The sequence below is a fragment of the Agromyces sp. GXQ0307 genome, from assembly GCF_044769845.1.
Lineage (GTDB): Bacteria > Actinomycetota > Actinomycetes > Actinomycetales > Microbacteriaceae > Agromyces.
This window is the reverse complement of sequence record NZ_JBIZVY010000002.1, coordinates 54,813-168,811: the sequence shown is the minus strand read 5'-3', so window position 1 is coordinate 168,811 and position 113,999 is coordinate 54,813. Positions and strand designations below refer to the sequence as shown.

The window sequence follows — 113,999 nt, the reverse complement described above, 5'->3', positions numbered from 1 at the left end:
TTGCTCGCACGGCCCGCGGTTCGCAGGGGAGGACCCCGTCGGCGATGCCGGCGGGGTCCTCCGCGTTCTCACGGTGTGACTCGACCTCCTCGGGTCACGGGTCGATGACGATGGTGCAGACCACGGTCCTGGGCTCGAGGTCCTCGATCGTGATGCTCGGGTCGTCCATCTCGTCGAGCAGCGAGACCGAGTCGGATCCGTCGACATCGCACTCGATGCTCGAGAACGTGCCGCCGTCGATCTGCGAATCGACGCTGACCGTGAGGTCGGTCAACGGCGTGTTCGAGAAGGTGACGGGTGTCGCGGTGTCGCAGTCGGTGTCGGCAACGACGGTGCCGGTCTGCTCCGAATCGGCCGAGACGTATCCGGTGGGAACGGTCTCGGTGACCGCGTAGTCACCCTGGTCCAGACCCTCGATGCAGATCTCGCCGTCGGCATCGGTCATCTCGACGATGTTCTCCGTCAGACCGTTGCCGCTCACGGTGAAGGTCACGCCCTCCTGCGGGTGGTCGCCGGGGCCGGATGCCGCGTGCTTGGCGGTCTTCTCGATCACCAATGCACCGCAGTTGTTGATGCCCGTCGGCACCGGGGCGATGTAGTCCTTCATCGCGGCGGTGAAAGAATCGGAGGACCGGCTCTTCAGGTACGCGCTGCCGAAGGCGACGCATCCGTCACCCACGATCTCCGAGAAGTTGACCGTCGCCTCGCCGAAGGTGCGCGGCGAGATGTCGCCGAGCCCGTCGGCGTCGGCGCTCGGGATCGCGCTCGTGTTGATCGATCCGGTCGCGTCGTTGTCTGCGGAGAGGTTGTCCCGGATACCCCAGCACGGCGTGCTGTTGGCGGCCTCGCACTGCGACTTCGGCCCGCTCGCGACCCACGTCGACAGGTACAACTCGGGGATGGTGCCGCCGTTCGCGAGGTCGTACTGGATCAGCAGGTCGCCCGCGGTCCGTTGCGGCGTGACGCCATTGCCCGAGTCCACCTGGGACTGGTTGAACTCGAAGTCCATGTTCGTCGTGCCGGTCGGGTCCTGGACGCGGTGCCAGAACATGTGCAGGAAGTCGTCGCCCGTAGTCTCCTCGAGGTAGAGCCCGAAGTTCTTCAGGTCGGACTTGTTCGGTGGAATCGATCCGCTCACCGGCGAGGGCACGAGCGTGTCCTCCTTGGAACCCTGGCCGAACGAGTCGTCGCCGGTTCCGGATGGTGCATCGGTCTGGCGGACTTCGGCGACGTTCACCCAATCCAGGTTGCCGGCGATGTCGACCTTCAGGTTGGCGTCGGTGTCGATCTCGAAGTCGCTGCCCGGCAGGCTGGGCGGTGGAGCGTCTGCTGACGCAGGTCCCGCCATGAGCGCGGAACCGATCAGCGCGGCCATCCCGACCACGCCGGCGCCGCGAAGACCTCGCCGTCGGAACGCGAGGCGCTCTTCTGACGTGCGGATTCGGGTTGTGTGGGGCATCATCGCCTCCGGTGTCGCAGGTTCGCCCGGTCCGGTCGGACCGGACGGCCTCTGCGGGCGGTGGGCGGACTCGGGCGGTCCGCAACGGCGCGTCCGACGAGGTGGGTAGGTGCTTCACCGGGCGTGCATCGCGCCGTAGGGGTCTCTCACGCCATTCGGCACGTTACTCGCACCCGCACCGGGCTGGAACCGGAAATGAGAAATGCTCAGCACCCCAGAACGGGGGACGGGCGAGGGTCCCGCCGACGCTGCCGGCGGGACCCTCGGGTTCAGTTGCGAGATGCCTCCTCAGCTCACGGGTCGATGACGATGGTGCACACCACGGTCCTCGGCTCGAGGTCGTTGATCGTGATGCTCGGGTCGTCCTCCGCATCGCCGATGGCGACCGAGTCGGAGCCGGCCACGTCGCACTCGATGCTCGAGTACGTGCCGCCGTCCACCTGCGAGTCGACGCTCACCGTGATGTTCGTCAACGGGATGTTGGTGAACTCCTTCACGGCTCCGGCGTTCGTGTCGGAGCAGTCGTCGGCCGACGCCTCGGCGACGTTCGCCGTCTGCGTGCCCGGGACCTCCATCACGTAGCCGGCCGGGAGCTGCTCCGCGACCGTGTAGTTGCCGACCAGGCCGCTCACGACGAGGCCCGTGTAGCAGGCCACGCCGTTCGCGTCGGTAGTGACCGTCACGCCTGCGAGATCGAGCTCGCCACCGGTGATGACGAAGTCCACGTCCTCATGCGGATGGTTCTCACCGAGCCCGTCGGCCGCGTGCTTGCGGTCCTTGACGATCTTGATCGAGCCGACCTGGCGGTCGTCGTGGAACGTGCACGTCACGGTCTCACCCGGGCTCAGCCCGATCGAGGCGGGATCCGACCCGTCGTCGCACGTCGCGCTGATCAGGTTCCAGTAGTCCGGAACCGTCTCAGTGACGTCGTACGTGCCGGGGTCGAGGTCCGAGAACGTCCGCGAGTCCTTGCCGGCGGCGCCGGCGGCGGTCGTCGTCAACGTGAAGGGCGACGGCGAGAGTGTCGTCGAGGTGAACTCGAACGCACCGCTGCCGCTGTCGGTGATCTTCTCGATGACGATCGATCCGGACGCACGGTTGGTGTACGTGCAGTCCAGGATGTCGTCCGCGTCATCGATCGCGAAGGTCACGGTCGCACCCAGGATGGACGGCGTGACACCGCTGCTCGCGCTGCAGTCGAGGTCGACCAGTTCCCACCCGGTCGGGAGCGTGCCCTCGGTCACCGTCAGGCCGGTTCCGAACAGCACGTCGTCGTACGACTTGCTCTCACCGTTCTTCAGGGAGAAGGACGGATCGGTCTCGCCGCCCAGCGTGGACAGTGCGGTCGTGTAGCCGAACGACGAGTCGGTGCCGTCGGGGCTCGGCTGCGTCACCTTGCGGATGATGACCTGGCCACCGGTCTGGTTGCCGTAGGTGCAGTCGAGCACGTCGCTCGCGTCGTCGATGTCGAACGTGACCGTGCCGGTCGCGAGATCGATGTTCGGGGTCACGCCCGAGCTCGCGTCGCAGTTGATCGACTCGAGATCCCAGCCCGTGGGCAGGGTGTCCTCGGTGATGGTGTACCCGGTTCCGAGCAGGACGTCGTCGTAGGTCGCGTTCTCCCCGTCCTTCAGCGACGGCGAGGGATCGTTCGCTCCCGAGAGCCGATCGAGATCGGTCGAGAAGCCGAACGACGAGCCGCTCGGGTCAGGACTCGGATCGGTCGACTTCCGGATGATGACCGTCCCACCGGTCTCGTTGTAGTACGTGCAGTCGAGCACGTCCGAGGCGCTGTCGAGGTCGAACGTGACGGTCGCCCCGCTGATGTTCGGGGTGACGCCGGTGCTCGCGCTGCAGTCGACGCTGTCGAACTTCCAGCCGCTCGGCAGCGAGTCCTCGGCGACGGTCAGGCCGGTGCCGAAGAACACGTTGTTGAAGGTCTGGACGCCGTCATCCATGAGGCTGAAGGTGTTCGACGTGCTCGGTGACGTGTCGAAGGACTTCGTGTAGCCGAACGACGCGGTTGCGCCGTCGGGATCCGTCTGCTTGCGGATGATCACCGATGCGCAGTTGGTGATGTTCACCGGCACGGGAGCGATGTAGTCCTTCAGCGCCGCGGTGAACGAGTCGGAGGACCGGCTCTTCAGGTAGGCGCTGCCGAACGACGTGCATCCCTCGGTGCCGAGCAGCTGAGTGAAGTCGATCGACGCCTCGCCGAAGGTGCGGGCCGAGAGTGCGCCGAGTCCGGCGCTGTTCGGCTCGGTGATCGCGGTGGAGTTGATGGCACCGGTCGCGAGGCCCGCGGTCGTCAGGTTCGTCCGCAGACCCCAGCAGGGGAACGCGTTGCTCGCCGTGCAATCGCTCGTCGCGACCGTGGCGGAATCGTACGGCGGGTTGAAGTCGGTGTCGGTCAGCCAGAATGCCACCCAGAGCACCGGGCTGGTGCCGCCTCGCGAGAGGTCGTACTGGATGAGCAGGTCGCCCTCGGTGCGCTGTGGCGTGACCCCGTTTCCCGAATCGGCCATCGACTGGTTGAACTCGAAGTCCATGTTCGTCGTGCCGTTGGGCTCCTGGACGCGCGTCCAGTAGAGATGGATGAAGTCCTTCGACCCCGTCTGCTCGCGGTAGACGCCGAACGTCTTGAGGTCGCTCTTGTTGTTCGGGATGCTCCCGAACTCCGGCACGGGCACCGCGGTGTCCTCCTTGGTGCCCTGGGTGAATGAGTCATCCGTGGCGCCCGTCGCCAGGTCGTCCTTGCGGGTCTCGTTCACGTTCGCCCAGTCGAGCGAAGGAGGAGAGGCTGCATCGACGACGAGGTTCGCGTCGGCTTCGATCTCGAACTCGCTGCCCGCCAGGCTCAACGGACCCGCGGCGATCGCCGGTCCGGCGAGGAACGCCGTGCCGACAAGGCCGGCGAGGCCGGCCGCCGCGGCGATCCGGAGACATCGCCGTCGGAACGTCTCCCGTTCCTCGGGCGTTCGGGCACGAACTCGGGTTGTGGATGGCATCGTCGCCTCCGGTGTCGCAGTTCATCCGGTCCGGGCGGGCCGGACGTTCCCCTGCGGGCGAGCGGGCGAATCTCGGGTGGTTCGTCTTCGGCGCGTCTGGCACGTGGGTAGGTCGTGCCGGGCGTGCGTCGCGCCGTAGTGGTCTTTACGCCATTCCGCACGGTACTCCCCGACGGCTGGCGCGGGAAGAGGAAGTGAGGGACCCTCAATACCCCAGATCGGGGCACGCGTCGGGCGTGCATGGCACAGTGGAAAGCATGAGCGAGTCATCGCGTGCGTCCGATGCGCCGCCGAGCGCCGCGCACATCATCCGCACGAGCTTCGTCACCGAGGAGTCGGTGTACGGCGTCATCCTCGTCTCGGGCATGATCGTCGTCTCGGGCGGGCACGGCGACAGCTCGTGGCGGGTCTTCTGGACGGTCGTGATCACGGTGCTCGTCTTCTGGGCGGCGCACGTCTACGCGGGCACCGTCGCGCACCACGGCTTCGACGACGGGCGGATGATCGGGCTCGGGGACGCGTTCCGCATCGCGCTCCGCCGCTCGTTCGGCATGCTCGTCGCCGCGCTCATTCCGTCGGCGATCCTGCTGCTCGGCGCGACCCGCGCCATCCCCGACCCGGTCGCGATCTGGACGGCGCTCTGGGTCGGCGTCGGCGTGCTCGCCGTGCTCGGCTTCATCGCGTTCCGCAGACGCGGCGCGAGCCTCGTCATGCAGTTCACCGGTGCGCTCGGCACGGCCGCGTTCGGCATCGCCCTGATCCTGCTGAAGGCGATCGTGCACTGACGACGGATGCCGCGCAGCGGCGTGTCACGGGACCATCGTCTTCCCCGGGGCTCGACCGCTCGATATCGTCGGCATCGTGGCCGACCGGGGGAGTGGTGCGCAGATGACCGATTCGACGAATCCCGACGACGACCTGCGCGCTCGGATCGCCGAGCTCGAGGCCGAGAACGCGCGACTGCGCGCCGATGCCGCGGAGACCCGCGATCTGTCGGCGGATGTCGCGGCCGCGGCATCCGTCTCGCCGGAACGCCCGAAGCGCCGACGCGGGCGGACCGTCGCCGCGGTCGTGCTCGTGGTCGTCGGGCTCCTCCTCGCGCCGATCGCGGTGATCACCGCGTGGGCCCGCGCCGAACTCGTCGACACCGACCGCTTCGTCGCGACGTTCGGGCCACTGGCCGAGGACCCCGAGGTCCAGGACTTCCTCGCCGACCAGGTCACGACCGCGATCGAGGAGCAGGTCGACATCCCGTCGCTCACCTCCGACCTGTTCGACGGCATCAAGGCGCTCGACCTCCCGCCCCGCGCGGAGGACGCCCTGTCGCTCCTCGAGGCGCCCGCGGCGCAGGGACTCAGCTCGCTGCTCTCGTCGACGGTCGATCGCGTGATCGAGTCGGAGGCGTTCGCGAACGTCTGGGATGCGGCGCTCCGTACGAGCCACACGCAGATGGTCGCCGCGCTGCAGGGGGATCCCGAGGCCATGCTCGAGATCGGTGGCGACGGCACGCTCTCGGTGCAGCTCGGCCCGATCATCGAGGCGGTCAAGGAACGCCTGAGCGAACAGGGGGTCGGCTTCGCCTCCGCGATCCCCGTCGTCGACCGCAGCGTGCAGGTCGCGCAGGCCGACTCGCTCGTGCTCGTGCAGACGATCTACGCGCTCGCCGTCGCCGTCGGCACCTGGCTGCCGCTCATCGCCCTCCTCCTCCTCATCGCCGGCGTGGTCGTCGCGAAGCGACGGAGCGTCGCGCTCGCCTGGACCGCCGGCGGGTTCGCGCTCGTGATGCTCCTGACCCTGGCCGGCTTCGGCACGGGCCGGCTGTTCTTCGTCGGCACGGTGAGTCCGTCGATCATGCCGAAGGGCGCGGCCGAGTCGATCTTCACGGGGCTCACGGAGCTCATGGTCTCCACGCTCACCGCGCTCGCCGTGCTCGCGATCGCCCTGGCGATCATCGCCTGGCTGTCCGGGCCGTGGTCCTCGGCACGTCGGGTCCGGGGCTTCGCCGACGAGACGTTCGGCGCGGTGCGCCGCAGCGCGGGCGACCACGGCATCACGACGGGGCGCTTCGGGGTCGGCCTCCACCGCTGGCGCGTCGCGGCGTACGCGGCGATCGCGGTCATCGCGTCGCTGGTGCTGTGGTTCTCGCGGCCGCTCGAGGTCTCGACCGTGCTGTGGACCGTCGTGGTCGCGCTGCTCGCGGTGCTCCTCGTCGAGCTCCTGCGGCGTCCCGAGCCCGCGGTCGCCGCAGCGGCTCCACCGGCATCCGCGTCGGAGCCGGACGACGGGACGCCACCACTGGCGAGCCCCTGACGGCATCGACCTCCGCCGGCTGACGCGCCGGCGCGGCATCCGCTCGCCTCGGGACCGCACGTCGTGCACGACGCCCGGCCGAGCCCGGGTTAGGCTCGCGTGCGATGAGACGCACGACGATCGCCCTGCTGGCCGCTCTGGAGGCCACGGTCGCGGTCCTCGTCGGCCTCGGCCTCGCGTTGGTGCCGCTCATGCTGCTCTGGGCGGTGCACTTCGGCCTCGCCGCCCCGATCGAGGTCTTCCTCCGGGCCTCGGCGGACATCTGGCTCCTCGGCCACGGGGTCGACGTCGTCGTGCAGCTCGACCCCGCGACCGCGGCGACGGTCGGCGTCGCGGGCGCGGACGAGCCGTTCACCGTCGGCATCGCGCTGCTCGGCTTCGCAGCGCTGACGTTCCTCTTCGGCCTGCGCATCGGCCGCCGCGCGACTGCGACCGGCACGCCGATCGTCGGCGCCGTCTCCGCCGTGCTCGTGACGGCCCTGCTCGGGGCGGCGCTCGCCGTGCTCGTCGCCCATCCGATCGCGCAGCCCGTGCTCTGGCAGGCGGCGGTGCTGCCGAGCCTGGTAATGGGCGGCGGAGTGCTCGCGGGCGTCGCGGTCGCGTTCGGCCGGTCGGGCTGGGCGACGGATGCCGCGACGAGCGCCGTGCGCGATCGGCTCGACACGCTTCCGTTCGTGGCCTGGGCGGGGATCCGCTCGGCGATCCGGATCGGGGTCGGGTCGGCGGTCGGTGTGCTCGGCGTGGCGGCGGCGATGCTCGCGGTGCGCATCGTCATCGACCATCCGACGATCATCGGGCTCTCGCAGACGCTCGGCGCGGGCGTCGACGGCGGCATCGCGATCACGCTCGTCGAACTGGCGCTGCTGCCGAACCTCGTCGTCTGGGCGGGCTCGTGGATGCTCGGACCCGGTTTCGCGATCGGCGCCGGCACGATCGTCTCGCCGAGCGTGACCCTGATCGGGCCGGTCCCCGGCCTGCCGATCCTGGGCGCGCTGCCGCCGGACGGGGCGCCGCTCGGCGTGCTCTGGCTGGCCCTCCCGGTGCTCCTCGGCTTCGGCGGCGCGGTGCTCGTCGGCCGCGGCAAGCGCGAACGCGACCGCGAGCCGTGGTGGGCGACGCTCTCGGTCGGCGGGGGTGCCGGCGTGGTCGCGGGGCTCCTCATGGGCGCGCTCGCGTGGGGTGCTGGTGGAGCGGTCGGGCCCGGGAACCTCATCGACGTCGGCCCCGACCCGCTCCTCGTCGCCGGCGTCACCGCGGCGAGCGTCGGTGTCGGGGCGATCGCGGGCGCGTTCGCAGCGCGCGCCCGGTCGCGCGGCGCCGGCGACCCCGACGACACGGCGCGTCGGCCCTGGTGGCGTGACGACCGCGCCGGTGCGTCGGCCGAGGAGCCCGGCGAGGTGCCGGCCGGGCGCTCGCCCGACGCGGCGAACGCCGAGCGCACACCGGCGGACGAGGCCGAGACGGTCGAACTCGACGGCCTGACGCGCGGGAGCCACGGCCGCTGAGCGGCGATTTCGACGCGCCTTCGCCGCGTGTTATCCTCACGGACAACAAGCCCCCGGATCCCCTGCCGCGCTGCCGCGCGCCCCCGGCGGCTGCCCGCCGACATACCCGAACCGCACTCGATGAGGAGTCACATGACCGAGACCGCTGCCCGACCGCGGCCTTCATCCGCCCCCGCACCCGGGCCCGCCACCGGCCACGACGGCAAGGGCCTCGCCACCGGAACCCTCGGCCTCTGGGGCTCGACGGTCATCGGCCTCGCCTCCACGGCGCCCGTCTACTCGCTCGCCGCGACGCTCGGCTGGGTCGTGCTCGCCGTCGGTGCACAGGCCCCCATCGCGTTCATCATCGCGTTCGCGCCGATGCTCCTCATCGCCTTCGCCTACCGCGAGCTGAACCGCGAGATCCCCGACTGCGGCACCACGTTCACGTGGGGCACCAAGGCGTTCGGTCCGTGGATCGGCTGGATGGGCGGCTGGGGCGTCGCCGTCGCGGGCGTCGTCGTACTCGCCAACCTCGCCCAGATCGGCGGCATCTACTTCTGGATGCTCATCGACGCCTCGCTCGCCGAGAACCCCGTGGTCGTGACCGCCACCGGCGTCGTCTTCATCGCCGCGATGACTTGGATCAGCTGGCGCGGCCTCGAGATCGGCGAGCGCCTGCAGAACGTGCTGCTCGCCATCCAGTACGTCGCACTCATCGCGTTCGTCGTGCTCGTCGTCGTGCAGTTCGCGACCGGCACCGCACCCGCCACCGCGACCCTCCCGACGCTCGAGTGGTTCAACCCGTTCGGGTTCACGGACTTCTCCGCGTTCGTCGAGTCGATCCTGCTCGCGCTCTTCATCTACTGGGGCTGGGACACGTGCCTCGCGCTCAACGAGGAGACGAAGGACCCCAAGCGCACGCCCGGTCGCGCCGCCGTGCTCACGACCGTCATCCTGCTCGTCACGTACGTCGGCGTCACCGTCGCCGCGATGGCCTACGCGGGCCTCGGCAGCGAGGGCTTCGGACTCGGCAACGAGGCCAACGCCGACGACGTCTTCTTCGCCCTGAAGGACGCGGTGTTCGGTCCCTGGTCGTGGCTGCTCGTCATCGCCGTCATGATCTCCGCGGTCTCCTCGACGCAGACCACGATCCTGCCCACCGCGCGCGGCACGCTCGCGATGGCCGTCTACAAGGCCCTCCCGGAGAAGTTCGCGAGCGTGCACCCGCGCTTCAAGACCCCGTCGTTCTCGACGCTGCTCATGGGCGCGGTCGCCATCCTGTTCTTCGTCGGGATGTCGCTCATCAGCGACAACCTCATGCAGGACACGATCCTCTCGCTCGGCCTCGCCATCGCGTTCTACTACGCGATCACCGGATTCGCGTGCGTCTGGTACTTCCGGAAGACGCTCCGCGACAGCGCCCGCAACCTGTGGTTCCGCGGCATCCTGCCGTTCATCGGCGCCGTGCTGCTGTCGGCGGCGTTCGTCTTCTCCGTGGTCGACATGCTCGACCCCGACTACGGCTACACGGTGCTGTTCGGCGTCGGCGGCGTCTTCGTGGTGGGCGTCGGATCGCTCGCGCTCGGCGTGGTGCTCATGCTCGTGTGGGCGGCCCTTCCGGCGTCGAATCCGTTCTTCCGCGGCGAGGCGCTGAACGAGGAGACCGAGGTGCTCGTGCCCGACGAGGACGAGCTCGTCATCGCCACCTCGGAGGTCACCGGCCGATAGTCCGCCCTCCGACGACGACGAGCGGATGTCCCGGCGCGAGCCGAGGCATCCGCTCGTGTCGTCTCGGGCCGGCCGCGCACGTCGTGTGCGCGGCTGCGCGGGCGGCCCCGTGTCATCCGCTCGTCTGCGCGGCGGGTACCCTCGTAGGGTGCTGAAGCTCGTCGTGCTGATCTCGGGCACGGGTTCGAACCTCCGTGCGCTGCTCGAGGCGTCGGAGGACGCCGAGTTCCCCGCGAGGGTCGTCGCCATCGGCGCCGACCGCGACTGCGAGGGGCTGGCGCTCGGCGAGGAGTTCGGGATCCCGGCCTTCACGGTGCCGTTCACGGTCTACGACTCGCGCGAGGAGTGGGGCGACGCGCTCATCGCGCAGGTCCGCGCGTGGGGCGCCGACCTCGTCATCCTCTCCGGGCTCATGCGACTCGTGCCACCCGCCGTCGTCGACGCGTTCAGCCCGTTCCTCATCAACACGCATCCCGCGTACCTGCCCGAGTTCCCCGGCGCGCACGGCGTGCGCGACGCGCTCGCGGCGGGCGTCACCGAGACCGGCGCGAGCCTCATCGTCGTCGACAATTCGGTCGACGGCGGACCGGTCATCGCGCAGGAGCGAATCCCGGTGCTGCCGGGCGACACCGAGTCGACGCTCCACGACCGCATCAAGCCCGTCGAGCGTCGCCTGCTCATCCAGGCCGTCATCGACATCGCCAACTCGCACCTCGACCTGAAGGAGCTCGCCCGATCATGAGCGGAGCACGCATCGACCCGAGCCTCTACCGCGAACGCGACCTCGTGCCTGTGAGGCGCGCGCTCATCGCCGTGAGCGACAAGTCCGGGCTCGTCGAGCTCGCATCGGCGCTCGTCGAGGCCGGCGTCGAGATCGTGTCGACCGGCGGCACCTCGAAGGCCATCGCCGGCGCGGGGCTCCCGGTCACGCAGGTCGCCGACGTGACGGGCTACCCCGAGCACCTCGACGGGCGCGTGCGGACGCTGCACCCCGCGGTGCACTCGGGCCTCCTCGCCGATCTGCGGCTCGAGCACCACGAGCGCGAGCTCGCACAGCTCGCCATCGCGCCCTACGAGCTCGTCGTCGTGAACCTCTACCCGTTCGTCGAGACCGTCGCCTCCGGCGCCGAGGCCGACGAGATCGTCGAGCAGATCGACATCGGCGGGCCCGCGATGGTGCGCGCATCGGCCAAGAACCACGCCAACGTCGCCGTCGTCGTCTCGCCCGACCGCTACGACGAGGTCGTCTCGGCCGTGCGCGACGGCGGCACCACGCTCGCCCAGCGTCGCGACCTCGCGCGCGAGGCGTTCCGCCACACCGCGACCTACGATATCGCCGTGGCCTCGTGGATCGGCAGCGTCGTCGCGCCCGACCAGGCCGCCGACGAGTCGCCGTTCCCCGCATGGGTCGGGGCGGCGTGGACCAAGGACGCCGACCTCCGCTACGGCGAGAACTCGCACCAGAGGGCCGCACGCTACTCCGCCGTCGGCGGCCGCCCGGGCATCGCCCAGGCGAGGCAGCTGCACGGCAAGGAGATGTCGTACAACAACTACGTCGACGCGGATGCCGCGGTGCGGGCGGCCTACGACTTCGACGCGCCGGCCGTGGCGATCATCAAGCACGCCAACCCGTGCGGCATCGCCGTCGCGGCATCCGGTGCGGCCGACCCGATCGCCGACGCCCACCGCCGCGCGCACGAGTGCGACCCCGTGTCGGCCTTCGGCGGCGTGATCGCCGCGAACCGCACCGTCACGCGCGAGATGGCGGAGACCGTCTCGGGCATCTTCACCGAGGTGCTCGTCGCGCCTGGCTTCGAGCCCGACGCCGTCGAGGTGCTCACGCAGAAGAAGAACCTCCGCCTGCTCGAGCTGCCCGACGGTTTCACCCCGCCGGTCACCGAGATCCGGCAGGTCTCCGGCGGGCTGCTGCTGCAGCAGGCCGACCGGTCGTTCGCGCCGGCCGCCGCGTGGACGCTCGCCGCCGGCGAGCCCGCCGACGAGGCGACGCTCGCCGACCTCGAGTTCGCATGGCGCGCGTGCCGCGCCGTGAAGTCGAACGCGATCCTGCTCGCCTCCGGCGGCGCCTCGGTCGGCGTCGGCATGGGACAGGTCAACCGCGTCGATTCCTGCAGGCTCGCCGTCGAGCGCGCCGGCGATCGCGCGGCCGGATCGGTCGCGGCATCCGACGCCTTCTTCCCGTTCGCCGACGGGCTGCAGATCCTCCTGGACGCGGGCGTACGCGCGGTCGTGCAGCCGGGCGGATCGGTGCGCGACGAGGAGGTCGTCGCCGCCGCGAAGGCCGCGGGCGTGACCATGTACTTCACGGGCGAGCGGCACTTCTTCCACTGATCGGCGTCGGGCCGCGCGCCCGCGACCCGCGTGTCGGTCCCTCCCTGCGGATATACGATCCGCCGCGCCGTCGAGGGGGCGCTCGGGACGGCGCGCCCGATCGTATATCCGCCGTCCTGAGCGGCGCCGCACGGTGCCTCCCCGGCGGTACCCTTGAGGTGAGGGCGCCCACGAAGCGCCCGCGAAGCCGCGCCCACAAGGCGATGAAGTCAAGGAGCCGATCGATGTCGATCACCCACGCCCCCGCGCCGTCCCCCTCCGGGGTCCACGCCGCACTGCCCGTCGATGCCCCCGACCACGAACGCGTGCTCATCACGCGCGGTCCGCGTTCCGGGCTCACCATCATCGTCGCGGTGCACTCCACCGCACTCGGCCAGGCGCTCGGCGGTGCCCGCGTCTGGCACTACGAGCACTGGACCGACGCGCTCGCCGATGCACTGCGCCTCTCGCAGGCCATGACCCTGAAGAACGCCGCAGCGGGCCTCGCCCGCGGCGGCGGGAAGTCGGTCGTCTGCATCCCCGCCGGCGAAACCCTCGACGAGGCGCGTCGCCACGACGCGATGCTCGACCTCGGCGACGCCGTCGAGTCGCTCGGCGGCGCCTACATGACCGCAGAAGACGTCGGCACGAGCGCCGAGCTCATGTCGGTCGTCCACGCGCGCACGGAGCACGTCTGCGGCCTGCCCGCCCACGAGGGCGGCGTGGGCGAACCGGCGGATGCCACCGCGGCCGGCGTGCACGCGGGCATCCTCGCGACGCTCGACCACGTCTTCGGCTCGCGCGAGGTCTCGGGCCGCCACTTCGTCATCGCCGGGCTCGGCCAGGTCGGCGGACGACTCGCCCGGGCCCTCGCCGCGGGCGGCGCACGCCTCACCGTCGCCGACGTGCACGAGGGCAAGCGGGCCCTCGCCGAGGAACTCGGCGCCGAGTGGGTGTCGCCTGCCGACGCGCACCGCGTCGAGGCCGACATGTTCGTCCCGTGCGGGCTCGGCGGCGTGCTCACGCCCGAGGTCGTGCAGGAGCTCCGCGTGCGGGCCGTCGTGGGTGCGGCGAACAACCAGCTCGCCGAGCGCGACGTCGCCCGCATGCTCCGGGGTCGCGGCATCGCGTGGGCGCCCGACTTCGTCGTGAACGCCGGTGGCGTCGTCTACCTCGACCTCGCCTCGGCGCCCGGCATCGGCCAGGAGGAGCTCGACCGGCGCATCGCCGGCATCGGCGACGTCGTCGCCGCCGTGCACCGGGACGCCGACGCCGCCGGCATCACCACCCTCGAGGCCGCGGAGCGGCTCGCGGCAGCCCGCCTCGACGCGGCTCGCTGACCAGACCGGGGGTGCGGGGCGACGGTCGATCGTCGCCCCGCACCGCCGTCCACGGCCGGCTCCCGATGCCGGGCGCGGGGGTGCCCCGTGCGTGCGCGACGCCTCCCGCCCGGCCGATAGGCTCATCCGCATGACGCCTCCCGCGACCCAGCCCCCGGCCGTGCCCGCGCTCGATCCCGCGCAGGCGAGCGTCGCCCGACGCTCGGTCGCGGCCATGGCGTCCGCTGGGGCGGTCGTGCTCATCGCCTTCGGCGCCGGTGTCATCGCCAACCTGCTCGCACGCGAGCAGAACCCCGCCGTGCTCGCGCAGTCCGTGCCCTACTTCGCGCTCGCCGCGGTCGTGCTGTGGGGCCTGCTCTGCATCGGCAACGCCCTCGGGGCGCTCCGCGCCTGGTTCCTCGCGCTGCCCGTCGGGCTCACGTCGGCCGTGCTCGCGACGCTCCTCGCCGCGAGCGCCAACGTGGTCACCAGTGGGGTGCAGGTCTCCGCCCAGGTGTTCTCCCTCGTGCTGTCGAGCCTGCTCGGCCTGAACCTCCTGTTCATCGTCGCGGCCGTGCTCGCCGAGGTGTTCGTCGCCCCGCGCGTGGCCGCGTGGGTGCTCGCGCACCGCCCGCGCCGAGCGGCGCGCCGAATCGCGCTCGTGCGCATCCCCGCCTCGAACCTCGACGAGGGCGAACTCACCCACCTCGAGCGCCGTCCCGTCGACCAGGCGCTCGCCGACGAGCAGTGGGACGACTACTGCGCGGCGCTCGTCGCCGAGGGGTGGGAGACCGTCGAGGTCGACGCCGCGCCCGACCTGCCCGACTCGGTCTTCATCGAGGACACGGTGGTGTTCTTCGGCGGCCTCGCCGTGCTCGCGAGCCCCGGCGCCGAGTCCCGTCGCGGCGAACTGGAGGCGGTCGAGCGCGCCGTCCGCGCCATGCCGGGCGTCTCCATCGCCCGGATCGCAGCGCCCGGAACCCTCGACGGCGGCGATGTCCTCAAGGTCGGCTCGATCGTGTACGTCGGAGCGTCCTCGCGCACGAACGCCGAGGGCATCCGCCAACTCCGCGGCATCCTCGCACCGCTCGGCTACACCGTCGTCGCCGTACCGATGGGGAAGGCGCTGCACCTGAAGAGCGCCGTGACGGCGCTGCCCGACGGCACGATCATCGGCGACCCGGCGCTCGTCGAGCACACGTCCCTGTTCCCGCGCTTCCTCGCGGTGCCCGAGCCCGAGGGGGTCGCGGTCGTCGTCCTGACGGACGAGACACTGCTCATGTCGGCGTCGGCGCCCGAGACCGCCGCGCTCCTGTCCGGCCTCGGCTACCGGGTGGTCACCGTCGACATCAGCGAGTTCGAGAAGCTCGAGGGCTGCGTCACGTGCCTCTCGGTGCGCGTGCGCTGAGCCGACCGCGGACCGTCTGCTCGGGGTCTACGACGGCGCCGGTGACGACACGGCCGTCGTGGAGTTCGACCACCCGGTCGGCCCGGCGGACGAGTGCGGGGTCGTGCGTCGTCACGACCGCGGCGACGCCCTCGGCGTGGACGAGGTCGCTGATCAGGTCCATGACGGTCGCCGCGGTTCCGCTGTCGAGCTGACCGGTCGGCTCGTCGGCGAGCAGCAGGCTCGGCCTGGCGGCGAGTGCGCGAGCGATGCCGACGCGCTGCTGCTGTCCGCCCGAGAGTTCGTAGGGGCGCTGCGCGGCGTGCGCAGACAGTCCGACGAGCTCGAGCGCGTGCGCGACGCGCGCCTCCCGCTCGGCGGCGCCGAGCCGCTGCAACCGGAGCGGCACCTCGACGTTCTCCGCGGCGGAGAGCACGGGGATGAGCCCGAACGACTGGAACACGTAGCCCACGTGGTCGCGGCGCATCGCTGCGAGGGCGTCCTCGCCGAGCAACCCCAGGTCGTCGTCGCCGAGCACGACCCTGCCCGAGGTCGGCCGATCGAGTCCGCCGAGCAGGTTCAGGAGGGTCGTCTTGCCGGCGCCGGATCGCCCCGTGACGACGACGAGTTCGCCGGCGCCGACCTCGAGCGAGACGTCGTCCACGGCGACGACCGTGCCGCCGCGGGTCTCGTAGACGCGACGGAGGGCCTCGGCGCGCAGCATGCTCATCATGACTCCTCCTCGTCCGGCCCTGTGGCCGCGGCATCCGTCGCCCGATCGCGGCGCGCAGCGCCGGCGTGACCGGGCCACACCCCGACATGGTCGGGTTCGAGCGCGAGGCGCACACGGTCGCGCAACTCGAGGTCGGTCACGAAGTCGTGGGGGAGTTGCAGGCGGCCCACGCGGTCGAGTACCGCGAACTCCTCGGCGATCGCGTGCTCGGTGCCGTGCTCGTCGACGTGCGTCGAGCGGAGCACCTCGGTCGACGTGCGGCCGTCGCGGATCTGCACGGTCCGTCGGACATGCTCGGAGACCGAGGGGTCGTGCGTGACGATGAGCATGGTCACGCCGAGTTCCTCGTTCACCTCGCGCATCGCCTCGAGCACCGAGGCCGACGTCGCCTCGTCGAGCTCGCCCGTGGGTTCGTCGGCCAGCAGCACCTCGGGGCGGTTCGCAAGCGCGACGGCGATGGCCACGCGCTGCTGCTCGCCGCCCGAGAGCTCGGCGGGCCGCCGGTGGGCGACATCGGGCACGCCGACGAGGTCGAGCAGTTCGCCGATGCGTGCCGTGCGCGCCGGCCCCCGGAACCTGCGGGCGACGCTCATCGCGAGGGCCACGTTCTCGGCCGCCGTCAGGTAGGGCAGCAGGTTGCGCGAGGTCTGCTGCCAGACGAAACCGACCGTGTCGCGGCGGTAGTCGACGCGCTCGCGGTCGCGCATCGCGAGCAGATCGTGCCCGGCGACGCGTGCGACACCGGCGGTGGCGGTGTCGAGCGCGGAGAGGATCGTGAGCAGCGTCGACTTGCCGGAGCCCGACGCGCCGATCAGCGCGACGAGTTCGCCCGGGTCGATGCGCAGGTTGAGCCCCTGCAGCGCCTGCACCTCGACGCCGTCGGCGCTGAAGATGCGCACCAGGTCGGTGCACAGGATATGCGGTTCCACGGCGGCCTGCGTCATGCTCAGCCCTCCTCCTCCTTGCGCATCGCGCGCGCGGCGCCGACGCGCCCGCCCACGTGTGCGGCGACGGCCGCCGCGGCGGCCGAGACGATGACGGATGCGGCGAGCACGGCGCCCACGAGGACCCAGTCGAAGGTCACGGCGGGTGCGGCCGCGCCGCCGGTGAAGCCGCGGAGGTCGACGCCCTGCAGCACGATGACGGGTACGAGTGCGCCGAGCGCGACGCCGGCGACGATCGCGACCGCGGTCACCGGTCCGATCTCCCACGCCACGATCGCGCGTTCGCCGCGGCGGCCGAGCCCGAGGGTCGCGAGCAGCGGGAGCAGCCGCTCGCGCGCGGGCTGCCCGACGAGCAGGGTGAGCGCGAGCGCGAGCGCGGTGAGCAGCGTCGCTGCGGCGATCGCGGCGATGAGGCCCGCGCGGAGTCCGTCCGAGTCGGGCTGTGCGCGCAGCCGGTCGGCGAGTGCAGCGGCCGTGGTGCCCTCGGCGCCGTCGCCCGCGATCGCGACGAGCGCGTCGACGACGTCCGTGGGGTCGGCGTCCGGCGTCATCCGGACGAGCACCTCTCGCGGCACGAACGTCGCCGCGAACGGGTCGGCGTTCGCGCGATCGACGATGATCCAGGCGTCGCGCGACGTGAAGGGGCTCTCCGCCGACGGGGCGCCGACGACGTCGAGCGCACGACCCTCGAGGTCGACCTCCTCCGCCGCGCCGATGGCGGTCGCCACGGTCGGGGAGACGAGCACCGGCACCGGTTCGACGGCGTCGGAGAGCTCGTCGGGCAGGTCGAGGGCGTCGGGACGTCCGGCCTGGACGCGCTCGACCTCCTCGCGGTCGAGGACGATGATGGTCGTCGAGCGGGTGCGGCCGTCGACGTCGAGTTGCGCGGGCGTCGTCGAGTAGATCGGTGCGATCGCCGCGACGCCGTCGACCGCCGCCATCTCGTCGAGCTGCGCGCGCGTCAGCGGGACGCCCGCGACCGCCGCATCCGCCCCGACGCGTCGCTCGCTCGCCGTCTCGATTCCGCGCTCGAGCGTCGAGAGCACGACGGTCGAGGTCACGGCGACGGACACGCCCACGACGACCGCGAGCACGGGCACGAGCCCCGCGCTCGGGTCGCGGAGCGCCCGGGCGGACCCGAGGAACGGGACGAGGCCGCGACCCCGCGCCAGCCGTCGCACGAGCGCGCCGAGCGGCAGCGGGTAGATGCGGAGCACGAGCACGCACGCCGCGAGTGCGAGCAGCAGCGGCGCCGCGGCGAGCAGCGGGTCGACGCCGAGGTCGTCGGCGCCCGACGCGCCGCGCTGGATGAGCAGGACGCACGAGACGGCCGCGACGAGCACGACGAGGGCCTCGACGACGACGCGTGCCCGTCCGGGCCGAGCCGTTCCGAGGTCGGCGCGGGCCCGCCGCAGCGGACTGAGCTCCGGTGCCCGGGCGACGAGCAGTGCCGGCGGGGTGAGCGCGAAGACCGCGGCGATCCACCAGCCGGCGGCGCCCGGGGCACCGGGCGTGACGGCCACGGCGATCACCGCGCCCAGCGCGGCCGAGGGGATGCCGATCGCCAGCCCCTCGGCGAGCAGCACGCCCCGCAGCCGGAGCGGAGATGCACCGCGCGCTGCGGCGAGTTCGAGCCCCGTGCGGCGGCGTTCGAACACGACGCGCGCGCCGAGCACGAGCACCGCGATCGCGACGCCGATCGGTCCCGACGCGATCATCGCGAGCACGGCGTCGACGGCGGCGGCCGCCGCGACCGAGTCGACCAGGATGTCGCGCAGGCCCGTCGTGAATCCGACCGTGCCCACCGTGGAGACGGTGAGGTAGGGCACGAACGTGCCGGGCGGTGCGTCGGGCATGTCGACCTCGATCCAGCGTCCGGACCCGAGCACCTGCGACGTGCTCGAGAACTCCCCGAGCTGCGCGGCCAGCTCGGGGGCGTCCGAGGCGCGGACGTCCTCGGCATCCGTCGGGATCCACGAGCGCATCTCGAGTGCGAGCGCGAACGGCGCGAAGTCGGGCCACGAGGCGGGGTCGATCCACGCCACGGCCGTGTACTCGGGCGGCGAGAGCCCGTTGTCGACCACCGAGGCGCGCAACGCCGTGGGGAGGTGCGTCCAGAAGCCGGCGTCTGGGTCCGCGGCCGCGACGGTGCCGGCGAGGCGCACCGTCACCTCGACGCCCGTGTAGTCGATCGAGCGCACCTCGCCGACCGCCCACGCCATCGATTCGGCCACGGGAACTGCGAGGGCCACCTCGATCGCCTCGGCGCGCGGGGTCTGGATGGGGCCGGGAAGCGGGGCGGGCCACGCGCCGTCGACGAGGACGAGGTGCTCCCGCATGCGCGGGTCGAAGCCGGGCTGGATCCGGTAGCGTGGCGACCCCGGTCCGGCGCCGTCGACGCGGGCCACGACCGGTCCGGAGACCGCGACGGTCATCGGCTCGCCGGTGGTCGACCGCAGCGGCTGGGGGAGCGACGCGCGGACCGCGTTCAGGCGCTCCTCGTGCCCGCCCCAGACCGGCTCCACGTCGTCGGGCAGGTCGGTTCCGGCGTTCGACGGCCCGACGTCGGGCCCCAGGGGTGTGGTCGACACCAGGTCGATCTCGGAGGCCGGGTGGTCGGCGAGCCGCGCCTCGAGCGCCGCGGTATGGACGTCGGCGACCGCACGCGGCGCGGCGACGGCGAGGAACGCGGCACCGCAGACGAGGAGGGCGAGCGCGATCGACGGCAGCGGCGCAGCGGCCAGCTGCCGGAGCACCAGGCCGGCGGTCGAGGTGCGCGAGTGCCGTCGCGTCATCGCTCCTCCGTCCCGGGCACCGCGGTGCGCGCCCGCACGCCGACGGCGGCCGCCGCGGCGGCCGCGATCGCGAGGCACCCGGCCACGAGCAGCACGAGGGCCGCCGCGAGCGGCGGCCACGACGTGACGAGCGAGGCGACGAGGCCTGCGGGGGCGCCCGGTGCGAGCGCGCGACCGAGGTCGGGCGCGGTGAGTGCGGCCACCGCGAGGCCGATGCCGACGCCGATGACCGTCGCCGTGACGACCAGTCCGACGAGCTCGGCGCGCCGCGCCGCGGACTGGAGTCGTGCGGTGGCACCGAGCGCGCGGAGCACCGCGAGCTCGCCGGCGCGGGCGTTCGCCAGCGCGGCCACGAGTCCTGCGAGGGCGACGACCGCGAGCCCCGCCGCGCCGACCGCGCCGATCCAGAGGGCGGTGACGCCCGGGGCGACGATGGCGACGGCGGATGCATCGGCGCGCGCGTCGACGTCGGCCGCCAGCCCTGCGGCGTCGACGATCGCATCGGCCGTGGCGTCGGCGTCCGGTCCCGCGAGCCAGACGTCGCCGAACTCCGGCACGCCCGCGCCCGAGGCGAACGCGAACGAGGAGAGCGCGCCGAGATCGGCCAGGAGGCCCGGTCCGACGGCGGGCACGACCGCGACGACGTCGACGACCTCCGCGCGCACGGTGGCGCCGCCGGCGTCGAGCCGGAACTCGATCGGGTCCCCCGGCTCGGCCGCGACGAGCGCGGCGAGGCCGGAGTCGATCACGACGGGGAGGACATCGTCGGAGGCGCCGGCGGCGACGAGACGGTCGGCCGGGGACCGGCTCGAGACGGCGAGGGTCCCGTCGAGTCCCGAGGCGGATGCCGCGTCGGCACCTCGGACGTCGACCTCGAGCGCCCCGCCCCCGCCGGCCATCCGAGCCTCGACTCCGAGCAGCGTCATTCCGGCGAGGTCGGGCGCGATCGCCTCCACGCGAGCCTCGGCGCCGGACCGGACCTCGCCCGCCGGGATGCGTCGAGCGGCGCCGTCGGCGTCGAGGAGCCAGAACGCGAGCGCCGCGCGGGGCGGGTTCGCTGCGTCGTCCGTCGCCGTCGAGACGCCGGATGCGTCGGCGACGCGCACCGCCACCTCGAGCGCCAGGACCGCACCCGCGTCGATCGAGGGGCCCCGGGCCGTCGAGGCGAGCGCGTCGCGCGCGGAGACGTCGAGCGGCGTCCCGGAGCCCGGGGCTGCGTCGGCGAGGCGGGAGACGGGCAGGGCGACGACGCCGACGGGGTCGGAGCCCACTCGCGCCTCCCCGCGGTGCACGGGGACGGCGATCGTGTCGGGAGGCAGCGCACCGAGTCCGTCGGTACCGGCGATGCCGCCGTCGACGATGTCGCGACCGGCGAGCTCGATGCGCGCCTCCCCACCGATCGCTGCGGCCGAGGCGGCCGCATCGTACGTGCGCCACGACCCGTCGACGGCGGCCCCGAGCGCGAGGCCGCCGGCGGCGAAGGCGAGCACGAGGATCGCGGAGGCGTACGCGGGCGCGCGTCGAGCGAGCTGCCGCGCCGGCAGGGCGGGAACGAGCCCGGGGCGCGCGCCGGCCCACCGCTCGACGAGCCGGAGCACCGCGCCGACGAGGACGAGCGAGCCGACCGCGAGGGCGAGCAGCGCCAGCACGGGCGCGAGCGACGCGAGGGGGTCGATGCTCGAGCCGCCCGAGGCGGACCGCACGATCGGCGATCCGTACAACCGGAACTGCCAGAGCGCCACCGCGGCGAGCGTGACGAGCAGGACCACGCCGCCCGCGGCGATCGCACGCCCCGCGCGGCCGGTCACGTCGCCCGAGCCGCGGACGACCGGGCGTCGAGCATCGCGCCAGGCGGTGCCGGCGAGCACGGTCACGACCGCGACCGCCACTCCCGCTCCCACGGCCCACGGGAGCGCCGCAGCGGAGGTGCCGCCAGGGGCCAGCCCGGCGAGGGCGACGGATGCCGCGAGCGCTCCGGCGAGCACGGTGGGCGCCGCGATGACGAGCGCCTCCGCGGCCGCGGAGCGCGCGATCGACGACGGCGAGGCGCCACGCGCGAGCAGGAGTGTCGTCTCGCGGCGGCGTTCCGTCACGAGGAGCGCGGCCGTGCGGAGCAGTGCGACGAGGCCGGCGGCGCCGAGCAGGAGCACCGGCAGCGGTGCCAGGGCGCGTGCCGCGCCGAGACCCGCGAGCACCCGGTCGAGGGTCTCGCGGAGGCCGCCGGAGACGACGATGCCGTCCGTGCCCACGGCGTCGTCGTGCTGCAGGGCCGGCAGGGCGAGCGGGATGGAGGCGTGCAGTGCCGCGAGTCGGTCGGGGTCCGCGCCCGCCGGATCGACCGTCGCGGTCCAGCGCACGGCGACGGCCGCGCCGACGTCCGCCAGTGCGGACTCGTCGACGAGCAGCGGTCCGATCGCGCCGTCGACGACGCCGGTCGCGACGAGCGGGTCGCCCGCCCACGACGGATCCCGGACCTCCGACGGCAGCCAGGTCCCCACGACGAGCACCCGGACGCCGTCGAGGTCGAGCACGGAGCCCGGCGCGAGCCCCGTGGCATCCGTCGCCCCGGCGTGCATCGCACCCGGCACCGCGCCGACCTCGTCGGCGGCCGCGCGCGCGTCGGCATCGTCGGGCCAGTCGCCCTCGACCAGGTCAGCGCGTCCGGCGAGGTCGTCGTCCGCGAGCAGCACCACGCCGGCAGCCGGATCCGGCCGGACGTCGGCGGACGCCCCCAGTACCGCGACCGCATCGCTCGCGACCGATCGGTGCACCCGGGCACCGTGGGCCGCGACGAATCGCTCGAGCACCGCCGCCGTCGCCTCCGCCTGCGCGCCCGCCGCCGCAGCGTCCGATGCGAGCGGCATGCGCCACGTCACGGCGCCGTCCGCGCCGTCGGCGGCGGCGACCGCCGCGCGCGCTCCCGCGACGGGTGCGGCGGCGAGGACGCCGACGACCGTGGCGAGGAACGCGGTGAGCAGCAGCGACACGGCGGCGGACCCGGCGAGCACCCCGAGGCGCGCGCGCGAACGGGCCAACAGCAGGCGTGCCGGGGACACGCGACCTCCTCATCGTCGGGTCGCACGCGCGGGGGACGAGAGGGCGGCCGGATCCGGCGCGTGTCGGGATCGGGACAGCGTACTCCGGAACTCGGGTCTTGCGTCACCCCCGGGCTCGGGCATACTCTGAACGGCTGTCCGCTCGGGGAACCATCCGGCGGGCGATGGGCTCGTGACCACGACGCAGGAGGACGACATGAAGTACACCGGCATTCCCGCCCGCACCGTCGCGGCGTTCGGTGCGTTCGTCCCGGCGCTCGCCTCCACCGCCACGGTCTCTCGGGGCTAGCGCCCGACACCGTCCAGCCGGCGGCACGCCGGCCGTTTCCCGCGGGGCCCGCCGCCTCGCCGCTCTCGTCCGCGCACGATCACGTGCGCGGCATCCGCGTCTCCCTTCGACGAGTCCGCATCCGCGCGACCCGTCGCGCTTCCCGGAAGGAACCCGGCGTGACCGCCACCCGACCCACCCTCCATCCACCCCACGCCGAGCGCACCGGCACGGTGCGCGCACTCATGCGGCTGCGCGAGTACGTCGGCCCCGCCATGACCGCGATCGTGCTGAGCACGGCCGCCTACCTCGTGGCCCAGCTCATCGCCCTCTCCATCCCGCAGGTGCTCGAGGCGATCGTCGACGGTCCGCTCGCGGACGGCGACAGCGAGGCGATCGTGCCGCTCTCGCTGCTCGTGCTCGCGCTGGGTGCCGCCGAGGCGGCGATGTTCGCGCTCCGCCGCTGGCTCGTGATCGGCCCGACCACGAGGGTCGAGGCGCGCATGCGCGACGCCCTGTACGCCAAGCTGCAGGACCTGCCCGTGAGCTTCCACGACCGCTGGCCGAGCGGCCAGCTGCTCTCCCGAGCCGTGAGCGACCTCGGCCTCATCCGCCGGTGGCTCGCGTTCGGCCTCGTGCTGCTCGTCGGGAACCTCATCGTCATCGTCGTCGGCGCGGTCGTGCTGATCTCGATGAGCTGGATGCTGGGACTCGTCTTCCTCGTCTGCTCGATCCCGCTCTGGATCGTCGGCTACCGGTTCGAGGGGCGCTACTCCGAGGTGTCGCGCCGCAGCCAGGACCAGTCGGGCGACCTCGCCACCGCGGTCGAGGAGTCGGTGCACGGCATCCGCGTGCTCAAGGCGTTCGGCCGGGGCAAGCACGCGCTGAGCTCGTTCCGCGCGCAGGCCGAGCAGCTCCGGTCGACCGAGATCGAGAAGGCGCGGCTCGACGCGAACATCTGGGTGTGGATCCTGATCGTGCCGACCGTTGCGATCGCGATCTGCCTCGTGCTGGGCGTCCAGCTCGCCGCGCAGGGCCAACTGTCGGTCGGGCAGCTCGTGGCCTTCTTCGCGACCGCCGCCGTGCTCGCCTGGCCCATCGAGTCGATCGGGTTCCTGCTCGCGTTCTCGCTCGATGCGCGGACCGCCACGGACCGCTACTTCGACATCATGGACAGCGAGAACGCGGTCCGCGATCCGGAGCGGCCGGTCGAGCTCGGCTCGCCCCGCGGCGAACTCGCCTTCACCGACGTCCATTTCCGCTACCAGGACTCGCCCGATCGCTTCGGCGACCTGCTCGACGGCGTCGACCTGGTGCTGCGGCCGGGCGAGACCATGGCGCTCGTCGGCCTCACGGGGTGCGGCAAGACGACGATGACGGCCCTCACCACACGTCTCTACGACGTCACGAGCGGCTCGGTGACGCTCGACGGCGTCGACGTGCGCGCGTTCCGCCGCGAGGAGCTGCGCCGCCACATCGCGATGGCGTTCGAGGACGCCACGCTGTTCTCCGCCTCCGTGCGCGAGAACGTGCTGCTCGGCCGGCCCGAGCTCACGGGCGACGCGGCGTCCGACCCGGCGGTCGCGGCCGAGGCGCAGCGCGTGCTCGACGAGGCCCTGCGCATCGCGCAGGCCGGGTTCGCGTACGACCTGCCCGACGGCGTCGACACCACGGTCGGCGAGGAGGGCATGAGCCTCTCGGGCGGGCAGCGTCAGCGGCTCGCGCTCGCGCGCGCGGTCGCGGCGAAGCCGGCCGTGCTGGTGCTCGACGACCCGCTGTCGGCGCTCGACGTGGCGACCGAGGCGCGCGTCGAGGCCGAACTGCGCACCGTGCTCGCCTCGACGACCGCGCTGATCGTCGCGCACCGTCCGTCGACCGTGATGCTCGCCGACCGGGTCGCCCTGCTCGAGCACGGGCGGATCACGGCGGTCGGAACCCACTCCGAGCTCCTGCGCGAGTCGGAGCACTACCGGTTCGTGATCTCGAGCCTGGAGGACGAGGAGCGCCGCGCCCAGGCGGAGGCATCCGACCTCATCGACGGCGAGGACCTCGCCGAACCCACCGCACCGAAGGAGGCGATCCGATGAGCACCGTGACCGGCGTGCAGGGCGAGGAGCGCGACGAGTACTCGAAGGCGGAGTCGCGCTCGCTCCGCCGTCGCAGCCTGCGCCTGCTCGGGTCCCTGCTCCAGCCGCTGCGCGCGCAGCTCTGGGTGACGATGGCCGTCATCGTGGTCTCCACCGCCGCCCAGGTCGCCGGCCCCGCGATCATCGCGTACGGCATCGACCAGGGCCTTCCGGCGCTCATGCGGCAGGACTGGCTGCCCGTCGGCCTCGCGGGGCTGGCGTACCTCGTGACGGGCGCCGTCGGGGCGTTCCTCATCGCCTGGTACATCCGCATGGCCGCGCGCATCAGCCAGGCCGTACTCATCGACCTGCGCACGCGCGTGTTCCTGCACACCCAGAAACTGTCGCTGGAGTTCCACGAGTCGTACACGTCGGGCCGGATCATCTCGCGGCAGACGAGCGACCTCGACGCCATCCGAGAACTCATGGACGAGGGCATCAACCAGCTCGTGCGGGGCCTGCTCTACATGCTCTTCACGGCGATCGCGCTCGTGTGGCTGGACTGGCTCTCGGGGCTGGTCCTCCTCGCGACCCTGCTTCCGCTCGCCCTCCTCACGCGGTGGTTCCAGGTGCGCTCGCAGCGGCTGTTCCGGCGCTCGCGCGTCGCGAGCGCGAAGCTCATCGTGCAGTTCGTCGAAACCATGACGGGCATCCGCGCGGTGCAGGCGTTCCGCTCGGAGCGGCGCAACGAGCGGGTCTTCGGCGACCTCACCGAGGACTACCGCGACGTGAACGCCCGCGCGCTCGGGCTGTTCGCCGTGTACAACCCGGCACTCAACTTCATGGGCTACGTCGCGGTCGCGGGCGTGCTGCTCATCGGCGGGTTCCGCGTGGCCGACGGGGCGCTCGAGGTGGGCGTGCTGCTCGCAGCGGTGCTCTACACGAAGCGCTTCTTCGACCCGATGGAGGAGCTGGCGATGTTCTACAACTCGTACCAGTCGGCCGCGTCGGCGCTCGAGAAGATCTCGGGGGTCCTCGAGGAGCAGCCGAGCGTGCCCGACCCGGCCGAGCCGGTCGACCTCTGGAAGGCCGACGGCCGGGTGCGGTTCGAGTCGGTCGAATTCGCGTACACGCCCGACCGCGTCGTACTGCCCCGCTTCGACCTCGACGTGCCGGCGGGGCAGACGGTCGCGCTCGTCGGCTCGACAGGCGCGGGCAAGTCGACGCTCGCGAAGCTGATCTCGCGCTTCTACGACCCGACCGACGGGGTCGTCGAACTCGACGGCGTGGACCTCCGACGCATGCACCCGAAGGACCTGCGCCGCGCGATCGTCATGGTCACCCAGGAGGCGTACCTGTTCTCCGGGTCGGTCGCCGACAACATCGCGCTCGGCAAGCCGGAGGCGAGCTTCGACGAGATCGTCGCGGCAGCGAAGGCGGTCGGCGCGCACGAGTTCATCGAGGGACTGCCGAACGGCTACGACACCGACGTGAACAAGCGCGGCGGGCGCGTCTCGGCGGGTCAGCGCCAGCTGATCTCGTTCGCGCGCGCGTTCCTCGCCGACCCCGCGGTGCTGATCCTCGACGAGGCGACGAGCTCGCTCGACATCCCGAGCGAGCGGCTCGTGCAGCAGGGCCTGCAGACGCTGCTCGCCGACCGCACCGCGGTCATCATCGCGCACCGCCTGTCGACGGTCGCGATCGCCGACCGCGTGCTCGTCATGGAGCACGGCCGCATCGTGGAGGACGGCGCGCCCGCCGACCTCATCGGCGGCACCGGGCGGTTCGCGGCGCTGCACGCGGCCTGGCGCGACTCGCTCGTCTAGCGGTGCGGCGGGCGGATGGCTCGGGCGTGGGCCCGAGGCATCCGCCCTCGCCGTGCGCCCCAGCGTCAGCCGGGTCGCACCTCGACGATCGGCGTGCGCGCGATGCCGTTGAAGCCCGTCGCGGTCGCCCACGTGTACGCGCCCATCATCGGCGAGACGAGCAGGTCGCCGTCGGCGAGGGGCGGCAGCGGCAGGTGGCGCGCGACGACGTCGACGCTGTCGCAGGTCGGTCCCGCGAGCGTCACCGGCACCCGCGTCCGGGTGAGCACCCGTCGCGCGGCCCGCTCGGCCGCGTCGTCGCCGACCGGCTGCACGCCCAGCTCGGCCGCGGCGAAGACGAGCGCGTGCACGTCCTCCGCCGGGATGTTCGAGTAGGCGCCGTACAGGCCCTCGTCGAGGTGATGCCATCGGCCGTCGGCACGGTCGTTGGTTCCGATCACGCGGGTGACGAGCGTCATCGCGGGCGCGGCGACGACGCGGCCCGGTTCGATCACCACGCGCACGTGCGCGGGCACGTCCGCGAGGGCGGGGCGGATGCCGCGGGCGAGCTCCGCGAGCGAGGGCACCGGTTCGTCGTAGGCGACGGGGAACCCGCCACCCAGGTCGAGCACCTCGAACCGGATGCCGTGCCGCGACTCGAGCGAGCGCATGAGCCGCAGCGTCGTCCCGATCGCCCGCACCCACGGCACGGCGGACGCGGTCTGGCTTCCGACGTGGAACGTGAACCCGCGCACCGTGAGCCGGGACCGCAGGCAGCGTTCGACGAGCGCGGGCGCGTCCTCCGGGAGGATGCCGAACTTCGACGACAGGTCGGACTTCGCCTCCGGGTTCGGGAACGACAGCCGGATGAGCACGCCCACGTCGGGTGTCGGCAGCCCCGCGAACTTCGCGACCTCCGAGGGGCTGTCGACGACGAAGGTGCGGATGCCGCGCAGGTACGCGCCCGTGATGTCGGCCACCGACTTCACCGGGTGCGTGTGCAGGCACCGCCCGATCGGGACGCCCTCGCGCTCCAGCAGGTCGAGCTCGCCGCGAGAGGCGACCTCGAAGGAGGCACCGAAGCCGTGGACGGCCCGGATCACCGCCGGATGGGGGAGGGACTTCGTCGCGAAGTGGATCGCGGCGTTCGGCAGCTCGCGCCGGAGCGCGAGCAACTGCGTCGCCACCCGGTCGACGTCGAGCAGGAACAGCGGCGACCCGTGCTCGCGCACGAGCGCGGCGAGCCGGATGCGTTGCGCGTACGCGGCGAGTTCGCGGCGGACGAGCTCGCGGTGCGGCGGCCGCTCGGGGATCGGCCCGGTCGCGGTGCCCGACCGCCGCCGAGCCGTCCGTGGCCGTCGCGCGCGCAGATCGCTCGACGCGGCGGGAGCATCGGACCGGCTCGACGCGAGCCCTTCCGGCTCGGTCGACGATCGGTACAGGAGCGTCATCGGAGGACTCCGTCCAGGCGTGGCGCCGACGGCGCCGGTCGGGTCGTGCGGGGCGTCGGGGTTGCGAGTCGACCGGTGTCGGCGGTCGTCGCGTCCGGGCCCGGCGCGCCCGTGGCATCCGCCCCGCCGTCCGGCAGGATCAGCCGTCGGGCGAGTTCGAACGACACGATCGCGATCATGTAGAACACGGCGTCGGCGGCGAGCTTGCCGACGAGCCATCCGCTCGGGTTCGGGCCGAGCGCCGTCGTCGCGGCGAGGAGGAGCGCGGGTCGCACCAGGAACGTGTCGAACCCCTCGGCCGGGCCGAACTCCGCGACCAGGCCGCGCAGTGCGAGCACGACCGCGACGAACGCGCGGCGCGGCGCGCTCCGATGGCGGCGCACGCGCGACGAGCGCAGGTGCCCGCGGATGCCCCGGACCACGACGAGTGCGTAGTACCCGACCCCCTCGGCGACCGTGCCGACCACCGCGGCCGTGACGAGCGACCCGGAGCTCTCGTACGCGGCCCACGCGCCCGCGATCGCCGTGACGGTGCCGAGCACCTCCAGCGGCAGGTACCGCGCGATCCACTGCGCGACGCGTCCCCGTTGCGTTCCGACCATGCGTGCAGCCTCGTGGGCGACGCCGCACGCCGGATCGGGGCGGTCACCCCGATCGGATCGGGGTCACCACTGAACGCGCGGCGGAGATCGGGATCAGGCGAGCGGCGCGCGCTCCACCCGGTCATCGGTGCGGGGGAGCCGTCGGACGCCGTCGGGCATCCACCACACGACGTTCGCCCACACCACGATGAACGCCGTCGCGGCGACCGTGTCGGCGAGCAGCGGTGCGATGCCGACCGTGACGAGCTTCGCGAGCGCGTAGGCGCCCAGCGCCGCGAGCACCGAGGCGATCGTGACCGTGCACCAGTTGACGAGGTTGATCCGGTCGATCGGTCGACGCTCGCCGGCGGCCACCGGGGTGCCGTCCTCGTCGAGGATCGGACGGTACCCGATCCGGAGCCAGTCCCAGGTGAGCGCGATCGTGACCGCGGCCGCCCCCACGGCGAGGGCCACCCAGTTCAGGTCGCGCGGCACCTCGAGCGCCGCCGGCGTGCGTCCGCGAGTGAGGTACTCGGTCAGCAGCTGGGCGATGGGCAGGACGCCGCCGAGCAGGGCGAAGACCGAGATCATCCCGATCGTCCGCGCCTCGCGTCCCGGGATCGGGGCGCGCGAGGCGGCCGTCGCCGCCCGCACGGCGATCGCCGTGAGCACGATCGTGACGCCGAGGCAGAGCAGCATCAGCAGGAAGTTGCTGCCGATGATCGCGATCATGAACGGGAAGACGCTCGCGATCGCGACGCTCGCCATGAACCAGGCGGGGCGACGCGCGCGCGTGCGCGCCTGCCCTGCCGCCGACCCGAGCTCGCCGCCCAGCGCCTCGGCGACCGCCGACCAGTGGCGCAGGCGCGAGCCGACGGATCCCGCGATCACGGCGACCGCGACGAGGCCCGACACGAGGGCGACCCCGAGCCACCAGATCGAGTCGAACTCGACGTCGTCCCACGTCAGCAGCCAGGCGACGGCGGCGACGAATCCCGAGACCAGGGCCAGTCGCGGCGGGTCGAACAGGGTCGGGACGGGAACGAGGAGCGGTCGCAGCAGGACGAGGACGGCCAGGGCGAGCCACCGGGTGCCTCTCCGGACGGGTTGGACCACGACGCGGTCGAACAGGCGGACGGTGCGCGACGCGATCGCGAAGCGGTACGAGGGGTCGAGGTTGAAGATCGTGTCCGTGCCCGCGCGCATGCGCGCCCGCCGTGCGGTGCCCGCCTCCTCGAGCGATGCGGATGACGCCGACGCCGACGCCGACGCCGACGGCGACGCGGACGCCGAAGACGCCGACGCCGACGTTGCCGCCGGCGCGGGACCGGGCACGGATTCCAACGGCGACAGGGCGCGAGCGACGACCTCTGGCTCGTCAGCCTCGGCCAGGACCGCGTCCTGGAGGACCCGGACGGCGCGCGCCGTCTGCACCGCATCGGGGGCCAGGGAGGTGAGGAACCTCGCGATGCCGGCGGCGCCGTCGAGCCTGCCCCACCACCAGTCGTTGACCCGCCACTCGCGGGCGAGGAAGCCGAGGAAGTTGCCGACGCCGTACCCGGCGAGCTTCGAACCCCGGTCGAGGGCGACCTCCGCCGAGGCCGCCTCGACGGCGGCTGCCGCCTCGCGGGGCGTCAGGCCCGGGGTCCGCAGGACGCGGCCGAGCATCGAGTACCACCGGTCCTGCACGAGCGCCAGGTACTGCTGCGGGTCGGCCGGCGGCTCGTCCACGCCGATCGCCCAGTAGCGCACGCTGGAGAGCGCCGGCGGGATGCCCGCCGAGTGGTACAGCGGCGGGAGGTCGACGGCCGACAGCATCGGGCCCTCCGCGAGCGGTCGCCACGGCGACCCGGCCCACCGCGGCTCGAGCTCCCGGCTCCCCGCGGCGATCTCCCGCTCGACGTTCACCGTCGCGATCCGCAGCCGCGCGACGGCGCGGTCGAGGCCGTCCCACGCGTCGGGCTCGCGGAAGCGGCGGCTCTCCGCGAGCCAGAGGTCGATCCATCCGCGCAGGTCGTCGGCGGTGGGGTCGGCGCCGCGCTCGGCGAAGTCGGCCGTCTCCTCGAGCACGCGGACCGTCACCCGGTCGCGCCACGCGAGCGCGGCCGTGAGGGCGGTGTAGGCGGCCTCCCGCACCTCGCCGAAGGCGAACCCGTGCCGCGCCCCCGGCTCGGCGGGAAGGGCTTCCAAGGCCCTCGTCCAGCCGAGCACGCAGTTCGCGGCATCCGCCAGCGCCAGCGGCGAGCGCGCGAACGCGTCGCGGTGCGCGGGAGGCATCGTTGAGACCCGTTCCGTCGCGACATCCGCCATCGCCGTCAGCCTGACGAGGGGGATCGGCCGGTAGCGACGCCGGTGCTCGAGCGAGGAGTGGAGCTGCCAGAGGCTCGGCGCCGCGATCGTCTCGGCCAGGTGGTCCGCGAGATCGACCGCCAGCGCCCTGAGGTAGGCCGGCCGCCTGGCGACCACGCCGCCGGGGTCGGCGAGGGCGCTGGCGACGAGCGGTGCCGCACCCTCGAATCGCGCCCTCGCGACCTGCTGGTCGGTGTTGAAGCGCTCGAGCTCCGCGACCTCGCGGGCCACCGATTCCCGACGCAGCTGCTTGTCGAACATCGCCTTGATCGCGCGGAAGAACCGCGAGGCGTTCGGGTCCCAGTCGACGCGGCCCCCGAGCGGCGGATCGGGTTCGGGGTCGAGGAAGATCATCGCCCGGTCGGCGCGACGGTCGGACACGCGCGAGCGGGCCGCCCGAAGCGCCCGCTCGATGGGCACGTTGTCGAACACCGCGCCGTCGACGACGCGGTACGGCGTCGAGGCCTCGGCGCGATGACCCGCGAACGCGAACCGCATGCCGGGTCCGCCGTCGATGCCGGCCTCGTCGCCCGTCCCGGCGTCGCCCCGGAAGGAGTCGATCGCTGCCGGCTCGAACCCGCCGGGAAGGGAGGAGGTCGAGCGGGCCGCCAGTGCGAGCCGCGACAGGTTCGTGAGGTCGTCCTCGCGCACGGCCGGGTCGACCGGCCGGGCCGCCGTCTCCAGCTCGCGATGCCGGGCGGGGATGCGGTTGTCCAGCCGGTGGGCGTCGTCGCCGACGAACCGGAAGTGCCCGCGTCCCTCGTTCGCGTCCTCCTCGTACTCGTCGTTCGCGTCGATCACGGTCGCGGAGAGATCGACCGCGGTGTACTCCGCGACGAGGTCGGGATGGCGGTCGTCGGTGTCGTAGATCTCGACCAGCGCCTTGTCAGTCTCGGAGCGGAAGTACTTCTCGCCCTGCATGAGCGCGAGGATCCGACGCGCGCCGGGCGGGTGCAGCAGCCCCCAGAAGCCGCCGACCGACCCCCAGGTGCGGAGCAGCCGGTCGAGCCCGGTGCCGGCGCGCTGGGCGACCGCGTACACGACCGCGTTCAGGCCGCCGGCACTCGCTCCCGCGAGCAGGTCGAACTCCACGCGGTCGTAGCCCGCGGCATCCAGCATCTCCGCGTACGCCTGCAGGCGAACGCGGACCGGGCCCGTCAGGGGGCGGCCGGGCGTCTCGGGCACGATCGCGAGCGTGAGGTCGCCGAGGTCGTAGAGGCGGATGCGACGCAGGAGGTCGAGCTCGGCGACCGTGCCGCCGATCCACACGGCGAGGCTCACGCCGCCACGCATCGCGAGGGCGACCCGGAGGGTGCGGTTGAACGACGGGGCGGCGCCGGGTCGTCGTGCGAGCACGTCAGCGACACGCTCGCCGCTCGGCACGACGACGAGCTCGACCCGCCGCCCCGTCGTCACGACTCGGGTGGGATCAGGGCCGACGGGCGAGGAATCGGACGTCGCGGCGCCTGGCGCTGACGGGACGGGGGCGGATGCCGGCGTCGAACCGGGTCGGACCATGACGCTCCTCGGGTGGACGGCGCGGGCCGGCGCCTCGGGGGTGGCGCGGCGAGCAGGGTGCGCGACCCGAACCCAGCGTGGCACGGCTGCGGCCCCGGATGCACGGGGCTGTCCCCACAACGGGGTCCCGCGGTGGTCGGGTCGCGGCGCGTATTCTCGGCAGAAGGCGGCGCATGGACGTCGGGGGCTCACGCACGCCTTCGATCGGAGGTGCCTGGATGGTTGAGCGCACGGAGGAACGGCCCCTGAGGGTCGCCATCGCTGACGACGCGCTGCTGCTTCGCGAAGGGATCGCGAAGGTGCTCGAGGGCGGTGGCATCGAGGTCGTCGCCTCGGTCGGCACCGCCGACGAGTTGCTCGCGAACATCGACGACCTCGACCTCGACGCCGCCGTGCTCGACATCCGCATGCCGCCGACGCACCGCGACGAGGGCATCGTCGCGCTCGAGCGCATCCGGCAGGACGGCAGCGAGATCGGCATCCTCCTGCTCTCGATGTACGCCACCCCCGAGTACGCCCTCCGGGTGATGGGCGCGGGCAGCGGCACCGGCTACCTCCTGAAGGAACGCGTGTCCGAGCCGCAGACGCTCGTTCGAGCGGTCCAGACCGTGGCATCCGGCGGGTCGGTCGTCGACCCGGAGGTGGTCGAGCAGCTCGTGCAGCGCACGCGCGCCGACGATCCGCTCGCACGCCTCACCGAGCGCGAGCGGTCGGTCCTCGAGCTCATGGCGCAGGGGTACTCCAACGGCGGCATCGCGCAGACCCTGTTCCTCGGCCTCAAGACCGTGGAGACCCACGTCCGCAGCATCCTGCAGAAGCTCGACCTCGAGGAGTCGCCCGAGCACCACCGCCGCGTGCTCGCGGTGCTGACGCTCCTCGGCCAGAGGTGATGCCCTTGTGATGGCCCCAGGCCGCCGCGGGCGCATCGCGCGGCGCACCGCCGTGATCGCGACGGTCGTCGCCATCAGCCTGTTCATGGAGGTCTCCGGCTACCTGGCCACGCCGGAGGGGCTCCGGCCCGAGCTGTCGTGGACGACGGTGCACGCGATGGTGCCGCTCGTGTTCGCCGCCTGCGCGGGCGTCGCGTGGGCGATCGGTCCGAACCCCGTGCCGGCACGCCTGATGATCGCGTTCGTGCTGTTCTGGATCCCGCAGGCGTTCTACCCGGTCATCGAATCGCTCGGATGGCTCTGGCCGATCCTGCGCGGCATCGATCTCGGCTGGGCGGTGGTCGCCGGCATCCTCGTGCTGGTCTACCCGCGCGGCGGGCTCGGCGATCGCTTCGACCGGGTGATCGCGACCACCGCGCTCGTCGCGACGGTCGTCAACTTCTTCACGGTCCTCGCGCTCGCCGGTCCCGACTCCGTGCCGTGCGACTGCGTACCGAACCCGTACCGGCTCGCGGAGGCGCCGACCGTGTTCGCCGTCGTCGACATCGGCTACCGCATCGTCGGGGTGGCGCTCGCGATCGCGATCGCCATCCGGTTGCTGCTCCGATGGGTGCGGGGGAGCGTGCCCGCACGCACCGTCGCGTTCCTCATGCCGGTCGCGCTGCTGTCGTGGGTGAGCACGCTCGCCGCGCAGATGGTGCGCTATGCGACGGGGGTGGAGCCGAACCTCGCGCTGGAGACGGTCTCGCTCATCGCCATGGCGTCGGTGCCGGTGTGCTTCGTCGCGGGCATCTCGCACGCACGGAACATGCGGGCTCGCGTCGCCGATCTCATGCGCATCACGCGCGAGGGCGCCGACCGCGGGCTGTGGGCGGAGTCGCTCGCGCGCACGCTCCGCGACGACTCCGTACGGGTGTTCTGGTGGGAGGAGGAGCGCGGCCGGTACGTCGACGCCGCCGGGCGTCCCATCGACTCCGCCGAGGAGGGGCGCGGCCACAGCATCCTCCCCGTCGCCTCGCCGAGCGGGCTGCCGATCGCCCTGATCCGCCACGACCGGGTGCTCACCGACAACATGCGCCTGCTCGACGGCGTCTCGAGCGCACTGCGGCTCTCCGTCGACAACGGTCGGCTCAGGTCCGAGATCGAGCGCACGCTCGAACAGGTCCGCCAGTCGCGGCAGCGCATCGTCGAGGCGGGCGACGAGGCCCGCAGGCGGATCGAGCGCGACCTCCACGACGGCGCGCAGCAGCACCTCGTCGCGGTGGGCATGCAGCTCCGCATCGCGGCGAACGCCGCACGCGCCTCGGGCGACGACGCGGTCGCCGCCGAGCTCGAGCAGTCGATCGGCACGCTGAACCAGGGCCTCAAGGAGCTCCGCGAGCTCGCACACGGCATCCACCCGAGCCTGCTCTCGCAGGGCGGCCTCGCGCTCGCGCTGCCCGAGCTCGCGGGGCGCTGCCCGGTCCCGGTCGACATCGCGGTGCAGCCCGAGGGGCGGCTCGCCGAGCTCGTCGAGTCGACGGCGTACTTCGCGGTCGCCGAGTCGCTCGCGAACGTCGCCAAGCACTCGAAGGCGACGCGCGCGTGGGTGCGCGCCTACGTCGAGGGCGACGAACTCGTGCTGACGATCCGCGACAACGGCGTCGGGGGCGCCTCGCTCGACCGGGGCACCGGAATGCTCGGGATCGTCGACCGCATCGAAGCGGTGGGCGGATCGGTCGACCTCGACAGTCCGCCCGGCGCGGGCACGACCGTCACCATCCGGATGCCGGCGCACCTCGAGGGTTCGGATGCGCTCCCCGGGTCGGGGACGGGGCTCCTCGTCGCCGCCGAACCCGGTGCCGAGCCGCCGGATGCCGCGGCCGCCCCGGACCCGCCGAGCTCCGTGGCGCCGGGCGTGATCGGATCACCCGCGGACCGCTGACGAGCCGCTCAGCCGCGCCAGCGGCAGGCCGCGAGTTCGATGCGGTAGCCGTCCTCGTCGTCGACGGTCCGCAACGGGACGCCCTCGGCGAGGTAGTGCCGGCGCGCGGCCTCGGCGTGCCCGGCGGGCGGTCGGCCGCCGGCGCGGATGACCCGCCACCACGGCACCTCGCCGCCGCAGCGCGCCATGACCTGCCCGACGGCTCGCGCGCCGCGCGAGCCGAGCGTCGCGGCGACGTCGCCGTACGTCATGACCCGGCCGGGTGGGATGTCGTCCACCACGGCGAGCACGGCGTCGACGAAGCCCTCGCCGTGCCGCGGCATCCGTCGCCCCTCGACCGGGTCGGTGATGACCGGGTCAGCCGGCGAGCTCGAGGGCGCCGATCACGTCGCCGTACTGGGTCTCGCCGACATCGCGGAAGCCGATGCGGTGGAAGAACTCGCCGGGGCCGCCCTCGCCCGGCTCCCAGAGCACCGTGATGCGGTCGAACCCGCGGCTCTTGGCCTCCTCGGCGAGCGCGTGCGCGAGGAATCGGCCGACGCCCTTGCCCTGCGCCTCGGCGTCGACGTTGATGCGCCAGATGCAGGCCCGGAACTCCTCGTGCTCGTTCTCGGGGTCGAAGTTGCCGTGGATGAAGCCGACGACGCGGTCGTCGCTGAGCGCGACGCGCTGCCACGCCGTCGCGGGGTTCACGACGGAGGATTCGGCGGCGTAGGTGACCGGGGCGATGAACTGCTCCTGGCCCGGCTTCAGCGACAGGGTGTTCGCGGCGACGATGTTCGTCGCGTTCAGTTCTTCGAGTCGCAGATCAGCCATGCATCGCAGCCTAACCGGATGACGTGACGCGCGGGTAACCCCATGCATCCGGATGCGACGGCGGAGCGCCCGGTGTCGCGGCGGGTCGATCTCTCGATGTCGAGATATTCCGGCGAGGCGGTAAGCTGGTCGACGGCGTGTCGGACACCCCCGAGACTTCCTCGCTTCCCAAGCAATCCCACGAGATCCCAAGGAGACCGCCCCTTGTCGAAGATCAAGGTCGAAGGTACCGTCGTCGAGCTCGACGGCGACGAGATGACCCGCATCATCTGGCAGGCCATCAAGGACCAGCTCATCCACCCGTACCTCGACGTCAACCTCGAGTACTACGACCTCTCCATCCAGAAGCGCGACGAGACCGACGACCAGATCACGGTCGACGCGGCGAACGCGATCAAGCAGCACGGCGTCGGCGTCAAGTGCGCGACGATCACGCCCGACGAGGCGCGCGTCGAGGAGTTCGGCCTGAAGAAGATGTGGCGCTCGCCGAACGGCACCATCCGCAACATCCTCGGCGGTGTGATCTTCCGCGAGCCGATCATCATCTCGAACATCCCGCGGCTCGTCCCGGGCTGGAACAAGCCGATCATCGTCGGCCGCCACGCGTTCGGCGACCAGTACCGCGCCACCGACTTCAAGTTCGAGGGCCCCGGCACGCTCACCATGACGTTCACCCCGCAGGACGGCGGCGAGCCGCAGCAGTTCGAGGTCTTCCAGGCGCCCGGCTCGGGCATCGCCATGGGCATGTACAACCTCGACGCGTCGATCCGCGACTTCGCCCGCGCGTCGCTGAACTACGGCCTCGACCGCAACTACCCGGTCTACCTCTCGACGAAGAACACGATCCTGAAGGCCTACGACGGCCGCTTCAAGGACATCTTCCAGGAGGTGTTCGACACCGAGTTCAAGGAGAAGTTCGAGGCCGCGGGCATCACCTACGAGCACCGCCTCATCGACGATATGGTCGCGGCGTCGCTCAAGTGGGAGGGCGGCTACGTCTGGGCCTGCAAGAACTACGACGGCGACGTCCAGTCCGACACCGTCGCGCAGGGCTTCGGCTCGCTCGGCCTCATGACCTCGGTGCTCACCACGCCCGACGGCAGCATCGTCGAGGCCGAGGCGGCGCACGGCACGGTCACGCGCCACTACCGCCAGCACCAGCAGGGCAAGCCGACCTCGACGAACCCGATCGCCTCGATCTTCGCCTGGACGCGCGGACTCGCGCACCGCGGCAAGCTCGACGGCAACCAGGAGCTCATCGACTTCTCGCACACGCTCGAGGACGTCGTCGTGAAGACGGTCGAGTCGGGCGCGATGACGAAGGACCTCGCGCTCCTCGTCGGTCCCGAGCAGGAGTTCCAGACCACGGAGCAGTTCCTCAACACGATCGACGCGAACCTCAAGGCGCGCCTGGGCGCCTGAGCCGCCTCGCGCGCTCGTTCGAAGGGCCGGATGCCACGTGGCATCCGGCCCTTCGTCGTTCGCGCTCGCCCGCTCGCCCCCGATCGAGTGCGATCTCTGCGCTCGAGTGCGTGGTGATCGTGGTCTCCACCGCAGAAACGGCCCTCGGCCGCGACCGGAAGCGGCTCGGACCGCGCCAGGGGTGCCGTTGGTCACCGCACGGACCGTGGATGCGGGCGAGGATGGGGACATGGCCCGTGGCATCCGTCTCGTCCGTCGCTATCCCGTCGTCGCGCTCACGCTCGCGATCGGGCTCGCCGGCATCGTGCTCGCGGTCGCCGGGCAGGGATGGCTCGTGGCCTGGATCTTCAGCGGGTACGCGCTCGCCGTGGCAGCCTGGCAGGCCGTCGGCATGGTGCGCGACATCCTGCGGGGGCACTGGGGGCTCGACATCCTCGCGGTCACGGCGATCGTCGCGACCGTCGTCGTGGGGGAGTACGTGGCGGCGCTCATCGTGGTGCTCATGCTCACCGGCGGCGAGGCGCTCGAGGACTACGCGAGCCGACGGGCGAAGCGCGAGCTCGACGCGTTGCTGACGCGTGCGCCGCAGCACGCGCATCGCGTCGTCGACGACCGTTTCGTCGACGTTCCGGTCGACGAGGTCGAGCCGGGCGACCTGCTGCTCGTCCGGCCGAGCGAGATCGTTCCGGTCGACGGCGAGCTGCGCTCGGCCGAGGCGTCCGTCGACGAATCCTCGATCACGGGCGAGAGCGTGCCCGTCGAGAAGCACGCTGGCGACGCGCTGCTCAGCGGCTCGGTGAACGGCCTCGCCGCGATCGAGATCACGGCGACCGCGCGCGCCGCCGACAGCCAGTACCAGCAGATCGTCGCACTCGTCGCCGAGGCCGCCGCGAGCAAGGCGCCGGTCGTTCGGCTCGCCGACCGCTACGCGGTGCCGTTCACGGTCTTCTCGCTGCTGCTCGCCGGATTCGCCTGGTGGATCTCGGGCGACCCCGTGCGCTTCGCCGAGGTGCTCGTGCTCGCGACGCCGTGTCCGCTGCTCATCGCCGCGCCGGTCGCGTTCATCGGCGGCATGAGTCGCGCGGCGCGGAACGGCGTGATCGTGAAGGGCGGCGGCGTGCTCGAGCAGCTCGCTCGCGCCCGCACCGCGGTGTTCGACAAGACCGGCACCCTCACGCACGGCTCGCCCGAACTGGTGGCCGTGCGCCCCGAGGCCGGCTTCGGCGCCGACGAGTTGCTCGGGCTCGTCGCATCGGCCGAGCAGTACTCGTCGCACGTGCTCGCCGAGTCGATGATCGACGCGGCCACGGCGCGGGGCATTCGGCTGCAGGAGGCGGCGGCCGCCCGCGAGGCCGCGACCAACGGCGTCGTCGCGCGCATCGGCGCCCGCGAGGTCGTCGTCGGGAAGTTCGCGTTCGTCGCCGAGCGCGCGCCCGGCGCCCGGCGCACCGAGATCGCGCCGGGGGAGCTCGCGGTCTACGTCGCGGTCGACGGCGCCTACGCCGGCGCGCTGCTGGCGCGCGACCGGCTGCGCGGCAACGCGGTGGACACGCTCTCGCGGCTCGACGAGCTGGGCGTGCACCACACGATGATGCTGACGGGCGACGCGCAGGCGACCGCCGACCACATCGCGGCCGAGCTCGGCATCGAGCGGGTGCACGCCGAGTGCCTGCCCGCGGACAAGGTCGCCGAGGTCGCCGGCATCGTCGAACGCCCCGTCATCATGGTCGGCGACGGCGTCAACGACGCGCCCGTGCTCGCCGCGGCCGACGTCGGCATCGCCATGGGCGCGCGCGGCGCGACGGCCGCGAGCGAGTCCGCCAGTGCGGTCATCCTGGTCGACGACATCTCGCGCACCGCGAAGGCCGTCGAGATCGGCCACGACACCGTGCGCATCGCGCTGCAGAGCATCTGGATCGGCATCGTCGTGAGCATCGGGCTCATGCTCGTCGCGGCCTTCGGCGTCATCCCTGCGACCGTCGGCGCGCTGCTGCAGGAGGTCGTGGACCTCATCACGATCCTCGCGGCGCTCCGCGCGATCGGCGGCCGGCGCGATGCGCGCGTGGCGGCTGACGCCTCCGAGCGGCAGCGCGCCGCGGCATCCGCTCGCTGATCGCCGCCCCCCTCACCCCTGCCATCGGGCGGGACGACGCCGGGAGCGTCGGCGGAGCAAGGTCACGGGTTTGTAAAGAAGATGAACGAATTCTGTCGAAGGGGTTGCGCTCGGGTTTGTTCGTAAGGTGTACTAACAAACGTGACAGCAACGGACGCAGCACCCGGGCAGGCGCCCGCAGGCCTCGTGGGCAACGGGGACCGTGCGACGGCGACCGCGATGCCCGCGGCCAACGGCGCGGCGCTCTTCGCGGGCCGCGCCCTGCGCACCTCCGGCAAGGTGCTCCCCGAACACGCCCGCAGCCACAACCGATCGCTGGTGCTGCAGACGCTCTACAGCCTGGGCGCGCAGAGCCGTGCGGATGTCGCGCGCGAGACCGGCCTCACGCGCGTCACCGTCTCCGACCTGGTCGCCGAGCTCATCGGCGAGGGCCTCGTCGTCGAGCTCGGCCACCGCGAAGACGCGCGTCCGGGCAAGCCCGCGACGCTCATCGACATCGACCGCACCGGTCACCACGTCGTCGCACTCGACCTCTCGGAGCACATGCGCTTCCGCGGCGCCGTCCTCGACCTCGACGGCACGGCCGTCGCCCGGGCCGAAGTGGCACTCGACGGCGCGACCGGCGAACGCGCCGTCGAACTCGTCACCGAGCTCCTCGACGGGCTGCTCGCCCTCACGACCGCGCCGGTGCTCGGCATCGGCGTCGGCTCGCCCGGCGTCGTGGAGCCGAACGGCGTCGTGCACTCCGCCCCGAACCTCGGCTGGACCGACCTCCCGCTCCAGGAGCGACTCCAGGCCGCGTTCCACCTGCCCGTGCACGTCGCGAACGACGCGAACGTCGCCGTGCTCGCCGAACATGCCGGCGCCCCCGGCGACCTCCTCCTCGTCAAGGTCGGCCACGGCGTCGGCGCCGGCCTCATCGTCGGCGGTCGCCCCGTGCTCGGGGCCGGCAGCGCAGCGGGCGAGATCGGCCACGTCGTCGTCGGCACCGACGGCGGCCCGCGATGCGCGTGCGGCAAGCAGGGCTGCCTCGAGGCGTGGCTCGCGGTGCCGCGGCTCACCGCGGAACTCGAACGACTCGGCGACGCGGATGCCGCGGCATCCGCTCGCGAAGAGACCCTGCGGGAGGCAGGCCGACGCCTCGGCATCGTGCTCGCCCCCGTCGTCGGTGCGCTGAACCTCTCGGAGGTCGTGCTCAGCGGACCGGCGGAACTGCTTGACGGACCGCTGCTCGAGGCGGCCGTCGAGACGGTCCGGAACCGGACGATGACGGAACACCACCGGGAACTGAGGCTCCGGATGACCGCACACGGGCAGGACATCGTCCTGCGCGGGGCGGCCGTCATGGTCCTCTCCGGCCAACTCGGGGTCTCCTAGGCCCCACCCCCTGCACCACGGGTGGCAGCACCCCCGCTCCCACCTTCCCCCTACGAAAGGAAACCACGCAATGAGGAACCTCGGCATCGTGGCGCTCGGCGCCGCGGCTGCGCTGACCCTCGCCGGGTGCGCCACCACCGGAGGCGACGCGGCCTCCGAGGAGGGCGCGGAGATCCGCGTCTGGCTCGTCGGCACCGACACCCCCGACGCCGCGCGCGAGCTGCTCGTCGAGACCTTCGAGGAGCAGCACCCCGGCTCCACGCTCGTCATCGAGGAGCAGTCGTGGGACGGCCTCGTCGACCGCCTGACCACGAGCCTCTCCGGCTCGGACAGCCCCGATGTCGTCGAGGTCGGCAACACGCAGGCGCCGGCCTTCACCTCGGCGGGTGCGTTCATGGACCTCACCGACCACTACGACGAGCTCGGCGGCGACGACCTGCTCCCCGGCTTCGTCGAGGTGGGTTCGTACGACGAGAAGTTCTACGCGGCACCGCTGTACTCAGGCTCGTCGCTCGTGTTCTACAAGAAGGACGCGTTGGCCGCGTCGGGCCTCGAGGTCCCGACCACGCTCGACCAGTACGTCGACCAGGCGATCCAGCTCGCGAACGACAACCCCGGCAAGTCGGGTGTCTGGTGGCCCGGCCAGAACTGGTACGCCGCGCTGCCCTACATCTGGGAGGCCGGCGGCGAGGTCGCCGTCCCGGACGGCGAGGAGTGGGACGCCCAGCTCAGCTCCGCCGAGTCGATCGAGGGCCTCGAGATGGTCCAGAAGGTCATGACCGAGGCGTCGAAGGCTCCGAAGGACGCCAACGAGTCGAACCCGCAGGTGGGCTTCTGCGACGGCACGTCGCTCCAGCTCGCGGCGCCGGCCTGGGTGAAGTGGTCGATCCTCGCCCCCGAGGACGCCGAGACCCCCGGCTGCCCCGACCAGGAGGAGAACCTCGGCGTCTACGCGCTCCCGGGCGCTGACGGCGATGCCGCGCAGGTCTTCGCCGGCGGTTCGAACATCGGCATCTCGGCCAACACCCAGCACCCGGAGCTCGCGCTCGACGCGCTGAAGATCATCCTCTCGGACGAGTTCCAGACGATCTACGGCGAGAACGGCCTCGTCCCGGCGAAGCTCTCGCTCGGCGACACGGTCGGCACCGACGAGGTCGCCCAGGCGATCTCCGCCGCGGCCGGCAACGCCAAGCTCACCCCGGCCTCGCCGAAGTGGGCCGACGTCGAGGCGGCGGGTATCCTGCAGGACCTCTTCGTCAACATCGCGCAGGGCGGCGACGTCGCCCAGCTCGCCGAGGAGGCCGACCAGCAGATCGAGGACATCCTCAACGGCTAGTCCTTCCCCCGCGGTGCGGCCGCGCGCACACTCGACGTGCGGCCGCACCGACTCCCACAGGCCCCGGGCCGGCAGTGCCCCACACACGCTGCCGGCCCGGAACCGTGAGCGGGCACCGCCCGCGGCATCCACACCTCGCCGTCAGACGCAGGAGCCCCACATGACCACCACCGATACCGGCCTCGCCCCGGCCGTGAGCGCGGTCGACGGCGAACGCATCGTCACCCCGCAGCCCGGCCCGCCGAAGAAGCGACGCCGCTTCAGCCGCCGCGCCGGCGGCCTCACCCCCTACGGCCTCCTGATCCCCGCCTCGCTCGTGCTCGCCGCGATCGTCGGCTGGCCGCTCATCCAGCTGCTCATCACCTCGATGCAGGAGTTCGGTCGCGCCCAGGTGTTCGGCGCCGCGCCGACCTGGGTGTGGTTCGACAACTACGTCGACGTCCTGACGGACGCGACCTTCTACGAGGTGCTCGGCCGGAGCCTCGTGTTCGCGGCCGTGTGCGTCGTGACCACGATGGTCCTCGGCACGCTCATGGCGCTCCTGCTGCAGCGCCTGCCGAAGGGCTTCCGCCTGCTGCTCTCGATCGGCATGCTGCTCGCGTGGGCGATGCCACCGCTCTCGGCGACGATCGTCTGGGGCTGGATGTTCGACACCGACTACGGGGTCATCAACTCGGTCCTCGTGAACGTGTTCGGGCTCGAGCAGTTCGCCAGCCACCCGTGGCTCATCAACCCGCTGAGCTTCTTCGTCGTCGCCGGCATCATCATCGTGTGGGGCGCCGTGCCGTTCGTGGCGTTCACGATCTACGCCGGCCTCACCCAGGTGCCCGACGAGGTGCTGGAGGCGGCGCAGCTCGACGGCGCCGGCGCGTTCAAGCGATTCCGGCTCATCACCTTCCCGTACCTCAAGCCGATCTTCCTCATCACGACGATCCTGCAGATCATCTGGGATCTCAAGGTGTTCACCCAGATCTTCGCGCTGCAGGACATCGGCGGCATCCGCGCCCTCACCAACACGCTGGGCGTGTACATCTACCAGGTCTCGATCGCGGGCGGCGACTTCGGCACGGGCGGCGCGATCGCGGTGATCACGGCGATCATCCTCATGACCGTCTCGCTCTACTACGTTCGCCAGACCATCAAGGAGGAGGAGCTGTGAGCGCCACCACCGCCATCGTGACGGGGTCGAGCACGCGCCCGGCGCCCGGCCGCCGGCGCGGTCGCAACCGACTCTCGACCGCGCTCTGGAGCGCCCTGTCGGTCGTGCTGTTCGCGCTGTTCGCGTTCCCCGTCTACTGGATGGTGAACACGTCGTTCCAGCCGAACAACGAGATCCGCGGCTCCGAGATCCACTTCTGGCCCGACAACTTCACGCTGCGCAATTACGCGACGGTGCTCTTCGATCCGGGTCGCACCCCGTTCGCCCCGGCCGCGGTGAACTCGCTGATCGTCACCCTCACCACCGTCCTGGTCGCGCTCATCTTCGCGTTCCTCGCGGCGATCGCCGTCACCCGCTTCCGGTTCAAGAGCCGTCGCGCGTTCATCGTCATGATCCTCGTGATCCAGATGATCCCGGGCGAGGCGATGATCGTCTCGATCTTCCGGGTGATCGACGGATGGCACCTGCTGAACACCCTGATCGGCCTCACGATCGTGTACGTCGCCACGGTGCTGCCGTTCACGATCTGGACCCTGCGCGGGTTCGTGAACGGCGTCCCGGCCGACCTCGAGGAGGCGGCCATGATCGACGGATGCTCCCGTGCGGGTGCCTTCTGGCGAGTCACGTTCCCGCTGCTGGCCCCCGGGCTCGTCGCGACCGGTGTCTTCGGCTTCATCCAGGCGTGGAACGAGTTCGTGATCGCGCTCGTGCTGAACGCTCGGCCCGAGATGATGACGCTGCCGGTGTGGCTCCGCACCTTCCTGGTGGCGAACGGCACGACGAACTGGGCGGCCATCATGGCGGGCTCGACTCTCATGGCGATCCCGGTGATCGTGTTCTTCCTCATCGTCCAGGGGCGGATGACGAGCGGCCTCGTGAGCGGAGCGGTCAAGGGATGAGCACCACGATCCGGGGCGGCGCGGGCCAGGACCTGCGCCGCGACATCCTCACGACCCTGCTGCCCGGCTTCGCCGGACCCGAGGCGCCGGAGTGGCTGCTCGGCCTCCTCGGCGAGGGCCTCGGCGGCGTGTGCATCTTCGGCTCGAACGTCGTCTCGCCCGCGCAGTTGGCCGGCCTCACGGCCGAGCTCCGCGCCGCCAACCCGCTCGCGGTGGTCGCGATCGACGAAGAGGGCGGCGACGTCACGCGCCTGTTCTTCGATCGCGGGGCGCCCTACCCCGGCAACGCCGTGCTCGGTCGCATCGACGACGTCGAGCTCACCCGGAACATCGGGCGCGCGGTGGGCGAGGCGCTGGTCGCGGTCGGCTGCACCATGACCTTCGCACCCGACGCCGACATCAACTCGAACGCCGCGAACCCGGTCATCGGCGTGCGCAGCTTCGGTGCCGAACCGGGGCTCGTGGCCCGGCACACCGCGGCCTGGGTCGAGGGCGTGCAGTCCGTCGGCATCGACGCGAGCGCGAAGCACTTCCCCGGACACGGCGACACGGCGACCGACTCGCACCTCGCGCTGCCCGTCGTGGACCTGCCGCTCGATGCGCTGCACGGGCGCGAGCTCGCGCCCTTCCGCGCGGCGATCGCCGCCGGAACGCGCTCGATCATGACCAGTCACATCCTGCTCCCGCAGCTCGACGCGGAGCATCCGGCCACCCTCTCTCCCCGCATCCTGCACGGCCTGCTCCGCGGGGAGCTCGGGTACGAGGGCGTCATCGTGTCCGACGCCCTCGACATGGCCGGGGCGAGCGGCGGGCGCGGCATCCCCGAGGCTGCCGTGCTCGCGCTCGCCGCCGGCTGCGACCTGCTGTGCATCGGCACCGACAACACGGGCGAGCAGATGGAGGAGATCGCGCAGGCGATCGCCGACGCCGTCGCGACGGGCCGTCTGGCTGCCGAGCGGGTGGCGGATGCCGCGGCTCGCGTTCGCGCACTCGCGGACGCTCCCCGCCCGACCGGCGAGGCCGTGGCATCCGCGGCCGCGGGGACCACGCCGGTCGACCTGCCTCCGGGACTGGCCGACCGCGTCGCCGCGTCGTTCCATGTCGCGTCGGGAGCACTCGACCGGCTCTGCGGGACCGGTTCGATCGGCACCGTCGTCCGTGTGGAGACGGTGGCGAACATCGCGGTCGGCGGCGTGCCGTGGGGCCCGTTCGCGCTCGCGGCGGCACCCGACGCCGACCGCCCGGCGCCGGCCTGGCTGACGGATGTCGCCGAGGTCGTGCTCGACGCCGCGACCGCGCTGCCCGATCCGACCGCGCTCGCGGGACCGGTCGTCGTCATCGGCAAGGACCTGCACCGCCACGCCTTCGCGGTCGAGGCGATCGATCGCCTGCGGGCGGCGCGCGCCGACGTGGTGACGGTCGACATGGGCTGGCCGAGTGAGGACCTGGCGTACGCCGACCTCGCGACCTTCGGCGCCTCGCGCGGCGTCGCCGCGACGTTCGCGGAACTCGTGCAGGACGCGTTGACCGCCGCGGCGGGGGTGTCGTGAGGCTCGGGATCGATATCGGCGGCACCAAGACCGCGGCCGTCGCGATCGGCGAGGACGGCGAGCTCAGCGACCAGGTGCGGATGCCGACCGGGTTCGGCGCCGAGGCGGTCGTCGCGACGGCGCTGCGGACGGTCGAGCGGATGTCGGAGCTCGCGGGCGTCGACGCGCGCGCGTTCCACTCGATCGGCATCGGCATCCCCGGCTCGGTCGATTCGGGGACGGGTCGCGTGACCCACGCGGTCAACCTCGGCCTCGAGGGACTGGACCTCGGTCCGCGTCTCGCGGACCGGCTCGGGGTCGACGTGCGCGTCGAGAACGACGTGAAGGCGGCCGCGCTCGGCGCGCACCACCTGCTCGGCGTCGCCGACGGCATCCGCGCGCACTCGATGGCCTACCTGAACCTCGGCACCGGCCTGGCCGCCGGCATCGTGCTCGATGGTCGCCTGCTGCGCGGCGGCCGCGGCGTCGCCGGCGAGATCGGGCACATCCCGGTCGATCCGGCGGGGGAGCGGTGCGCCTGCGGCCAACGCGGCTGCCTCGAGACGCTCGCGTCCGGTTCGGCGCTCGCGACGCTGTGGCCGAGTGCCCGTCGATACCCGGCGCTCGACCTGTTCGACCGTGCGGATGCCGGCGAGCCGGCCGCCGTCGCGGCGCGCGAGCGTTTCCTCGTCGGTGTCGCGTCGGCGGTGCGGCTGCTCGCGCTCACGACCGACGTCGACGACATCGTGATCGGCGGCGGGCTCGCAGCCCTCGGCGACCGGCTGCTGTCGGGCACGCGCGAGGTGCTCGCCGGGTGGGCCGAGGACTCCGCGTTCCTCGCCTCGCTCGACCTGCCCCGACGGGTGCAGGTCATCCCGCGCGGGTTCCCGGCGGCCGCCGTCGGTGCTGCGCTGATCGGAGAGGAACTGGAGGAGCCGGCGTGGCAGAGGTCGTGATCGTCCGCGACGAGGAGGAGGCCGGAGAGCTCGCGGCGTCCGCCGTCGTCGAACTGGTCCGGGCGCGCGCCGATGCGGTGCTCGGGCTCGCGACCGGGTCGACGCCGCTCACGACGTATCGTGCGCTGGCGCGGCGGATCGCGGCCGAGGCGATCCCGGTCGCCGGCGTCCGAGGTTTCGCGCTCGACGAGTACGTCGGCCTTCCGGTCGGACATCCCGAGGGCTACCGGCAGGTCATCGCCCGCGAGGTCGTGCAGCCGCTGGGGCTGACTCCCGAGCTCATCCGGGTGCCGAACGGAGATCCGGCGACGATCCGGACCGCCGCCGAGGACTACGAGGCGGCGATCGACGCGGCGGGCGGCGTCGACCTGCAGATCCTCGGCATCGGCCGCACGGGGCACATCGGATTCAACGAGCCGGGTTCCTCCCTCGCCTCGCGCACCCGCGTGAAGACGCTCACCGAGCAGACGCGCGTCGACAACGCCCGGTTCTTCGATTCGATCGACGACGTGCCCATGCACTGCATCACGCAGGGCATCGGCACGATCCTTCGCGCGCGGCACCTCGTGCTGCTCGCGTTCGGGGAGGCGAAGGCCGAGGCCGTCGCCGCCGCGGTCGAGGGGCCGGTCTCCGCGAGCCAGCCCGGCTCGGCGATCCAGTTGCACCCGCACGCGACGGTCATCGTCGACGAGTCGGCCGCCTCGCGGCTCGAGCACGCCGGCTACTACCGGCACGCCTGGGCGAACAAGCCCGACTGGCAGGGCATCTGATCCGAGCGGGCGGAGGCCGCGGCATCCGTCAGTTCGGGACGAGGCGCCGCACAGTCGCGAGGTAGGCCTCGGCGTCGAAGTCGTCGAGCACGCTCGACTGCACCATGTAGCCGGGCGCGAGGCCCATGAGCACTGGGACGACGCGCCGCGCGTAGGCGACGGGGTCGTCCCCGGCGACGTCGGGGTGCGCCGCGCCCCATTCGGCGACGAGGCCGTGGAGGAGGTCGCGGACGGGCCCGAGGAACGAGTGCACGAGCGTGCGCACGGACGGGTCGATCGCGGCCTCGGCCCACACCTGGAGGAACATGGTCGGCGCGATCGCGTCGCGGCGCATCCCGTCGATGATCGTCGCCATGATCTCGCCGGGCGCGAGCGGTCCGTGGTCGGCGCGGAGTTCGGTGAGCTCGACGGCTCGTGCGCCCAGGATGCGCTCGGCGACGGCCGCGAACAGCTCTTCCTTGCCGGAGAAGTGGCCGTAGATCGCGCCGGCTGAGAGACCCGACTCGCCGATGATGTCGGACATCGACGTGCCCCGGTAGCCCTTCGCCGCGAATCGTCGGAGCGCGGCCGACGTGATCTCGTCCCGACGCGCCTCCCGATACTCCTCGCTCACCTTCGGCATGGGCCGCCACCTCCTCGTCGTCTTGACGATCCTACGTCGCGGGTCCATTATAAAGAACGAGCATTCGTTTTTTATCGAAGGGATCGCTGATGTCCTCCCACACCACGCACCGGACGCCGATCGGCCGCGCCGTCGGCATCGGCGCCGTCCTCGCCCTCGTCGTCGGCGTCATCCTGATCGCCTTCGCGTGGCCCTCGGTCACCGCCGAGCCGAAGGACCTGCCCGTCGGCATCGTCGGGCCCGACGCGTCCGTCTCCCAGGTCGAGGAACGCGTGGGCGACCGGGCCGCCGGCGCGGTCGCCCTCGAACGGTACGACGACCGCGCCGCGGCCGTCGCCGCGATCGAGGAGCGCGAGGCGTACGGCGCGATCGTCCTCGGCGACGCACCGACCGACGCGCCCGAGGTGCTCATCGCGACGGCCGCGAGCCCCGCCGTCGCGCAGCTGCTGAACGGCCTCGCGACCGAGCTGCAGGCCGGCATCGACGAGCAGGTGCAGGCGGCGCTCCCCGCGCAACTGCAGCAGGTCCTGCAGGCCGCCGTCCAAACGGCGATGCAGGCGGCCGCCTCGGGCCGGCCCGTCGACGGGTCGGCGGCGCCGTCGGTTCCCGAGATCCCGAACATCACCGTCGCCGTCACCGACGTCGTGCCGCTCGCCGACTCCGACCCGCGCGGCACCGGCCTCGCGGCCGCGATGTTCCCGCTCGTCCTCGGCGGACTGCTCGGCGGCATCGTGATCTCGCTCACGGTGATCGGCGCCGTGCGTCGCGTCGTCGCGGTCCTCGCCTACTCGGTGGCCGGCGGGCTCGTCATCGCGGGGATCCTGCAGGGCTGGTTCGGCGCCCTCCAGGGCGACTACTGGCTGAACGCCTCGGCGATCGCGCTCGCAATGGCGGCGATCGCCGCGCCCATCATCGGGCTGGTGGCGCTGATCGGCCGAGCGGGCATCGCCGTCGGCGCCGCGCTCTTCGTGCTCGTCGGCAACCCGATCTCGGCCGCCGCGGTCCCGGTCGAGTTCCTGCTCGCACCCTGGGGCGCGATCGGCCAGTGGATGCCGCCGGGCGCCGCCGCCACCCTGCTGCGCGACCTGAGCTACTTCCCCGACGCGCCGACGGCCTTCCCGTGGCTCGTGCTCGCGACGTGGGCTGCGGCGGGCATCCTGCTCTCGCTCATCGGTCACTTCCGCACCGCGGGAGGCGTCGAGCCGGACGACGAGGCCGCGCACGCCGACGAGCTCGCCGAGTCCGAGGCGCGTGCCGCAGCGCCCGCCGAGGCTCCCACCGACGCGCCGGGCACGGTCGGGCCCGGGCTGCCCGCCGGTCGCGACACGGCACCCGTGGGCTGAGTCGCACGTCGCATTCCCACGACCGCGCGCCGCGGCATCCGTCTCAGGGATGCCGCGGCGCCGCGCTGCGGCCGGCGCGGTTAGGCTTGAACCTCGTGAACGATGCCACGCCCGAGCCCTCCCCGAAGGTCGGCGCCAACGACCTGCTGCGCTTCCTGCTGGAGATCTTCGCGATCGTGACGCTCGGCATCTTCGGATTCACCGCGTTCGCGCTGCCGTGGCCCGGCGCGCTCCTGGGCATCGGCCTGCCGCTCCTGGCGATCCTGCTCTGGGGGCTGTTCCGGTCGCCGAAGGCGGTCTTCCACGTCGACCCGTTCGTCAAGGCGCTCGTCGAGATCGCCGTGTTCTCGACCGCCGCGATCGCGTGGTGGATCATGGGTCAGCCGGTCGTGGCCGTCGTGTTCGCGATCATCGCCGCGGTGAGCGGCGTCATCAACGGGCGCCGCGAATTCCGCGACTGACGCGAGAGCGATCTCAGCGGAAGATGACCGTGCGCTGCCCGTCGAGCAGCACCCGGCGCTCCGCGAACCACTTCACGGCCTGCGAGAGCGTGCGGCTCTCCTCGTCCTGGCCGATCGCGACGAGTTCGGCGACCGAGCGCGAGTGCTCGACCCTGACCACGTTCTGCTCGATGATCGGGCCCTCGTCGAGGTCGCTCGTGACGAAGTGCGCCGTGGCGCCGATGAGCTTCACACCGCGGGCGTGCGCCTGCCGGTACGGATTCGCGCCCTTGAAACCGGGCAGGAACGAATGGTGGATGTTGATGCACCGGCCCGCCAGCGCATCGCAGAGCTCGGGGGACAGGATCTGCATGTAGCGCGCCAGGACGACGAGCTCGATGTCGTGCTCGTCGACGGCCTCGAGGATGCGCCGCTCGAACTCGGCCTTCGTCTCGGCCGAGGTCACGGGCGCCGACTCGAACGGCACCCCGTAGAAGTCGACGAGGTCGCGGAGCGTGCCGTGGTTGGAGAGCACGAGCGGGATCTCGACGGGCAGCTGCCCGCCTCGCTGCCGGAAGAGCAGGTCGTTCACGCAGTGGCCTGCGGTCGAGGCGAGCACGAGCGTGCGGAGCGGGCGCCCGACCTCGTCGAGGTGCAGGTCCATCTGCCAGCGCTCGATGACGGGGGCGAGCGCGGCCTCGAACTCGGTGCGGTCGGCGGGCGACTCGACCTGCACGCGCATGAAGAAGCGACCGGTGTCGTGGCTCGCGAATTGCTGGCTCTCGGTGATGTTGCCACGGGCGGCGACGATCGCCCCGCTCACCGCGTGCACGATCCCGGGCCCGTCGGTGCAGCTCAGCGTGACGACCCAGTGGGACAGGTGCGGGCTGTGCGGCTCGGCCTCCGTGCTCATCGGGACAGCGTACCGCCCGGCGAATACGCAGGTGCGCCCGGCTACACTGGGTGGCGGTCGTGCGGACACCGTCGGCCCCGGGCGCGCACGTGAGCGCGTAGTCGACCCGCAGCAGGCCGTGCCGCTTCGCGGGGAACGCCGTCGGATGACTTCCTCATGCCGATCACCTCTTCGTCGCGCGCCGTCGCGACCTCCATGCCCTGGCGTGCGCTCGTCGCACTCGCCGCGGCCGTCTTCCTGTCCATCACCATCGAGATGCTGCCCACCGGGCTGCTGCCCGAGATGAGCGCCGACCTGGGTGTCGGCGCGCCGCTCGTGGGACTGCTCGTCTCGGTGTTCGCCTTCACCGTCGTCGTGACCTCGACGCCGCTCACCGCGCTGCTGAAGCGGATGCCGCGGCGCACGCTCATCACGATCGTGCTCGTCGTGCTCGCGATCTCGACGGCCGCCTCGGCGCTCGTGCCCGACTACGGCCAACTCGTCGCCGTCCGCGTCGTCGGCGGTGTCGCGCACGGCCTGTTCTGGGCCCTCGTCGGCGCATACCCCGCTCGACTCGTCGCCGAGGAGCACCTCGGCCGCGCGGTCTCCGTCGTGCTCGGCGGCGGCACCCTCGCCCTCATCGTGGGCGTGCCGCTCGCGACCGCGCTCGGCCAGGCGGTGGGCTGGCGGTGGGCGTTCGGCGTCGTCGCCGTGCTCACGCTCGCCGGCGCCGCGGTCGTCCGGGCGGTGCTGCCGGCGGATGGCGCGGACGCGCCGTCGCCGACCGCCACGGCACGCGACGTCGTCCCCGCCGTGACCGCCGCCCTCGCGACCGCGCCGGGAACCGTCGGAGGAATCGCCGCAGCGAGGCGCAGCATGCGCGGCGTCGTCGCCGTGAGCGTCGTGACCGCGATCGTCATGATCGGCCAGTACGCCGCGCTCACGTACGTCGCCCCCCTGCTCACCGACGTGGTCGGCGCCTCGTCGGCGGCGGTCGCGCCGCTGCTCTTCGCGTCGGGTCTCGCCGGCGCGGTCGGCCTGCTCGTCGCCGGCAGCCCGATCGCGCGCGACAGCGTCCGCGCGCTCGTCGGCGCGATGCTGCTGCTCGCCGTCGCACTCCTCGTGATCGCGGCCGAGCCCGGGCTCTGGCCCGCGATCATCGCGTACACGGTGTGGGGCTTCGCGTTCGGCGCGATCCCGCCGCTGCTGCAGACCCGCCTGCTGCAGGCCGCGCCCGCCGAGCGCCGCGACGCCGCGAGCGCCCTCTACACGACCGCGTTCAACGTCGGCATCGGTGGTGGCGCACTCGTCGGCGCGGTGCTCTTCGACGCCGTCGGCATCGCCGCGGTGCCGGTCGCGTACGCGGTGCTGCTCGTCGTCGCGATGCTCGTCGTGGTGCGTTCCGCGCGCGCGGCGCGCGCTCGCGCGCGGCTCCTCGAGGCGTAGCGCCGATCGGTCGGGCGCGGCCTCGCGTCTGCGTCCGGCGTGGGAGGCGTGGCGTGGTCAGGCGTACTGCGCGCTCGCCGTCCACTTGTGGTTCGCCGGCGCGAGGAACTCCGCGATCGCGAAACCGCCATCGTCGAGCACCACCGTGGCGAACGGCAGGCCGTCGGCGAGCAGCTCGACCTCGGCGCCGGGCTCGCCCGACAGCTCCAGGGTCAGACTCGAGCCGTGCGCGGTGACGACGAGATCGAGTTCGGCGATCGGTTCCGGCTCGGGCTCGGGCTCGGGCTCGGGCTCGACGACCGTCACGGGTTCCGGGACGACGGGCTCGGGTTCGGCGACGACGGCCGGTTCCGGTTCGGTGGCCCGTTCGGCCGGCGGCGCCACCTCGGCCGGCGGTTCGACCGGCTCGATCGACGTCTGCTCGTCGGTCGGCGCCGCCGGAGGGATCTCGGGCTCCGGCTCGATGGGCTCGGGCTCCGGCTCGGTCGGCGCCTCGGAGGCGACCGCCGCCGAGCCTCGGTCCGGTGAGGCATCCGAGGGCGCGACCTGCGGCAGGACGAGCAATGCGACCGCCGTGGCGGCGACGAGCACCGCACCGCCGACGCCGGCGCCGACGGCGACCGTCCCACCCGTGCCGGAGGCCGCGCCGGATGCAGCCGCGGTGCCCGTGGAGACCGCCGCGCCCGCAGCGGTCCCGGCGGCGCCGGCCGCCGTCGTCACGACCGGAGCCGCGGCACCGAGCCACGTCGAGTAGGCCGTGGCGGCGGCCGGCCCCGCGGCGAGCGGCAGCAGCACGAACGCGAGCCGCATGCCGACCTCGCGCGCCTCCGCGGCCACGACCGTGCACCTGGCGCAGCCGTCGAGGTGCGCCTCCACCTTCACCGTGTCGCGTCGGCGCAGACGGCCGCGCATGTACGCACCCAGACGGTCCACCGTCCACGCGCATTCGGGCGTGTGATGTGCGTCGGCGAGGTGCGCCCGGATCCACTGCTGCCGCAGGCCCTCGCGCGCGCGGTACGCGAGCGCCGCGGTCGCATTGGCGCTCATGCCGAGCAGGGGCGCGATCTGCTGCGGCGACATCCGCTCGACCTCGGCGTACCAGAGGACCTCCTGCCAGCGCGCCGGCAGGGCTCGGAAGGCCGTCGCGGTCGTGCTTCGGTCGAGCGCCTCGAGCGCGGCGACGTCACCCGTGGTCGGGTCCTGGACCCACTCGAGGTCGTCGAGGGCGGTCTCGCGGTTGGCGCGGCCCCAGCTCGCGGCCGTGTTCCGGATCGTCGCGAACAGGTACGGGCGGAACGCGCCCTCGGGACCCTTGCCGGACCGGATCGCGTCGAAGGTGCGAGTGAACGCCTCGGAGACGAGGTCGTCGGCGTCGAGCGTCGTGTGCGAGCGTGCCACGGTGCGGGCGGATGCCTCGTGGCGGCGCCAGAGTTCGGCGTAGGCATCGCGGTCGCCGGTGCGGGTCGCGGCGATCAGGTCGGCATCGGCGGGCGCGGAGCGTGGTGGGGTCACGTGCCTGGTCCTCCTCGTGCGGGCGCGCTCGCCCGGATCGCACGCGATGCCCTCGGGCGCCGGCGGTCCGCGCCGGACGGGCTGTGGTGCGGTCACGCTCATTCAAACCCATGGATGGGCGGATCGACGAACCGCGCGACCCGATGCCGGGCCGCTCCCGGCGAATCGCGGGAAGTCGCGTCATGATCCGCCACGCGCGCCGTCTCTCAGGGTGAGGGACCGCGCACCGGGGAAGGGCCGGGTGGTCGCTCGGGTCCGAGCGGACCGCGCGGGGGATCGCGCGAACGCCGAGGCGGGACGGAGCGAGGGGCGAAGGGGAACAGGCCCCCGCTCCGCCCGGGGCCTCCGGCCGGCCGTGACCCGGATGCCGCGCAGCGTCAGGCGATGCGCGCGCCCGCGCCCCAGACCGCCACGACCCCGAGGTCGTCGTTCAGGAGCACCGCATCCGCCGCGAACCCCACGTCGAGCCGGCCCAGGTCGCCCGCACGTCCGATCGCGGAGGCCGGCGTGACGGTGAGCGCCTCGACCGCCTCGTGGAGCGGGATGCCCGCGTCGAACACCGCGCGGCGCAGCGCCTCGTCCTGCGTGAGCGTCGACCCCGCGATCGCGCCGGAGTCGGCGAGGCGAGCCACGCCGTCTCGCACGTCGACCGAGAGCGAGCCGAGCACGTACGCGCCGTCCGACGCACCGGTCGCGGCCATCGCATCGGTCACGAGCGCGACCCGTCCGTTCGCGCCGGAGAACGCGAGCCGGACGACATCGGGGTGCACGTGCACGCCGTCGCCGATGACCTCGAGGGTCACGTGGTCGGCATGCATGGCCGCGACCACGGGGCCCGGCGCTCGGTGGTGGATGCCGCGCATGCCGTTGAAGGCGTGCGTCAGGATCGACGCGCCGGCGTCGAATGCGCGCAGTGCGGTCTCGAAGTCGGCGCCCGTGTGGCCGACCGCGACCGCGACGTCCGCGTCGACGAGGCGCGCGATCGCCGCCGCGGCCCCGTCGTGCTCGGGCGCGATCGTGATCTGCCGCAGCGTGCCGCCGGCGGCGTCGAGCAGCCGATCGAGTGCGTCGTCGTCGGCCGGGCGCAGCATCGACGGGTCGTGCGCGCCGCGGAACTCGTGGTCGAGGAACGGGCCCTCGAGGTGGGCGCCCAGGACGAGGGGGTCGGATGCCGTGATTGCGGCGATGGCGCGGAGGCGTTCGGCGAGCACGTCGACGGGCGCCGTCACGAGCGAGCAGACGCTCCGGGTCGTGCCGTGCGCCCGGTGCACGGCGAGCCCCGTGCGGATCGCGTCGATGCCGTCGTCGAAGGCCGCCCCGCCCGCACCGTGGCAGTGGAGGTCGACGAATCCGGGCGTGAGCCAGCGGCCCGCGGCATCCGTCACCGCGACCGAGCCCGCTCGCACCTCGGGCGCATCGCGCCAACCCTCGCCGATCCCGCGGCCCGCGATCCGGTCGCCCTCGAAGCGCACCCACGCGTCGGGGACGGTGTCGCCGCCGGAGACGATGCGGGCGGAGTGGATGACGGTCGTCGGCACGGTGGTCACCGGGCCACGATAACGCCGCCGACGGGGGCCGACCGCCCGCGCGTCGGCGCGCGTCATCCGCGGCGTGGGCTCGCGGCATCCGTTGCTATGCTTGGCGGCGTCGCGACTGGCGTTGAGATGGGTGACCATCGGGGAGCGACTGGCACGGACCGACCGCACGCCTGGGCCGGTACGCGAGGCCTCGGGGCGCGAGTCGCGCACGAGGCGATTTCCGCAGGTCCGCATGTCATCTTCGAAGGAGCCATCCCTTGGCCGAATCACTCACCACCGACGCCCCCGCCGACGCCGTCGCGGGCGCCGACTCCGTCTTCAACGCCCCGCTCGCCGAGGTCGACCCCGAGATCGCCGAGGTCCTCGAGCAGGAGCTGAACCGACAGCGCTCGACCCTCGAGATGATCGCGAGCGAGAACTTCGTGCCCGTCTCGGTGCTGCAGTCGCAGGGCTCGGTGCTCACGAACAAGTACGCCGAGGGCTACCCGGGCCGTCGCTACTACGGCGGCTGCGAGTTCGTCGACGTCGCCGAGAACCTCGCGATCCAGCGCGCCAAGAGCCTGTTCGGCGCCGAGTACGCCAACGTGCAGCCGCACTCGGGCGCGACCGCCAACGCGGCCGTGCTCTCGGCGATCGCGACGCCCGGCGACACGATCCTCGGCCTCGAGCTCGCGCACGGCGGCCACCTCACGCACGGCATGAAGCTGAACTTCTCGGGCAAGCTCTACAACGCCGTCGCCTACGGCGTCGACCCCGAGACCTTCCAGGTCGACATGAACGTGGTGCGCGACAAGGCGCTGGAGCACCGGCCGCAGGTCATCATCGCCGGCTGGTCGGCGTACCCGCGCCAGCTCGACTTCGCCGCGTTCCGCGAGATCGCCGACGAGGTGGGCGCGAAGCTCTGGGTCGACATGGCGCACTTCGCCGGCCTCGTCGCCGCGGGCCTGCACCCGAACCCCGTGCCCCACGCCGACGTGGTCTCCTCGACCGTGCACAAGACGATCGGCGGCCCCCGCTCGGGCTTCATCCTCTCGCGCGACATGGAGCTGGCGAAGAAGCTCAACTCCAACGTCTTCCCCGGCCAGCAGGGCGGTCCGCTCATGCACGTGATCGCCGCGAAGGCGACCGCGTTCAAGATCGCGGCGTCCGACGAGTTCCGCGACCGCCAGGAGCGCACCGTCCGCGGCGCGCGCATCCTCGCCGAGCGCCTCGTCGCGGACGACTCGCGTGCGGCCGGCGTCGACGTGCTCACGGGCGGCACCGACGTGCACCTCGTGCTCGCCGACCTCCGCACCTCCGAGCTCGACGGCCAGCAGGCCGAGGACCGCCTGCACGAGGTCGGCATCACCGTCAACCGCAACGCGGTGCCGTTCGACCCGCGCCCGCCGATGGTCACCTCCGGCCTGCGCATCGGCACGCCGGCGCTCGCGACCCGCGGCTTCGGCGACGCCGAGTTCACCGAGGTCGCCGACGTCATCGCGCTCGCGCTGCAGTCCGACCCGGATGTCGCGGCGCTCCGCTCGCGCGTCGAGGCGCTGACCGAGGCCTTCCCGCTCTACCCGGGCCTGCAGCAGTAGCCGGCCCCGGCCGGGTCCGAGGGCTCGAGAACGCCCCCGGGCCCGGCCGCACACGCCGACGGGGTTCTGCCGCGACGCGCCCCGCGGCATCCGCTCACCCGCGTGACGGCCGGAACCCCCGTCGCTCCGTTCCCGTCGACCAGCTCGGAAGAGGTACCGAACATGACCGCCATCACCCTCGACGGCGTCGCGACCGCATCGGCCGTGAAGTCCGAGCTCGCCTCGCGCATCACCGACCTGCGCTCGAACGGCGTCGTGCCGGGCCTCGGCACCCTGCTCGTCGGCGACGACCCCGCCTCGCGCTCCTACGTGGCGGGCAAGCACCGCGACTGCGCCGAGGTCGGCATCGAGTCGATCCGCGTCGACCTGCCGGCGTCGGCGACCTCCGCCGACGTGCGCGCCGCGATCCGCGACCTGAACGCCGCCCGCGAGGTGACCGGGTACATCGTGCAGCTGCCGCTGCCGACCGGCCACGACGAGAACGCGATGCTCGAGCTCATCGACCCCGACAAGGACGCCGACGGGCTGCACCCGACGAACCTCGGCCGGCTCGTGCTCGGCATCGAGGGCGACCTGAACTCGCCGCTGCCGTGCACCCCGGCCGGCATCGTCGAGATGCTGCAGCGCTACGACGTGCCGATCCGCGGACAGCACGTGACGGTGATCGGCCGGGGGCTCACTGTCGGCCGCCCGCTTGGGCTGCTCTTCACCCGCAAGGGCCTGGATGCCACGGTCACCCTCACGCACTCCCGAACGCAGGACCTGGCCGCCGAGGTCGCCCGCGCCGACATCGTGGTCGCGGCCGTCGGCGTGCCGCACATGGTCAAGCCCGAGTGGATCAAGCCCGGCGCCGCCGTGCTCGACGTGGGCATCACGCGCGTGGCCGACGAGGAGACCGGCAAGGGCAGGCTCACGGGCGACGTCGACCCCGCGGTCGCCGAGGTCGCGGGCCACCTCTCGCCGAACCCCGGCGGGGTCGGCCCGATGACCCGCGCGATGCTCCTCGCGAACGTCGTGAAGGCCGCGGAGATCAAGCTCCACGGCCGCTGAGCCCACAGCGGGTGCCGCGGCATCCGCCGTCAGCCTGACCGTCGCCCGCCGTTCACCCGACGTGCACCGCGCGGACTCGTCGCGCGCATAGCTTCGCGGCATGAGCCGCAGCCAGCCCATCGAGGCCACCGCCGCGCGCGCGGTCGCGATCATTCCGGCCCGCGGGGGGTCGCAGGGACTCCCCGGCAAGAACGTGGCCCGCGTCGGGGGAGTGCCGCTTGTCGCGCGGGCCGTGCACGCCGCGCTCGCCGCGGAGCGCATCGGACGGGTCGTCGTGACCACCGACGACGAGGAGATCGCGGACGCCGCGCGCGGCGCCGGTGCCGAGGTGATCGATCGCCCGGCCGACCTCGCCGATGCGACCGCGTCGAGCGAGTCGGCGCTGCTGCACGCGATCGAGATGCTCGGTCGAGCACCCGGGACGAATGGCGCGGGAGCGCTCGCTCCGGTCACCGTCTTCATCCAGGCCACGTCGCCGTTCATCGACCCGGCCGACCTCGACGCGGCCGTGGCGCGCGTCGAGGCGGGCGAACGCGACGTCGTGTTCGCCGCGACGCCGACCCACGGCTTCCTCTGGCGCGAGCGCGCGGACGACGCCGACGGCGCGAGCGCGGTCGGCGTGAACCACGATCCGTCGAACCGGCCCCGGCGCCAGGACCGCGAGCCCGAGTTCCTCGAGACCGGAGCGTTCTACGCGATGTGCACCGCCGGGTTCGTGCTCGCCGGACACCGGTTCTTCGGGCGCATCGGCATCCAGCGCGTGCACCCCGATACCGCGATCGAGATCGACGACGCCGCCGACCTGGCGCGGGCGCGAGCGCTCGCGCCGCGCATCGACCGCCGCCTGGCGGGCGGCATCGCCGCCTCGCTCGCGCGGCGCGAGGGCGCGGCGTGGGTCGCCGACCCGCGGCATCCGTTCATCGACGTCGACGCCGTCGTGACGGACTTCGACGGGGTCCACACCGACGACACGGCGGCCGTCGACGAGCTCGGCCGGGAGTCGGTGCGCGTCAGCCGTGCCGACGGGCACGGCGTCGCGCGGCTCCGCGACGCCGGCATCCCGGTGCTGATCCTGTCGGCCGAGGCGAACCCGGTCGTCAGCCGCCGGGCCGAGAAGCTCGGCGTCGACGTCATCCAGGGCCTCGCCGACAAGGGGGCCGCGCTCCGCGAGTGGGCCGCCGCACGCGGCATCCGCCTCGACCGCATCGCCTACCTCGGCAACGACCGCGGCGACATCCCGGCCCTCGACCTCGTCGGCTGGCCGCTCGCGGTGCCCGACGCGACGCCCGATGCGCTCGAGCGAGCCCGCCACGTGCTCGAGCGGCACGGCGGCCACGGCGCGGTGCGCGAGCTCGCCGAGCTCGTGCTCGCCGCGCGCGACGCGAAGCTCGGCTCCGCGGCATCCGACCTCGCCCGCGAGTCGCGCGAGCTCGACCCCGCACATCCCACGCGCGAGCAACGTGAGGCCATCGCCGCGGCGTCCTCCGCCACCTGACCGACCCACGAAAGCGAGCCATCATGTCCGTGCGCATCGGCCACGCCGCCATCGGCGAGTACGAGCCCGTCTACGTCATCGCCGAGATCGGCCTGAACCACAACGGCGACGTCGAGATCGCCAAGCGCCTCATCGAGGTCGCCGCGCGCGCCGGTGCGCAGGCCGTGAAGTTCCAGAAGCGCACGCCCGACATCTCGACGCCGGAGCACATGAAGCTCACGCCTCGTGAGACGCCGTGGGGCACCATGACCTACCTCGAGTACCGGCACCGGGTCGAGTTCGGTCGCCACGAGTACGCGGAGGTCGCGCGGCACGCGGCCCTGCACGGCCTGGACTGGTTCGCCTCGCCGTGGGACGCTCCGGCCGTCGCCGACCTCGAGTCGTACGGCGCCGTCGCGCACAAGATCGCCTCGGCCTCGGTCACCGACCTCGAGCTGCTGGAGGCCGTCCGCGACACGGGCAGGCCGGTCATCCTGTCGACGGGCATGTCGACGCTCCACGAGATCGATCGCGCGGTCGCGGTGCTCGGCACCGAGCGCCTCGTCATCCTGCACGCCACGTCGAGTTACCCGATGCCCGCCGAGGAGGCGAACCTCCTCATGATCCCCGCGCTGAAGCGCCGCTTCCCGGGCGTGCCGGTGGGGTACTCGGGCCACGAGCGCGGCCTGCAGATCTCGCTCGCCGCCGTCGCGCTCGGCGCGGTCGCGGTCGAGCGGCACATCACCCTCGACCGCACCATGTGGGGCTCCGACCACTCGGCCTCGCTCGAGCCGCAGGGCCTCGAGCACCTCGTGCGCGACATCCGGATCATCGGCGAGGCGCTCGGCGACGGCGTCAAGCGCGTCTACCCGGGCGAGGAGGCCCCGAAGGCGAAGCTCCGCCGGGTGCTCGCGTGACGCCTGCCGGTGCGGCCGGGCGGGCGATGACGGATGCCGCGGAACGGCGCCTGCTCGTCGTCGGCGACTCCGACTCGTACGTGAAGTGGGGCGCGGCGCTCGCGTCCACGCTGCCGGGCGAGTGGACGTCGCGGCTCGTGGTCGTGGCCTCGCCGGTGCAGCCCAGCCCGCGGCAACTCGCGCACGCGCTCGCAGGGACGCGCTTCGCGCCCGCCGATGCGCGGGTGCTGCCGCTCGACGGACGCCCGGGACATCCGGATCTCGACGACGAGCTCGACGACTTCGATCCGCACGCGGTGCTGCTCGCATTCCGCGGACCGTTCGTTCGCGTCGTGGCGCCCCGCCTCATCCGCCGCCGGAACCGGCCGGTGCTCGTCAGCGGCTTCCCGGGCCTCACGATCCCGGCCGTGCCGAAGGCCGTCATCTACCGCGAGCAGACCGACCTCGTGGTGCTGCACAGCCGACGCGAGGTGCGCGAGTTCCGCGCCATCGCGTCGGAGCTCGATGTCGATCGCAGGTTCGGGCTCGCCACGCTGCCGTTCCTCGCGGGCGCAACGGACGACGCCGCGCCGGGCGCGTCGCCGGGCGCTGCGCTGGACGCGTCGCCGGGCGCGGCGCCAGTCCGCACCGACGTCGTGTTCGCCGCCCAGGCCAAGGTGCCGGTGACCCGGGAGGACCGCCTGCGGGTGCTCGCTGCGCTCGCCGCACTCGCCCGTCGGGAACCCGCGCGACGCGTCGTGGTCAAGGTGCGCGCCCGTGCGGGCGAGGCGCAGACCCACGATGAGGTCCACGACTACGCCGACCTCATGGCCGACCTTGCCGCCGCGGGCGGCGTACCGCAGAACCTCGTGGTCGGGGACGGACCGATGGCCACGCATCTCGCGCGCGCGGGCGCGCTCGTGACCGTCAGCTCGACAGCCGCGCTCGAGTCGATCGCGCTCGGCATCCCCACGCTGCTCGTCGACGATTTCGGCGTCTCGCCGGGGATGATCAACACGGTGTTCGAGGGCGCCGGGCTCTTCGGGTCGACCGACGACCTCGCGGCCGGACGCTTCTTCCATGCGGAGCCGAGATGGCTCGCCGACAACTACTTCCACGGCGCGGGAGCCGACGACTGGAGCGCACGGCTCGCCGCGCTGGTCGAGGCGCGCGAGATCGTCCCGCTGCCCGAGCTGGAACGTCGCCACAATCTCACGGGCGGCGCGCTCCGCACCGCGTTCGAGCGCCGCCGCATGCTCGGCCAGCACGACCGGAGCCTCATGGGGGCGCTGGCCTGGGGTGTCGGCGTTCCGGTTCGCGGCGTCGTCCGACGGGTGCGGCGCGCGCGGCGCCGGGTCGCCCGGGCGCTGGCGAGCGCGTCGGCTGCGACGCCGGCGATGGCCGACGCCGGGCCCGGCGAGGCGTCAGTCGACCGGGGCGGTGTGCCGGTCGACGTGCGCGAGGTACGCCTCGGCGTTGCGCCGGATGCCGGCCTGCTCGTCGGCGGTGAGTTCGCGGCGGACCTTCCCGGGCACCCCGGCGACGAGCGATCCGGGCGGCACGACGGTGCCCTCGAGCACCACGGCGCCGGCCGCGACGAGTGACCCGCGACCGATCACGGCGCCGTTGAGGATCGTCGCGCCCATGCCGATGAGGCAGTCGTCCTCGACGGTGCAGCCGTGGAGCACCGCGCGGTGCCCGACCGAGACGCCCGCGCCGACCGTCACGGGGTAGCCGGCGTCGACGTGGCAGACGACGCCGTCCTGCAGGTTCGAGCGCTCGCCGAGCGTGATCGGCTCGGCCTCGGCGCGCAGCACCGCGTTGTACCAGACGCTCGAGCGCGCCCGGAGCCGCACCTGCCCGACGATCACGGCGCCGAGCGCGACGAACGCGCTCGGTTCGAGCTCGGGCGCCGGCACGTCGGCGATGGTCAGGATGCGGGCGGACGGGTCGGCGCTCATGCGGCCCAGCCTATTCCGCGCTCGCGTCGCGGCGGTTCGCCGGAGACCCGACCATGCACAGGACGATTCCGCACGTTCGGTCCTGCAAATCGCGGGGACTCCTGCGAATCGCGGGGTCAGTCGCCCGGGTCGCGGCGTCGACCGGCGAGGGTGAGACGGATGCCGCGGACGGCGGCCCCGACGGCGAACACCGCGCCGCCCGCGACGATCGACCAGATCGGAAGCGTGACGACGAGCACGATGCATCCGATCGCCCCGAACCAGGAGAGCCAGCGCGGCACGAGCCGCTCGCCCGCGGGCTGCGTGATCGCGGACGCGTTGGCGACGACGTAGTAGAGCAGCACGCCGAACGACGAGAAGCCGATCGCGCCGCGAAGGTCGGCGACGAGCAGCAGCACGATCACGGCGACGCCGGTCGCGATCTCGGCGACGTGCGGCACACCGAAGCGCGGATGCACCGCGGTCAGCGGCCGGGGCAGTTCCCCGTCGCGCGCCATCGCGAGGCTCGTGCGACCGACGCCCGCGACGAGCGCGAGCAGCGACCCGAGTGCGGCCACGCCGGCGGCGATGCGGACGACGGGCTCGGCCCAGAGCCATCCGGCCGCCGCGACGACGTCGACGAGGGGGGCGACGGATGCCGCGAGCGCGTCGGCCCCGAGCGCGCCCACCGCCGCCGTGCCGACGAGCGCGTAGACGACGACGACGATCGCGAAGGCGACGCCGATCGCGCGGGGGATCGTGCGCGTCGGCTCGCGCACCTCCTCGCCGAGGGTGGCGATGCGCGCGTAGCCCGCGAACGCGAAGAACATCAGCGCGGCGGCCTGCAGCACGCCGTATGCGTCCGTGAGCGCGCCGACCCCGGCCGGCGGGGCCGCGACGGGAGGAACGAGCCCGCCGAGCCCTGCGCTCCCACCGCCCCAGCCGACCCCCGCGATCGCGGCGAACCCGGCTGCGACCACCACGACCAGCACCGCGAGCACCGCCGACACGATCACCGACGCGACCCGCGCGGTGCGCGTGACGCCGAGCAGGTTCACCCCCACGAGGACCACGACCGCCGCGATCGCGACCGGCTTCTGCCACACCGGCGGCACGAGGTACGCGGCCGCGGTGAGCGCCATCGCGGCGCAGCTCGCCGTCTTGCCGACGACGAATCCCCAGCCCGCGAGGAATCCGGGCCAGGCGCCGAGCCGCTCGCGGCCGTAGCGGTAGGCGCCACCCGACTCGGGGTAGCGGACGGCGAGCTGCGCCGTCGACCCGGCGTTCGCGAACGCGACGAGTGCAGCGATCGCGAGCCCGGCGAGCAGCCATCCGCCCGCCGCCTGCGCCGCCGGCGCCCACACCGCGAACACGCCCGCGCCGATCATCGCGGCCAGCCCGATCGCGACCGCGCCGCGGAGGCCGAGACGGCGGGCGAGGCGGTCGTGCGGTGCAGCGGAGTCGGTCACGCTCGCACCATACGGCAGGGCGGTGAACGGCCGGGAATCGACGCACGGGGCCGCGGGGCCGGATGTCGCGCGGCGCCGGTCCGGGGCCGGGGCCGGGGCCGGGCCCCGGGGCGTGGCCGTGCCGGGGCGGGATCGAGGCGGGGCCCCGGACGACGGATGCCGCGACATCCGCTCATAGGATCGACGCATGACCCTCGAGCCCACCGCAGCCCCCTCGCACGCCGCCGTCGACCGGGTCGCCGCCGCGCTCGCCGCGGGCGGCATCGAACCGCGCATCGTGTGGTTCGACGACGCCGTGACGACGGCGAAGCTCGCGGCCGACGCGCTCGGCGTCGAGGTCGGGCAGATCGCGAACTCGCTCGTGTTCACGCTCGACGAGGAGCCGATCCTGGTGCTGACGTCGGGTGCGCACCGCGTCGACACCGGCTGGCTCGGCGCCGAGCTCGGCGGCACGATCGGTCGCGCCTCGAAGGAGGTCGTGAAGGCCGCGACCGGCCAGGTCATCGGCGGCGTGGCGCCGGTCGGGCACCCGACGCAGGTGCGCACGTTCGTCGACGTCGACCTCGCGCGCTACGACGAGGTGTGGGCCGCGGCAGGGCACGCGAAGACGGTCTTCCCGACGACGTTCGACGAGCTCGTCCGGATCACGGGCGGCACGCCGACCGCGGTCGAGCCGCGCTGAGGGCGGCGGCGGCGCAGGCCGCGAGTCGCCGTGTCGCACGCCGGCCGGGAGCCGCGGACCGCTACGCGTCGCGTCGGGCGCCCTGCGCGGCGTGCACCGTGAACACGCCCGGCTCGCGGTAGCCGTGCTCGGCGAACGCCTCGACGACCTTCCGGCCGATGACGGGAACGAGATCGTCGATCACGAGCGCGATGGCCGCGCCGCCGAAGCCGCCGCCCGTCATGCGCGCGCCGATCGCCCCGTTCGCCTGCGCGGTCTCGACCGCGAGATCGAGCTCCGGCACCGAGATCTCGAAGTCGTCGCGCATCGACACGTGCGACGCGTCGAGCAGCGGGCCGATCGCGCCCGGACCGTGCTCGCGGAGCGTGCGGACGGTGTCGAGCACCCGCTGGTTCTCGGTGACCACGTGCCGCACCCGGCGGAACGTCTCGTCGTCGAGCAGGTCGCGTGCGCGGTCGAGGTCGTCGACGCGCACGTCGCGGAGCGATTCCGCGCCGAGCGCGGCGGCGCCCGCCTCGCACGACGCGCGTCGCGCAGCGTAGCCGCCGGTCGCGTGCGCGTGCGACACGCGCGTGTCGATGACGAGGAGCGAGAGCCCCGCCTCGGAGAAGCCGAGCGGGATCACGTCGGCGTCGAGGCTGCGGCAGTCGAGGAACACGCCGGCGTCGGCCTCGCCGAGAAGCGACGCGGACTGGTCCATGATCCCGGTCGGGGCGCCGACGACGCGGTTCTCCGCGAGGCGGCCGATCTTCGCGAGGGTCGGCCGGTCGAAGCGGAGACCCCAGTGCTCGTCGAGCGCGAGCGCGACGGCGCACTCGATCGCGGCCGACGACGAGAGGCCCGCGCCGACGGGCACGTCGGAGTCGATGTGCAGGTCGACGCCGCGCACGTGCGCGAGGTCGGCGCCGAACTCGCCGAGCGCCCAGACCACGCCCAGCGGGTAGGCGGCCCAGCCGCTCACCGCGTCGGGGGTGAGTTCGTCGAGATGCACCTCGATCGTCTCGGGAGAGAACGTCGACGAGACCCGCACGAGCCGGTCGTCGCGGTCGCCCAGCGCGACCGTCGTGCGGCGGTCGATCGCGAACGGGAACACGAAGCCGTCGTTGTAGTCGGTGTGCTCGCCGATGAGGTTCACGCGGCCGGGTGCCGACCAGACGCCCGCCGGGCGGCGCCCGTACTGCTCGGCGAAGAGATGCTGGGCGGAGGCCACGGCGTCGGTCACAGGACAACTCCTTCGATGGCGGTGCGCAGCGCGGCGGCCTGCGTCTCGGGGGGAACGTCGCCGATCCAGGCGCCCATGGCGGCCTCGGAACCGGCGAGGTACTTCAGGCGGTCGGCGGCCCGGCGCGGGCTCGTCAACTGCATCGTGAGTCGGACGTCGTCGCGGTGCCCGTGCACGGGCGCCTGGTGCCATGCCGCGATGTACGGCGTCGGCGTGTCGTAGAGCCGGTCGACGCCGCGGAGGAGACGCAGGTACACGCGCGAGAGTTCGTCGCGCTCCTCCGCCGTCGTCGCGGCGAGGTCGGGCACGTGCCGGTTCGGCACGAGGTGGACCTCGATCGGCCAGCGCGCGGCGAACGGCACGTACGCGGTCCAGTGCTCGCCGGCGAGGAGCACGCGCTCGCCGGCGCGCTCGCGCTGGAGCACGTCGGCCTGCAACGTGGGCCCGTACGCGTCGATCGCGGCGAGCAGTCGCTCGGTGCGCGGCGTGACGTACGGGTAGGCGTAGATCTGCCCGTGCGGGTGGGGGAGCGTGACGCCGATCTCGCGCCCGCGGTTCTCGAACGGGAACACCTGCTGCACGCCCGGCAGGGCCGAGAGTGCGGCGGTGCGGTGCGCCCACGCCTCGATGACGGTGCGGGCGCGCGAGACGCTCTGCGTTCCGAACGACCCCTCGTGCTCGGGGCTGAAGCAGACGACCTCGCAGCGGCCGTGGGAGGGCAGTCGGCGCTCGAGCCCGACGGCGCGCACGTCGGCGAGGGCGGATGCTGCGGCATCCGTCGTGCCCTCGTCCGAGGCCTCCGCGGACCAGTCGGGCAGGTCGGGCCCGAACGACGGCGACCGGTTCTCGAACACGGCGACGTCGTAGCTGCTCGGGATCTCGGACGGATTGGTCGCGGTCTGCGGCGCGAGCGGGTCGGCGTCGGCGGGCGGCAGGAACACGCGGTTCTGGCGTGCCGCGGCGATCGAGACCCATTCGCCGGTGAGGGGGTCCTGTCGCATCTCGGCCACGGCGGGCCGCGGGTCGAGGGTGCGGGCGTCGATCGCCCGCTCGGTCGGGAGCGTCGTGTCGGCGTCGTCGAAGTAGATGAGCTCGCGGCCGTCGGCCAGCGTCGAGCGGCGCACCGCGATGCGCGGGTCGAGGAGGCCGGGTTCGGTCTGATGCACGGCGCCACGGTACGCGACTTTCGTTTCGGAAACAAGTGGGTTTCGTATTGCAAAGTACGGATGGCGCGCGCACACTGGTCGTCATGCAGCCCGACGCCGCACACCGCCGCCGACTCACCGCCGACCTCGTCACCGAGCGCGGCTTCGTGCGCGTCGTCGAGCTGAGCGAGTCGTTCGGCGTGACGCCGGTGACCGCGCGCGCCGACCTCGACGCGCTCGAGCGGGCGGGCCTCGTTCGCCGGGTCCACGGCGGTGCGGTGCCCTCGGGGGCCGGCGCCGCCGAAGCCCGACCCGAGCGCGAGCCGAGCTTCGAGGAGGCGCTGGCGACCTCGGTCGTGCCCAAGCAACTCATCGGCGAGCGCGCGGCCGCGCTCGTCCGCAGCGGGCAGAGCGTGATCCTCGACGTCGGCACCACGACCCTCCAGGTGGCCCGCGCGCTGCGCGCGCGTACCGACCTCGACGACGTCACGATCTTCACCAACGGCCTCTCGATCGCACTCGAGCTCGAGCCGGAGATCCCGCGGTTCACGGTCGTGGTGACGGGCGGCACCCTCCGCCCCCGCCAGCACTCGCTCGTGCACCCGCTCGCCGGCTCGGTGCTCGACGAGGTCCACGTCGACCTCGCCGTCATCGGGTGCAACGGCGTCGACCCGAAGCTCGGCGTGACGAACGCGAACCTCCCCGAGGCATCCGTGAAGGCGCTCATGCTGCAGCGCGCCGCGCGCGCCGTCGTCGTGGCCGACTCGTCGAAGCTCGGCGAGGTGCACCTCGGGCGCATCGCGCCCGTCGACGCGTTCCACGCGTTGGTGACGGATGCCGCGGCGCCCGCGGTCCTCGTCGGCGAACTCCGCGACGCCGGCCTCGAGGTGCTCGTCGCCGGGGGAGCCCGGCAGCCCTAGGGTGGAGTGCATGAATCTCCCCACGGGCGATCAGTTCGAGCTCGAGACGACCACCTCCACGGGCGATGTCCGCGCGACCGTCACCGCCGTCGCCGCGGGCCTGCGCTCGCTCACCATCAACGGGATCGACCTCGTCCCGACGTACGGCGAGGACCAGACGCCGCCGTCCGGCGCGGGCATCGTGCTCGTGCCGTGGCCGAACCGGATCCGCGACGGCGTCTGGCGGCACGGCGAGCAGTCGTACCAGCTCGCGATCACCGAGCCCGCGCGCAACAACGCGATCCACGGCCTGCTGCGGTTCGCCGAGTACGTCCCCGTCGAGCAGGACCGCGACTCGGTGACCCTCGCCGCGACGATCTTCCCTCAGCTCGGCTACCCGTTCCTCGTCCGCACCGCGGTGCGCTACGAGCTGGTCTCCGACGGCCTGAAGGTCACGCACTTCCTCGAGAACGTCGGTGGCGAGCCCGCACCCGTGGCGGTCGGCACGCACCCGTTCCTCAAGATCGGCGGCGTGCCCACGGAGGACCTGGTGCTGCGGCTCGATGCCGCGAGCCACCTCGAGGTCGACGAGCGTCTGCTGCCGACCGGCGAGGTCCCGGTCGACGGCACCGAGTGGGACTTCCGCGAGGGGCGCCGCGTGGGCGACGTCGACCTCGACGACGCGTTCGGCGAGGTCGCCTCGGTCGACGGCACGGTCGAGCACACGCTCGTCGCGCCCGACGGGCGCTCCGTCTCGGTCTGGGCCGACGACGAGTTCGCGTACGTGCAGGTGTTCACGACCGAGAACTTCCCCGGCGAGAGCCGCGCGATCGCCGTCGAACCGATGACCGCGCCGGCCGAGGCGTTCAACTCGGGCAAGGGCCTTCGCTGGCTCGACCCGGGCGAGCAGTGGGAGCTGAGCTGGGGCATCCGCTTCGCCGGGTTCACCGCAGAGTGAGGCGGAGCGCGCCGGCGCGGGCGTCGGCGCGGCGCGGTCGTCGCACTAGAACGCGCAACGTCCCGAGTCGACGCGCTCGCTGAGCGACGGCGCCTCATCGGCGAGCGGCTCGAGCGTGCCCACGGGCACGGCGAAGCCGACGTTGTCGACCGTCTGCGACTTCGCGAACACGACGCCGCCGACCTCTCCGTCGCCCGTGAGCACCGGGCCCCCGGAATTGCCGTGGTCGACCTCGGCCGCGAGGGTCACGACGTCGCGCGAGGTCGTGTCGCCGTCGATGGAGATCGTGATCGGGCCGTTCGCCATGACCCGTGCGGGCCGGAGCTCGAGCGGTCCGCCGAAGGGGTAGCCCACGACGGCCACGTCGGCGTCGGCGCCCGGCGTCTCCGCGACGGCGAGCGGTGCGACGTCCAACCCCTCGACCGCGATCACCGCGAGGTCGACGTCGGGCTCGAACGCGACGACCCGCCCCGAGACCGGCCCGCGGCCCGGAGCCTCGACGATGGGCTCCGTCACGCCCGCGACGACGTGGGCGTTCGTCACGATCCGGTCAGGCGCCACGACGAAGCCCGACCCGGTGAGGTTCCCGCCGCATTCGAAGGCGAGCCCGGTGACCCTGACGACGGATGCCGCGGCCGCGTTCAGTTCCGGATCGTCGACCCCACCCGACGGAAGCTCGGGCGCGACCGTCGGCCCGTCGAGCACGCCCGTGAGCCAGGGGATGGCCTCGCCGAACGCCGCGGTGCGCAGTTCGGCCATGAGCGTGCGCGCAGGCTGCGGGGTGACCTGGTCGATGCCGCGCACGACCCACGAGCCCGCGACCGCGGGCGAGACGACCGGTACGCCCATCGAGCCGACGCCCGAGGCGACGAGCGCGATGACGAACGCCGTCACCATCGTGTTCACGATCGCGCCCAGCACCCGGTCGATCGGCCCGAGCTTGACGGCGTCGGCGCCGCGGCGGAGCGCCCGGCCGATCGCACCGCCGATGGATGCGCCCGCGACGAGGAGCACCACTGCGACGGCGATCGCGATCGGCGCGCGCCACTCGGGGGCGGCGACGAACGAGACGACCCATGGCATCGCGATGTAGGCGGCGACACCGCCGGCGATCAGCCCGAGCAGACCGCCGAGGGTCCGGAGCAGGCCGGCGCGCCATCCGTGCACGAGCGCGCCGACGAGGACGAGCACGAGCAGGACGTCGAGGACGAGGCTCCAGGTCATGCGGGGTTCGCTCCGATCTGCCGGAGCACCAGCCTTCCGCATCCGGCTCGGAGCACGCTGAGGGGCCGTCGCGACGACGAGCCCGTTCCCGAGCGCGACGACGACGGCCCCTCCCGAGGAAGGGGCCGTCGCGGCGTCGTGACGCGAGACCTACTGGGGCATGAGGACCGCGTCGATGAGGTACACGGTCGCGTTCGCGGTCATGACGCCGCCGCAGATCACGTTGGCGTCGTTCACCATGAGCTCGTCGCCCGACCCGGTCACCTCGACGCTGCCGCCCTGGACCGTCGTCTGGGTGCCGACGACCTCGTCCGGCGTCAGCTGCCCGGGCACGACGTGGTACGTGAGGATCGAGGTCAGCAGTTCGCTGTCGCCCTGCAGCGTCTCGATCGTCGCGGCGTCGAGCTCGGCGAACGCGTCGTCGACGGGCGCGAACACCGTGAACTCGTCGCCGTTCAGCGTGTCGACCAGGTCGACGTCGGGATTGATCCCGCCCGAGACCGCGGAGACCAGGGTGGTCAGCAGCGGGTTGTTCGAGGCGGCGACGGCCACGGGGTCCATCGCCATGCCCTCGACCGAGCCGGCGCCGTCGGGCACCTGCGCGGCGTAGTCGGCGCATCCCGGCCCCACGAGGTTCGCCGCCGGATCGGCCATGCTCTCCTCGGTCTCCATGGGCTCCTCGCTCATCGTGGTCTCGTCGTCGGTCGCGGCCTCGTCGGTCGTGCCGGCGCTGCAGCCGGCGAGTCCGAGCGCGGCGACGGCCACGATCGAGAACGCCGCCAGTGCGGTGCGGTGCGTGCTGCGCGTGGATCGCATCGGTCTCCTCCTCAGGTGTGCGCGGCCCGCGTGCGGGGCCGTCGGGTGGGGTTCGGGGCGGTGCGGATGCCGGATTGGAGCGATCCCGGAATGCGGAGGGGCTCGTGGCGTTCCGGGGGTCATCCCCACTGTTCGTCCAGCCGCGTTCGCCTAGCGTCGGAGGCATGACGACGACATCCCTGCGTGCCGCCGCCGATTCCGAGCTCACGGGGCTCGCCGCGTGGGCGGTCGACCTGATGGAGACCCTCGGCGCGCCGGGGGCGGCCCTCGCGATCGCGCTCGAGAACCTGTTCCCGCCGCTTCCGAGCGAGGTGATCCTCCCGCTCGCGGGCTTCACGGCGAGCCGCGGCTCGTTCACCCTCGTCGAGGTCCTCGCCTGGACCACCGCCGGCTCGGTCGTCGGCGCGCTCGCGCTCTACCTCGTGGGGGCGCTCCTCGGCCGGGCGCGCACGAGGGCGCTGGTCAAGGCCGTGCCGTTGGTGGATGTCGCGGACGTCGACCGCACCGAGGCCTGGTTCGACCGGCACGGCCGGAAGGCCGTCTTCTTCGGCCGGATGATCCCGATCTTCCGGAGCCTCGTCTCGATCCCCGCCGGGGTCACCCGCATGCCGGTCGCGTGGTTCCTGGCGTTGACGACCCTCGGCAGCGTGATCTGGAACACGGTGTTCGTGCTCGCGGGCTACCTCCTCGGCGAGAACTGGCACGTGGTCGAGCCCTGGGCCGACGGGCTGCAGATCGTCGTGATCGCGGCCGTCGTGCTCGCCGTCGGGGCGTTCGTCGTCAAGCGCGTGATCCGCATCCGCGAGCACCGCCGTCGCGTCGCGCGCGGCGAGGAGGCGCCAGGCGGCATCTGACCGGCCGACTCGGTGCCGCGCACCGCGACATCCGTCCGCGGCACGACTAGCCTGATCGCGTGACCTGCCGCCAGGAGCGTCGGAGAGCGGGATCGTGATCCCCGCGACGCGGTACGCGTCCCGGAAGGGCGCCGACCTCGCCTACAAGGTGTTCGGCGAGGGCGAGCGCGACATCGTGCTCGCGTTCGCCTTCATCTCGAACGTCGACGTCTTCTGCGAACTGCCCGAGCACCTCGAGTTCATCGAGCGGCTCCGGGCGCTCGGCGCGAGGGTCATCCTCTTCGACAAGCGCGGCACTGGTCTCTCGGACCGGGGCGGGCTCGACGCCACCGTCGAGGACCGCGCCGACGACCTCGTCGCGATCCTCGACGCCGCGGGCAGCACGCGGGCCTCGATCATCGGCTGGTTCGACGGCGGTGCGACCGCGATCGTCGCCGCGGCGCGTCATCCGGAGCGGATCGAGTCGGTCATCGCCTACGAGGCGCTCGCGGTCGGCCATGCCGACGAGGGGTTCCCGTGGGAAGTGGATGCCGCGCTGATCGCGAGCCTCACGGCCGGGCTCGAACCGTCCGGGTGGGGTCGCGGACTCGTCGTCCGGCGGTTCTGGCAGGCCGAGGGCGCCGAACGACTCGTCGCATGGTGGGAACGCTACGAGAGCATGTCGGCGACGCCGACCGCCGCGAGGCGGCTCGCGGGGGCGATCGCGGAGGTCGACATCCGCCCGTACCTCGCCGACGTGCAGGCGCCCGTGCTCGTGCTCCACGACACCGCCCTCGAGGCCATCGAGGAGGCGCCGATGCGATGGTTGGCTGACGCGCTGCCCGACGGCCGGCTCCAGCTCGTCCACCGGTCCTCCGCACTCCCGGCGATCCTGCCCGACAGCGCGCTCGTCGACGAGATGGAGGAGTTCCTCACGGGGACCCGCACCGGCGGCCGCAGGGACGTGCTCACGACGGTCTTCACCGACATCGTCGGTTCGACCGTCGCGCTGGCGCAGACCGGCGACGAGCGCTGGCGCAGCATCCATGCCGCCCATGACGACGCGCTGCGACGCGCGATCGCACGCTTCTCCGGGTCGGAGGCGAACACCACCGGCGACGGGATCGTGGCGACCTTCCCGCTGCCGTCGTCCGCGCTGCACTTCGCCACCCAGGCACTGGAGTCGGCCGCCGCGCTCGGGCTCGAACTGCGGGTCGGCGTCCACGCGGGCGAGCTCATCATGCGCGGCGACGACCTCGTCGGGCTCGCGGTGCACGCGGCGGCTCGGATCTGCGCGATCGCCGACCCCGGTCGCATCATGGTGAGCGACACCGTCCGCGTGCTCCTGCTCGGCCTCCCGTTCGCCTTCGAACCGGCCGGGGAGCACGACCTCAAGGGCGTTCCCGATCGCTGGACGCTCTGGTACTGCGTCGACGGGCCGGATGGCGCCGAGACGCGCCCGGACTGATCGGATCCGTCGTCCGGCCGGCCGCTCCGGTCGAGATGGACCGACCAATCCCCGTCGCCTCCGGCGCCGAACCACCGGCGACCCTCCAGACACCGCAGGAGCCCCGAATGACCCTCGCACCGGCTGCGCTCCCGGTCGTGAGTCGCGCCGCACCCGCGGCCGCGCGAACCCGACCGGCGAGGTCTGTCATGCTGGGACGTGTGACGGACGCCGAGCAGGAGCCCGCGGCATCCGGGCCGACCCTCGACGACCTGCTCGTCGCGACCGGTGCCGGGGACCGGGCGGCCTTCGGCGCGCTCTACGATCGGACGGCGGCCCGCATCTTCGGGCTCGTGCGCCGTGTCGTGGTCGACCCCGCCCAGGCCGAGGAGGTCGCCCAGGACGTCTTCCTCGAGGTGTGGCAGACCGCGCCGCGCTTCGATGCGGGGCGAGGCTCGGCGATCTCATGGATGTTCACGCTCGCGCACCGCCGCGCCGTGGACCGGGTGCGGTCGACGCAGTCCGCGCGTGATCGCGATGCGCGCATCGGCGCGCGCGACCTCGACGTGCCGGTCGACAGCGTCGCCGAAGCGGTCGAGGTGCGACTCGACCACGAGCGGGCGCACGTCGCGCTCGCCGAACTGAGCGACCTGCAGCGCGAGTGCGTGACGCTCGCGTACTACGGCGGGCTGACGCAGTCCGAGATCGCCGAGCGGCTCGACGTGCCGCTCGGCACGGTGAAGACCAGGATGCGCGACGGCATGATCCGCCTGCGCCGCGTGATGGGGGTGAGCACATGACCGACTCCGAGTCGCCGGAACGTCGGGATCACGACGACATCGACGCGATGCTCGCCGCCTACGCGCTCGACGCCGTGACCGACGAGGAGCGTGCGCTCATCGAGGCGCGACTCGCGGAATCGCCGGAACTCCGCGCCGAACTCGACGCGCATCGGGCGGCGGCGGCCGTGCTCGGCGAGGCCGCCGACGCGGTCGAGCCACGCCCGTCGCTCAAGACGTCGATCTTCGCCGCGCTCGACGACGTGCCGCAGCTGCCGGCGGAGCCGTCCGCGACCGCGCCGGAGCCCGAGCCCGTGGTCGAGCGCGGTCCCGAACCCGGCGGACCCCCGGCATCCGGTGCCGGACCTGCCGAACTCGCCGCCCGTCGCCGCTGGTTCCGGCGCCCGGCCGCGATCATCGCCGCGGCGGCCGCCGCCGTGCTCGTCGTCGCCGGTGCGATCGTGGGCGTGAACTGGCCCGGTCCCGCGGGGTGGGGAGCGCAGCGCGAGGTGCAGGCGATCGCCTCCGCACCCGACGCCGAGACCACGACCGTCGCCTCGGCCAACGGCGGCGAGGTCACCGTGGTGTGGTCCGAGGCGCTGGGGCGATCGGCCGTGCGCGCGGCCGAGCTGCCGGATGTCGGCGACGACTCGACGTACGAACTCTGGTACATCGACGAGGCCGGGGCACGGGCGGCGGGCACCTTCGACCCGGACGACGGGACCGCCTACGTCGTCCTCGACGGCGAGTTCACGCCCGGCGTCGTGGTCGGCATGACGATCGAGCCGACGGGCGGATCCGAGGCGCCCACGACCGACCCGATCGTCGTCGTCGAGACCTGATCGGGTCGACTAGGGTCTGAGGGGGCCGCGAGCCCACCATCACCACGACCCCCGACGACGAGGAGTGACGCATGCGCATCGGCATGTTCCTGAGCTACGCGGGCGGCTTCCGCGAGGCTGCGGCCGAGGTCGCCGAACTCGAGCGCGCGGGCGTCGACCTCGTCGTCGTCCCCGAGGTCTACTCGTTCGATGCGGTCAGCCAGCTCGGTTTCCTCGCTGCTCGCACCTCGCGGATGACGCTGATGAGCGGCATCCTGCAGCTCTACACGCGTACCCCGTCCCTCACTGCCATGACCGCAGCCGGCCTCGACTACGTCTCCGAGGGCCGGTTCGAGCTCGGCATCGGCGCCTCCGGTCCGCAGGTCATCGAGGGCTTCCACGGCGTGCCGTACGACGCGCCGCTCGGCCGAATGCGCGAGATCGTCGACGTCTGCCGGATGGTGTGGCGCCGCGAGCGCGTGGTGCACGAGGGGCGCAACTACACGATCCCGCTGGCGGCGGGCCAGGGCACGGGGCTCGGCAAGCCGCTGAAGCTCATCAACGAACCCGTGCGCGAGCGGATCCCCATCACCATCGCCTCGCTCGGCCCGAAGTCGGTCGAGCAGACCGCCGAGATCGCCGAGGGCTGGCTGCCGATGTTCTTCCACCCCGAGCGGGCCGGCGACGTGTGGGGTGCGTCGCTCGAGGCGGGGCGCGCGCGGCGTGCTCCCGACCTCGGGGCGCTCGACGTCTTCGCGAGCCCGGCCCTCGCCATCACCGATCGGGCCGAACTCGTCGAGGCCGCGATCGCGGCGGTCAAGCCGAACCTCGGCCTCTACATCGGCGGCATGGGCGCGCGCGGCAAGAACTTCTACAACGACCTCATCGCCAGCTACGGCTTCGCGTCGGAAGCCGAGCGGATCCAGGACCTCTACCTCGACGGCCACCGCGAGGAGGCGATCGCCGCCGTGCCCGACGAGCTCGTGCGTGCGATCTCGCTGATCGGGTCGCCCGCCGAGGTCGCCGAGCGCGTCGCGGCGTTCGTGCGCGCGGGGGTCACGACGCTGAACGTGACGCCGCTCGGACGGAACGCGGAGGAGCGGCTCGCGCTCATGGCGGGGCTGCGCCGCATCGTCGGCTGACACGAGGAGCGGCCTCCGCTCGTCGGACTCCATCCGACCGGAGATCCAGTCCCCACTTCGAGGGTGTTCCCTGCACCGAGCCGGGGACGTACGCTCGGTCCACCGCATGTGGCAGTGCGGGAGGGGAATCCTGGGGAGGAGCCGCCGCGTCGGGGCATCGAGGCCCTCCACGTCCTCGATCCCCCACGGCGGTGCCCGGTCCGCCGGTCGCCGCCACGGCGCCGCCACGGCGCCGCCGCGTGGCATCATGGTGCCGACCGCGGAGCACGCCCGACCCGCGGACGGGGAGGACGGATGACCCGGAGCGACGCCGTCGACGCGGTCGTGGTCGGATCGGGCCCGAACGGGCTCGCCGCCGCCGTCACGCTCGCACGCGCCGGCCTTTCGGTGCGCGTGTTCGAGGCCGCCCCGGAGCCGGGCGGCGGCGCCCGCACCGCCGAGCTCACGCTCCCCGGCTTCCACCACGACGTCTGTTCGGCGGTCCACCCGATGGCGCTCGCATCGCCCTTCTTCCGCGCCTTCGGGCTCGAGCGGCGCATCGAGCTCCGGATCCCGGAACTCTCGTTCGGCCACCCGCTCGACCGCGGACGCGCGGGCCTCGCCTGGCGCGACCTCGAGCGCACGGTCGACGGGCTCGGCCGCGACGGAGGCGCGTACCGGCGCCTCATCGCCCCGCTCGTCGCGCGCGAGGAGGCGGTGACCGGGTTCACGGGGTCGACGCTCGTGCGCGTGCCGCGCCATCCGCTCGTCGCCGCCCGCTTCGGCCTGCGTGCGCTCGAGCAGGGAACGCGTGCGTGGAACGTGCGATTCCGCGACGACGCGGCCCCCTCGATGCTCACGGGTGTCGCCGCGCACGCGATCCGGCCGCTGCCGAGCATCGGGACCTCGGGCGCCGGACTCGTGCTCACGATGCACGCGCACGCGCGCGGCTGGCCGATCCCGGTCGGCGGCAGCGGCGCGATCGTCGACGCGTTGGTCGCCGACCTCGCCGCGCACGGCGGCGAAGTGGTGACGGATGCCACGGTCGACGACCTCGCGGCGCTGCCGCGCGCCCGTGCCGTCCTGCTCGACGTGACCCCGCGCGCGCTCGCGCGCCTCGCCGGCGACCGGCTGCCGACTCGCTACCGCCGCGCGCTCCGGGGATTCCGGTACGGCAACGCCGCGGCGAAGGTGGATTTCGCGTTGGCCGGCCCCGTGCCCTGGACGAACGCCGACCTCGCGCTGGCCGGCACCCTGCACCTCGGCGGCACGCGGGAGGAGATCGCCGCGGGCGAACGCGACGTGGCGCGCGGGCGGCATCCGTCGTCACCGTACGTGCTGGTGTCGCAGCCGTCGACGCTCGACGACACCCGTGCGCCCGACGGTCGGCACGTGCTCTGGACGTACACGCACGTCCCGGCCGGGTCGACGCTCGACCCGACCGAGGCCGTCATCCGGCAGATCGAGCGCTTCGCGCCGGGCTTCCGCGACCTCGTGCTCGCGACGTCCTCGCGTTCGGCCGAGCGGATGCAGGCCGAGAACGCCAACTACATCGGCGGAGACATCGCCTCGGGCGCACCGTCGCTCGCGCAGCTCGTTCGCCGCCCCGTGCTCTCGCCCGACCCGTGGCGCACGCCCCTCGCCGGCGTGTACCTCGCGTCGGCCTCGACGCCACCCGGGCCGGGCGTGCACGGCCTCGCCGGATGGCACGCGGCCGCGAGCGCGCTGCGCCACGAGTTCGGCCTCGGGATGCCGCGGCTCGCGCCGTGATGCGGTGGGCCCCGTCGGGCTCGAACCGACGACCTACGGATTAAAAGTCCGCTGCTCTGCCAACTGAGCTAGAGGCCCCGGTCCAGACTACCCCCGTGCCGCGGCCACCTCGTCGGCGTCGAGCGCGATCGTACGAGGGTGTCGTCGGGTGCGCATACGCTCGCCTCGACCTCGTGAAGGGACGGACCGTGAAGACCTGCTCGACCTGCCGACGCGAGCTCGCCGTCACGGACTTCAACGTGCGGTCGAGGTCCGCCGACGGTCGGCAGTCCGTCTGCAGAACGTGCAATGCGGCGCGTGCTCGCCGGTACTACGCCGAGAACCTCCAGAAGCACCGCAGGGCCGTCGCCGCCCAAGTGGCCAAGACCCGAGCTGCTCACCTGCGACGGATCGGCGAGTACCTCCTGACCCACCCCTGCGTCGACTGCGGCGAAGCCGACATCCGCGTGCTCGACTTCGACCACCGTGTCGGGACGAACAAGGTCGCTGAGGTGATGAAGCTCGCGAAGGCGGCGTACTCGTGGGAGCGGGTGCAGGAGGAGATCGCGAAGTGCGATGTCCGATGCCGCAACTGCCACGCGATCGCGACGTATCGACGACTGGGTTCGGATTGGCGGTCGGCCGCCCTGTTCGCAGCGCAGGGCATCGATTCGGGGAAGTGAACCGCAGGCCGACCCCGATTCCGCCGAAGGCGGACACTCGCGCGGTTCCCGGCCGGCGGGGGTATCGTGTCCGCGATGACCGCAGACTTCCACCGCCCGACGCGTTTCCCGCCGCGCATGTTCGAGGGGTACCTCGGCGCAGACGATCCGGCGTACGTGAGCCGCGTCGCGCACGATACGGCGGCCGCGGTCCTCTCGCGCGTCCGCGAGGATCCCGACCCCGAGGTGGTGGCCCGCCTCGTCTCGTACACCGACCAGCACGGCATCGACGCGATCGCCGAGCTGTGGTCGCAGGCGTCGCCGAAGAGCCTCCCGGGTGCGCTCTGGCGCATCTACCTGCTGCGCACCATGATCCGGCAGGATGCGCAGGGCGTCAGCCTCGCCTTCCAGCGCGGCACCGAGGTGTCGCACACGATCGACCAGGTCGTGGCGGGCGCCCCGACGCCGGCCGGTCCGGCCGAGATGCGCGACCTCGCCGACACGATCCTGCGCGGCGTGTTCGCCGGCGACTTCGCAGCGGCGCTCGAGCGTGCGACGGCGTTCTGCCGGGTCGCGTCGACCGGGTTCGCGAGCCTCGCCGACGACGCGGATGCTGCGGACGCCGTGCACCCCGATCGCCCGGGCATGCTCACGCAGCGTGCCCTGCGCCTCTCGGCGCTCGCCGAGGAACTCGCCGCGTGCGCGCGGCTCTGGCGCCATGACAGCCTCGACTGAGCGCGACCTGAACGCCGGGGAATAGACCCGCGGTCGGCCTCGTTTAGACTGTTCGTGGCCGGTCGCAGTAACCCCGGGCTCCAATATTCGCCGCTTCGAGCGGCCTCGCGCCGAGAGGCGTTCTGCGGCCGGCCATCTTCCTGCCCGACGGTCCCCGGATGGTGTCGGCGGGTGCGATCGCTCGACCCGACGGCGACCGGCCGCGCGGCGTAGCATCGGAGCATGGCCGACACCGTCTCGTTCCTCGTCGACCCGCTTCCCGTCGACGCCTCGCCCGAGTTCCTCGAAGCGTCCTTCCGCGAGATCGAACCGGGCTCGGGCGCGCTCGCCGTGAACGACCTCGCGCCGCACCGCGGCGACGGGATCTTCGAGACGCTCGCCGTGATCGACGGCCACGTGCAGGAGGTCGGGCCGCACCTCGCCCGCCTGGCGAATTCCGCGCGCCTCACGGAGCTGCCGGAGCCCAACCTCGAGCAGTGGCGCCTCGTCATCCGCCGCGCCGCCGAGCGTGTTCCGGCCGAGGGCGAGTTCGCCCTGAAGATCGCGCTGAGCCGGGGCGTCGACCCCGGTACCACCCCGACGGGGTGGGTGCACGTCACGCCGGGCGCCGACTTCAGCGCAGCGCGGGAACGCGGCATCCGCGTCGTCAGTCTCGACCGGGGGGTCGCGCGAGGCGCGGGCGAGCGGGCGCCGTGGCTGCTGCTCGGCGCGAAGACGCTGAGCTACGCGGCGAACATGGCCGCCATCCGCGAGGCCAGGCGACGCGGTGCCGATGACGCGCTGTTCGTCTCGTCCGACGGGTTCGTGCTCGAGGGTCCGACATCGAGCGTGATCGCCCGGATCGGCGACGAGTTCGTCACGACGCCGCCGGCCGCGGGCATCCTGCACGGCACGACCCAGCGCAGCATCTTCGCGCACCTCGAGGGGCAGGGGCGCCGGGTCGCGTACCGCGACCTCCGACTCGACGAGCTGCGACGAGCGGATGCCGCGTGGCTGGTGTCGAGCGTGCGGATGGCGGCTCCGATCGCCGAACTCGACGGCGCGCCGCTTCCCGTCGACCCGGCCGAGACCGCTGCACTGAACGCGTACCTCCTCAGCCCGCGCGACTGAGCGCGGACTCGCCGGCACGCACGACGACGGCCCGGGCCCGGTCGGGCCCGGGCCGTCGGGCCCCAGTGATATCGATCCAGGATCAGCCGAAACGGCCTGAGACGTAGTCCTCCGTGGCCTTCTGCGACGGATTCGAGAAGATCGTCGTGGTCTCGTCGTACTCGATGAGCTTGCCGGGCTTGCCCGTGCCGGCGATGTTGAAGAACGCCGTCTTGTCGGACACGCGCGAGGCCTGCTGCATGTTGTGGGTCACGATCACGATCGTGTACTCCTGCTTCAGCTCCTCGATGAGGTCCTCGATCGCGAGCGTCGAGATCGGGTCGAGCGCCGAGCAGGGCTCGTCCATGAGGATCACCTCGGGCGAGACCGCGATCGCGCGCGCGATGCAGAGACGCTGCTGCTGACCGCCCGAGAGACCCGAACCGGGACGGTCGAGGCGGTCCTTGACCTCGTTCCAGAGGTTCGCGCCCTTGAGCGAGGACTCGACGAGGTCGTCGGCGTCGGACTTCGAAATCCGCTTGTTGTTGAGCTTGACGCCCGCGAGCACGTTCTCCTTGATCGACATCGTCGGGAACGGGTTCGGACGCTGGAACACCATGCCCACCTGGCGACGCACGAGCACGGGGTCGACCTCGGGGTCGTAGAGGTTGTTGCCGTCGATCAGCACCTCGCCCTCGACGCGCGCGCCGGGGATGACCTCGTGCATGCGGTTCAGGGTGCGGAGGAACGTCGACTTGCCGCAGCCCGACGGGCCGATGAATGCGGTGACGCTCCGGGGCTCGATCTCGAGCGAGACGCCTTCGACGGCGAGGAACTTGCCGTAGTAGACGTTCAGGTCTCGGACTTCGATGCGCTTGGACACTCTGTTTCCTTACTGGGGGTCAGCGACCGTACTTGGGGGCGAAGAACCGCGCGACGAGTCGGGCGACGAGGTTCAGCACCATGACGATGAGGATGAGCGTGAGGGCGGCCGCCCACGCGCGGTCGAGGTACGCCTCGGGCGGGTTCCCCTGGTTGGCGTACTGGGTGTAGACGAACACGGGGAGCGACTGCATGCGCCCCTCGGTCATGTCGTAGTTCATGCTGTTCGTGAAGCCGGCGGCGATGAGCAGCGGCGCGGTCTCGCCGATGACGCGGGCGATCGCGAGCATGATGCCGGTCGTGATGCCGGCGATCGAGGTCGGCAGCACGACCTTCACGATCGTCAGCCACTTCGGAACGCCGAGTGCGTACGCGGCCTCGCGCAGCTCGACGGGAACCAGGCGCAGCATCTCCTCGCTCGAGCGCACGACGACGGGGATCATCAGCACGGCGAGCGCCACCGCGCCGGCGATGCCGGTCCGCGTGCCCGGGCCCCAGAAGATCGCGAAGAGCGCGTACGCGAAGAGGCCGGCGACGATCGACGGGATGCCGGTCATCACGTCGACGAGGAAGGTGATGCCCCGGGCGAGACGGCCGCGGCCGTACTCCACGAGGTAGATCGAGGTCATCAGGCCGATCGGGATCGAGATCAGGGCCGCAGTCCCGGTCATGAGCACGGTTCCGACGATGGCGTGCAGGGCGCCGCCGCCCTCGCCCGTGACGTTCCGCATCGAGTACGTGAAGAACTCGGCGTCGAAGCGGTTGAGCCCGAAGGTCACGACGGTGATCGAGAGCGAGATCAGCGGGATCATCGCCAGCAGGAACGCGCCGGTGACCAGCGCGGTCACGAAGCGGTCGGTGGCGCGTCGCGAGCCCTCGACGATGCGCGAGAGCAGCGTGATCGTGGCGACGTAGACGAGGGCGGCGACCACGAACGTGCCCACCCAGTCGAACGCGGCGCCGCTGAACGCGATGACGCCGAAGAGGCCGGCCGAGACGAGGAGGCTGCCACCCAGCACCATCCACGGCGCGCCGTTGGGCAGCTTGCCGGCCGTCAGCGAGTTGCTCACCGGCGCCGCAGCCGGCCCGCGCGTCTCGGGAGGGGTGATCGTCGTGGTCATCAGTTCGCTCCCGAGAACTCGGCACGGCGAGCGACGATCCAGCGGGCGATCGCGTTCACCGCGAAGGTGACGATGAAGAGGATGAGGCCCGTCGCGATGAGGACGTTGACGTTGATGCCGTACGCCTCGGGGAAGCTGAGGGCGATGTTCGCCGCGATCGTCGACGGGTTGACCGAGGTGAGCAGCTGGAACGTGACCGCCCCCGTCGCCGAGAGGACCATCGCGACGGCCATCGTCTCGCCGAGTGCGCGACCGAGGCCGAGCACCGCGGCCGAGATGATGCCGGGGCGGCCGAACGGGAGGACCGCGGTGCGGATCATCTCCCACTTGGTGGCGCCGAGCGCGAGCGCGGCCTCCTCGTGGAGGACCGGGGTCTGGAGGAAGACCTCGCGCGAGATCGCGGTGATGATCGGGATGATCATGACGGCGAGGACGAGGGCTGCGGTGAGGATGGTGCGACCGGTGCCCGAGACCGGACCGGCGAAGAGCGGGAACCAGCCGAGGTTGTCCACGAGCCAGGAGTAGATCGGCTGGACGGCGGGGGCGAGCACGCCGATGCCCCACAGGCCGAACACGACCGACGGCACGGCGGCCAGCAGGTCGACGATGTAGCCGAGCACCGACGCGAGCCGGCGCGGTGCGTAGTGCGAGATGAAGAGCGCGATGCCGATCGAGATCGGCAGGGCGATGAGCAGCGCCAGCGCGGCGGCCCAGACCGTGCCGAAGACGAGCGGTCCGACGTAGGCCCAGAAGTTCGAGTCGAGGATCGACGCGTCCTCGCGGTCGGCGAACAGCGCGGGGATGCTCTGGACGATGAGGAACGTCGCGACCGCGGCGAGCGTGACGAGGATCATCGAGCCGGCGAAGACCGCCGACTTGGAGAAGACGCGGTCGCCTGGGCGCTGCTTCGCCCGGATCGGCGCGGCTGCGGTGGTCATCTGGAGGATCCTCCGGTCAGTGGTGCAAGGGACATGGCCGTGCCCGGCCCCGGTGTGCTGACGCTACCGGGGCCGGGCACGAACCATCTACTGGATCGAGTCGATCGCGGCGGTGACCTTCTCGCGGAGCGAGTCGGAGATCGGGGCGGAGCCGGCCGACTCGGCGGCGACGTCCTGGCCCTCGGGGCTGGCCATGTAGGAGAGGTACGCCTTCACGAGCTCCACGTTCTCGGGCTCGGCGTACTCCTGGCAGGCGATGAGGTAGCTGACGAGGACGATCGGGTAGACGCCGGCCTCCTCCGAGGTGCGGTCGAGCTCGATCGCGAGGTCGTGCTCGTCACGGCCCTCGACGAACGGCGACGCGTCGACGATCGCGGCGGCGGCCTCGGGCGAGTACTCCACGAACTCGCCGCCGACGCCGACCGCGACGGTGCCGAGGTCACCCGCGCGCGACGCGTCGGCGTAGCCGATCGTGCCGGTGCCATTGGTCACCGCGTCGACGACGCCGGAGGTGCCCTGCGCGCCCTCGCCGCCCTCGAACGGCCACACGCCGTCGGCCTCGTACGTCCACACGTCGGGAGCGGCCGCGCCGAGGTACTCGGTGAAGTTCTCGGTGGTGCCGGAGTCGTCCGAGCGGTGGACGGGCGTGATCGCGAGGTCGGGGAGCTCGACGCCCTCGTTGGTGGCGGCGATCGCCTCGTCGTTCCAGTTGGTGATCTCACCGGCGAAGATGCCGGCGATCGTGGCGGCGTCGAGGTTCAGCGAGTCGACGCCCTCGAGGTTGAAGATGACGGCGATCGGCGAGATGTAGAGCGGGAGCTCGACGATGCCCGTGTCGGGCGCGCACTTCTCGAAGCCGCCCGCGGCGATCTCCTCGTCGTTGAACGCGCGGTCGGAGCCCGCGTAGTCGCTCGCGCCCGAGAGGAACGTGTCGCGACCGGCGCCGGAGCCCGAGGGGTCGTAGTCGATGGTCACGTCGGGGTTCGCCGTCTGGAAGCCGGCGATCCACGCCTGCTGGGCGGAGTCCTGCGACGACGCGCCGGCGCCGACCAGGTTGCCCGAGAGCGTCGACTCCGAGCCGGTGTCACCGGTGTCGGTGCCGCCCTCGTTCGCGGCGCAGGAGCTGAGCGCGAGGGCCGCCGTCATGGCGATGACGGCAGGCGCGGCGAAACGCTTGAGGTTCACGTGATTCCCTTCCGGGGTTCGATTGCAGGAGGTGGGGCCGGGTGCCGACCCGCCTGCGACGCTAACCAGCGTGCGTGACGAGCGTCCCCCACAACAGTGAACGGAAGGTGAACTGGGACTGACCGGCCGGGATGCCGCTGCTGTGAGTCCGCCGTGACGGCGTCGCCCCGGCGGCCGCCGGACGGGCGGGACCTAACCCGTGATGGACTCGATGGCCTGCATGGCGCGCTCGCGCAACGTCTCCGAGATCGGCGCGGATCCGGCCCCCTCGGCGGCGGCCTGCTGGCCTTCCTCACTCGCGATGTACGTGAGGTACTCCCGCACGACCTCGACGTTCCGAGGCGAGGCGTACTGCTGGCAGGCGATGAGGTAGCTGACGAGGACGATCGGGTAGACACCCGCCTGCTCGGTCGTGCGATCGATGGCGATGGCCAGGTCGCCGTCGGCTCGTCCCTCCTCGAGCGGCGACGCGTCGACGATCGCGGCGGCCGCTTCGGGAGAGAACGAGACGAACTCGTCGCCCACGCGGATGGCCGCCGTGCCGAGGCCGCCGGCACGCGAGGCATCGGCGTAGCCGATGGTGCCCACGCCGTTGCCGACCGTGTCGACCACGCCCGAGTTCCCCTGGGCGGCCTCGCCGCCCGAGAACGGCCACACGCCGTCGGGTTCCCATTCCCAGACGTCGGGTGCGGCCGCATGCAGGTAGTCGGTGAAGTTCTCGGTCGTGCCCGAGTCGTCGGAGCGGTGCACCGCCGTGATGGGGAGGTCGGGGAGCGCCACCCCGGGGTTGGTCTCGGCGATCGCCGGATCGTCCCAGTCGGTGATGTCGCCGGCGAAGATGCCCGCGATCGTCGCGGCGTCGAGGTCGAGGCTGTCGATGTCGTCCAGCCGGAACACGACGGCGATCGGGGAGATGTACAGGGGCAACTCGATGATCGTCGAGTCCGGTGCGCACCGCCCGAAGCTCCCGTCCTCGAGTTCGTCCGGGGTGTAGGCGCGATCCGACCCGGCGAAGTCGCTCGCGCCCTCCATGAACGTGTCGCGGCCGGCGCCGGAACCCGCCGGGTCGTAGTCGACGGTGACCCGGGGGTGGTCGGTCTGGAACGCCGCGATCCACGACTGCTGGGCGGCGCCCTGCGCCGACGAACCGGCCCCGACCACGTAGCCCTCGAGCGTCGACCCCGTGTCGTCGGTCGCCATCTCGTTGACGGCGCAGGAGGAGAGGCCGGATGCGGTGGCGGCGGCGACCGCGACGGCCGCGAGCGCGCGCATGCGATTCACGGGTCCATCCTCACACGGCGGGTGCGTGCGTCTCGATCGCGATGATGCCCGACGACGGGTTGGAGGAGGAGAGGTGCACCACGCTGAACGCGCCGACCTCGAGGCTCGCGGCATCCGTCACGTACGACCCGAGCGGGGTGCCCGTCGCCAGAGCGATCTCGCGCATCATCTCCGGCATCACGGGGCCGTGCCCGCAGATCACGGCGGTCTTGCCGACCCGCACCCGCTTGCCGATCACGCGGCGCACCTCGTCCTCGCCCGACTCCCACGCGTCCTGGCTGATGCCGTCGTCGCGCTTGACGGCGACTCCCAGTCTGGCCGAGAGCGGGGCGACGGTGGTCACGCACCGCACGGCGGGGCTCGACACGATCTTCTTCGGCTTCCACGCCATGACGGTGTCGACGAGCGCCGCGGCCTGCTGCACGCCCCGCTCCACGAGCGGGCGCGCCGTGTCCGCCCCCTTCCACGACGACCTCGTCTGCGCCTTCCCGTGCCGGAGCACGATGAGCGCGAACGTCTCGGTGACGCCCTGGTCGACGAGCGCGGAGAAGTTGTCGAGGATCTCGCGGTCGGGGCCGTAAGTGAGGTACCCGCGTGCCCGCTTGATCGTGACCCACTCGAGCGCGGCGATCTCGGCGTTCGGCCGGAACGTCGATGCCTGTACCGCCTTCTCGGTGACCTCCGCCGCCCAGTAGTGCACGATCTTCTCGCGACCGCTCGGGAGCGGGTACCGCGAGACGCCGACGGGCACGCCGAGCCCGACGACGAGGCCGGTCTCCTCCGCGATCTCGCGCACGGCGGTCTGCGGCAGCGTCTCGCCCGGGTCGACCTTGCCCTTCGGGATCGTCACGTCGCCGTGGACCGTGCGGTGGACGACGAGCACGTGGATGCGACCGTCGATCACGCGCCAGCAGACGGCGCCGGCCGCGTAGACGGCGGTGGCGACCTGGCTCATCGGCGCGCCGCTCGCGTCGCGCGCTGGGCCGCGCGCTTGGAGCGCTGCGCGACGCGCTGGATGCGGAGGTGCTGGAGGTCGTCGAGCGGGCGGCCGGCGTCATCCGTCGAGTGCCGGGTCCACGTTCCGTCCCCGTCGAGCCACCACGATGCCGTGTGCTCGTCCATGGCCTCGTCGAAGAGTTCGCCGATCGCGTTCACGTGGTCGGGATCCGTGAGCCGGACCAGTGCCTCGACCCGGCGGTCGAGGTTGCGGTGCATCATGTCGGCCGAACCGATGTAGACGACCGGGTCGCCGTCGTTCCGGAACGAGAAGATCCGCGAGTGCTCGAGGTAGCGGCCGAGGATGGACCTGACCCGGATGTTCTCGCTCAGTCCGGGGATGCCGGGCCGCAGGCTGCAGATGCCGCGAACCCACACCTCCACCGGCACCCCTTCGTTCGACGCGCGGTACAGCGCGTCGATGATGGCCTCGTCGACCATCGAGTTGACCTTGATGCGGATGCCGGCGGGCTTGCCCTCCTGCGCGTTCCGCGTCTCCTGCGCGATCAGCTTGAGAAGTCCCTTGCGCAGGTGCAGGGGCGCGACGAGCAGGCGCTTGAACTTCTTCTCGATGGCGTAGCCGGAGAGCTCGTTGAACAGGCGGGTGAGGTCCTTGCCGACCTGGTCGTCGGCGGTGAGCAGGCCGAGGTCCTCGTAGATGCGACTGGTCTTCGGGTTGTAGTTGCCCGTGCCGATGTGGCTGTAGTGCTTGAGGCCGTCCTTCTCCTGGCGGATGACGAGCGCGAGCTTGCAGTGCGTCTTCAGCCCGACCAGCCCGTACACGACGTGCACGCCGGCCTTCTCGAGCTTGCGCGCCCACGTGATGTTCGCCGCCTCGTCGAAGCGCGCCTTGATCTCCACGAGCGCGAGGACCTGCTTGCCGGCCTCGGCGGCGTCGATGAGGGCCTCGACGATCGGGCTGTCGCCCGAGGTGCGGTAGAGCGTCTGCTTGATGGCGAGCACGTCGGGGTCGGCGGCGGCCTGTTCGAGGAAGGCCTGGACGCTCGTCGCGAACGACTCGTACGGGTGGTGCAGCAGCACGTCCTTGTCGGCGACCGCGGCGAAGATGTCGGCCTGCCGGTTCGGTTCGGACGGCTGCAGCTGGACGTTCGTGGTCGGCACATGCGTCGGGTAGTGCAGCTCGGGTCGGTCGATGCGTGCGAGGTCGAAGAGCCCGCCGAGGTCGAGCGGCGAGGGCAGGGTGTAGACCTCCTGCTCCGTGACATCCAGTTCCCTGACCAGGAGGCCGAGCGTCACGTCGTCCATGTCGTCGGAGATCTCGAGCCGGATCGGGGGCCCGAACCGCCGACGCAGCAGCTCCTTCTCGAGCGCCTTGATCAGGTTCTCGGTCTCGTCCTCCTCGATCTCCACGTCCTCGTTGCGGGTCACGCGGAACACGTGGTGGTCGAGCACCTCCATGCCGGGGAAGAGGTCGCCCAGGTGGTTCGAGATGAGTTCCTCGAGCGCGATGTAGCGCGCATCCTCGACCGACTCGGTCGGGTCGACGCGCACGAACCGCGGCAGCATCTGCGGCACCTTCACGCGCGCGAACTCCTGCCGCCCGGTTCGGCTGTTGCGCACGCGCACCGAGAGGTTGAGCGAGAGGCCGGAGATGTAGGGGAACGGGTGGGCGGGATCGACCGCGAGCGGCATGAGCACGGGGAAGATCTGCGAGCTGAAGTAGCCGTGCAGGTGCTCCCGGTGCGATTCGTCGAGTTCGTCCCACGAGACGATGCGGATGCCGGCCTCGGCCAGCGCCGGCTTGACGAGCTCCTGGTACGCGGCGGCATGGCGCGACTGGAGCTCGTGCGCCTTCTTCGAGATGTCGGCGAGGACCTCGTGGGGGGTGCGCCCCACGTTGGTCGGGACGGCCAGGCCAGTGTTGATGCGGCGCTTCAGGCCGGCGACTCGGACCATGAAGAACTCGTCGAGGTTCGAGGCGAAGATCGCGAGGAAGTTGGCGCGTTCGAGCACGGGCAACCGGGGGTCCTCGGCGAGTTCGAGCACCCGTTGGTTGAACGCCAGCCAGCTGAGTTCGCGGTCGAGGTAGCGCTCGGCGAGGAGTTCGGGCGCGCCGTCGATGTCGAGCGGCTCGAAGTCGTCGTCGAAGTCGCTCGCGGTGCGGTCTTCGTCGAGGGTGCTCTCCGCAGTCATCCACACATCATGCCACCGGGCCGTGGCACGGTGGTGAAGCGCAGGTCACCGGGCGGTGACGTTCGCGTCCTGCTCGTCGTCCTCGTGCACATTGAAGCGATAGCCGACGTTGCGGACGGTGCCGATGAGGCTGTCGAGGTCGCCGAGCTTGGCCCTGAGCCGTCGGACGTGCACGTCGACGGTGCGCGTGCCGCCGAAGTAGTCGTAGCCCCAGACCTCGCTGAGCAGCTGCTCGCGCGTGAACACCCGCGACGGGTGAGCGGCGAGGAAGCGCAGCAGCTCGAACTCCTTGTAGGTGAGGTCGAGCGTGCGGCCGTGCACCTTGGCCGAGTAGCTCGCCTCGTCGATGACGACGCCGGAGGTCTGGATTCGCTCGGCGGGCTGGGCGGCCTGCGCCCGCCCGAGGGCGAGCCGGATCCGTGCGTCGATCTCGGCGGGGCCCGCCTGCTCGAGGATCACGTCGTCGACGCCCCAGTCGGAGGTCACCGCGGTGAGGCCGCCTTCGGTGACGACGAGGATCAGCGGGACCGAGAGCCCGGTCGTGCGCAGGATCTGGGCGAGCGCCTTCGCACCGGCGAGGTTGGTGCGGGCGTCGAGGAAGACGAGGTCGGCCTCGGGAGCGCGCACGAGTTGATCGGGTGACGCCGGGATCACGCGCACCCGATGCGTCAGGAGAGACAGGGCCGGGAGAACGTCTTCGTTTGCTGCCGGCGTCAGGATCAGCAGCTGCGCCACGCACACCCTCCAGTAGTAAGGTGCGGTCAATACTACGGGACGCCGTACGGCGGATGACGGAGATGGGGATCGACGTGACGCAGGACGACGCAGGAGCTCCGGCGGCGGGCCTCGCTCGGTGGTCGGTGCCGATCGTCTGGCTGATCTCCGCTGCGGGCACGGCCGTCGTCGTCGGCCTCGCCTGGTCGGGCACACGGGTCTGGTTCCACGACTCCGGCCCGTACGCCGCGCTGGGGGTGCTCGGCATGGTGTTCGCGGCATCCGTCATCGCCGCACTGCTCCTGCAGCTGGCGTCGCGGAGGCCCCAGGGCTACGTCGGACGGGCCAGTGCGTCGATCGCCGGCGCGGTCGTTCCGGTGGCCGTCGGGGCGCTCGCGCTGCTGCCGGTCCTCGGTTGAGCACCGGGTAGACTCGCACCATGTCCTCGCTGCTCGCGCTCGAACTCTTCTTCATCGGCCTGCTCGGTCTCGCGAGCCTCACGATCGCCTGGATCAGCGGCGTCGTCGTCTACAAGCTCTTCAAGGGGCAGCGCTAGACCGTGATCGAACTGCCGGTCGACCTCCCCGCGGAGCTCGTTCCGCTCTCCTGGCTCATCGGGGTCTGGGAGGGTTCCGGCGTGATCGACTACGCCATCGGCGACGGCTCGGTCACCCACGAGTTCGGGCAGCGCGTGAGCTTCAGCCACGACGGGCTGCCCTACCTCAACTACACGTCGTACACCTGGCTCTTCCCGTCGACGGATGACGGCGAGCCCACGCCGCTCGCCGCGGAGACCGGCTACTGGCGGCTCGCCCGCCCCCTCGGCGCGGGCGACCAGGGGCCGGCGATGCTCCCCGCGGTCGGCGCGACGCGCTTCCCCGACGCCGAGGCGGTCGAGACGCTGCGCAACGACGCCGGCGGGTTCGACCTCGAGGTCTCGATCGTGCACCCCGGCGGCGTCAGCGAGCTCTACCTCGGCCAGGTCAAGGGTCCGCGCATCGACCTCGCGACCGATGCCGTCATGCGCACCGCCGGTGCGAAGGAGTACGCGGCGGCGACACGGCTCTACGGGCTCGTCGAGAACCACCTGCTGTGGGCATGGGACATCGCGGCGCTCGGCCAGGACCTGCGAACGCACGCGTCGGCCCGGCTCGCGAAGGTCGACTGATGACCGGCTCGCCCTTCCTCGCCCTGCCCGGCGCCGTCGTCGGCGACCCGCCCGACGCGGGTGTCGCCGCGCACTACGGCGACCCGATGGTCGAGCAGCGCCGCCTCGAGGAGGGGCGGGCGATCGTCGACCGGTCCGACCGCGGCGTCATCACCGTCGCCGGACCCGACCGGAGGTCGTGGCTGAACTCCATGGCGAGCCGGGCGCTCGATCACCTCGCGCCCGGCGAGAGCGCCGAGGCGCTCTTCCTCGACGCCGCGGGTCACGTCGAGCACGCCGCGCACGTCGTCGACGACGGCGAGCGCACCTGGCTGGTGCTCGAGGGCGGTGCGGCACCCGCACTGGCGACGTGGCTCGACCGCATGCGGTTCATGCTGCGCGTCGAGGTCGCCGACGTGAGCGAGGCGTTCGCCGTCGTCGGGGCGATGCCGCGCGGCGACGACTTCCCGGTCGAGCTCCCCGACGGAGCCCTGGTCTGGCGGGACCCGTGGCGTCAGGTGCTGCCCGGCGGATACGGATACGCACCCGAATCGGGCCACGCGGGCGCGGACTGGCGCTATGCCGAGGCGATCGTGCCCCGAGCGTCGTTGCCCGCGCTCGTCGCGCACGTCCGGGACGGCGCGGTCGGGGTCGCCGGCGCGCTCGCGCTCGAGGCGCTCCGGATCGCGGCCTGGCGTCCGCGGTTCGCGACCGAGGTCGACGAGCGCACGCTGCCGCACGAACTCGACTGGCTCCGCAGCGCGGTCGACCTGAACAAGGGCTGCTACCGCGGGCAGGAGACCGTCGCCAAGGTCGTGAACCTCGGCCGTCCGCCGCGCCGGCTCGTGATGCTGCACCTCGACGGCAGCGACACGATCCTGCCGAAGCGGGGCGACCCGGTCGTCGGGCTGAAGGTCCGGCCCGAGCCCGCTCCGGGTGATGAGCCCGAGCGTCGAGCGGTCGGCTCCGTCACCTCCGCGGCCATGCACCACGAACTCGGCCCGATCGCGCTCGCCGTCGTCAAGCGGGCCGTGCCCGCCGACCTCGAGCTCATCGTCGAGAGCCACGGCATCGACGTCGCCGCCGCGCAGGTCGAGATCGTGCCGGCGGGTGCCGCCGCGGCCGTCGAGGTGCCGCGACTGCCGAGACTCGGCATCCGCCCGTGACCCGGTCGCCCGGCGAGGCGACCCGACTGGCCGTGCGATTCGGGCGGTTGCGCGACTCGCTGCCGGCGATCCTGCAGATCACCGTCACGGCGATCGCCGCGTACGCGTTCTCGCTGTTCGTGGTGGGGCACGAGCAGCCCCTTATCTCGGCGCTCGTCGCGATCACCTCGCTCGGGTTCGTCCGCGACGCCCGGCCGATCCGGGTGCTCGAGACCGTCATCGCCATGACGCTCGGCATCGCGCTCGCCGAGGTGCTGCTGCTCGTCGCGGGCAGCGGCATCTGGCAGTACGCGCTCGCGCTCGTGGTGACGCTCGCGGTCGCGCGCTTCCTCTCGGGCAACGCCTCGTTCGCGATCGCCGCGGCGGTGCAGTGCTCGCTCGTGATGCTCGTGCCGGCGCCGGAGGGCGGCCCGTTCGTCCGCACGCTCGACGCCCTCGTCGGCGGCGCGTTCGCACTGCTCGCGACCGCGGTGATCCCGCGCGACCCCCGCCGCACGGCGCTCCGCGACGGCCGGCGCCTGCTGGGCGAGCACGTCGCGGTGCTCCTGGAGCTCGCGGCGGCGCTGCGAGAGGGCGGGGCGGATGCCGCGGGCCGGGCCCTGTCGCGGGCGCGCGCCACCCAGCCCGCGGTCGAGGCCTGGACCGCGAGCGTCGACTCGGGCATCGCGATCGCGCGCCTGTCGCCGATCGTCCGCCGGGCGAGGTTCGACCTCGAGCGGCAGCGGGCCATGCTCTCGGGCGTCGACCTCGCGACGCGCAACCTCCGGATCGTGGCCCGGCGGGTCGAGTGGATGCTCCGAGACGGCCGACCGCGCGAGGCGATCGCCGACGTGGTCGCCCGGATCGCGGTCGCCGTCGAAGTGCTCGACGAGTCGCTGCGCGACGTCTCCCAGCAGCCGGTCGCGAGGCAGGGCTTCGCCGAGATCCTCCGGCACCTCGATCCCGTCGCGATCCTCCCCGACGGTTCGCAGGGCGACCGCAACACGCTCGCCGCGATGCGTCCGTACCTCGTCGACCTCCTCACCGCGACCGGGCTCGGTCTCGACGAGGCGCGCGCCCTGCTCCCCGGCGACTGAGAGGCCCGGGCCCGAGGTCGGACGCGCGATCCGGGCCGTTCAGCGCGGCGCCACCGATGTCCAGTCGAGCCCGAGCTCGCCGAGCCGCCAGCGGCGCACGCCGCCGAGCACCGGCCACCCCGCCTCGCGCAGGTCGCGGACGAGGGCGATCCACCGTTGCGACGGACCGTACACCGACAGGGGCGCGTGCACGCGCCAGCCGCGGTCGAGCGCCTCGAGCAGCTCGTGGATGCGCTCGCCGGGCACGTTGCGGTGGATCAACGCCTTCGGGAGCCGCTCGGCCACCACCGACGGTGCGTCCAGCCCGGTGAGGCGGAGGCTGATCGTGAACGTCCGCGGGCCGGCATCCGTCACGCCCACCCAGCTCGAGATGCGACCGAGCTCGTCGCACGTGCCCTCCACGAGCAGGCCGCCCGGCGCGAGGCGGTCGGCCATGCGCGCCCACGCGGCGGGAACGTCGGCCTCGTCGTACTGGCGCAGCACGTTGAAGGCGCGGATCACGGCCGGGCGCCGTCCGCCGGGGACAGGGACCTCGAAGCCGCCGAGGCCGAACGAGACGGGGAGGTCGGGGGAGAACGGGGTGCGACCGGCGCGCACGTCCGCGAGCTGGGCGCCCGCCGAACGCACCCGCGCCGGGTCGATCTCGAGGCCGAGCACCCGGACGTCCGGTCGAACCGGGCGGAGCCGGGCGGCGAGCTCGAACGCGGTCACGCCGCTCGACCCGAAGCCGAGGTCGACGACGAGCGGATCCGCGGCGCTGCGCAACGCCGGCTGCTCGGCGATCCACCGGTCGACGCGGCGCAGGCGGTTCGTGTTCGTCGTCCCGCGCGTGATCGATCCGACCGGCATGTTCCCAGTGTCGCAGCCCGTCGCGCCCGCGGCATCCGTTCGCCCGCGGCATCCGTTCGCCCGAGGCATCCGTCACCCGACGACCTCGCCGCGGGGCCCCTCGACCGGGGTCGCTAGGCTGGGGCGCATGGTCTACACCCTCGTGCTGCTGCGCCACGGCCAGAGCGACTGGAACCAGAAGAACCTGTTCACCGGCTGGGTCGACGTCCGGCTCAGCGACCAAGGCCGCGCCGAGGCGAAGCGCGCGGGCGAGCTGCTCGTCGAGAAGGGAGTCCTTCCCGACGTGCTGCACACCTCCGTCCTGACCCGCGCGATCCAGACGGCCGAGATCGCCCTCGAGGCCGCCGACCGCTCGTGGATCGACGTGCGCCGTTCGTGGCGCCTCAACGAGCGCCACTACGGGGCGCTCCAGGGGCTCGACAAGGCGGAGACCCTCGAGAAGTACGGCCAGGAGCAGTTCATGCTCTGGCGTCGCTCGTTCGACACGCCGCCGCCCGTGCTCGCCGATGACGCCGAGTGGTCGCAGGTCGGCGACCCTCGGTACGCGAACCTCTCCGACGACGAGATGCCGCGCACCGAGTGCCTGAAGGACGTCATCGCGCGCATGCTCCCGTACTGGGAGTCCGACATCATCCCCGACCTGCAGTCGGGCAAGACGGTGCTCGTCACCGCGCACGGCAACTCGCTGCGCGCCCTCGTGAAGCACCTCGACGGCATCTCCGACGACGACATCGCGGAGCTCAACATCCCCACCGGCATCCCGCTCGTCTACGAACTCGGCGACGACTTCATGCCGACGAAGCCGGGCGAGTACCTCGACCCCGAGGCTGCCGCCGCCGGTGCCGCGGCGGTCGCCGCGCAGGGCAAGAAGTAGTCCGTCCGAGAACGACGCGAGGGCCGAGCGGATGTCGCATCCGCTCGGCCCTCGCCGCGTCGCCGTGCAGTCGGGCCGGCGACGACCGGGGAGCTCAGACCGGCTCGGGCACCCAGTCGCCCGTGGCCAGGTAGTCGACCTTCTGGGCGATCGCGACGGCGTGGTCGGCGAAGCGCTCGTGGTACCGGCTCGCGAGGGTGGAGTCGACCGTGTCGACCGCCTGGCCCTTCCACGTCTCGCCGAGGACCTTGTCGAACACCGAGAGGTGCAGGGCGTCGACCTTGTCGTCTTCGTTGCGGATCGCCTTGGCCAGCTCGACGTCCTCGCTCTCGAGCAGCGTGACGAGCTTCTTCGCGATCTCGACGTCGAGGGCGCCCATCTCGATGAAGGTGGGGCGGAGCGACTTCGGCACGACCTTGTCGGGGAAGCGGTACCGTGCCAGCTGCGAGATGTGCGTCGCGAGGTCGCCCATGCGCTCGAGCGAGGCCGAGATGCGCAGCGCGCTGACGACGATGCGCAGGTCGCGGGCGACGGGCTGCTGCCGGGCGAGGATCGTGATGGCGAGCTCGTCGAGCGCCTGCGCGCGCTGGTCGATGAGGTGGTCGTCGGCGATGACCTCCTCGGCGAGGCTGACGTTCGACTCGTTGAACGCGCGCGTCGCCTTCTCGATGGCCTCGGCGACGAGCGTCGCGATCTCGACGAGGCCGTCCTGAACCTCGCGAAGTTCCTGCTGGAACACCTCACGCATGTGTTTGACCCCTTCGATGGTCTCGGGCTCCCACGACGGGCACGCGGGACGACCGGTCTCGGACCGGCACGCGACATCCTCGCCGTCGAAGGTGAACGGCAGGTGCCGTGCTGCTGAACTCTCCCTAACCTACCCCCGCCCGGCGTCCACCCGGGGGAAACGCGGGTGACCGCATGGTTAGGGTGGTGCCATGGACTCCACCTGGTCGGTGCTGGTCGCGCTGACCTTCGGCATCCTCCTCGGGGCCGGGTTCACGGTCGTGCTGCACATGGCCGAACGCCGCGGCCAGAGCGCAGCTCGCGTCGTCGCACCGACGATCCCCGACGGCGTCGACCAGGTGCTCGATGTGCTGGAGTCCGCCGGCGTCGTCCTCGATCCGTCCAACAACGTGCTGCGCGCGTCGCCCGGCGCCCTCGCGATGGGCCTCGTGCGAAACCAGATGCTCGCGCACGCCGAGCTCGTCGAGCTCGTCTCCGACGTGCGACGCACGGGCGAGCCCGTCGCGCTCGAGATCGAGCTCCCGCGCGGGCCCTTCGGCGACGCGACCATGCGACTCCAGGTCCGCGTCGCCCGGCTCGGCACGCGCTTCGTGCTGCTGCTCGCCGACGACCGCACCGAGGCGCACCGGCTCGACGAGGTGCGCCGGGACTTCATCGCCAACATCAGCCACGAGCTGAAGACGCCGATCGCGTCGGTGAGCCTGCTCGCGGAGGCACTCGAACAGGCTGCGGACGAACCCGACCAGGTGCGCCGCTTCGCCGACCGGCTCGGCGTCGAGTCGACGAGGCTGGCGCACATCACCGGCGAGGTCATCGAACTCTCCCGGCTCCAGGCGCGCGACGCCCTCCGCCGCGACGAGCTCATCGACGTCGACCGTGTCGTGGCGGCCGCCGTCGACCAGAACCGCGTCGTCGCCGCGGCACGCGGCGTCGACGTCGCCGTGCGGGCGAAGTCGCGCGCCGAGGTCTACGGCGACGAGGCCCTGCTCGTCGTCGCCCTGCACAACCTGATCTCGAACGCCATCGCGTACTCGAGCGAGGGCGGGCGGGTCGGCGTCGGCGTCATCGTCGACGACGACGCCGTCGAGATCTCGGTCGCCGACCAGGGCATCGGCATCGCGCCGGAGGATCTGGACCGGGTGTTCGAGCGCTTCTATCGCGTCGATCAGGCGCGCTCGCGCAACACCGGCGGGTCCGGTCTCGGCCTCAGCATCGTCAAGCACACCGTCCAGAACCACGGCGGCGACGTGCGGGTGTGGTCGCGCCCCGGGCGCGGCTCGACCTTCACGATCCGACTGCCGCTCGCCGAGCGGCCCATCGCGCGCGACCCCGCCGAGGTCGCCGAACCCGACTCCGACGCGCCGGCACCCGTGGCCCAGGACGCCAGGACCCGTATCGCCGCGGCACTTCCGGCCGCGCCATCCCGAGGAGACCGAGAGTGACCCGCATCCTACTCGTCGAGGACGAGATCGCGCTGAGCGACCCGCTGAGCTTCCTGCTCGAGCGCGAGGGCTACGACGTGGAGGTCGCGGCCGACGGACTCGCCGCCGTGGGCGCGTTCGACCGCGACGGCGCCGACCTCGTGCTCCTCGACCTCATGCTGCCCGGTCTTCCCGGGACCGAGGTGTGCCGCGAGATCCGCCAGCGATCCAACGTGCCCATCATCATGCTCACCGCGAAGGACTCCGAAGTGGACATCGTCGTCGGACTCGAGCTCGGCGCCGACGACTACGTCACGAAGCCGTACTCGACCCGTGAACTGCTCGCGCGCATCCGCGCGGTGCTGCGCCGCCGCATCGAGCCCGACGACCTCGACGAGGCCGTCATCGAGGGCGGCCGCGTCAGGATGGACGTCGACCGCCACACCGTCGAGGTCGACGGCGAGGCGGTCGCGATGCCACTCAAGGAGTTCGAGCTCCTCGAACTCCTCATGCGCAACGCCGGTCGCGTCCTCACGCGGGGCCAGCTCATCGATCGCGTCTGGGGCAGCGACTACTTCGGCGACACGAAGACCCTCGACGTGCACATCAAGCGGATCCGGTCGAAGATCGAGGTCACCCCGTCCGAGCCCGTGCAACTCGTGACCGTGCGCGGGCTCGGCTACCGCTTCGAGGCATAGCCGGGAACGAGCGGAGCGGATGCCGCGGCTCGCGCCGCGGCATCCGCTCTCGTGGTCTTCGGGTCCTGACGGGCCGCCCCTTACGGGACCAGGTCCTCGTATTCGGGAAGGCGGCCGTCGAGGACGGGCACGTTGATCTCGACGCCCTCGGCGCTGCCGGCCTGGAGGTACACGGAGACGAGACCGCCGACCTCGGCGTCGAGGTTCTCGATGAGCAGGGGCTCCTCCTCGGCGGTGCCGAGCGAGACGGTCTCGCCGCCGTCGACGTCGATCTCGAAGGTGTCGCCCTGGTCGACGAACTGCACGGAGAGCGTCTCGTCGTCGGTGCCGGTGTTCGTGACCGACAGGACGAGGTTGCCCTCTTCGCCCTCGTCGCTCACGACGAGGACGTTGCGCACGTCGAGGGCGCCGACGTCGGCCGAGACGCCGTCGCTCGCGTCGTACTTCTCGGTGGTCGCCTGGTAGGTCAGCATGGCGCAGCCGCTGCCGCCGATGGCGATGCCGAGAGCCAGGGCAGCGGATGCCGCGAGACGCGCCTTCACAGAACCTCCAAGGACGAGCGTGCGCGCAGCGGAATGCGACCCGCGCGCGTGGGATCGAGTCGAGTGTAGCCTACGGCGTCGGGCCTCCTCGGGAGCGGAGGCGGAACCTTAGCACTACCTCGGTGTGATATCCTGAAATTTGCCGAAAGGACGTCTATTCATGCTTTTTGAGGTTGGCGAGACCGTCGTTTACCCCCACCACGGTGCCGCAACGATCGTCGAAGTCAAGAAACGCATCATCAAGGGCGAAGAGAAGCTCTACCTCAAGCTGAACGTCACGCAGGGAGACCTCGTGATCGAGGTGCCCGCCGAGAACGTCGACCTGGTCGGCGTGCGTGACGTGATCGGCAAGGAGGGCCTGGACAAGGTCTTCGAGGTGCTGCGAGCCCCCTTCACCGAGGAGCCGACCAACTGGTCGCGCCGTTACAAGGCGAACCTCGAGAAGCTCGCCTCGGGCGATGTGATCAAGGTCTCCGAGGTCGTGCGCGACCTCTGGCGCCGCGATCAGGACCGCGGTCTCTCCGCCGGAGAGAAGCGCATGCTCGCGAAGGCCCGCCAGATCCTGATCTCCGAGCTCGCGCTCGCGGAGAAGACCGACGAGGAGCAGGCTTCGACCGTCCTCGACGAGGTGCTCGCCTCCTAGGTCGACTCCCTTCGACGATCGCCGCCGGCGCTGACGCGCACGGCGGCGATCGTCGTCTGCGGGGCTGACCTGCGCACGAGTCGAGCCGAGCGATCGGCTCGGGATCGTCGCGATCCTCCGGCTACGGTGGAGGAGTGAACGACTCCACCGTCGCCGTCATCGTCGTCGCCGCCGGCTCCGGCACCCGACTCGGGCATCCGGAACCCAAGGCGCTGGTCCCGCTCGGCGGTGACACCATCCTGGGCGTCGCGTTGGATTCCGTGCTCGGCATGCGCGAGCCGCCCTTCGTCGTGGTGGTCGCTCCCGCCGATCGCATCGACGACGTGCGCGAGCGCTGCGCGCCGCGCGCGGCCGAGGCATCCGTCGACCTCGTGGTCGTCGCCGGCGGCCTCACCAGGCAGGAGTCCGTCGCGCGCGGACTCGCCGAGCTCCCGCGTGAGATCGAGGTCGTGCTCGTCCACGACGCAGCCCGGCCGCTCGCCCCGTCGGCCGTCTTCGACGAGGTCGCGGCCGCCGTCGAGGCACGCGGGCGCGGCATCGTGCCCGGCCTGCCCGTCGTCGACACCGTCAAGCGCGTCGACGGCGAGGGGCACGTCCTCGAGACGGTCGACCGCTCGGAGCTCGCCGCGATGCAGACGCCGCAGGGCTTCCCGCGCGAAGTGCTCGAGTCGGCGTACGCGGCCGCCGGCGCCGACTTCACGGATGACGCGGCCCTCGTCGCCGCCGCCGGAGTGCCGGTCGACGTCGTGCCGGGCGACGCGCGCGCGTTCAAGGTGACGGTGCCGTCCGACCTGCACCGCGCCGAGCAGCTGCTCGCCGAGCGGGCCGGCTCGACGCCGGCGACCGCGGCGGTCCGGTCGTCGCTGCACGCGCTCCCCGCGCATGCGGCGCTGCCGCGCGTCGGCACCGGCATCGACGTGCACGCGTTCGCCGACGATCCGGAGACGCCGTTGTGGCTCGCCGGCCTGCACTGGCCGGGGGAGCGCGGGCTGTCCGGCCACAGCGACGGCGACGCGGTCGCACACGCGATCTGCGACGCCCTGCTCGCGGCCGGCGGGCTCGGCGACATCGGGGGCATGTTCGGCACCGCCGATCCGCGGTTCTCCGGTGCGCACGGCGAGGTGTTCCTCGCGGAGACCGTGCGCCGGCTCGCCGAGGCCGGATGGCGGGTCGGCAACGTCTCGGTCCAGATCGTCGGCACCCGCCCCAAGCTGGCGCCCCGCCGTGCGGAGGCGGAGGGAATGCTCACCGGCATCGTCGGTGCGCCCGTGAGCGTCGCCGCGACCACGACCGACGGACTCGGCTTCACCGGCCGCGGCGAGGGCGTGACCGCGATCGCGACCGCGCTCGTCGTCCCTGCCTGATGTCCGGCCTCGCGCCGTCCTGATGCCCGGTCACGCCGCGTTGCCCGGGGCGGCCCTCAGTCGGCCCTCCCGAGCCCGGCTCGTCGAGCGAGGTCGATCGCGTCCTCGCGCGATGCGACGCCGAGCCTCGAGGGGATTCCGGCGAGGATGTTCCGGACCGTCTTCACGCTCACGTGCAGGCGCCCGGCGATCTCGGCCGGCCCGTGGCCCGCGGTCAGGAGGTCGAGCACCTCGCGTTCACGTTCGCGGAGTTCAGGGAGGGGCGGCTGCCACGGGCCTGCCGCAGGCTGCAGGAGGGCGGTCGCGCGAGCCGCGACGCTCGCGCCGAAGAGCACTTCCCCGCGCGCTGCGGCATGGACCACGCGGACGAGTTCGTCGGGGTCTGCGCCCTTGAGCACGTAGCCGACCGCCCCGTCGCGGAGTGCCCCGGCCAGCGTCTCGTCCGCATCGACCATCGTGAGCATCACGACCGCCACCCGGGGTGCGCGAGTGCGGATGGCGCGGATCATCTCGACGCCGCCGCGCCGTGGCATCCGGACGTCGAGGAGGAGGACATCCGGCGCCGCCGTGACGGCCACACGGAGCGCCTGTTCGCCGTCCTCGGCTTCGGCGACGAGCTCGATGTCGTCCACGGTCGCGAACATCGCGCGGACACCCTGGCGCAAGAGCCGGTGATCGTCCGCGATGGCGACGCGGATGGGGCGACTCACCGGGTCTCCGGGGCGGCGTTCGCGGGCAGGACGGCGCGGACGGTGGTGCCGCTCGGACCACCGATGACCTCCAGCCTCCCGTCCAGTTCCTGTGCGCGCCGCTGCATCGATGCCAGCCCCAGGCCCAGGGACCCGCCGTCGGGCCACGTGCCGTCATCGGCGATCTCGACGACGACCAGCGCGTCGACGCGGGACACCGAGACACGGCAGGACGTTCCGCCGGAGTGCCGGACGGCGTTCGCGATCGCCTCGAGCGCGATCGCGTAGGCCGCGGACTGGACCAGCGCGGGCAGCGGTTCCTCGAGCCGACCCTCGACCTCGACGAGCACGGGGCCGTCGACGGCGGAGGCGTACGCACGCACCGCGCCCACGAGACCGAGGTCGTCGAGCGCAGGAGGCCGCAGCCCGCGAACGATCCGGCGGACGTCGGCGACCGCGACCGCGAGCTGCGATCGTGCCTCCCCGACCAGCCGCACGGCCTCCGACGGTTCGCGCGCCGCCTCTCGCTCGGCGGCCCGCAAGGTGAGTCCCGCAGCGGCGAGCGTCGGGCCGAGTTCGTCGTGCAGGTCGTCGCGCACCCGGCGCCGCTCGTCGTCTCGGGCCGTGAGGATGGCGCGCCGCGACGCCTGGAGTTCGCGTGCGAGACGTCGAGCGTGGAGCAGCGCGGCCAGGTGCGTCCGGATCGGCTCGAGGGCTTCGAGTTGCGCCGGATCGAGCACGGTGCCGCCTCGGCCCGGCTCGAGGACGAGCGCGCCCTCCTCGTTTCGGCCGTGCACGAGGGGAATCCGCACCTCGTCGTCCCGTTCCGGACCGACCTCGGCCTCGGGCCCGACGATGATCCGTGCGCCGCGCATCCCGAGCGCCCCGGCGAGTTCGCCGGCGACCAGATCCGGGGCCGACTCCATCTCTGCCGCCAGCGCGAGGCGCGAGTCGAGTTCGCGGAGCGCACGGCGTCTGTCGCCCTCGCTGCCCGTCAGCACCCGACGCGCGCCTCGCACGGCGAGGCGATCGAGCGGCGGGATCGCGACGGCGAGAAGCGCTGCCGGCACCGCGAGGGCGATGGCCGGCTCGGCGCCGACGAGATGGAGGAGGGCGACACCGATCGCGAAGCCCGCGACGGCCGCGAGGGCGACGACCCCGGCGGCCACGATTCGCGTCACGGAGGCGGCTTCGCCCCAGAGCCCTCGGCGGAGCACGGCGCCCGCCACCGCGATCGGTATCGCCAGGAACGCTGCGACGAGGACGACCTGGAGCACGAGATCCGCGATCGTGCCGATCGGGGCGAGACCGGCCATCTGGAGGACCGAGGCAGCGGCGAGCACCGCCAGGGCCGTGCCGATCGTGGCGTACGTCCCGGCCACGAGTCGACGGTCGGCCCCGGCGCGAGACGAGAGCCCGACGATCACCGTCGCGAGCGCCAGGACGCCGACCACGGCGGTCCCGATCGTGACGGCGAGCGCGCCGACATCCGTTCCAGCCGAGAGTGTCGCAATGACGACCCACGCCACCGCCGCGACGACCAGGGAACGCGCCCACCACCCCCGCACCTCACCGTCCGGGAACGCGGCGAGCCACCAGACGAGGAGGAGGACGGACGCGTCGACCAGCGTTCCGAGCCAAGCGAGGTCGGGGTGTTCCGCGACGAGCGCGGGAACGAGTTGCGGGAAGCCGGCAGCGACCGCGGCAAGCGCTGCCGCCGCTGTGACCGCGCCACGCCGTCCGGACCCTGCGGCACCGTGCAGCAGGAATGACGAGACCCCGAGGCAGGCGCCCGAGAGCACGAGCGCGAGCACGAGGCCGATCGCGACGTACCCTGCGACGCCCAGTCCGAGTTCGTCGAGTCGAGCGGCCGCGGCGGAATCGATCGCTCCTGGTGGGCAGTCGGCGAAGCACCCCTCCGTGCGGACGCGCCATGCCGACGGCACCGAGACGAGGACGACGACTCCGGATGCCGCGACGCAGGCCGCGACGAGCCACGCGGGCAGCCGGCTCATCGCGGTCCGGGCGGCTCCGTCCGGGCCTGTCGCCATGGCGGAAGTGTACCGGCGGGCGCGCACTCGACTCAGGAACGCGCGTCGGGCCGCGCCGTGAGGGCGACGGCGGACCAGACGAGCGCGATCGGGAGCGCGTTCAGCGGCACGAGGAACATGATCGGGACGATGAGCGCGACACCGGCCCCGACCCACCACGGCCAGACGCGGCGGCGCCGGGCGCCGAGCGCGCCCACGAGTACGAGGCCGACCGCCGTGAGCCCGACCTCGGCGAGGAACACCTCGATCGCGGGCTCCAGGCCCGTCGTCACGACCCAGAGCATGGTCGCCCCGGACGCGGCGAGGCCCGCGATCCCAGGGATCCAGGCGCCGAGCAGGGACGTACGCGGTGCGAGGGCCGCGAGGGCGACCGCACCGGAGAAGAACGCGAGCCCCGCCATGGCCTCGGACGCGCGACCCAGGGCGTTCGCATGGTCGCCCACGTCGGTCCCGGTGAGCACGCCGGCCGCGCCGATGCCGAACTGCACGACGCACATGGCGACGGCGATCCAGGCGGCCGCTCGCGCGACTCCGCGTCGGACGGTACGGTGTGAGCCCGCAGCATCCGTCTCGGCTGTCTCGGCTGTCTCGGCTGCCGCGCTCGCCGCATCGAATGGTCTGATGGTCATCGGGAACTCCTCTCATCGGGGTGCTGTGACCGCGACCGGTCGTCGCGGGTCCCCCCTCCGCCGAGTCTGGCGATCGCGGTGTCCCGTCCGGCCGGGCACCGGTCCCGGATCGCGGGCGCGCCGGTACGCTTGACGAGTGACGCTGCGACTCCACGACTCGAAGGCCCAGGCCCTGCGTGACTTCGTGCCCCTCCAGGAGGGGCACGTCGGCATGTACGTCTGCGGACCCACGGTGCAGTCGAGCCCGCACATCGGGCACCTGCGCAGCGCGCTCGTGTACGACATCATGCGGCGCTGGTTCATGGCGCGCGGGTACGCGGTGACGTTCGTCCGGAACGTCACCGACATCGACGACAAGATCCTGAACGCCGCGGCCGAGGAGGGCATCGGCGAGCAGTGGTGGTCGCTCGCGTACCGTGTCGAGCTCGAGTTCACCGCCGCATACAACGCGCTCGGCATCCTGCCGCCGACGTACGAGCCGAGAGCGACGGCGAGCGTCACGCAGATGCAGGAGATCATCCGGCGACTCATCGACGCGGGCCACGCCTACGCGGCGCCCGACGGCTCCGGCGACGTCTACTTCGACACCGGCAGCTGGCCCGCCTACGGCGAGCTGACCCGGCAGTCGCGCGAGAACATGGAGGCCGCGGCCGATTCCGACCCGCGCGGCAAGCGCGACCCGCGCGACTTCGCGTTGTGGAAGGGGCACAAGCCCACCGAGCCGCGCTCGGCCGGGTGGGCCTCGCCGTGGGGTCCGGGCCGGCCGGGATGGCACATCGAGTGCTCGGCCATGGCCGCGCGCTACCTCGGGCCCGAGTTCGACCTCCACGGCGGCGGGCTCGACCTGCGCTTCCCGCATCACGAGAACGAGCTCGCCCAGTCGACCGCGGCCGGCGACGGCTTCGCGCGCTACTGGGTCCACAACGGGCTCGTGAACATCGGCGGGCAGAAGATGTCGAAGTCGCTCGGCAACTCGGTCTACGCCTCCGAGCTCACCGCGCTCGCCTCACCGCTCGCGGTGCGGTACCTGCTCGGTCAGGCCCACTACCGCTCCACGCTCGACTACTCGCCCGGCTCCCTCGCCGAGGCCGAGGCTGCAGTCGATCGCATCCGGACCTTCCTCACCCGCGTCGAGCGTCGGCTCGCGGGCACGCGCTACGCCGACGAGGGGGCGGATGCCTCGTGGCCGGCCGCCTTCGCCGAGGCGATGGACGACGACCTCGGCGTACCGCACGCCCTCGCCGTGCTGCACGAGACGGTGCGCGCCGGCAACCAAGCGCTCGACGGGGAGGACCTCGCGACCGCGGCCGACCTGCGCGGGCAGGTGCTCGCCATGGTCCGCGTGCTCGGGATCGACCCGACCGACCCGATGTGGGCGACGGATGCCGGTCCTGCGGCCACCGCGCTCGACACCCTCGTCGCCCGGCTGCTCGAGGATCGCCGCGCTGCGCGCGCGTCGAAGGACTGGGCCGCCGCCGACCGGATCCGCGCCGAACTCGCGGATGCCGGCATCACCATCGAAGACAGCCAGACCGGAACGCATTGGAGCCTCACCTCATGAAGGGCAGCAGCGGAAAGCCTCGCGCGGGAGCCGTGCGCAAGAAGGGCAAGGGCCAGAAGGTCGGGACCGGCGGCCACAGCCGCAAGGCCCTCGAGGGCAAGGGCCCGACGCCGAAGGCCGAGGATCGCCCGTACCACCAGGCATACAAGAAGAAGGCGGCCGCTGAGCGCGCCGCCGCGAAGTCCGGCGGCCGCGGCGGGCAGCGCGCCGGCGCCCCGCGAGGCGCGTCCGGCGCTGCGCGGCGGGCGAAGTCGGGCGACGAGTCCGAGATCGTGACCGGTCGCAACGCCGTCGTCGAGGCGCTTCGCACCCGGATCCCCGCGACGACGCTCTACATCGCCGCGCGCATCGAGATGGACGACCGCGTCAAGGAGGCCGTGAAGGTCGCCACGAACCGGGGCATCCCGATCCTCGAGGTCATGCGGCCGGAGCTCGACCGGCTCGCCGGCGAGGGCGGGGTGCACCAGGGCATCGCGCTCAAGGTGCCGCCGTACGAGTACGCGCACCCGGTCGACCTGCTCGACGAGGTGATCGACTCGGGCGAGACGCCGCTGTTCGTGGCGCTCGACGGCGTGACCGATCCGCGGAACCTCGGCGCCATCATCCGCTCGACCGCCGCCTTCGGTGGCCAGGGCGTGATCGTGCCGCAGCGCCGGTCGGTCGGCGTCACGGCTTCCGCGTGGAAGACGTCGGCGGGCGCCGCGGCGCGGGTGCCCGTCGCGATGGCGTCGAACCTCACGCAGTCGCTCAAGGCGCTGAAGGAACGCGGCGTGTTCGTCCTCGGCCTCGCCGGCAACGGCGACGTGTCGCTCCCCGGCCTCGACTTCGCCGATCGTCCGATCGTCATCGTGGTGGGTTCCGAGGGCAAGGGCCTCTCGCGCCTCGTCACCGAGACGTGCGACGCCGTGGTCTCGATCCCGATCTCGGCGGCGGCCGAGTCGCTGAACGCCGGCATCGCGGCATCCGTCACCCTCTACGAGATCGCGAAGCTCCGCGCCGAGTAGGTCCGATCCTCGCTCCTCGGCACCGCCGATCCGAGCGCGGAGCGCCTGTATCGAGACCGGATCGGTGGTCGAGTAGGACGCGGAGCGCCCGTATCGAGACCGGATCGATGGTCGAGTAGGACGCGCACCGTCGTGTTCGATACCTAGACCCAGCGCTTCCGACTCGCCGGCCTGAGTGCGTCGAGGTCACCCGCCGCCGATGCGAGCCGCTTGGCACGGCTCCAGTTCTGCACCTGCTTCTCCCTGGTGAACGCGTCGTCGATGCGCGCGTACTCCTCGAAGTGGATCAGCTCGACCGGAAGTCGCCGGCGAGTGTACTCGGCGCCCTCGCCGGCGCTGTGCTGGGCGAGTCGGCGTTCGAGATCCACGGTGCTTCCGACGTAGGTCGTTCCGTCGGCGCACCTGAGCATGTACATGAACGGCATGATGTGAGGATGCCGGAGCGTGGTTCTGGTTGCGCGCAGCCATCCCCAAGCGGCCTCGGTACGGGCGCTGCGCGTCCTACTCGACCACCGGAGGGCGGGTCTCGGTACGGGCGCTCCGCGTCCTACTCGACCACCGGAGGGCGGGCTAGACCTTCAGGCGCCAGTCGCCCTCGTCGTCGGGGTCGTGCACGGGCACGGCCGCGGTGTCGGGCGCGACCGCGGGCATCGCGGTCGTGATCGCCTCGGTCGGGGGGCCGATCACGGTCGCCTCGTCGCGCCGATGGCGGAGTTCGTCGTTGATGTAGGACGTCAGCGCCTCGGCGAGGGGGATGTCGCGCCCCGCGGTCTGGGCCATGTACCACCGGTGCTCCAGCAGCTGGTGGAAGATCTCGGCGGGCTCCAGCTTCCCGCGCAGCTCCGGCGGCACCGCGCGAACGACCGGCTCGAACACGCGCATCAGCCATTCGTGAGCGACCATCTCCTCGTCGGCGTCGTGCCGGTACGCGGCGCGGTAGGAGTCCAGGTCGTTCAGCAGGCGTCGCGCCTGGTTCTCGCCGGCGTCGAGCCCGGTGAGGCGCAGCAGGCGCCGCTGGTGGTGCCCGGCGTCGACGACCTTGGGCTGGATGCGAAGCGTCGTGCCCGACTCGTCGGTGCGGATCGCAAGTTCCTCGATGTCGAACCCGAGGTCGTTCAGGCGGTTGACGCGCTCATTGATACGCCAGCGCTCGGCCATGCCGAAGGACTCGCTGCCCGTGAGCTCGCGCCACAGGTTCCGGTAGGCGTCGACGATGCCATTCGAGATGCGCACCGGGTCGAGCTCGTCGGCGACGCGGCCGCCGGCCTCGAGGTCGAGCAGTTCACCGGCGATGTTGACCCGGGCGATCTCGAGGTCGTTCTCGCGCTGGCCGTTCGAGAGCCCGCCCTCGTACAGCTTGCCGGTCTCGGCGTCCACGAGGTACGCCGCGAACGCACCGGCATCTCGCCGGAACAGCGTGTTCGAGAGCGAGACGTCACCCCAGAAGAACCCGATGATGTGCAGGCGGACGAGGAGGACGGCGAGCGCGTCGACCAGGCGGGTCGCGGTATCGGGTCGGAGCGTCTGGGAGAAGAGTGCGCGGTACGGAAGCGAGAATCGGAGGTGCCGGGTCACGAGCACGGGCGCCAGGGCCTCGCCGTCGGCATCCGAGCGGTTCGTGATGACGGCCACGGGCTCGACGCACGGGATCTCGAGGCGCTGGAGCGTGCGGAGCATCTCGTACTCGCCCTTGGCCATCTCGGCGGTCGTCTCCTTGATCGCCACGACGTGGCCGCCGAGGTGCGCGAAGCGCACGAGGTGCCGGGAGATGCCCTTGGGCAGCGCGGCGATGTTCTCGCTCGGCCAGGCCTCGAGGGGGAGATCCCACGGGAGGTCGAGCAGTGCGGGGTCGGTCATGGCCGAGGTGATCGAGAGAGTGCCGCTCATCAGGGACAGCGTACCGGGGAACGACGACGCCGGCCGGGCCGAGGGCCCGACCGGCGTCGTGGACGACCTTGGTCGATCAGCTCGCGACCGCCTCCTTGAGCAGGCGCTCGCCCGACTCGGCGTCGAAGACGTGCACGTGCTTCGGCGTCGGGAGCAGGTAGACGGTGTCGCCCGCGAACGGGTGGCTGCGACCGTCGACGCGCGCGACGATGTCGGTGCGCTTGCCCTCGATCTCGGAGTGGCCGTAGAGGTAGCCGTCGGCACCGAGTTCCTCGACCAGGTCGACCTTCACCTCGAGGCCCTCGCCGGGGGTCGTGGAGACCTGGATGTCCTCGGGGCGCACGCCCACGGTGACGACGTTGCCCGAGGCGGAGTCGAGCGCCTCGCGCTCGACCGGGACGACCGACGAGCCGAAGAGCACGCCGCCCTCGGCGCGCTCCGCGTGGAACAGGTTCATCGCCGGCGAGCCGATGAAGCCCGCGACGAACACGTTGCTCGGCCGCTCGTAGAGCTCGCGCGGCGTGCCGACCTGCTGGAGGACGCCGTCCTTGAGCACGGCGATGCGGTCGCCCATGGTGAGCGCCTCCGTCTGGTCGTGCGTGACGTAGACCGTGGTGACGCCGAGGCGGCGCTGCAGCGAGGCGATCTGGGTGCGGGTCTGCACGCGGAGCTTGGCGTCGAGGTTCGACAGCGGCTCGTCCATGAGGAACACCTGGGGCTGGCGGACGATCGCGCGACCCATGGCGACGCGCTGGCGCTGGCCGCCGGAGAGCGCCTTCGGCTTGCGGTTGAGGTACGGCTCGAGGTCGAGCAGCTTCGCGGCCTCGAGGACACGCGCTGCGCGCTCCTCCTTGCCGACGCCCGCGATCTTGAGCGCGAAGCCCATGTTCTCGGCGACGGTCATGTGGGGGTAGAGCGCGTAGTTCTGGAAGACCATCGCGATGTCGCGGTCCTTCGGCGGCACGTCGGTGACGTTCCGGTCGCCGATGAAGATGTTGCCCTCGTTGACCTCTTCGAGGCCCGCCAGCATGCGGAGCGAGGTGGACTTGCCGCAGCCCGACGGACCGACGAGGACGAGGAACTCGCCGTCTGCGATCTCGAGGTCGAGCTGGTCGACGGCGGGACGGGTGCCACCGGGGTACAGGCGGGTGGCCTTGTCGAACGTGACTGACGCCATGGTTCTGTGCTCCTTCACCGGCAGGTACGTGCCGGACGATCCGTTGTGAATGGAAACGTCGACATCCGTGTCGACGCCCACCCAGTATGCCATGCGTTCTCCGGGCCGCCGATTCCGCGACATCCGCCCGCGACCGGTCGGGGGGTGGTGGGGGATGCCGCGTCCAGCCCGTGTCCGGGCGTCGTTTGGACGATTCCCAGTGATCGCTCCTACACTCATCGGTGCGTGCGCCTGCATGCGCGCGCACCCCCACAGCGACCCGGAGTACAGCCACGATGAGCACTGGCGGATCAGAGCCACGCCCCACCCGCAACCAACGACGCGAGGCGGCCCGCGAGAAGGCGCGCGTCCTCCGTGAGGAGCAGAAGAAGCGCGATCGCCGGAACAGGTTCCTCATCCAGGGCGGCGTCGTCCTCGCGATCGTGGCGGTCGCCGCGCTGATCGGCGGACTGATCTTCAACAGCATCCGACCGGCCGGCCCCGGTCCGCGGAACATGGCGAGCGACGGCATCCTCCTCGTCGGCGGCGAGAACGGCATCGAGGCCGTCGAGACGACGGCGATCCCGGCCGGCGGCCGGCCGACGCCGACCGTTCCCGATGACAGCGGAACGGTCGCGAACATCGTCGTCTACCTCGACTACCTGTGCCCGTTCTGCGGCCAGTTCGAGACGACGAACTCCGAGACCATGCGCACCATGGTCGAGCAGGGCGCTGCGACGCTCGAGATCCACCCGATCGCGATCCTGACGAACAAGTCCGCAGGCACCCAGTACTCCCTCCGCGCCGCGAACGCCGCGGCGTGCGTGGCCGAGGAGTCGCCCGAGGCGTTCTTCGACTTCAACTCGCTCATGTTCGAGAACCAGCCCGAGGAGCTCACCGCGGGCCTCACGAACGACGAGATCAAGGACCTCGCCGCAGAAGCCGGCGCCGCGTCGTCGGTCGACTCGTGCATCGACGACACGACCTTCAAGAGCTGGGTGCAGGATGCCACGGAGCGCGCGCTCACGGAGCCGATCCCGAACTCCGACCTCGAGTCGGTGACCGGGACGCCGACGGTGCTCGTGAACGGCAAGCAGTACGTCGGCTCCCTCGAGGACCCGGCCGAGTTCCAGGCGTTCGTCCTCCAGGCCACCGGCGAGAGCTACTCGGAGTCCGAGGCGACGCCGACCCCCACGCCCACGCCCGACGCGGGCTGATCCCGAACGCACGACGGCGGCCCGGTCGAACGGCCGGGCCGCCGTCGTGCGTGTCCGGCCGGCGCGCCTGAGTAGGATGGCAGGGTTCCATGCCGGCTTGGCGCAATTGGTAGCGCACCGCTCTTGTAAAGCGGTGGTTACGGGTTCGAGTCCCGTAGCCGGCTCGATGTCGACGTCCTCCGGTCCTCCGGGGTCGGCACCGGCGGCACCCTCGCACGGTGCCCCGAGCGGCCCGGATCACGCCCACCACCACGCCCACGCGGACTCGTCACGCATGCCGATGTGGGTCGCCATCGCGCTCACGGTCGTCTCCGGCGGCTTCGTCGCCCTGCAGTCCCGCGTCAACGGCGAGCTCTCGCGTGCGCTCGACGACTTCGCGGTCGCGGCGGCGATCTCGTTCGGGTCGGGGCTCGTGATCCTGACGGTGCTCGCAGTCCTGTGGCCGGAGGGACGGCGGGGCCTCGCTCGGCTCCGCACCGCCGTGCGCGCTCGGCGGGTCGCCTGGTGGATGCTCCTCGGCGGCGCCGCCGGTGCGTGGTTCGTGGCGACGCAGGGGCTCGCGGTCGGAGTCCTGGGCGTGGCGCTCTTCACCGTCGCCATCGTCGCGGGCCAGACGCTCGGCGGCGTCGTGTTCGACGCGGTCGGGCTCGGGCCCGGCGGTCGGCGTCCGCTCAGCCCGACCCGCATCGCCGGCGCCGTGCTGGCGCTCGGCGCGATCGGGTGGGCGGTGTCCGCCCAGGTCGCCGAGGCCGTCCCGCTCTGGCTGATGCTGCTGCCGTTCTCCGCCGGTGTGGGTGCGTCCTGGCAGCAGGCGATGAACGGTCGCGTTCGCGCGGCGTCCGCGAGCGCGCTCGCGGCGACGCTCACGAACTTCCTGGTCGGCACGCTCGTGCTCGTCGTCGTGATGCTCGTGCACGCGGCATCCGTCGGATGGCCGAGCGCGTTCCCGACCGCGCCGTGGCTCTACGCCGGTGGCGCGATCGGGTGCGTGTTCATCGCTGCGCAGGCCGTGCTCGTGCGGCGCGTCGGCGTGCTCGTGCTGGCCCTCGGACTCGTCGCCGGGCAGTTGGCCGCTGCGCTGGCTCTCGACCTGCTCCTGCCGACCTCTGCGCGACCGGTCGGATTCGCGACCGTCGGGGGCACCGTGCTCGCGCTCGTGGCCGTCGCGCTCGCGAGCATCCGCTGGCGCCCCGCGCGACATCTTGCGGCGGAGGCCCCGGCGACGCCGCGCGCGGAGCGCGGCGAGGTCAGTCGAGCGCCCTGAACCGGTCTGCGGCGCGCGACGCCGTGCGTCGCTGCGGCCGATCGGCGGCGCTTCGGCCGCCCACGTAGAGCCAGCCGAGCAGGTGCTCGCACTCGGCCAGCCCGTGCATGCGTGCGACGGCCGGATGCCGCGTGAACGGCCCGGTGCGCCACATCACACCCCATCCGGCGTCGTCGAGGAGCAGCGCGAGCGCGTGGCCGACGCCGGCGGCGCACGCCTCCTGCTCCCAGGCCGGTACCTTCGGGTGCGCGTGCACTGCCGCGACGATCGCGACGAGCAGCGGAGCGCGGAGCGGCTTGGCGGCGAGCTTGTCAGCGGCCGCGCCCTCGAATCCGGATGCCTCGGCGAGGGCCCTCCCGAGGCGGAGCCGGGCGTCGCCGCGCAGCGCGATCACGCGCCACGGCGCGAGGGCTGCGTGGTCGGGGACGGTCGCGGCGGCCTCCACCAGCTCGAGCAGCTCGGTGTCGGTCGGCGCCGCATCCGTCACCTTCGGCCAGGACCGACGCGCGAGGACGGCGTCGCGGGTGGCGCCCACGGTCAGGGCTCGGGGGTGAAGTCGAGCGCGATCGAGTTCATGCAGTAGCGGTCGCCCGTGGGCGTGCCGAAGCCGTCGGGGAAGACGTGGCCGAGGTGCGAGCCGCAGTTCGCGCACCGCACCTCGGTGCGCACCATCCCGAGCGAGGTGTCCTCGATGAGCTCGACCGCTTCAGGGCGCACGGACTCGTAGAAGCTCGGCCATCCGCAGCCGGAGTCGAACTTCGTGCCCGACTTGAAGAGCTCGCTGCCGCACGCGGCGCACGCGTAGATGCCGGCGCGCTCCTCATCGAGGAGCTCGCCCGTCCACGGGCGCTCGGTCGCGGCTTCGCGGAGCACCGCGTACTGCTCGTCGTCGAGCTCCGCGCGCCACTCGTCGTCGGACTTGTTCACCTGGTACGCCATGCGGTCTCCTCGGGTTCGGTCGGCCGTCTTCCATCGTCGCAGCTTCGTGCGACCTCCGGTGCAACGTGTCCCGGTGCGACGATGTTCCCCGGGCGGTGGGGGCGGTGGGGCACGGGCCGCGCTCGGCCGCCCGCCTTCGGGCCGCGCCGTCGCGTGGGGCGGGCTCGCGGCATCCGCTCTCTAGGATGTGGTCGACGGCGGACGCGAGGAACGAGGTGCGATGGACGCGGACGGGCTGGACGAGGCGCAGCGCGCGATCCTCGCCTTCGAATCGCGGCCGTGGCGCGACCCGGCTCGCAAGGCCGATGCGATCCGGCAGGAGCTGGGACTCTCCGCCGCCCGGTACTATCGCCTCCTCGGCACGCTCGTCGACTCGCCGGCCGCCCTGCGGTTCGACCCGATGCTCATCGCTCGCCTGCAGCGGCAGCGCGACGCACGTGCGCAGTCGCGCGCGCGCCGAACCATCCCGACCGCCCGGCCGCTCGCCTGAGCGCCTCGACCGACTGGACCCCAGGTGCAGAAGTTCCCCCGCGACCGGTTCGACTCGATCCCGCACGGCATGGACCGGGTCGGCGCGCACCGCGCCCCGGCTCGTCGCGGACGACGTTGGGTGGCCTTCGCGTGGGCGGCGCTCGCGACGGTCGTCCTCGCGGGTGCCGGCATCGCCGCCGTCGCCGCCTACAACCAGCGGCTCGACTTCGACGACACGGTGCTGCCGTCGGCATCGGCCTCGCCCGTGCCGACGGCCGAGCCCACGCTCGCCCCGGACGTGTCCGTCGCGGTCCTGAACGGCACCTCGACGACCGGGCTCGCCGCCCGGGCGGGTGAGGCGCTCACGGCCGCCGGCGTTCCCGTGGGGATCACCACGAACGCCGACCGCAACGACATCGAGCAGACCGTCGTGTACTACGCGTCGGCCGACCTCGAAGGTGCGGCGCGCGGGGTCGCGCAGCAGTTGCCCGAGGCCGAGGTGAGGTTGTCGGAGGAGTTCGGCGAGGAGGGCATGCAACTGGTCGTGGTCCTCGGTGCGGACTACGCGGACGCGGTCGCCGAATGAGCCGGTGACCGAATCGTTGCCATTCTGCGACCATTCGTTGCGCGCGAAGTCTTGTGCCGGGCCGCCGCGCCGTGAGTATCTAGAAACGGCCGCTCGAAACACCCGTGTGAGCACCCGACGCCGGTCCCCGTCGTCGACGTCGGCACGACGACGGCCCGGTACAGCCGACGGCACGTGCTGACTTCGATACACGGCAACATGGGAGCAACGCATGGCGAACGGAACCGTTAAGTGGTTCAACGCTGAAAAGGGATACGGATTCATCACCGTCGACGGCGGGGGCCAGGACGTCTTCGTCCACTACTCCGCCATCGACATGTCGGGCTACAAGGTCCTCGAAGAGGGTCAGCAGGTCACCTTCGAGGTGGGCTCCGGCTCGAAGGGCCCGCAGGCCGAGGCGGTCCGTCCCGCCTGAGTTCGATTCTTCGGAAGCGCCGCCGGATGCTCCCGGCGGCGCTTCCGCATGTCCGCGTCTCCCGCTCGGGCGTCTCCTCGCTTGCACTCGACGCAGGCGAGTGCCAGAATCGGTTTAGCACTCACTCGTTTCGAGTGCTAACCCACGGTTCTTAGACGTCCGGGAAGG

96 protein-coding genes, 2 tRNA genes and 1 pseudogene are annotated in these 113,999 nt (G+C 72.4%); 58 read left to right on the top strand and 41 right to left on the bottom strand.

Going from position 1 to position 113,999, the window contains the following annotated elements; all coding sequences use genetic code 11:
* Window positions 1-94: 94 nt before the first annotated feature.
* Entirely contained in the window at window positions 95-1,375 is a 1,281-nt protein-coding gene (locus ACIQH8_RS06080) for a prealbumin-like fold domain-containing protein (RefSeq protein ID WP_400996065.1), read from the bottom strand.
* A gap of 377 nt (window positions 1,376-1,752) precedes the next feature.
* Window positions 1,753-4,467, bottom strand: a complete 2,715-nt coding sequence (locus tag ACIQH8_RS06075; protein WP_400996063.1) for a hypothetical protein — start codon at window positions 4,465-4,467, stop codon at window positions 1,753-1,755.
* 257 nt (window positions 4,468-4,724) lie between these two features.
* On the opposite strand from ACIQH8_RS06075, the gene ACIQH8_RS06070 reads away from it, so the two are divergent.
* The 8 genes from ACIQH8_RS06070 (at window position 4,725) to ddaH (ending at window position 15,047) form a co-directional block, all read left to right on the top strand.
* Window positions 4,725-5,252 (top strand): hypothetical protein, encoded by a 528-nt coding sequence (locus ACIQH8_RS06070; protein ID WP_400996061.1) that lies wholly within the window; start codon window positions 4,725-4,727, stop codon window positions 5,250-5,252.
* A 103-nt stretch (window positions 5,253-5,355) separates the two neighbouring features.
* The gene (locus ACIQH8_RS06065) at window positions 5,356-6,777 is read left to right on the top strand and encodes a hypothetical protein (protein WP_400996058.1); all 1,422 of its coding nucleotides are present in this window, start codon (window positions 5,356-5,358) and stop codon (window positions 6,775-6,777) included.
* A 104-nt stretch (window positions 6,778-6,881) separates the two neighbouring features.
* A complete protein-coding gene (locus ACIQH8_RS06060) occupies window positions 6,882-8,282 on the top strand; it encodes a DUF6350 family protein (RefSeq protein WP_400996055.1) in 1,401 nt (466 codons plus the stop codon).
* Window positions 8,283-8,414: 132 nt separating this feature from the next.
* Complete coding sequence (locus ACIQH8_RS06055) at window positions 8,415-9,992, top strand: APC family permease (RefSeq protein WP_400996053.1); 1,578 nt, start codon at window positions 8,415-8,417, stop codon at window positions 9,990-9,992.
* Between the two features lie 148 nt (window positions 9,993-10,140).
* Window positions 10,141-10,734, top strand: a complete 594-nt coding sequence (purN, locus tag ACIQH8_RS06050; RefSeq protein WP_400996051.1) for a phosphoribosylglycinamide formyltransferase — start codon at window positions 10,141-10,143, stop codon at window positions 10,732-10,734.
* A complete protein-coding gene (gene purH, locus ACIQH8_RS06045; protein ID WP_400996049.1) occupies window positions 10,731-12,341 on the top strand; it encodes a bifunctional phosphoribosylaminoimidazolecarboxamide formyltransferase/IMP cyclohydrolase in 1,611 nt (536 codons plus the stop codon). Before purN ends, purH begins: the two co-directional genes overlap by 4 nt.
* 224 nt (window positions 12,342-12,565) lie before the next feature.
* The gene (locus ACIQH8_RS06040; RefSeq protein WP_400996046.1) at window positions 12,566-13,660 is read left to right on the top strand and encodes a Glu/Leu/Phe/Val dehydrogenase dimerization domain-containing protein; all 1,095 of its coding nucleotides are present in this window, start codon (window positions 12,566-12,568) and stop codon (window positions 13,658-13,660) included.
* Between the two features lie 130 nt (window positions 13,661-13,790).
* On the top strand, window positions 13,791-15,047 hold the full coding sequence (ddaH, locus tag ACIQH8_RS06035) for a dimethylargininase (protein ID WP_400996044.1): 1,257 nt from the start codon (window positions 13,791-13,793) through the stop codon (window positions 15,045-15,047).
* Here ddaH and ACIQH8_RS06030 read toward each other — a convergent pair.
* From ACIQH8_RS06030 to ACIQH8_RS06015, 4 genes are read right to left on the bottom strand one after another with little or no spacing between them, the layout of a single operon-like run.
* Window positions 15,019-15,750 (bottom strand): ABC transporter ATP-binding protein, encoded by a 732-nt coding sequence (locus ACIQH8_RS06030; RefSeq protein WP_400997856.1) that lies wholly within the window; start codon window positions 15,748-15,750, stop codon window positions 15,019-15,021. The genes ddaH and ACIQH8_RS06030 overlap by 29 nt on opposite strands.
* A gap of 5 nt (window positions 15,751-15,755) precedes the next feature.
* Window positions 15,756-16,703 (bottom strand): ABC transporter ATP-binding protein, encoded by a 948-nt coding sequence (locus tag ACIQH8_RS06025; RefSeq protein WP_400996041.1) that lies wholly within the window; start codon window positions 16,701-16,703, stop codon window positions 15,756-15,758.
* A gap of 2 nt (window positions 16,704-16,705) precedes the next feature.
* The gene (locus tag ACIQH8_RS06020) at window positions 16,706-19,498 is read right to left on the bottom strand and encodes a hypothetical protein (protein WP_400996038.1); all 2,793 of its coding nucleotides are present in this window, start codon (window positions 19,496-19,498) and stop codon (window positions 16,706-16,708) included.
* Entirely contained in the window at window positions 19,495-22,554 is a 3,060-nt protein-coding gene (locus ACIQH8_RS06015) for a hypothetical protein (protein ID WP_400996036.1), read from the bottom strand. Before ACIQH8_RS06015 ends, ACIQH8_RS06020 begins: the two co-directional genes overlap by 4 nt.
* Window positions 22,555-23,067: 513 nt before the next feature.
* On the opposite strand from ACIQH8_RS06015, the gene ACIQH8_RS06010 reads away from it, so the two are divergent.
* Both ACIQH8_RS06010 and ACIQH8_RS06005 read left to right on the top strand, forming a co-directional pair.
* A complete protein-coding gene (locus ACIQH8_RS06010; RefSeq protein ID WP_400997853.1) occupies window positions 23,068-24,909 on the top strand; it encodes an ABC transporter ATP-binding protein in 1,842 nt (613 codons plus the stop codon).
* Window positions 24,906-26,714, top strand: coding sequence for an ABC transporter ATP-binding protein (locus ACIQH8_RS06005; RefSeq protein WP_400996034.1), 1,809 nt, complete (start codon window positions 24,906-24,908; stop codon window positions 26,712-26,714). Before ACIQH8_RS06010 ends, ACIQH8_RS06005 begins: the two co-directional genes overlap by 4 nt.
* A 65-nt stretch (window positions 26,715-26,779) precedes the next feature.
* Here ACIQH8_RS06005 and ACIQH8_RS06000 read toward each other — a convergent pair whose 3' ends face one another.
* From ACIQH8_RS06000 to ACIQH8_RS05990, 3 genes are all read right to left on the bottom strand, one after another.
* Entirely contained in the window at window positions 26,780-28,144 is a 1,365-nt protein-coding gene (locus tag ACIQH8_RS06000; RefSeq protein WP_400996031.1) for a type III PLP-dependent enzyme, read from the bottom strand.
* Window positions 28,141-28,746, bottom strand: a complete 606-nt coding sequence (locus ACIQH8_RS05995) for a hypothetical protein (RefSeq protein WP_400996029.1) — start codon at window positions 28,744-28,746, stop codon at window positions 28,141-28,143. The genes ACIQH8_RS06000 and ACIQH8_RS05995 overlap by 4 nt, the downstream gene beginning before the upstream one ends.
* Window positions 28,747-28,839: 93 nt before the next feature.
* A complete protein-coding gene (locus ACIQH8_RS05990) occupies window positions 28,840-32,592 on the bottom strand; it encodes a DUF3376 domain-containing protein (protein WP_400996027.1) in 3,753 nt (1,250 codons plus the stop codon).
* Window positions 32,593-32,810: 218 nt separating this feature from the next.
* Here ACIQH8_RS05990 and ACIQH8_RS05985 point away from each other — a divergent pair, with 218 nt between their 5' ends.
* Together ACIQH8_RS05985 and ACIQH8_RS05980 are read left to right on the top strand one after the other, a co-directional pair.
* Window positions 32,811-33,482 (top strand): response regulator, encoded by a 672-nt coding sequence (locus tag ACIQH8_RS05985; RefSeq protein WP_400996024.1) that lies wholly within the window; start codon window positions 32,811-32,813, stop codon window positions 33,480-33,482.
* Between the two features lie 10 nt (window positions 33,483-33,492).
* Complete coding sequence (locus ACIQH8_RS05980) at window positions 33,493-35,406, top strand: sensor histidine kinase (RefSeq protein WP_400996021.1); 1,914 nt, start codon at window positions 33,493-33,495, stop codon at window positions 35,404-35,406.
* 8 nt (window positions 35,407-35,414) lie between these two features.
* Here the strand turns inward: ACIQH8_RS05980 and ACIQH8_RS05975 are convergent, their stop codons facing one another.
* Together ACIQH8_RS05975 and ACIQH8_RS05970 are read right to left on the bottom strand one after the other, a co-directional pair.
* Complete coding sequence (locus ACIQH8_RS05975; protein ID WP_400996019.1) at window positions 35,415-35,729, bottom strand: MGMT family protein; 315 nt, start codon at window positions 35,727-35,729, stop codon at window positions 35,415-35,417.
* Window positions 35,730-35,763: 34 nt separating this feature from the next.
* On the bottom strand, window positions 35,764-36,222 hold the full coding sequence (locus ACIQH8_RS05970; protein ID WP_400996017.1) for a GNAT family N-acetyltransferase: 459 nt from the start codon (window positions 36,220-36,222) through the stop codon (window positions 35,764-35,766).
* 204 nt (window positions 36,223-36,426) lie between these two features.
* Here ACIQH8_RS05970 and ACIQH8_RS05965 point away from each other — a divergent pair, with 204 nt between their 5' ends.
* The 9 genes from ACIQH8_RS05965 (at window position 36,427) to nagB (ending at window position 47,783) form a co-directional block, all read left to right on the top strand.
* Window positions 36,427-37,644, top strand: coding sequence for an NADP-dependent isocitrate dehydrogenase (locus ACIQH8_RS05965; RefSeq protein ID WP_400996014.1), 1,218 nt, complete (start codon window positions 36,427-36,429; stop codon window positions 37,642-37,644).
* Between the two features lie 229 nt (window positions 37,645-37,873).
* Complete coding sequence (locus ACIQH8_RS05960; protein WP_400996012.1) at window positions 37,874-39,757, top strand: heavy metal translocating P-type ATPase; 1,884 nt, start codon at window positions 37,874-37,876, stop codon at window positions 39,755-39,757.
* A gap of 219 nt (window positions 39,758-39,976) precedes the next feature.
* Entirely contained in the window at window positions 39,977-41,134 is a 1,158-nt protein-coding gene (locus ACIQH8_RS05955) for an ROK family transcriptional regulator (RefSeq protein ID WP_400997850.1), read from the top strand.
* A 70-nt stretch (window positions 41,135-41,204) separates the two neighbouring features.
* Entirely contained in the window at window positions 41,205-42,470 is a 1,266-nt protein-coding gene (locus tag ACIQH8_RS05950; protein ID WP_400996009.1) for an extracellular solute-binding protein, read from the top strand.
* Window positions 42,471-42,630: 160 nt separating this feature from the next.
* Entirely contained in the window at window positions 42,631-43,629 is a 999-nt protein-coding gene (locus ACIQH8_RS05945) for a carbohydrate ABC transporter permease (protein ID WP_400996007.1), read from the top strand.
* Entirely contained in the window at window positions 43,626-44,528 is a 903-nt protein-coding gene (locus tag ACIQH8_RS05940; protein ID WP_400996004.1) for a carbohydrate ABC transporter permease, read from the top strand. Before ACIQH8_RS05945 ends, ACIQH8_RS05940 begins: the two co-directional genes overlap by 4 nt.
* Window positions 44,525-46,078: a glycoside hydrolase family 3 protein gene (locus ACIQH8_RS05935; RefSeq protein ID WP_400996002.1), complete on the top strand. Its 1,554-nt coding sequence runs from the start codon at window positions 44,525-44,527 to the stop codon at window positions 46,076-46,078. The genes ACIQH8_RS05940 and ACIQH8_RS05935 overlap by 4 nt, the downstream gene beginning before the upstream one ends.
* On the top strand, window positions 46,075-47,013 hold the full coding sequence (locus ACIQH8_RS05930; protein WP_400996000.1) for an ROK family protein: 939 nt from the start codon (window positions 46,075-46,077) through the stop codon (window positions 47,011-47,013). Before ACIQH8_RS05935 ends, ACIQH8_RS05930 begins: the two co-directional genes overlap by 4 nt.
* On the top strand, window positions 46,998-47,783 hold the full coding sequence (gene nagB / locus ACIQH8_RS05925) for a glucosamine-6-phosphate deaminase (RefSeq protein ID WP_400995998.1): 786 nt from the start codon (window positions 46,998-47,000) through the stop codon (window positions 47,781-47,783). The genes ACIQH8_RS05930 and nagB overlap by 16 nt, the downstream gene beginning before the upstream one ends.
* A 28-nt stretch (window positions 47,784-47,811) precedes the next feature.
* Here the strand turns inward: nagB and ACIQH8_RS05920 are convergent, their stop codons facing one another.
* The gene (locus ACIQH8_RS05920; RefSeq protein ID WP_400995995.1) at window positions 47,812-48,405 is read right to left on the bottom strand and encodes a TetR/AcrR family transcriptional regulator; all 594 of its coding nucleotides are present in this window, start codon (window positions 48,403-48,405) and stop codon (window positions 47,812-47,814) included.
* Between the two features lie 89 nt (window positions 48,406-48,494).
* On the opposite strand from ACIQH8_RS05920, the gene ACIQH8_RS05915 reads away from it, so the two are divergent.
* Both ACIQH8_RS05915 and ACIQH8_RS05910 read left to right on the top strand, forming a co-directional pair.
* Window positions 48,495-49,748 (top strand): hypothetical protein, encoded by a 1,254-nt coding sequence (locus tag ACIQH8_RS05915; protein WP_400995992.1) that lies wholly within the window; start codon window positions 48,495-48,497, stop codon window positions 49,746-49,748.
* Between the two features lie 95 nt (window positions 49,749-49,843).
* Window positions 49,844-50,209 (top strand): YrdB family protein, encoded by a 366-nt coding sequence (locus ACIQH8_RS05910; RefSeq protein WP_400995989.1) that lies wholly within the window; start codon window positions 49,844-49,846, stop codon window positions 50,207-50,209.
* A 13-nt stretch (window positions 50,210-50,222) separates the two neighbouring features.
* Here ACIQH8_RS05910 and purU read toward each other — a convergent pair whose 3' ends face one another.
* A complete protein-coding gene (purU, locus tag ACIQH8_RS05905; protein WP_400995987.1) occupies window positions 50,223-51,101 on the bottom strand; it encodes a formyltetrahydrofolate deformylase in 879 nt (292 codons plus the stop codon).
* A 156-nt stretch (window positions 51,102-51,257) separates the two neighbouring features.
* Here purU and ACIQH8_RS05900 point away from each other — a divergent pair, with 156 nt between their 5' ends.
* The gene (locus ACIQH8_RS05900; RefSeq protein ID WP_400995984.1) at window positions 51,258-52,526 is read left to right on the top strand and encodes an MFS transporter; all 1,269 of its coding nucleotides are present in this window, start codon (window positions 51,258-51,260) and stop codon (window positions 52,524-52,526) included.
* Between the two features lie 57 nt (window positions 52,527-52,583).
* On the opposite strand, the gene ACIQH8_RS05895 is transcribed toward ACIQH8_RS05900, so the two are convergent.
* A complete protein-coding gene (locus ACIQH8_RS05895) occupies window positions 52,584-54,038 on the bottom strand; it encodes a sigma-70 family RNA polymerase sigma factor (protein WP_400995982.1) in 1,455 nt (484 codons plus the stop codon).
* 377 nt (window positions 54,039-54,415) lie between these two features.
* Window positions 54,416-55,576, bottom strand: a complete 1,161-nt coding sequence (gene nagA / locus ACIQH8_RS05890; RefSeq protein WP_400997847.1) for an N-acetylglucosamine-6-phosphate deacetylase — start codon at window positions 55,574-55,576, stop codon at window positions 54,416-54,418.
* A 257-nt stretch (window positions 55,577-55,833) separates the two neighbouring features.
* Here nagA and glyA point away from each other — a divergent pair, with 257 nt between their 5' ends.
* The 5 genes and pseudogenes from glyA to ACIQH8_RS05865 form a co-directional block, all read left to right on the top strand.
* Window positions 55,834-57,153, top strand: coding sequence for a serine hydroxymethyltransferase (glyA, locus tag ACIQH8_RS05885; protein WP_400995979.1), 1,320 nt, complete (start codon window positions 55,834-55,836; stop codon window positions 57,151-57,153).
* A 162-nt stretch (window positions 57,154-57,315) separates the two neighbouring features.
* Window positions 57,316-58,203 (top strand): bifunctional methylenetetrahydrofolate dehydrogenase/methenyltetrahydrofolate cyclohydrolase, encoded by an 888-nt coding sequence (locus ACIQH8_RS05880; protein ID WP_400995977.1) that lies wholly within the window; start codon window positions 57,316-57,318, stop codon window positions 58,201-58,203.
* A gap of 100 nt (window positions 58,204-58,303) precedes the next feature.
* Window positions 58,304-59,698 carry a cytidylyltransferase domain-containing protein gene (locus tag ACIQH8_RS05875; protein WP_400995975.1) on the top strand — a complete coding sequence of 465 codons (1,395 nt, stop codon included), beginning with the start codon at window positions 58,304-58,306 and terminating at the stop codon, window positions 59,696-59,698.
* A gap of 23 nt (window positions 59,699-59,721) precedes the next feature.
* The gene (locus ACIQH8_RS05870) at window positions 59,722-60,594 is read left to right on the top strand and encodes an N-acetylneuraminate synthase family protein (RefSeq protein WP_400995973.1); all 873 of its coding nucleotides are present in this window, start codon (window positions 59,722-59,724) and stop codon (window positions 60,592-60,594) included.
* A 26-nt stretch (window positions 60,595-60,620) separates the two neighbouring features.
* Window positions 60,621-61,721, top strand: a pseudogene (locus ACIQH8_RS05865) (DUF6716 putative glycosyltransferase); the annotation flags it as partial.
* A 276-nt stretch (window positions 61,722-61,997) separates the two neighbouring features.
* Here ACIQH8_RS05865 and ACIQH8_RS05860 read toward each other — a convergent pair.
* Complete coding sequence (locus ACIQH8_RS05860; RefSeq protein WP_400995970.1) at window positions 61,998-62,534, bottom strand: gamma carbonic anhydrase family protein; 537 nt, start codon at window positions 62,532-62,534, stop codon at window positions 61,998-62,000.
* A gap of 116 nt (window positions 62,535-62,650) precedes the next feature.
* Window positions 62,651-63,982 carry an APC family permease gene (locus tag ACIQH8_RS05855; RefSeq protein ID WP_400995967.1) on the bottom strand — a complete coding sequence of 444 codons (1,332 nt, stop codon included), beginning with the start codon at window positions 63,980-63,982 and terminating at the stop codon, window positions 62,651-62,653.
* A gap of 187 nt (window positions 63,983-64,169) precedes the next feature.
* Between ACIQH8_RS05855 and ACIQH8_RS05850 the strand changes: the two genes are divergently transcribed.
* Window positions 64,170-64,664 (top strand): YbaK/EbsC family protein, encoded by a 495-nt coding sequence (locus ACIQH8_RS05850; protein WP_400995965.1) that lies wholly within the window; start codon window positions 64,170-64,172, stop codon window positions 64,662-64,664.
* A 61-nt stretch (window positions 64,665-64,725) separates the two neighbouring features.
* On the opposite strand, the gene galK is transcribed toward ACIQH8_RS05850, so the two are convergent.
* Window positions 64,726-65,886 carry a galactokinase gene (gene galK, locus ACIQH8_RS05845; protein ID WP_400995963.1) on the bottom strand — a complete coding sequence of 387 codons (1,161 nt, stop codon included), beginning with the start codon at window positions 65,884-65,886 and terminating at the stop codon, window positions 64,726-64,728.
* A complete protein-coding gene (gene galT, locus ACIQH8_RS05840; RefSeq protein ID WP_400995961.1) occupies window positions 65,883-67,052 on the bottom strand; it encodes a galactose-1-phosphate uridylyltransferase in 1,170 nt (389 codons plus the stop codon). The genes galK and galT overlap by 4 nt, the downstream gene beginning before the upstream one ends.
* A gap of 83 nt (window positions 67,053-67,135) precedes the next feature.
* On the opposite strand from galT, the gene ACIQH8_RS05835 reads away from it, so the two are divergent.
* Both ACIQH8_RS05835 and ACIQH8_RS05830 read left to right on the top strand, forming a co-directional pair.
* Window positions 67,136-67,951 carry a DeoR/GlpR family DNA-binding transcription regulator gene (locus ACIQH8_RS05835; protein ID WP_400995958.1) on the top strand — a complete coding sequence of 272 codons (816 nt, stop codon included), beginning with the start codon at window positions 67,136-67,138 and terminating at the stop codon, window positions 67,949-67,951.
* 10 nt (window positions 67,952-67,961) lie between these two features.
* The gene (locus tag ACIQH8_RS05830; RefSeq protein ID WP_400995956.1) at window positions 67,962-68,888 is read left to right on the top strand and encodes an aldose 1-epimerase family protein; all 927 of its coding nucleotides are present in this window, start codon (window positions 67,962-67,964) and stop codon (window positions 68,886-68,888) included.
* 45 nt (window positions 68,889-68,933) lie between these two features.
* Here ACIQH8_RS05830 and ACIQH8_RS05825 read toward each other — a convergent pair whose 3' ends face one another.
* A complete protein-coding gene (locus ACIQH8_RS05825) occupies window positions 68,934-70,112 on the bottom strand; it encodes a MarP family serine protease (protein ID WP_400995953.1) in 1,179 nt (392 codons plus the stop codon).
* A gap of 150 nt (window positions 70,113-70,262) precedes the next feature.
* Window positions 70,263-70,928: a fasciclin domain-containing protein gene (locus ACIQH8_RS05820; protein WP_400995951.1), complete on the bottom strand. Its 666-nt coding sequence runs from the start codon at window positions 70,926-70,928 to the stop codon at window positions 70,263-70,265.
* 164 nt (window positions 70,929-71,092) lie between these two features.
* Between ACIQH8_RS05820 and ACIQH8_RS05815 the strand changes: the two genes are divergently transcribed.
* The 6 genes from ACIQH8_RS05815 (at window position 71,093) to ACIQH8_RS05790 (ending at window position 77,699) form a co-directional block, all read left to right on the top strand.
* Window positions 71,093-71,782, top strand: a complete 690-nt coding sequence (locus ACIQH8_RS05815; RefSeq protein ID WP_400995948.1) for a DedA family protein — start codon at window positions 71,093-71,095, stop codon at window positions 71,780-71,782.
* Window positions 71,783-71,876: 94 nt separating this feature from the next.
* On the top strand, window positions 71,877-73,229 hold the full coding sequence (locus ACIQH8_RS05810) for an alpha/beta fold hydrolase (RefSeq protein ID WP_400995945.1): 1,353 nt from the start codon (window positions 71,877-71,879) through the stop codon (window positions 73,227-73,229).
* 188 nt (window positions 73,230-73,417) lie between these two features.
* Window positions 73,418-74,008 carry an ECF RNA polymerase sigma factor SigK gene (gene sigK, locus ACIQH8_RS05805; RefSeq protein ID WP_400995942.1) on the top strand — a complete coding sequence of 197 codons (591 nt, stop codon included), beginning with the start codon at window positions 73,418-73,420 and terminating at the stop codon, window positions 74,006-74,008.
* Entirely contained in the window at window positions 74,005-74,829 is an 825-nt protein-coding gene (locus ACIQH8_RS05800) for an anti-sigma factor domain-containing protein (protein WP_400995939.1), read from the top strand. Before sigK ends, ACIQH8_RS05800 begins: the two co-directional genes overlap by 4 nt.
* Window positions 74,830-74,900: 71 nt before the next feature.
* The gene (locus ACIQH8_RS05795; RefSeq protein ID WP_400995937.1) at window positions 74,901-75,950 is read left to right on the top strand and encodes an LLM class F420-dependent oxidoreductase; all 1,050 of its coding nucleotides are present in this window, start codon (window positions 74,901-74,903) and stop codon (window positions 75,948-75,950) included.
* A gap of 294 nt (window positions 75,951-76,244) precedes the next feature.
* A complete protein-coding gene (locus ACIQH8_RS05790) occupies window positions 76,245-77,699 on the top strand; it encodes a phytoene desaturase family protein (RefSeq protein WP_400995935.1) in 1,455 nt (484 codons plus the stop codon).
* 5 nt (window positions 77,700-77,704) lie between these two features.
* Here the strand turns inward: ACIQH8_RS05790 and ACIQH8_RS05785 are convergent.
* A tRNA-Lys gene (locus tag ACIQH8_RS05785) sits at window positions 77,705-77,777 on the bottom strand.
* Window positions 77,778-77,872: 95 nt separating this feature from the next.
* Here ACIQH8_RS05785 and ACIQH8_RS05780 point away from each other — a divergent pair.
* The 3 genes from ACIQH8_RS05780 (at window position 77,873) to ACIQH8_RS05770 (ending at window position 80,185) form a co-directional block, all read left to right on the top strand.
* The gene (locus tag ACIQH8_RS05780; RefSeq protein WP_400995932.1) at window positions 77,873-78,361 is read left to right on the top strand and encodes a hypothetical protein; all 489 of its coding nucleotides are present in this window, start codon (window positions 77,873-77,875) and stop codon (window positions 78,359-78,361) included.
* A gap of 75 nt (window positions 78,362-78,436) precedes the next feature.
* A complete protein-coding gene (locus ACIQH8_RS05775; RefSeq protein ID WP_400995930.1) occupies window positions 78,437-79,075 on the top strand; it encodes a DNA-directed RNA polymerase subunit beta in 639 nt (212 codons plus the stop codon).
* Window positions 79,076-79,297: 222 nt separating this feature from the next.
* Window positions 79,298-80,185 carry an aminodeoxychorismate lyase gene (locus ACIQH8_RS05770; protein WP_400995927.1) on the top strand — a complete coding sequence of 296 codons (888 nt, stop codon included), beginning with the start codon at window positions 79,298-79,300 and terminating at the stop codon, window positions 80,183-80,185.
* An 82-nt stretch (window positions 80,186-80,267) separates the two neighbouring features.
* Here the strand turns inward: ACIQH8_RS05770 and pstB are convergent, their stop codons facing one another.
* The 8 genes from pstB to ACIQH8_RS05730 all read right to left on the bottom strand — a co-directional run bounded on the left by pstB (window position 80,268) and on the right by ACIQH8_RS05730 (window position 89,456).
* Window positions 80,268-81,047: a phosphate ABC transporter ATP-binding protein PstB gene (gene pstB / locus ACIQH8_RS05765; RefSeq protein WP_400995925.1), complete on the bottom strand. Its 780-nt coding sequence runs from the start codon at window positions 81,045-81,047 to the stop codon at window positions 80,268-80,270.
* A 19-nt stretch (window positions 81,048-81,066) separates the two neighbouring features.
* Window positions 81,067-82,167, bottom strand: coding sequence for a phosphate ABC transporter permease PstA (pstA, locus tag ACIQH8_RS05760; RefSeq protein ID WP_400995923.1), 1,101 nt, complete (start codon window positions 82,165-82,167; stop codon window positions 81,067-81,069).
* The gene (pstC, locus tag ACIQH8_RS05755; RefSeq protein WP_400995920.1) at window positions 82,167-83,105 is read right to left on the bottom strand and encodes a phosphate ABC transporter permease subunit PstC; all 939 of its coding nucleotides are present in this window, start codon (window positions 83,103-83,105) and stop codon (window positions 82,167-82,169) included. The genes pstA and pstC overlap by 1 nt, the downstream gene beginning before the upstream one ends.
* Window positions 83,106-83,192: 87 nt before the next feature.
* Window positions 83,193-84,290 (bottom strand): phosphate ABC transporter substrate-binding protein PstS, encoded by a 1,098-nt coding sequence (locus tag ACIQH8_RS05750; protein WP_400995918.1) that lies wholly within the window; start codon window positions 84,288-84,290, stop codon window positions 83,193-83,195.
* A gap of 192 nt (window positions 84,291-84,482) precedes the next feature.
* Entirely contained in the window at window positions 84,483-85,562 is a 1,080-nt protein-coding gene (locus ACIQH8_RS05745) for a phosphate ABC transporter substrate-binding protein PstS (protein ID WP_400997844.1), read from the bottom strand.
* A gap of 19 nt (window positions 85,563-85,581) precedes the next feature.
* Window positions 85,582-86,526 carry an NUDIX domain-containing protein gene (locus ACIQH8_RS05740; RefSeq protein ID WP_400995916.1) on the bottom strand — a complete coding sequence of 315 codons (945 nt, stop codon included), beginning with the start codon at window positions 86,524-86,526 and terminating at the stop codon, window positions 85,582-85,584.
* On the bottom strand, window positions 86,523-88,721 hold the full coding sequence (locus ACIQH8_RS05735) for an RNA degradosome polyphosphate kinase (RefSeq protein WP_400995914.1): 2,199 nt from the start codon (window positions 88,719-88,721) through the stop codon (window positions 86,523-86,525). Before ACIQH8_RS05735 ends, ACIQH8_RS05740 begins: the two co-directional genes overlap by 4 nt.
* Before the next feature lie 45 nt (window positions 88,722-88,766).
* Window positions 88,767-89,456: a DNA-binding response regulator gene (locus tag ACIQH8_RS05730; RefSeq protein ID WP_400995912.1), complete on the bottom strand. Its 690-nt coding sequence runs from the start codon at window positions 89,454-89,456 to the stop codon at window positions 88,767-88,769.
* Between the two features lie 62 nt (window positions 89,457-89,518).
* On the opposite strand from ACIQH8_RS05730, the gene ACIQH8_RS05725 reads away from it, so the two are divergent.
* The 4 genes from ACIQH8_RS05725 (at window position 89,519) to ACIQH8_RS05710 (ending at window position 92,824) form a co-directional block, all read left to right on the top strand.
* Entirely contained in the window at window positions 89,519-89,854 is a 336-nt protein-coding gene (locus tag ACIQH8_RS05725) for a hypothetical protein (protein WP_400995910.1), read from the top strand.
* 140 nt (window positions 89,855-89,994) lie between these two features.
* Entirely contained in the window at window positions 89,995-90,603 is a 609-nt protein-coding gene (locus tag ACIQH8_RS05720) for an FABP family protein (RefSeq protein ID WP_400995908.1), read from the top strand.
* Window positions 90,603-91,748, top strand: a complete 1,146-nt coding sequence (locus tag ACIQH8_RS05715) for a YgfZ/GcvT domain-containing protein (RefSeq protein ID WP_400995906.1) — start codon at window positions 90,603-90,605, stop codon at window positions 91,746-91,748. The genes ACIQH8_RS05720 and ACIQH8_RS05715 overlap by 1 nt, the downstream gene beginning before the upstream one ends.
* A complete protein-coding gene (locus ACIQH8_RS05710; RefSeq protein ID WP_400995903.1) occupies window positions 91,745-92,824 on the top strand; it encodes an aromatic acid exporter family protein in 1,080 nt (359 codons plus the stop codon). Before ACIQH8_RS05715 ends, ACIQH8_RS05710 begins: the two co-directional genes overlap by 4 nt.
* A 39-nt stretch (window positions 92,825-92,863) precedes the next feature.
* Here the strand turns inward: ACIQH8_RS05710 and ACIQH8_RS05705 are convergent, their stop codons facing one another.
* Window positions 92,864-93,673, bottom strand: coding sequence for a class I SAM-dependent methyltransferase (locus ACIQH8_RS05705; RefSeq protein ID WP_400995901.1), 810 nt, complete (start codon window positions 93,671-93,673; stop codon window positions 92,864-92,866).
* Window positions 93,674-93,800: 127 nt separating this feature from the next.
* On the opposite strand from ACIQH8_RS05705, the gene ACIQH8_RS05700 reads away from it, so the two are divergent.
* Window positions 93,801-94,547 carry a phosphoglyceromutase gene (locus ACIQH8_RS05700; RefSeq protein ID WP_400995899.1) on the top strand — a complete coding sequence of 249 codons (747 nt, stop codon included), beginning with the start codon at window positions 93,801-93,803 and terminating at the stop codon, window positions 94,545-94,547.
* A 94-nt stretch (window positions 94,548-94,641) separates the two neighbouring features.
* On the opposite strand, the gene phoU is transcribed toward ACIQH8_RS05700, so the two are convergent.
* On the bottom strand, window positions 94,642-95,295 hold the full coding sequence (phoU, locus tag ACIQH8_RS05695; RefSeq protein ID WP_400995896.1) for a phosphate signaling complex protein PhoU: 654 nt from the start codon (window positions 95,293-95,295) through the stop codon (window positions 94,642-94,644).
* A gap of 190 nt (window positions 95,296-95,485) precedes the next feature.
* Here phoU and ACIQH8_RS05690 point away from each other — a divergent pair, with 190 nt between their 5' ends.
* Window positions 95,486-96,736 (top strand): sensor histidine kinase, encoded by a 1,251-nt coding sequence (locus ACIQH8_RS05690; RefSeq protein WP_400995894.1) that lies wholly within the window; start codon window positions 95,486-95,488, stop codon window positions 96,734-96,736.
* On the top strand, window positions 96,733-97,413 hold the full coding sequence (locus tag ACIQH8_RS05685) for a response regulator (RefSeq protein ID WP_400995892.1): 681 nt from the start codon (window positions 96,733-96,735) through the stop codon (window positions 97,411-97,413). Before ACIQH8_RS05690 ends, ACIQH8_RS05685 begins: the two co-directional genes overlap by 4 nt.
* An 80-nt stretch (window positions 97,414-97,493) precedes the next feature.
* Here ACIQH8_RS05685 and ACIQH8_RS05680 read toward each other — a convergent pair whose 3' ends face one another.
* A complete protein-coding gene (locus ACIQH8_RS05680; protein WP_400995889.1) occupies window positions 97,494-97,955 on the bottom strand; it encodes a hypothetical protein in 462 nt (153 codons plus the stop codon).
* A gap of 160 nt (window positions 97,956-98,115) precedes the next feature.
* Here ACIQH8_RS05680 and ACIQH8_RS05675 point away from each other — a divergent pair, with 160 nt between their 5' ends.
* A complete protein-coding gene (locus ACIQH8_RS05675; RefSeq protein ID WP_067948714.1) occupies window positions 98,116-98,598 on the top strand; it encodes a CarD family transcriptional regulator in 483 nt (160 codons plus the stop codon).
* A 92-nt stretch (window positions 98,599-98,690) separates the two neighbouring features.
* A complete protein-coding gene (ispD, locus tag ACIQH8_RS05670; protein ID WP_400997841.1) occupies window positions 98,691-99,962 on the top strand; it encodes a 2-C-methyl-D-erythritol 4-phosphate cytidylyltransferase in 1,272 nt (423 codons plus the stop codon).
* Between the two features lie 56 nt (window positions 99,963-100,018).
* On the opposite strand, the gene ACIQH8_RS05665 is transcribed toward ispD, so the two are convergent.
* From ACIQH8_RS05665 to ACIQH8_RS05655, 3 genes are read right to left on the bottom strand one after another with little or no spacing between them, the layout of a single operon-like run.
* Window positions 100,019-100,672, bottom strand: a complete 654-nt coding sequence (locus ACIQH8_RS05665) for a response regulator (protein WP_400995886.1) — start codon at window positions 100,670-100,672, stop codon at window positions 100,019-100,021.
* Window positions 100,669-102,702, bottom strand: coding sequence for a sensor histidine kinase (locus ACIQH8_RS05660; RefSeq protein WP_400995883.1), 2,034 nt, complete (start codon window positions 102,700-102,702; stop codon window positions 100,669-100,671). Before ACIQH8_RS05660 ends, ACIQH8_RS05665 begins: the two co-directional genes overlap by 4 nt.
* A 32-nt stretch (window positions 102,703-102,734) precedes the next feature.
* Complete coding sequence (locus tag ACIQH8_RS05655; RefSeq protein WP_400995881.1) at window positions 102,735-103,331, bottom strand: hypothetical protein; 597 nt, start codon at window positions 103,329-103,331, stop codon at window positions 102,735-102,737.
* A gap of 136 nt (window positions 103,332-103,467) precedes the next feature.
* Between ACIQH8_RS05655 and cysS the strand changes: the two genes are divergently transcribed.
* The gene (cysS, locus tag ACIQH8_RS05650) at window positions 103,468-104,892 is read left to right on the top strand and encodes a cysteine--tRNA ligase (RefSeq protein WP_400995879.1); all 1,425 of its coding nucleotides are present in this window, start codon (window positions 103,468-103,470) and stop codon (window positions 104,890-104,892) included.
* The gene (rlmB, locus tag ACIQH8_RS05645) at window positions 104,889-105,896 is read left to right on the top strand and encodes a 23S rRNA (guanosine(2251)-2'-O)-methyltransferase RlmB (protein ID WP_400995877.1); all 1,008 of its coding nucleotides are present in this window, start codon (window positions 104,889-104,891) and stop codon (window positions 105,894-105,896) included. The genes cysS and rlmB overlap by 4 nt, the downstream gene beginning before the upstream one ends.
* A 143-nt stretch (window positions 105,897-106,039) precedes the next feature.
* Here the strand turns inward: rlmB and ACIQH8_RS05640 are convergent, their stop codons facing one another.
* The 3 genes from ACIQH8_RS05640 to ACIQH8_RS05630 form a co-directional block, all read right to left on the bottom strand.
* Complete coding sequence (locus ACIQH8_RS05640) at window positions 106,040-106,321, bottom strand: GIY-YIG nuclease family protein (protein ID WP_400995875.1); 282 nt, start codon at window positions 106,319-106,321, stop codon at window positions 106,040-106,042.
* Between the two features lie 145 nt (window positions 106,322-106,466).
* The gene (locus tag ACIQH8_RS05635; protein WP_400995872.1) at window positions 106,467-107,783 is read right to left on the bottom strand and encodes a DUF4032 domain-containing protein; all 1,317 of its coding nucleotides are present in this window, start codon (window positions 107,781-107,783) and stop codon (window positions 106,467-106,469) included.
* Between the two features lie 76 nt (window positions 107,784-107,859).
* Window positions 107,860-108,960 carry an ABC transporter ATP-binding protein gene (locus ACIQH8_RS05630; protein ID WP_400995870.1) on the bottom strand — a complete coding sequence of 367 codons (1,101 nt, stop codon included), beginning with the start codon at window positions 108,958-108,960 and terminating at the stop codon, window positions 107,860-107,862.
* Between the two features lie 275 nt (window positions 108,961-109,235).
* Between ACIQH8_RS05630 and ACIQH8_RS05625 the strand changes: the two genes are divergently transcribed.
* The 3 genes from ACIQH8_RS05625 to ACIQH8_RS05615 all read left to right on the top strand — a co-directional run bounded on the left by ACIQH8_RS05625 (window position 109,236) and on the right by ACIQH8_RS05615 (window position 111,420).
* The gene (locus tag ACIQH8_RS05625) at window positions 109,236-110,156 is read left to right on the top strand and encodes a DsbA family protein (RefSeq protein WP_400995868.1); all 921 of its coding nucleotides are present in this window, start codon (window positions 109,236-109,238) and stop codon (window positions 110,154-110,156) included.
* Between the two features lie 91 nt (window positions 110,157-110,247).
* A tRNA-Thr gene (locus ACIQH8_RS05620) sits at window positions 110,248-110,320 on the top strand.
* A gap of 110 nt (window positions 110,321-110,430) precedes the next feature.
* On the top strand, window positions 110,431-111,420 hold the full coding sequence (locus tag ACIQH8_RS05615; protein WP_400995866.1) for a DMT family transporter: 990 nt from the start codon (window positions 110,431-110,433) through the stop codon (window positions 111,418-111,420).
* Here the strand turns inward: ACIQH8_RS05615 and ACIQH8_RS05610 are convergent.
* Both ACIQH8_RS05610 and msrB read right to left on the bottom strand, forming a co-directional pair.
* On the bottom strand, window positions 111,404-111,955 hold the full coding sequence (locus tag ACIQH8_RS05610) for a nitroreductase (protein ID WP_400995864.1): 552 nt from the start codon (window positions 111,953-111,955) through the stop codon (window positions 111,404-111,406). The two genes, ACIQH8_RS05615 and ACIQH8_RS05610, sit on opposite strands and share 17 nt — an antisense overlap.
* Before the next feature lie 2 nt (window positions 111,956-111,957).
* A complete protein-coding gene (gene msrB / locus ACIQH8_RS05605) occupies window positions 111,958-112,359 on the bottom strand; it encodes a peptide-methionine (R)-S-oxide reductase MsrB (protein ID WP_400995863.1) in 402 nt (133 codons plus the stop codon).
* A gap of 220 nt (window positions 112,360-112,579) precedes the next feature.
* Between msrB and ACIQH8_RS05600 the strand changes: the two genes are divergently transcribed.
* The 3 genes from ACIQH8_RS05600 (at window position 112,580) to ACIQH8_RS05590 (ending at window position 113,831) form a co-directional block, all read left to right on the top strand.
* Window positions 112,580-112,849, top strand: coding sequence for a DUF3263 domain-containing protein (locus ACIQH8_RS05600; RefSeq protein WP_400995862.1), 270 nt, complete (start codon window positions 112,580-112,582; stop codon window positions 112,847-112,849).
* A 24-nt stretch (window positions 112,850-112,873) separates the two neighbouring features.
* The gene (locus ACIQH8_RS05595; protein WP_400995861.1) at window positions 112,874-113,416 is read left to right on the top strand and encodes a LytR C-terminal domain-containing protein; all 543 of its coding nucleotides are present in this window, start codon (window positions 112,874-112,876) and stop codon (window positions 113,414-113,416) included.
* A 211-nt stretch (window positions 113,417-113,627) separates the two neighbouring features.
* Complete coding sequence (locus ACIQH8_RS05590; RefSeq protein WP_155053299.1) at window positions 113,628-113,831, top strand: cold-shock protein; 204 nt, start codon at window positions 113,628-113,630, stop codon at window positions 113,829-113,831.
* Window positions 113,832-113,999: the final 168 nt, after the last annotated feature.

Bases quoted from the DNA above. Each gene is read 5' to 3' on its own strand.
- ACIQH8_RS05715 (WP_400995906.1), top strand. From the start codon at position 90,603: ATGACCGGCTCGCCCTTCCTCGCCCTGCCCGGCGCCGTCGTCGGCGAC.
- sigK (WP_400995942.1), top strand. From the start codon at position 73,418: ATGCTGGGACGTGTGACGGACGCCGAGCAGGAGCCCGCGGCATCCGGG.
- ACIQH8_RS06040 (WP_400996046.1), top strand. From the start codon at position 12,566: ATGTCGATCACCCACGCCCCCGCGCCGTCCCCCTCCGGGGTCCACGCC.
- ACIQH8_RS05775 (WP_400995930.1), top strand. From the start codon at position 78,437: ATGACCGCAGACTTCCACCGCCCGACGCGTTTCCCGCCGCGCATGTTC.
- ACIQH8_RS05795 (WP_400995937.1), top strand. From the start codon at position 74,901: ATGCGCATCGGCATGTTCCTGAGCTACGCGGGCGGCTTCCGCGAGGCT.
- ACIQH8_RS05615 (WP_400995866.1), top strand. From the start codon at position 110,431: ATGCCGATGTGGGTCGCCATCGCGCTCACGGTCGTCTCCGGCGGCTTC.
- ACIQH8_RS06080 (WP_400996065.1), bottom strand. From the start codon at position 1,375: ATGGCCGCGCTGATCGGTTCCGCGCTCATGGCGGGACCTGCGTCAGCA.
- ACIQH8_RS05875 (WP_400995975.1), top strand. From the start codon at position 58,304: ATGAGCCGCAGCCAGCCCATCGAGGCCACCGCCGCGCGCGCGGTCGCG.
- ACIQH8_RS05660 (WP_400995883.1), bottom strand. From the start codon at position 102,702: ATGGCGACAGGCCCGGACGGAGCCGCCCGGACCGCGATGAGCCGGCTG.
- ACIQH8_RS05990 (WP_400996027.1), bottom strand. From the start codon at position 32,592: ATGGTCCGACCCGGTTCGACGCCGGCATCCGCCCCCGTCCCGTCAGCG.
- ACIQH8_RS05625 (WP_400995868.1), top strand. From the start codon at position 109,236: ATGAGCACTGGCGGATCAGAGCCACGCCCCACCCGCAACCAACGACGC.
- ACIQH8_RS05655 (WP_400995881.1), bottom strand. From the start codon at position 103,331: ATGACCATCAGACCATTCGATGCGGCGAGCGCGGCAGCCGAGACAGCC.
- ACIQH8_RS06055 (WP_400996053.1), top strand. From the start codon at position 8,415: ATGACCGAGACCGCTGCCCGACCGCGGCCTTCATCCGCCCCCGCACCC.
- ACIQH8_RS05980 (WP_400996021.1), top strand. From the start codon at position 33,493: ATGGCCCCAGGCCGCCGCGGGCGCATCGCGCGGCGCACCGCCGTGATC.
- ACIQH8_RS06075 (WP_400996063.1), bottom strand. From the start codon at position 4,467: ATGCCATCCACAACCCGAGTTCGTGCCCGAACGCCCGAGGAACGGGAG.
- ACIQH8_RS05950 (WP_400996009.1), top strand. From the start codon at position 41,205: ATGAGGAACCTCGGCATCGTGGCGCTCGGCGCCGCGGCTGCGCTGACC.
- ACIQH8_RS05975 (WP_400996019.1), bottom strand. From the start codon at position 35,729: ATGCCGCGGCACGGCGAGGGCTTCGTCGACGCCGTGCTCGCCGTGGTG.
- ACIQH8_RS05960 (WP_400996012.1), top strand. From the start codon at position 37,874: ATGGCCCGTGGCATCCGTCTCGTCCGTCGCTATCCCGTCGTCGCGCTC.
- ACIQH8_RS05800 (WP_400995939.1), top strand. From the start codon at position 74,005: ATGACCGACTCCGAGTCGCCGGAACGTCGGGATCACGACGACATCGAC.
- ACIQH8_RS06010 (WP_400997853.1), top strand. From the start codon at position 23,068: ATGCGGCTGCGCGAGTACGTCGGCCCCGCCATGACCGCGATCGTGCTG.
- pstA (WP_400995923.1), bottom strand. From the start codon at position 82,167: ATGACCACGACGATCACCCCTCCCGAGACGCGCGGGCCGGCTGCGGCG.
- ACIQH8_RS05790 (WP_400995935.1), top strand. From the start codon at position 76,245: ATGACCCGGAGCGACGCCGTCGACGCGGTCGTGGTCGGATCGGGCCCG.
- ACIQH8_RS05820 (WP_400995951.1), bottom strand. From the start codon at position 70,928: ATGCGATCCACGCGCAGCACGCACCGCACCGCACTGGCGGCGTTCTCG.
- ACIQH8_RS06060 (WP_400996055.1), top strand. From the start codon at position 6,882: ATGAGACGCACGACGATCGCCCTGCTGGCCGCTCTGGAGGCCACGGTC.
- ACIQH8_RS05630 (WP_400995870.1), bottom strand. From the start codon at position 108,960: ATGGCGTCAGTCACGTTCGACAAGGCCACCCGCCTGTACCCCGGTGGC.
- ACIQH8_RS06065 (WP_400996058.1), top strand. From the start codon at position 5,356: ATGACCGATTCGACGAATCCCGACGACGACCTGCGCGCTCGGATCGCC.
- ACIQH8_RS05635 (WP_400995872.1), bottom strand. From the start codon at position 107,783: ATGAGCGGCACTCTCTCGATCACCTCGGCCATGACCGACCCCGCACTG.
- phoU (WP_400995896.1), bottom strand. From the start codon at position 95,295: ATGCGTGAGGTGTTCCAGCAGGAACTTCGCGAGGTTCAGGACGGCCTC.
- ACIQH8_RS05985 (WP_400996024.1), top strand. From the start codon at position 32,811: ATGGTTGAGCGCACGGAGGAACGGCCCCTGAGGGTCGCCATCGCTGAC.
- ACIQH8_RS05880 (WP_400995977.1), top strand. From the start codon at position 57,316: ATGACCGCCATCACCCTCGACGGCGTCGCGACCGCATCGGCCGTGAAG.
- ACIQH8_RS05920 (WP_400995995.1), bottom strand. From the start codon at position 48,405: ATGCCGAAGGTGAGCGAGGAGTATCGGGAGGCGCGTCGGGACGAGATC.
- purH (WP_400996049.1), top strand. From the start codon at position 10,731: ATGAGCGGAGCACGCATCGACCCGAGCCTCTACCGCGAACGCGACCTC.
- ACIQH8_RS05770 (WP_400995927.1), top strand. From the start codon at position 79,298: ATGGCCGACACCGTCTCGTTCCTCGTCGACCCGCTTCCCGTCGACGCC.
- ACIQH8_RS05830 (WP_400995956.1), top strand. From the start codon at position 67,962: ATGAATCTCCCCACGGGCGATCAGTTCGAGCTCGAGACGACCACCTCC.
- ACIQH8_RS05815 (WP_400995948.1), top strand. From the start codon at position 71,093: ATGACGACGACATCCCTGCGTGCCGCCGCCGATTCCGAGCTCACGGGG.
- ACIQH8_RS05995 (WP_400996029.1), bottom strand. From the start codon at position 28,746: ATGGTCGGAACGCAACGGGGACGCGTCGCGCAGTGGATCGCGCGGTAC.
- ACIQH8_RS05675 (WP_067948714.1), top strand. From the start codon at position 98,116: ATGCTTTTTGAGGTTGGCGAGACCGTCGTTTACCCCCACCACGGTGCC.
- purU (WP_400995987.1), bottom strand. From the start codon at position 51,101: ATGAGCACGGAGGCCGAGCCGCACAGCCCGCACCTGTCCCACTGGGTC.
- ACIQH8_RS05690 (WP_400995894.1), top strand. From the start codon at position 95,486: ATGGACTCCACCTGGTCGGTGCTGGTCGCGCTGACCTTCGGCATCCTC.
- ACIQH8_RS06005 (WP_400996034.1), top strand. From the start codon at position 24,906: ATGAGCACCGTGACCGGCGTGCAGGGCGAGGAGCGCGACGAGTACTCG.
- ACIQH8_RS05590 (WP_155053299.1), top strand. From the start codon at position 113,628: ATGGCGAACGGAACCGTTAAGTGGTTCAACGCTGAAAAGGGATACGGA.
- ACIQH8_RS05745 (WP_400997844.1), bottom strand. From the start codon at position 85,562: ATGCGCGCGCTCGCGGCCGTCGCGGTCGCCGCCGCCACCGCATCCGGC.
- ACIQH8_RS05915 (WP_400995992.1), top strand. From the start codon at position 48,495: ATGTCCTCCCACACCACGCACCGGACGCCGATCGGCCGCGCCGTCGGC.
- ACIQH8_RS05725 (WP_400995910.1), top strand. From the start codon at position 89,519: ATGGGGATCGACGTGACGCAGGACGACGCAGGAGCTCCGGCGGCGGGC.
- ACIQH8_RS05640 (WP_400995875.1), bottom strand. From the start codon at position 106,321: ATGCCGTTCATGTACATGCTCAGGTGCGCCGACGGAACGACCTACGTC.
- ACIQH8_RS05935 (WP_400996002.1), top strand. From the start codon at position 44,525: ATGAGCACCACGATCCGGGGCGGCGCGGGCCAGGACCTGCGCCGCGAC.
- ACIQH8_RS05945 (WP_400996007.1), top strand. From the start codon at position 42,631: ATGACCACCACCGATACCGGCCTCGCCCCGGCCGTGAGCGCGGTCGAC.
- ACIQH8_RS05970 (WP_400996017.1), bottom strand. From the start codon at position 36,222: ATGGCTGATCTGCGACTCGAAGAACTGAACGCGACGAACATCGTCGCC.
- ACIQH8_RS05955 (WP_400997850.1), top strand. From the start codon at position 39,977: ATGCCCGCGGCCAACGGCGCGGCGCTCTTCGCGGGCCGCGCCCTGCGC.
- ACIQH8_RS05850 (WP_400995965.1), top strand. From the start codon at position 64,170: ATGACCCTCGAGCCCACCGCAGCCCCCTCGCACGCCGCCGTCGACCGG.
- ACIQH8_RS05600 (WP_400995862.1), top strand. From the start codon at position 112,580: ATGGACGCGGACGGGCTGGACGAGGCGCAGCGCGCGATCCTCGCCTTC.
- ACIQH8_RS06070 (WP_400996061.1), top strand. From the start codon at position 4,725: ATGAGCGAGTCATCGCGTGCGTCCGATGCGCCGCCGAGCGCCGCGCAC.
- ddaH (WP_400996044.1), top strand. From the start codon at position 13,791: ATGACGCCTCCCGCGACCCAGCCCCCGGCCGTGCCCGCGCTCGATCCC.
- ACIQH8_RS05900 (WP_400995984.1), top strand. From the start codon at position 51,258: ATGCCGATCACCTCTTCGTCGCGCGCCGTCGCGACCTCCATGCCCTGG.
- ACIQH8_RS05825 (WP_400995953.1), bottom strand. From the start codon at position 70,112: ATGACCTGGAGCCTCGTCCTCGACGTCCTGCTCGTGCTCGTCCTCGTC.
- ACIQH8_RS06030 (WP_400997856.1), bottom strand. From the start codon at position 15,750: ATGCTGCGCGCCGAGGCCCTCCGTCGCGTCTACGAGACCCGCGGCGGC.
- ACIQH8_RS06020 (WP_400996038.1), bottom strand. From the start codon at position 19,498: ATGACGCGACGGCACTCGCGCACCTCGACCGCCGGCCTGGTGCTCCGG.
- ACIQH8_RS06000 (WP_400996031.1), bottom strand. From the start codon at position 28,144: ATGACGCTCCTGTACCGATCGTCGACCGAGCCGGAAGGGCTCGCGTCG.
- ACIQH8_RS05705 (WP_400995901.1), bottom strand. From the start codon at position 93,673: ATGCCGGTCGGATCGATCACGCGCGGGACGACGAACACGAACCGCCTG.
- ACIQH8_RS06025 (WP_400996041.1), bottom strand. From the start codon at position 16,703: ATGACGCAGGCCGCCGTGGAACCGCATATCCTGTGCACCGACCTGGTG.
- pstC (WP_400995920.1), bottom strand. From the start codon at position 83,105: ATGACCACCGCAGCCGCGCCGATCCGGGCGAAGCAGCGCCCAGGCGAC.
- ACIQH8_RS05740 (WP_400995916.1), bottom strand. From the start codon at position 86,526: ATGAGCCAGGTCGCCACCGCCGTCTACGCGGCCGGCGCCGTCTGCTGG.
- ACIQH8_RS05870 (WP_400995973.1), top strand. From the start codon at position 59,722: ATGTCCGTGCGCATCGGCCACGCCGCCATCGGCGAGTACGAGCCCGTC.
- ACIQH8_RS05860 (WP_400995970.1), bottom strand. From the start codon at position 62,534: ATGAGCGCCGACCCGTCCGCCCGCATCCTGACCATCGCCGACGTGCCG.
- ACIQH8_RS05735 (WP_400995914.1), bottom strand. From the start codon at position 88,721: ATGACTGCGGAGAGCACCCTCGACGAAGACCGCACCGCGAGCGACTTC.
- ACIQH8_RS05700 (WP_400995899.1), top strand. From the start codon at position 93,801: ATGGTCTACACCCTCGTGCTGCTGCGCCACGGCCAGAGCGACTGGAAC.
- rlmB (WP_400995877.1), top strand. From the start codon at position 104,889: ATGAAGGGCAGCAGCGGAAAGCCTCGCGCGGGAGCCGTGCGCAAGAAG.
- msrB (WP_400995863.1), bottom strand. From the start codon at position 112,359: ATGGCGTACCAGGTGAACAAGTCCGACGACGAGTGGCGCGCGGAGCTC.
- ACIQH8_RS05835 (WP_400995958.1), top strand. From the start codon at position 67,136: ATGCAGCCCGACGCCGCACACCGCCGCCGACTCACCGCCGACCTCGTC.